The sequence below is a fragment of the Candidatus Palauibacter polyketidifaciens genome, from assembly GCF_947581785.1.
In the GTDB taxonomy this organism is placed as follows: domain Bacteria; phylum Gemmatimonadota; class Gemmatimonadetes; order Palauibacterales; family Palauibacteraceae; genus Palauibacter; species Palauibacter polyketidifaciens.
In genome coordinates this window covers 1-115,249 of sequence record NZ_CANPVO010000023.1, presented here as the reverse complement: position 1 = coordinate 115,249, position 115,249 = coordinate 1, and the positions used below count along the sequence as shown (strand labels likewise).

The following is a 115,249-nucleotide window of genomic DNA, read 5'->3' as shown; positions in this document are numbered from 1 at the left end:
TTCTCGGCCAGCCGGTACAGGAGCCCGTACGCCTCGCAGCTCAGGTCCAGGACCGGGGCCCGCAGGGCGCGGGTGCCGAAGATCTTGGTGACGCCCCAGCCCTCGGACCACTGCGAGCGGATAATCCCCGCCGGTTCCGCTACGTGCAGCACTTCCGGCAGCGAGCGCACATCGAACCCCGTGTTCCCCACGCGTTCGTCCCACTCCGCGATGGCGCGCTCGCGCTCCGCCGTCATGCGGGCCGTCGTCTCGGGGCGGGCGAACTGCTCCAGGTTCTCCTGCGGGCGGCAACTCGGCTCCGGGCGCGAGATGAGCACGAACTTGCCGCGCACCTCCGACAGCGACGCCTGGAAGGCTCCGGGGCTGCCCGCGTCCGCGAGAATCACCACCTCCGCCTCGACAGGCCCGTCCGTGGCCGGACTCCACGCGGCCGCCATTCCCTCAAGCGACCGCACCCGCGGCTCGACGAGATCGATGTGGTTGATCCCCCGCTCCCATCCCCGCCACGTGCCGTACTGCTCCTTATAGGCGTCGATGCCCCACTCCGCGTACTTCGCCAGCGCCCAGTCGTTGGCGCCGGACATGGCGGGCGAGCCGGTGAGGCGCGGTCCGATGGAGTCCATCATCACCTGGCCGAGTTCGTAGACCTGAGAGCGCTCGACCCCCTCCTCCCAGATGGCCCGGATGACGGGATCGTCGGACGGGAAGGACTGCGCCGCCAGGTGCCGGGTCGCCCCCGGTGTCACCGCAGCGGTGAGGCTGAGAAGGAATGCCAGCGAGCAGGCGAGTCCGAGACGAACCGTGGGCTTCATGGATCGCTCCCCGAGAAGAATGGAACCTCCTCGAAGGTAGGGGAGCCCAGGCGCGTTGCGAATCCCTGGCCGCGCCCGGACTATGTGAGTTCGGCACCTCACTGGCTTCGAACCCCGATCTCCCCATGCGTCTTGACGGCAAGCGTGCTCTGGTTACCGGCGGCTCGCGGAGCATCGGTCGGGCGATCGCCCTCGGGCTGGCCCGCGAGGGGGCGGACGTGGCGGTCAACTACCGGCGGAGCCGGGAGGATGCCGAGAGCGCTGTCCGTGAGATCGAGGCGCTGGGGCGGCGCGCGGTCGCGGTACGGGGATCGACCGATTCCCGTTCCGACGTCGAGCGCTTCGTCGGGGATGCGCACGACTTTCTGGGCGGCATCGACATCCTCGTGAACAATGCCGGGATCCTGCTGCGGACACCCTTCCTCGAGATCGACGAGGAGGAGTGGGATGCCATCCAGGGCGTCAACCTGAAGGGGTACTTCCTGGTGGGGCAGGCGGTCGCGCGCGGCATGGCCGAAGACGGGACGGCGGGGGCGATCGTCAACGTGTCGTCCGCGGGGCAGGCGGTGGCCGCGCCGAACCTCACGCACTACTGCGTGTCGAAGGCGGGGGTCGAGATGCTCACGAAGCAGATGGCGCTCGAACTCGCGCCCCACGGGATCCGGGTGAACGCCATCGCGCCGGGCCTGATCGAAACCGACCTGAACCGCGCCGACATCGCGCAAGCCGACTTCCGCCAGCGGCGCCTCGCCCGTATCCCGCTCGGGAAGATCGGTGCGCCCGACGACGTGGTGGGGGCCGTCGTGTACCTCGCCTCGAACGAGGAGGCGCGACTCGTCACGGGCGCCAGCCTGTTCATCGACGCCGGCCAGACGATCTGGGGCGCATAGGACGTGGCCATGGCGACCGATACTGAAGACCGCATCCATGTCGAGAGGACCGGCGTCGTCGCGATGGCGCTACCGTTTGCGGAGGCGTTCCCGCTGTTCACCGCCGAGGGCGAGCGACGGTGGGTGGCCGGGTGGGATCCTCGCTACCTGCATCCCGGCGACCCCCATGCCGGAGAAGGCCTGGTGTTTCAGACCATGAAGGAAGGCGCGGGGACCGCGACGTGGGTCCAGACGCGACACGAGCCCGCGGCCGGCGGCGCGTCGTACGTGTATGTGATTCCGGACCACCACACGGCGATGGTGGACGTTCAGGTGACCCCCGACGGTGAGAGCCGAAGCCGGGCGTCCGTGAAGTACCGCATGACGTCACTGTCAGCCGACGCGGACGGTTTCGTACGAGCGTTCGGCGAGGACTTCGAGGATTTCATGGCGCATTGGGCCGAGGCGATCCAGCGACACGTTGTGGAAGGTGTCCCACTCATTCGCGACTGAACGCGGAGGCGGCACCGCGCCGTGCCGCGGCCGGGACCGGCGCGAGCGGGTAGCGTGGGTTCCGCCCGGCCTGCTGCCGGCCGTAGCGGCGGCGCTCCTGACGGGGGCGTGCGGCAATCCCGGCAGCGGTGAATCCGGCCCGTCGGCCGACGCGCGCATGTGGGAGGTTCGCTTCTCCCACGTGCTGTCGACGGGATCCGAGTTTCACCTCATGGCGGAGCGGTTCCGGGATCTCACGTTCGAGCGCACGGACGGACGGTTCAGGGTCGTCATCTATCCGTCGGGACAGCTCGGGGGCGAGCGCGTGGCGTTCGAGCAGATCCAGGTCGGCGCGGTGCACATGGCCATCACGGGCACCCCGGTGCTCTCGGGCTGGGTGCCCGAGACGCAGGTTTTCGATCTTCCCTTTCTGTTCGAAACCCGGGACCAGGGGCTCGCGGCGATGAACGGCCCGGCGGGAGACTGGTGGCGCGACCTGCTTCTGGAGCGCACCGGCGTACGCTCGCTCGGATTCCTCGATTACGGGTTCCGTCACGTCTACAACCGGCGGCGGCCCGTCGAGACGCCCGGGGATCTCGCCGGCCTCAAGCTCCGCGTCCTCCAGAACGCGACCTACCTGGCGGCCTATTCCGCGCTCGGCGTCCAGGCGACGCCGATGAACTACGGCGAGGTCTACTCCGCGCTCCAGCAGGGCGTGATCGACGGCGGTGAGGCGAACGCGATCGGCTTCGTCAGCAGCCGGCTCCACGAGGTGGCGAAGTTCTACAGCTTCACATCCATCACCTACAATCCGATCACGCTTCTCGTGAACGAGCCGTTCTACCGGGGGCTTCCCGCCGAAATACGGGAGACCGTCGACCGTTCCGCGGCCGAGGCGCTCGCCTACCAGAGCGAAGTCGCCCGCCGAATGGAGGCGGAAGCCATCGAGGAGATGCGCGAGGCCGGCGTGGAGATCTCGCGCCCGGATCCGGCGCCGTTCGCCGCGGCCGTCAGTCGGAACGTCCGGGATGCACTGGCGAACGGGCTGCCGGACGGCGAAGCGCTGATCGCAAGGCTGGTGGCGGAGGCCGAGCGCGCGGCTTCCGAAGGCAGGTAGGTTTCCCCGCCGCGATCAGCGGCGTGTCAGATCAGAAGGTTCTGCCAGAGTCGCCGGGTGAACTCTTCGGCGGGCAGGATTTCGATACCATCGGATGTCCGCCGGGCGCGAGCTTCCAGACAAACGATGACTCGGTGCCCGATCGAGGGATGATCCTGGACGACGCTGCGGAGTCCCCGGAGATGGCGCGGGCCGATATTCGGGCTCGCCTTGGCCTCGACCGCCAGCTGCATGTCGCCAACCACGAAGTCCACTTCGGTCCCGCCCGCGAGCCGCCAGTATGAGAGCTCACCGTCGAATTCCCGGTAGCTGAGCCAGGCGGACAGTTCGTGGCACACCCAGTTCTCGAAGGCCTTTCCGTACAACTCGGAGCCGGGCGCCAGGGAACCACGCCGCGCAAGTCGGTTCACGAGCCCCACATCCGCGAAATAGAACTTCGGCGCCTGGATGACCCGACGCTTGGGGCGCGCGCGATAGGACGGGACCCAGCGAGCCAGAAGCATGTCCACCAGAACCTGAAAGTAATTCTTCACCGTCCGCAGCGCGACGCCGCACTCGGCGGCGACGTTCGACAGGTTGACGATCTCTCCGTCGCTCAACGAAGCCGCGTCCAGAAAGCGTGAGAAGGCCGGGAGTTGCCGGACCACTCCCTCCGCGGCGACCTCCTGGACGAGGTAGTCGTTGATGTAGGCGTCCAGGAGGCGAACGGGGCGGGGGGCCCCGTAGATACGGGGGAGGTAGCCCGTGTTGAGCAAGCGGGTCAGGTCGAAGTCTTCACCGAGCTCGGCCGCGGTGATCCCGAGCAACTCGTAGCGGATGGCCCGCCCCCCGAGGAGATTGGCGGCGCCCCGCTTCACCTTGGTCGCGCTCGATCCGCACAGCGCGAAGCTGACGCCCCGGTTCTCCATGAGCCAGTGGACCTCGTCCAGGAGCGCGGGCACCTTCTGGATTTCATCGATGACGATCTGACGGTTCCGGTGAGCCCCCTCCGCTTCGATTTCCTGGCGCAGGAACTCCGGGTTCGTCAGGTAGCGGCGGAACTCGTCGCTCTTCAGCAGGTCGACCCAGCGGCCGTCCGGATAGCGCTGCCGCAGGAGGGTACTCTTGCCGGCCTGTCGCGGGCCCCACAGGAAGAATGTCTCCGTGCCGGCGCTCGGCAGAATTAGTGATCGTTCGAACATACGCTTCAATCTATCATGATAATTTGCAGTAGCAATGCATATTGTCAGAGCGCTGCCCGGTCGCCGGGGGGTTACGCATCCGCCCGGATCGCAGGTAGTATCGCAGGTAGTGTAGCCGGCACGTCTTCCGTGACCCGTCGAGCGGGCGGCTCGACGTCCGGCAACGGAGGCGCCGTTGGCCCGGAAGGGGGCGGCAAGAGAATGAAGCGGAAGCTGCGGGCGCTCAACCGGGTGCTGGTCACGCTCGAGACGTACGCCGTTGGCGTCCTGCTGATTGCGGTCTGCGACGTGGTGCTCCTGCAGGTCCTGATGCGCTACCTCTTCGCCTGGCCGAATCCGTGGAGCGAGGAGGTGTCGCGCTTCTGCTTCATCTGGCTCTCGCTGCTCGGGGCCTCGCTGGCGGTGGCGCGGCGAACCCACTTCCGTTTCGACCAGGTCACCGAACGGCTGCCGCCGCGCGCGAGGAAGGCGGTGGAGACGTCCGCGGCGGCGGTCGTGCTGCTGTTCGCATTCGTCCTCATCGGTACGGGCATCGCCCTCATGGACCTCACCATGGGAGAGCGCTCCGCCGCCCTGAACCTGCCCGTCGCGCTCGTGTATGCGGCGGCGCCGGTTTCCGGCGTGCTGATGGCGATCCACCTGCTTGCCGGAGGAGCAGGCGAGGGTGGGGGGACGTCCGCCCCACCCTCGCCGCAGCAACCGGCGTCGACCGGGGAGGTCGGCTGATGGGCGGACTCCTCCTCGGCGTCTTCGGCCTCCTGGTGCTGGCCGCCGTTCCCATCGGCTTCGCGCTCGCGCTTGCGGCCGTCATCGCCATCCTCGTGGCGGATCTCCCGCTCGTCGTCATCCCGCAGCAGATCGTCGCGGGGATGGATTCGTTCCCCATGCTCGCCGTGCCGCTGTTCATCCTCGCCGGCTACCTGATGGATGTCGGTGGGATCAGCCGTCGCCTGGTGGCGCTGGCCCGCGCGCTCGTGGGCCACCTTCCCGGAGGGCTCGGGCAGGTGGTCGTCATGGCGGAGGTGTTCTTCTCCGGCGTGTCCGGCTCGACCTCCGCGGACGCCGCCGCCGTCGGCGGCATCATGGTGCCCCAACTGACGGCGAACGGGTACGGCCGGGCGCGCGCGACGGCGATCGTCTCGGCCGCGTGCGGCATGGGCATCCTCATCCCGCCCGCCATCGTGATGGTCGTCTACGGCGTCATCGGAAACGTTTCCATCGGCGCCCTTTTCGTCGCCTCGATTGTGCCCGCGCTCCTCATCGCCACAGGCCTGATGGCGCAGATCGGGTGGCAGGCGCGAAGAGAAGGGTGGCCGCGCGGGGAGCGCGCTTCGTTCGCGGAACTCCGCCGCGCGACGCTCGACGCCGTGCTTCCGCTCTTCATGATCGTCGTCATCCTGGGAGGCATCCGCTTCGGACTCTTCACCCCCACGGAGGCTGCCGCCGTCGCCGTCGCCTACGCGTTGCTCCTGGCGGCTTTCGTGTACCGGTCCCTCACGCTCGCGGAGCTTTGGGGCAAGGTCGTCCAGACCGCCGTGGTGTCCGGGATGGTGCTGTTCGTCGTCGGCGCTGCGCACCTCCTGGGCTGGGTCCTCGCCGTCCTGCAGCTCCCCCAGACGGTGGCGTCAACAGTCGTCGGACTCGGCGGCGGCCAGATCGGTTTCATGCTCCTCACGATCCTCGTCTTCCTTCCCTTCGGCGCCATCCTCGAGGGCGTGCCCGCGGTCGTCCTGCTGACGCCGATCCTGCTACCGCTCGCTACGCAACTCGGGATCGACCCCGTGCACTACGGCGCCGTCATCGTGGCGACCCAGGGGATCTCCGTGTTCCTGCCGCCAGTGGGGGTGAGCCTGCTCGTGGCCTGCTCGGTGGGAGGCGTGGACCCGGCGGAGGTCGCGCGTCCGCTCTGGCCCTACCTTGCGCTCATGCTCGCGCTCACGGTCGCCCTCGCGTGCCTGCCCGGCGTCGTCCTCTTCCTGCCGGAACTGCTCGGATACTGAGAGCACCGAGATCCTTGAATGAAGCAACGACGTCGACATCTCGAAACTTTCGAGCAAGACGAAACGAATCAACATCACACTGCCCGAGCGGGGACGGCGAACAGGCTGAACGATGGAGACACGGGAGTTCGAGATGAGGACGGAGCGGTTGCTGCTCCGGCCGCACCGTCCGGAGGACGTGGACGACATATTCGAGTTCGCCCGCGACCCGGAGTGGGGCCGATACCTGACGGCGCCGATGCCCTACCTGAGGGAGCACGCGGTGGAGTTCGTGGAGGACCGAATCCGCACGTCGCGGGACCTGTGGCCGGTGTGGGCGATGGTCCTGGACGGGAAGGTCGTCGGCGGAGTCGGAATCGAGATCGATGACGAATATGCGACGGGAGCCCTGGGCTACTCGCTCGCGAAGGAGCACTGGGGCAGCGGCCTGGTGGCCGAGGCGGCCCGCGCCGTCGTCGCCTGGGCGTTCCGCGAGCGCGGGCTCGCGAAGGTGTACGCGTACGCCGATGCGCGAAACGCTCAGTCTCTGAGGGTGATGGAGAAGCTGGGCATGACCCGCGAGGGGGTGTTGCGCAGCCACCGGACGCTGCGGGAGGAACGGGTCGACGACGTGTACTACGGACTCCTCAGGGAAGAGTGGGAGGGGCGCTGAGTCGATCCGTCAGTACTTGATGTCGGTTCGGCCGACCGTCATCCCGATGTTGCCGACCCGGCGGCCCATCGTGTAGTGCTCGCCGCTCCCGGCGGTCATCCCGAAGAAGTCCACGGCGGGCACGATCAGGCGGCCGGCGTCGTCGATCGCGCCCTCGATGGCGGTCGTCGCCACGACCTCCGCGAGGAAGATCTTCCGCTCGGGCGGCACCTCGAGCGAGTCGAAAATCCGGCACTCGCAGTGGATCGGGGACTCCTCCACCGTGGGCGCATCGACGACCGTCGCCGCGCCGCGCGTCAGCCCCGAGAGCTCGAACTTGTCGGCCACGCGCCCGGAGTTCATATCGACGGTGTCGAACGCCTCGACCATCGACGCAAGCGGGACGTTGAGCACGAACTCGTCGTGCATCTCCAGGAGTTCCCTCGCCTGGTGCTCGAAGGCCGCGCTCACGCCGATCTGGGGCGGGTCGCCGCTCAGGACAAACGTCCACAGCACCGAGATCTCGTCCGGGTCGCCGGGCCGGCCGTTCACGGTGAGCAGGATCGCGGGGACGGGCGGGAGCATGGGCCCCGGCTCCGCAAGCGGGCGGCGAGGCCCGGTGAGCGGGGCCGGCCTACCCCCGCCCACCGGCATCCCCTCGTCCGGCGCACATCCCCAAACGGCGGCGACCGCGGCGGCCGCCGAGCCGCTCCCCAGAAACCGCCTCCTCGACCAGCCGTCCGTTGATGGCATCTTCTTCACCTTCTTCCCCGCCTCCTCGCGCATGACTCGCCGTGCGCCCGGGTATCAATAGATGCCGGGGATAATTCGGTATCTCACCCGCGCCTGGTACTCGGCCCACTTCTCGGGGCCGTATTTTTCGGCGCAGAACTGGTCGTCGAAGCGCTGTCGGAAAATGAACAGGCCGACGATGAACACGAAGTAGGTCCAGGCCCAGGGGTTGGCGAAGTAGCCGAACACGAGGGCGATGGAGAGGGAGAAGAAACCCTCGCCGAGATAGTTGAAGTGGCGGGCGACGCCCCAGAGGCCGCTGCACAGGATCTTGCGGTCGCCAGCTTCGATGTACTCGGGTTCGATGAGGCCGAGGAACTTGCGCTCGGGCCAGCGCTTGAAGGTGTACTTCTGCATGTTGGCGCCGCGCGTGATGCCCCATGCAACGAGGAACAGCGCCGGGGCGCCGATCAGCCACACCTGTCGCCAGGGCGCGGCGAAGCCGGGGTCCGGGTACACGGCCATGCCCCACAGCGGCAGGATGTAGAGCCACCCGTACACCAGGATCCCGCCCCAGATCATCTTGAAGCCGAGCTTCTCGTGGATCACGTCGAACGTGTAGAGCTGGACGCGCTCGAAGATGAAGTAATCGAAGACGTAGAAGGTGAGGAACGCCGCGTACAGGAAGACGCCGGGATTCGAGTCCGCGCCGAAGAGCCCGTAGTGGTAGGCGGCTCCGGAGAGGGCGTTCAGCGACAGCATCGTCCCGCCGACGACGTACAGGAACATCTTCACGTCGAAGCGCTCGTTGAAGAACGAGAGCTCGAGGACGCGCCCTTCCCACAGGGCGGCGAGCGGACGCTCCACCTTGGCGCGCGACCCGCCGAACACGGCGAAGAGGGCGAAGATCAGGCACAGGATCGTGCCGCCGGCCACCTGGTAGGCGGTGGATCGGTAGAACCAGTCCCGCGGCATCCCGGTGAGTTCGAGCGCCCACACGAGTTCCGCGAGCACGAACACCAGCAGGCCGTTCAGACGGTAACCGCGGGGCTCGCCGGTCTCCGCATCGATGACGTAACCCGGGATCCGCCTACCAGGCAGGATGAGCTGTACCACGAAGAACGCGGCGCAGATCGCCAGCGGGGCGAGGAAGCCCGCGACCGCTTCCGTCCCCGAAAGCTCGAACAGGTGACCGATCCCCAGCCATTCAATCATCAGAAAAGGTCCTCTCCGGGGAGCGCCGATGCCTGCCGAAGCCAGCCCGCCAGACGGTCTTCGTCCACCTCGTCCTCCTCATGGATGTGGAAGTACCGGACGTGCTCGTGCTTCGATTTCACCGGCGGCGCGGGACGCAGCGAAGCGCCGTTGAGGAAAGTCACCTTGATGTACCGCGTGAAACAATGGAACGAGAGGAACCAGCCCTGGTTCTCGATGCCGTAGAAGGGCGAGTTCCAGCGGACCGCCTTGCGGACGTCGGGCACGCTCCGCTCGATGAGCGCGTCGAGGTGGCGGCCGACCTCCCGCTTCCAGCCCGGCATGGCCGCGATGTATGCCTGCACGGGCGCATCTCCATCCCCTTTCGGAATCTGGGGATTGCCGCCGGAGAGGAGTTTCGCGACCAGGCTCGCTACCCCTCCGTCCGCGCGAACCGCAGGTTCCTGACCCGCCCGGCGTCGACGGTCATCGCCTCGTACCGGCCGCCGGCGAGTTCGGAGAATCGGAAGGTCGGGCCGTCCTCGGTCGTGAGTTGTCCGTCGGCTTCGGCCGCGAGCGCAACCGGGTCCCGCCGTCCGACGCGAAGGGTGAGCCCCGCGGAGCCCTCCTCCTCGATCCGATAGGTGGCGTCCAGTTCGGGGCTGTAGAAGGATCCGGCGTAACGCGACCGATTCGGGATATCTCGGTCGGGCTGAGCGTCGGAGGCGTCGTCCTCCGCTGGGGCCTCCTCCGCCGTCTCCGCCTCCGCAGCCTCCGCCACGTCGGCGACCTCCTCGGGCGGGTCCATCACGTCTTCCAGGTAGATCTCGGCCGTGCTCCGGATGAGGGCCATGGGATCGATCCTCGACCGGTTGCACAGAGCCACGAACGAGTAGCCGGCGTCCGGATAGCGGGACATGCCCGTGCGGTAGCCCACCCACGAGCCGCTGTGCCCCACCGTGGCCACCCCCCGGTGTTCGCCGTGGGAGAGGCCGAAGGCGTAGGGAATCGTGTCGCCGGAGGTGAGCACGCCCCGCTCGTGCATGAGCGCGACCCATTCGGGTCCGCCGACCGTGCCCTCGGTGAGGTTGCGGTCCCACGCGGGCCACTCCTCGACCGAAGTGTAGATGCCGCCGTCTCCGACGACGTCGAGCGTCGTCATGTCGATCCGGAAGCCGTCATCGGTGGGCGAATAGCCGGTGGCCCGGTCGGAGACGACCTCGTTGTGGTCGTCGTGGAAGTGCGTGCGAGGCATGCCGAGGGGATCGAAGAACTCGGCCTGGGCGAACTCGCGCAGGCTCTGACCCGATACCCTGGCCACGATCTCGGCGAGCAGGACGTAGCCGGAGTTGCTGTACAGGTACTCGGCGCCCGGCGGGAAGTTGAGTTCGCGCTGCCGGTGGATCGCGTCGAGGATGTCTGGATTCGTGATGAAGTCCTCGCTCCGGCTCCCCGCCAGGGAGAAGACCCCGAGGTAGTCGCGCACGCCGGAGGTATGGTGGATGAGGTGTCGGACCGTGGGAGGGTCGGGGTAGTCGGGGAACTCGGGAACGTAGCGCTGGACGGGAGCGTCCAGGTCCACCTCTCCCCGGAGGGCGAGGAGGGCGACGGCACCGGCCGTGAACTGCTTGGAGACGGACGCGATGCGATAGATGGTCGCGGGGCGGTTCGGGATGCCGTAGTCGAGGTTGGCGGCGCCGTAGCCGGTGGCGTGGATCAGGCGGCCGTCCCGGATCACGCCCAAGGAGCAGCCGGGCCCATCGGCGCTGGAGTAGTCGGTGAAGACGGCGTCGAGCTGGGCTTGCAGTTCGTCGTCGCCACCCGGGGCGCAGCCTGCCAGCGCCCCGGCCAGGACCGCGGCAACCGCGGCCGCGCGGATCGAATGAAGGTCGAGGCGCCGCGGCGGCGCGGTCATGATCGCCCCCTCGGCCAGAGGCTGAACGGGTCGCGCGCGAAGATCCGGCGGACCATCGGCTCGAAGAACTCCAGCGGCAGCGAATCGTAGTCGGGATCGAACGAGGACTGGTCCCAGCGGTGGCAGAAGTCCACGGCGTCCTGGTACCAGGGGTGGTCGCGGTACCTGTCGCGCGCGTTGGGGTCGCGGCCCATGTGGTGGGCGTAGTAGACGAGCTGGAACAGGCCGTGGTGCCGGACGATCCAGTGCGTCCGCTCGGTCACGAAGGGGCGCAGGAGGAGCGCGGCCAGCTCGCCGTGGCTGTGCGGGGCCAGCAGATCGTCGATGTCGTGCAGGAGCGCGGCGACCACCATCTCCTCCTCCGCGCCGTCGCGGTGGGCGCGGGTCGCGCTCTGCAGGGAGTGCTCCAGCCGGTCCACCTGGTAGCCGCCGACCGAGCCGGAGAGCTGGCGGAGGTGCGCCAGGACGCGGTCCGCGGTGTCGGCAGCGAAATCGTCCTCGAGGCGCGAGAGCAGTTCGTAGTCCTCGCGGGTGCCGTCCTCCATGCGGGTGAAGCTGACCACGGGGCCGCTCGGCTCCGCGCTCGCTTCGGCGCTCGTCCCAGCCGTACGGGGCATGCGGGTCACTCTCCGCTTGAGGGGTTCGATCGGGGGCTCCTCGCCGCAGCGTCGGCCCAAGCGAAGGGCATTGTCAAGATCGCTCGGGCGTCCGTAGCGTTCACTGGAGGCCGGTGACCACGGACCGGGAGGATCGACCATGGGTGCCTCGATCAGCAGTCTCGTGCAGAACGGCGACGCCCTGACCGCGGTCTGGAGCGATGGCGAACGCACCGATCTCCCCTACCTCTGGCTGCGGGACAACTGCGGCTGCGGCGAGTGCTGCGTGGAGCAGACCACGGAGAAGCGGTTCCACGTCTTCCGCGTCCCCAGCGACCTGAGACCGATGACGGTCGATATCGACGGCGCCGGATCCGACGACGAGGCGATCTCCATCGCTTGGCCGGACGGACACCGCACGCGCCACCGGTCGAGCGACCTTCACGACCTCCTGAGCCGGCCTCGTCTCGAGTTGCAGTACTGGGACGGCGAGTTCCAGCCGCGGAGGTTCGACTACCAGCGGTTCTTGGCGGACGACCGCGCGGCGGCGGAGTTGATCGAGGAGTTTCTGCGCACCGGGGTCTGCGTGCTGGTCGACGCCCCCACCGTACCGGATTCGCTGGAGGAACTCGCGCCCCGGCTGGGTCCGGTCCGGGAGGTCCTGTTCGAGCGCATCCACAACGTCAAGCTCGATCCGAAGGGATACAACATCGCGCACACGGCTCTGGCCGTCGGAGTGCACAACGATTTCACCAGCTACACGTGGCCCCCGAGCGTGCAGGCGCTACACATGCTCGTGAACGAGTGCGAGGGTGGCGCGTCGACCGTCGTGGACGGTTTCGGCCTGCTCGATGCGCTACGTCGCGAGCACCCCGACAAGTTCGACGCGCTGTGCTCGGTGCGGGTTCCGTTCCGCATCTTCAGCGACGAATACGAGTGCTACGCGGCCAACCCCATGGTCGACCTGGACACCGACGGGGAGATCAGGATGATCCGCTTCAACACGGCGCAGATGCAGGCCATCCCCCTCTCGGAGCCCCGGCTGGGCGAGTTCTACGCCGCCTACCACGAACTGTCGCGCCGCGTCAACGACCCCGGCGCCCAAGTGACCTTCCGGTTGGAGGGCGGGATGATCCTGCTGTGCGCCGGACACCGTGTCCTCCACGGCCGCACCGAGATGGTGTCGTCCGGGGCGCGCCACCTGCAGGACGCCTACTTCGAACACGACAACGTCCGCACCCACCTCAGACTCCTCCGCCGCACCGGCCGCGCCTGAGGCTCCTGACCCGTCGTAACCATGCAAATCTAACGTGCGATGTAAGGTTTGCATGGTTATTTGACGCCAGCGTGTCCAAACCTGCCGCTGTATCGTTGCCATTTCTGCCGGTGATCTGTGTCCGTTTCTGCCGTTAAAACTAGGCCAAATCTGCCGCTGTACCTTTCCTCAGCCCTTCCGAACGATTACGATTCTGCCTAGTAACGATCCGATCCAACCGGTGCAGGTGCTCCATTGGCCTATCGTTCCAGAATCGTCGACCGCGAACTCACCGAGCGCTTGCAGGCCACCGGCGCGGTGGTCATCGAGGGTCCCCGGGCTTGTGGAAAGACCACCACGGCGCGGCAAATCGCCGCCAGCGAGGCGCGGCTGGACATCGACGATGTGGCCCGGCACCTGGCCAGGCTCGAGCCCGCCCGCGTCCTGAGCGGCGACGTGCCGCGGCTGATCGACGAATGGCAGTTGGAGCCGGCGATCTGGAACCACGTCCGGAGGGCCGTCGACGATCGTGGCCTCCCGGGTCAGTTCATCCTCACCGGATCCGCCGTTCCAGCCGACGACGCGACGCGCCACACCGGGGCGGGACGCCTTACAAGACTCCGCATGCGTCCGTTCTCACTCTTCGAACTGGGTCGCGCTTCCGGTGAAATCTCGCTGGCGGGCCTCCTGGAAGGGGCGCGTGCCGGGGCGGACAGGTCGGTGATTCCGCTTGGCGATCTGGCGGAACTGATCTGCATCGGTGGCTGGCCTCTGAACCTCGAGTCCAGCACCGAAGTCGCGCTCAGAGCGAACAGGGACCACCTGGACGAGATTCGTCGTGTCGACATCTCCAACGGCGACGGCAGGAGGAGGGATCCAGTGAGAGTGGGCATGCTCCTCCGGTCCCTGGCCCGGAACGTCGCGACGCCGGCAGCGACGGCGACCCTCGCCTCCGACACCGGCGAAGGCGTGTCCGCCATCAAGGAGCACACGGCCGCCGAGTATCTGAGGGCGCTGGAACGCATAATGATCCTGGAGAACCAACCCGCCTGGCCCACTCACCTGCGATCCCGGTCGGTGCTGAGACACAAGCCGATCCGGCACCTTGCGGATCCCTCTCTCGCCGTGGCGGCCGTGCGCGCGACTCCCACGCGGCTGCTCCGCGACCTCGACTTCCTGGGACTCCTCTTCGAGTCGATGGTCGTGCGGGATCTGAGGGTGTACGCCCAGGCGGCGGACGCCGACGTGTTTCACTACCGCGAAAAGGCCGGCCTCGAGGTAGGCGCGATCATACAGTGCAACGATGGTCGCTGGGCGGCTTTCGAGGTAAAGCTCGGCGAGGGAAGAGCGGACGAAGCCGCGGACAACCTGCTCCGCCTGGCGCAAAAGGTGGACTCGGATCGGATGGGGCCGCCGGCCGCGCTGGGCGTGATCGTAAGCAGCGGGTATGGTTACACCCGGGAGGATGGGGTGAGCGTGATCCCCGTGGGGGCGCTGGGTCCCTGACCCGCGACGCCTCCAGGCAATCTGTGGAGGAAGGTCTTCGATGGCGAAGCTGAGTGACACGACGCGCCGCGACTTTCTGTCTTGTCTGGCGGGCGCCGGCGTCGCGCTGGCTACCCCGCGCACGCTGTTCGGAAACACGCCGTCGGTCCAGGAGACGCTTCCCACCCGACCGATCCCGGGAACGGAGGAGACGCTGCCCATCGTCGGCTTCGGCTCCTCGAAGCCCGTGCTCGAGATCCCGACCGAAGGGACGGAGCCCGTGGCGGGCGTGATCCGCGTGCTTCTCGATCACGGCGGCCGGGTCGTGGACACCTCGCCGCGCACGCCGGAGATCGACGCGGAGTTCGGCACGGTCCTGACGGCGCCGGAGTTCAGCGGCCGCCTCTTCGTCGCGACGAAGATCAACACGGACGGGGAAGCCGCGGGCATCGAGCAGATGCGGCAGAACCAGCGGCTCGTCGGAAGCCGCACCCTGGACCTGCTCGAGGTCGAGAGCATGCGCGACCTGGACGTGCACTGGCCGAACGTGCTCCGCTGGAAGGACTCCGGCGAGGCGCGCTACATCGGCGTCACCACCTCCAGCATCCCCCAGCACGAAGCGTTCGAGTCGTTCATGCGGACGCAGCCCCTCGACTTCGTCCAGGTGAACTACTCGGTGATGGAGCCGAACGCGGAGGACCGTCTTCTGCCGCTCGCGCAAGATCTCGGGCTCGCCGTCCTCATCAACCGCCCGTTCATGAACGGCAGCTACTTCGGCCGCGTGAGCGGACACGAGTTACCCGAGTGGGCGGCGGAGTTCGACTGCGCGAGCTGGGCGCAGTTCTCCCTCAAGTACATCCTGGCGCACCCCGCCGTGACGTGCGCCCTCACGGAGACGACGAACCCGGACCACATGACGGAGAACATCGAAGGCGCCTTCGGCCGTCTGCCGGATGACGCGACGAAGCGCCGCATGAGGGAACTCGTCCAGGACTTCTGAACCCCTGATCCGCGTCCCGGACTTTCCCGCGGGAACGTCCTACTCCGAAGCAACGTCGAGGATCTCTCCGTCACGGAGTACGGCTTCGTCGTCGATCCATACGGTTGGGGCCCGCGCGATGGCATCGAAGTGGGTCTTGGCGGAGACGGTGCCGCCGAGGTTGGCGGAGGTGCCGATGCCGATGTGGACGGTGCCGTTGACGCCCTCGTCGTTGAGCATCTCGCCGGTGAACTCGGTGCAGGCCGGGTTCAGGCCGAAGGCGAACTGGGCCAGGTTGTAGACCCAGCGGTCGTCCTGCCGGGCCAGGAGGTCCGCGAGGAATTCGGCCTGGTCGCCGCCCTCGACGTCGGTGACGAAGCCCTTCGAGATGCGGAAGGTCACGGGGTCGCGGATCGGGCCCACGCCGTAGTAGGGGATGCTCCCGTCGCAGACGAACACGCCTTCGGCGGCGCCCTGAGCGGGGGCGCAGTTCGCTTCGATGTTGGGAACCGCGGAGAAGCCGGGGCCCTCCAGGAGGCAGCCGTGGCTGTTCCCGGTCACGCCTGCGAGGCTCATGGTGAGATCGGTGCCGGCGGGGTTCGTCACCCGCAGGCGCTCGCCGGCGGTGAGACTCGCCGCGATGGCGTCGCATAGCGGCTTGCGCGCCCGAAAGTCCGTGAACAGCCCGCCCTCGCGCATCATCCGTTCAGTGAACGCCGTCATCGAGAGAACCCGGGCTCCGGCGCCTATTGCCTCGCGCACGGCGCGGGTGTGGGCCAGCGCCAGCGTCACGGGCAGGAAGGCGACGTCGGCGGCCGCGAGCGCCGCGGCCACCGCGGGTCCCGGCTCCTCGTTGTCGATCGACCGCTCGGGCGGGACCACGATACTCGGGATGGCGCCGGCCTCAAGCGCCGCGTCGGCGACGGCCCGGGCGATCGTCATCCGCTCCGGATCCGTGACGATGACGACATCCTCGGCCTCCCGGACGCCGGCGCACGTCCGCACCAGGATCTCCGCACCTTCTCTCATGCCGGCTCCTGTCTCATGTCACCACCCGCTTCATGCCAGCACCTGCTTGTCCCGCTGCACGACGCGGCCGTCGACGGCGATGGTGGGCTCCCACATGAGGAGATCGTAGTGCGTCGGCGCCACGATCTCCCCTCCGAGGGTGTGGCTCGTGCCGATGCCGATGTGGATCGTGCCCATGACGCCCTCGTCCTCGAGCATCTCTCCGGTGAGCCGGGCGTTCGGGTTCAGGCCGACGCCCAGTTCGGCGACGTTGAAGCAGTGCGGGTCCGCGAAGGACTCCAGGTGCTCGCGCAGGAAGTCGGCCTGCGCCCCGCCGGTCATTTCGGCGATGGCGCCCTCGCGCACGGAGCAGACGATGGGCTCCTCCAGGATGCCGATGCCGAGGTAGGGGACCGAAGCGTCCATGATGAGCGTGCCCTCGGCCGAACCCGTCACCGGCACGACGTTGACCTCGATATCGGGGACCGGGGCCAGTTCTCCGGGTTCCGGGATGTTCGTGAGCACGTTGGCGACGCGACCCTCGATCCCGAAGCGGAGATCCGTCCCGCGCCGGGAAGTAAGCCGCACCGACTCGCCCTCCGTGAACGCCGCACCGAGGCGGCGGCAGACATCGGCCTGCGCCGCGAAGTCGGTCTCGAGCAGCGCGGGGCTGGTCATGATCGCGTCGGTGTACGCCGTCATCATGCAGACGCGCGCCCCCGCGTCCAGAGCGGCCCGCATCGCTCGCGTGTGCGTGATCGAGATGCGCACGGGGGAAAAAATCACGGCGGCCTCGGCCATGGCCCGGGCGACCGGCGGAGGCGGCTCCTGCCCGTCCTGATTCCGCATGGAAATCATGCACACGGTGACGTCGGCGCCGGCGTCGCGGGCGGTCCCCGCCACGGCATCCGCGTACCGCCGCATCGTGGGATCGGTCACGATCACGACGACCTCACCCGGCTGCACACGCCCGTTCACATGCACGAGCCGCTGCGCTCCCGGGGTCAGGTCCACGCCCGCCTCGGTCGCCGTCCCGTCAGCCACGATCCCTCGCGAAGAACTCGTCGAAGCGGCCGTCGAAGATGATCGCGGTGTAGCCGTCTCCGGTCGTGTTGGTCGCGGTGCGCAGCATGTCGGGGATGCCCCCGGAGAGCGCGATCCAACTCGCGATGAACTCGCCCTGCGCCTGACCTTCGAGCCCCAGCATGCTCGCGAACAGCGTCGCGCTCCACAGCGCCGTCCCCATCCCGGCGGGGAGCCCGGGAGCGGCGATCGTGAACAGGACGACGGCGGGCCAGGCGGCGAGCATCATCATCCAGCTCAATTCCAGGCCGAACACATGGCTCACGACGAAGGGTCCGTATGCGACGTAGGCCAGCGCGCTGGCGTCCAGGTTCGCGACGGCGCCGAACGGGAGCACGAAGTCGGCCACCTCGTCGCGGACGCCGATCTTCTTCGCGTTGGCGAGGTTGACCGGGAGCGTCGCCAGCGACGAACACGTGCCCGCGGCGAAGACCGCAGTCGGCACGTAGTACTCGCTCAGAACGGGCCCCACGGGCCGGCGTCCGACCCTCCGCACGAGCACGAACGTGTAGAACGCCCACCAGACCAGGACGAGCGCGCCCGTATAGGCGGCCATCGTCAGATAGTGCGACAGCCCCAGGCTCGCGCCGAAGCGCACGCCCAGGGTGATGCCGAAGGCGAGGATGAGCGGGAGCATGACGTAGGCCAGCTTCCCGCCCGCCTTCTCGATCGAGTCGGCGATGCTCCGAAGCACGCGGTAGATCGGATCGTGCCGGGCGCCGAAGGCTCCGAGCAGAACTCCGGCGAGGATCGCGAGCAGCGGCCACGAGGCTCCGCCCTCCCCGAGGCTCCGCAGCATGGCCGCGGCTTCGGTCCACACACCCCGGTCCCCGGCGGTCAGCGGGATGCGAAAGATCGTGGCGGAGGTCACGACAGCGATGAGCCCGGCGACGGTCGACGTGAAGACGTACCAGAGGACGACGGCGCCCGCGAAGCGCCCGGCGAGCCCGCGCCGAATCAGCGTGGCGATGGCCGGGCTGAGGGCGGCAAGGATCAGCAGCGGCACGACGGCGACCACCCAGGCGATGAGCGTGGCCGTGGCGTCGGCCACCGGCGCGAGCGGCACGGGGAGGAACCCGCCCGCGGCCAGACCCGCCACCAGCGCCAGGATCGTCCAGACGTACGCGGGGACGTTACGCCTCCGCCGCCCTCGGGCCGTCACTCCGTCGAGTGTCGGCGAATCCGGGCGCGCAACATCTCGAAGTAAAGCCTGTCGGCGGTGACGATGGGAGCGGACTGACCACCCTCGAGCAGGAGATCTCGAAGGAGCTGACGGTCTGCAGCGCGCAAGATGTTGATCGTGTTCATGGGCGAAGCGTAGTGTCTTCAGGAAAAAGTTGGCAACGCTGAGATCGTCTGCCTCACGCCGCTGAACCCCGGAGGGCCCCATGGATCGCCCGTCACCGCCTCTTCCGCGCCGCCGCTTTCTCCACCTGACCGGGGTCGCCCTGGGCCTCGCCGCGACCTCCGGCTGCGCGACCGCCGCGAGGACGCGCAGTCCAGGCGCTGGCCTGTTATCCGCCGCCGGCACCGCCGACCGCACCTGGACTCCCGAGCGCTTCGACCCGTGGATCGAACTCGACCGCGCCGCCTGGACCCACAACGTCCGCGAGGCCGCGCGGCTGGCGAGCGGCCGCCCCATCCTCGCGGTCGTGAAGAACAACGCGTACGGCCTGGGCGACCGTGCGGTCGGGCCGCTCCTCGCCGGGATGCCCGAGGTGGGCGGCATCGCCTCCGTGCGCGTAGAGGAAGCGCTCGCCATGCGCGAGGAAGGCGTGACCAAGCCCATCGTGGTCATGGCCGAGGGATCCGAGGATGAGATCGAGGAGCTGGCGAGGCACGACGTGCTCCAGTCCGTGTGGCTGGACGATGCGCCCGCGCGGCTGCGGAGCGTGTCCCGGCGACTCGGCCGTCCCGTGCCCGTCCAGCTCTTCATCGATACGGGGATGAACCGGGAGGGGATGCCGTACACCCGCGCGCGCGGCTGGATCGAGGAACTCGTGCAGAGCGAATACGTCGACGTGAACGGCACCTACACCATGTTCATGCACGATCTCGACTTCAACCGGGAGCAGCTCGCGCGCTTCGAGGAACTCCTCGCATGGGCCCGCGGGAAGAGCCTCCCCCTCGGCACCCTCCACGCCTCACCCTCCTTCGAGCTGTTCAACCTGCCCGAGGCGCACTACGACATGGTGCGGCCCGGGAACGCGCTGTTCGGAAACCACCTTTCCGGCGGCGAAGGCGCCCGGGACATGGCCGACCTCAGGCCCGTGTTTCGCATGAATGCGCGCGTGGTGCGGGTCGAACGCCTCGAGCCGGGCGACAGCGCGGGCTTCCGCCACACCTTCACCGCCGACCGGGCCACCTGGGTGGCGCTGCTGCCGGTCGGCCGTACCGACGGCTATCCGTCCGAGGCGAACGGGACCTGCGAGGTACTGATCAACGGCCGCCTGTACCCCGTCGCCGGAGGCGTCAACTCCGCGCACACGATTCTCGACATCGGTCCGGAGAAGACGGTCGAGGTCGGCGACGTCGCCACCCTCGTCGGCCCCGACCATCCGTCCGTGCTCCCCCACACCGTCGCCGAGCGGACCGGCCGCGGCTTCCTCGGCATCATCCAGGCCATGAACGCGCGGCTCCCGAGACGAGTGGTGTAGGGCCGGGAGTCCCTCCCCGACGCAGCCTGCGAAGAGCGACGTGTCGGCAGGTGTTTGCCAGTCCGAAGGATATTAGCTAAGCTAAGTCTAGCTAGATTTCATGCGGACAAGGAAGGACGGCCTCCGTGAAGGTCAACATGCATGAGGCGAAGTCACAGTTGTCCCGCCTGGCCAGGCTGGCGCGGGAAGGGGAAGATGTGGTGATCTGCAATTCGGGACGACCGTGGGTGCGCCTGACGCCCTACCGGGAATCCGTCGAACCTCGACAGCCGGGAGGTCTCGAGGGTCAGATCGTGATCGGTCCGGACTTCGATGACGACGACGACGAGATCATTGCGGCGTTCGAAGACTCCCCGATCTTCCCGAGCGCTGACTGAGGGTGCGGCTGCTGCTCGACACGCACGCCTTCCTCTGGTGGGTGTCCGACTGGGACCGGATCGCCGAGCCGGCCCGGGACGCCATCTCGGATCCCGGCAACGAAGTGTTCGTGAGCGCCGTCTCGGGCTGGGAAATCGGGACCAAAAAGGCCAAGGGCCGGCTTACGGCACCGGACAACCTGGCGGACGTGGTAGAAGAAAAGCGGTTGGCGCACCTTCCACTGACGTTCGAGCACGCGGAGCGGGCCGCGACGCTGCCTCCGCACCATCGTGACCCGTTCGACAGAATGCTCATCGCCCAGGCGCAGGCGGAAGGGTTGGTTCTGATCACGCGAGACGCGCGGATCCCCCTCTACGACGTGTCTACGATCAGGGCCTGAAGCTGTAGCGGGTGGGCCGCTCACCCGCTCCCGGTCAGCTGCAGCGCTCCGCGATGGCCGCGATCGCGGCGTCGATCTCGTCGCGGGTGTTGAAGAAGTGGACGGATAGCCGGAAGTCGCGCTCCTCTCGCACCGGGGAGGCGAGGATTCCCTCGTCTTCGCGCAGGTCGTTGTAGAGCTGCGTGGCGTCGCATCCCTCGGGCAGTTGAACGACGAATACGCCTGAGCGGTCGGGGCGCGCCCGGGGGGACGACACGCCCAGCCCGTCCGTGCGGTCGACAATCTCGATCGCGTGGTCGACGAGCGACTGGATCCGGCCCTCGATCCTCTCCAGGCCGATGTTCTCCATCCAGTCGACGGCGCGGGCGAAGCCGGCGAAGTCGGCCAGCGCGCGGGTGCCGAACTCGTAGCGGGCGGCGCTGGGGAGCAGGGTGTACGCACCCTCGTAGTCCATCGTCGCGTGGCTGTGGGAGCCGGCCCAGCTGAGCTGCACGTCGTCGAGCATCTCCCGGCGCACGAAGAGCGCGCCCGTGCCCTTGGGACCGAGCAGCCACTTGTGGCCGCAGGTCGAATAGCCGTCGCAGCCGAGGGCGCGGAAGTCGGTCGGGACGCAGCCGGGGCCCTGCGCGCCGTCGAGGTGGTAGCGCACGCCGCGCGAGCGCAGCAGATCGCCCAGTTCCGCGGACTCGTCGCTCCGCAGCGTCCGTCCGTTGTTCCGCGACACGTGGCTGATGCTCACCATCCGCGTGCGGTCGGAGAGCCGGTCGCGAACCTCGTCGATGAGTACGGTTCCGGGGCTCAGGTCGATCTCGCGGATCGCGATCCCGAACCGGTCCCGGAGGACGTACCACGGGACGACGTTGGCGGGGTGTTCCGTGTTGGAGATCACGACCTCGTCCCCCGGCTCCCAGTTCAGGCTCCAGGCGACGATGGAGATCCCCTCGGAGGTGCTGTGCGTGAGCGCGACCTCCTCGGTCTCGGCCCCGAACACGCGCGCCAGTTGGGCCCGCAGGTCGGGCTCGATCCGCGCCATCTCGTCCGCAATACGGGGTTCCGCCGGGCTCCGGTTCTGGAAGACGAGTCGTTCCTGGACGTGGTCGATGACCGCGTTCGGGGCGGGGCCGATCCCGCCCGTCTGGAAGTACAGACTCTCGGTCGAGGCGGGGATCTCGGCCCGCGCGCGGGCCACCCAGGCTTCCTGCGGGCGACCCGGACCGTCGGACCGCGAACCCGCGTCGGCCGACGAGTGGGTCCCAGGGTCGGGGATCGCGCCATCCCGTCCGGCGTGCAGGGCGAGCCGCCCCACGGGCACGATCGGGGCCAGCGCCAGCGCGCCCGCGGACCGGCGGAGGAAGCTGCGTCGACTCGTGTTCATTCCGGATCCTCGTCGCTGAGGATGAGCCAGCGGAGTCTCCTGTCGCTCACCTGGCGGCGGAGGGGCGCGGCGGCGCGGTAGAAGACGAGCCCCAGCGCCGCCCAGACGACGAGGACGATCCACTCGGCGGGAATCCGGCCGCCCGCCCCGTGGAAGGGTTCCCAGATCGAAGCGCCGAGCAGCCCCAGCGCGACGACGGCGCTGAGATACAGGAAGCCCCGGCCGCCGGGCACCGTGTAGGGTCGCGGGTGGTCGGGGCGCGTCTTCCGCAGCCGCAGGACCCCGAGCACGACGACCAGGAAAACGATCATTGCCGAGATCGCGGCGCCTCCGACGATGACGAGGATGGCGTTGCGGCCGAACAGCGCCCCCACGCTCCCCATGACGGCCACGAAGAGGACGGCGGCGGAGGGTGAGCCGTAGCGGTCGTGCACCTTGGCGAGGCGGTGGGGGATCATGTGCGCCCGAGCCATGGCGAAGACGATCCGCGTGGAGGCGAAGAAGATCGCGTTCCACGTCGTGATCAGCCCGCAGAGCCCGGCGAACAGCACGATCCGGCCCAGAAACGGCGAGCCGAGGGCGGCCTCGATCGCCGCCGCGGCCGGAAGTTCGGATGCGAGCAACTCCGCACGGGGCATGCTCATGGCCGTCGCCAGAATCACCAGGCAATAGAAAACGAGCGCGAACAGGATCGACGCGCCCATGACCCGCGGCAGGAGCCGCAGCTTCGCGCCCTCCTCCACCTCCTCCATCGCCTGTGGAATCGTGTCGAAGCCGGCGAACCAGAACGCGGCGGTCCCGAGCACGATGCCCACGCCGATCAGGGCTGCCCCCGGCGTCGTCCCCGTGAACGTGGGATCGAGGTTCGCGACGCTGCCGCCCACCACGCCGGCGATCACGAAGATCATGGTGAGAATGATGAGCCCGGCGGTCATCAGATCCTGGAACCACGCGGCCGTTTTTCCGCCGCGGTAGTTGATCAGCGTGATCGCGGCCATCACGGCGAGTCCGAGAGCCAGGCTCCACAGCCGCACCTCCTGCCCCAGCAGCGTGTAGATGACCGGACCGCCGAACCCCGGGACGAGAGCCGACACGACCCATTCCACGGAGATCGCCTCGAAGGAGGTCGTGAAGATGTAGGAGAAGGCGAGGAACCACGCGGCGGCGAAGCTCCAGCGCGCCCCCCACGCCTCGAACACGTACGCGACCTCGCCGCCGGTGACCGGGTACGCGGCCGCCATCTCCGAGTAGCAGAGCCCGATCGCGAGCATGCCGAGGCCGCCGACCACGAAGGCGATGATGGCCCCGATCGCGCCGGCGCCGCTCAGCCACGCCCCCATGACCGTGATCCAGCCGACCCCGATGATGGTGCCGAAGGCGAGCGAGAAGAGCGACCGAAGCCGGATCCCTCTCCCGAGGACCTCCCGCTCGCCGCCCGCGTCCGGGGACGCCGGCTCGGTGATGGGCTCGGTCATGGGCTCAGCCGTACTGTGAGGGGGTTGAAGAGAGGCCCAGCATCTCGCGCGCCTGCGCGGGCGTGGCGACCTCGCGGTTCAGCTCGTGCGCGATCCGGACGGCGCGCTCCACGAGCTGGCGGTTGCTCTCCACCTTGTGGCCGCGGCGGTAGTAGATGTTGTCCTCGAGGCCGACGCGGACATGTCCTCCCATGAGGGTCGCGAGCGTGGTCATCGGGAGCTGGTGCGGTCCGATGCCGGAGCAGAGCCAGACGGAACCCTCCGGGAACTCGCGGACCATGTTCACGACGTTGTCGACGGTCGGCCAGCTCGACGTCTGGTAGCCCATCACGGTCTGTACCCAGTAGGGCGGTTCGATGAGGCCCTGCGCCATCAGGTCCCGGATCACCCACCCGCAGCCGGGGTGGTACGTCTCGAGTTCGGGCTTGATGCCGCGCGCCTTCATCTCCGCCGCGAAGTGTGCGATCTGCTTGTAGGAAAAGGGCGTGCAGTCGTCGAAGTCGATCGCGGGGCGGGGGTGCGTGTACTCCTCCCCGCGCGGCTTGAGTTTGAACTTGCCCATGTCCGGGGCGAGGTTCAGCGACGCGACCTCGGGGTTGGCGTCGAGGCAGGACAGGCGCTGTTCATCGTCCATCCACAGGTCGCCGCCAGTCGTGTTGTTGATGATGATCTCGGGGCAGCGTTCGCGCAGGCGGCGGTTCGCTTCCAGCCACACTTCCGTCGTCGTCGCCCCCTTCCACAGCGTCCCGGGGTCGCGGGCGTGGATGTGCACCATCGAGGCGCCCGCGTCGTACGCCTCGCCGACGGAGTCGGCCAGTTCCTCGGACGTCTCCGGGAGGGCGTCGTTATACTCCTTGCCCTGGATGCCGCCGTTCGCGGCCAGGCAGATGATGACGGGGGGCATGCCGCCGGCGACCCTGTCCATGTAGGCGTAGGGGTCGCCGTAGTTCCAGGTTGTGGTCATCCGCTCCTCGGAAGGCTGTGACGGCTGTGTTCGTCTCGGGAGGTCGTTCCCGGTCCTCCGGGAGCCTTGACCATCTCACACCGATTCACAAGAGGATGCCATGTCCGGCACGGAGCGCGTCGCGGGGATCGTAGCCATTATCGGCGCGGGAACGATGGGACGGCGGATCGCGTACGGCTGCGCGGTGCGGGGGGTGCGCGCGCGGCTGCAAGATGTCTCGGAAGAGGCGCTCGCCGGAGCGATCGAAGATGTGCGCGCACTGCTCGAGGCCGCGGACGGGGCGGACGGGCACGGGGCCGGCGCGACGCATGGGCACGTGGAGGCGTGCCGGGATCTCGAGGACTGTGTGCGGGAGGCGGACTGGGTCATCGAGACGGTCCCCGAAGACCTCGAACTGAAGCGTGTCGTTCTCGGGCAAATCGGCGCGGCGGCGCCGGCGGACGCGTTCATCGCCTCCAACACCTCCTCGCTGCCGGGATCGTGGCTGGCGGAGTCGACGGGCCGTCCGGGGCGGTTCACGAACATGAACTTCGGCACGCCGGAGGATCTCAAGGTCGAGGTCATGGGACACCCCGGCACCGACCCCGCGACGACCGACGCGGCAAAGCGGTTCCTGCGCCGGCTCGGCCTCGTGCCGATCGTCGCCCGCCGCGAGATCCAGGGCTATCCGACGAACCGGATCTGGCGCGCCGTGAAGAAGGAGTCGCTGCACCTGATCGCCGGCGGATACCTGAGCGCGGAAGAGATCGACCGGGCGTGGATGCTCGACTGGGGCACGCCGCTGGGGCCGTGCGGACTCATGGACGTCGTCGGACTCGACGTCGTGCGCGACATCGAGAACGTGTACTACGAGGCCTCCGGAGACCCGTCGGACCGGCCGCCCGGCTTCCTCGACCGAATGATCGAGCGCGGGGAACTGGGCGTGAAGTCCGGGAAGGGGTTCTACACCTACCCGTCGCCCGCCTTCGAGCGGGAAGGCTGGCTCACGGCCTCTGATGACTGACGCGGCGGACGCCTGGCCTGCCAGGGCTGCGGGCTGAGGGCTACCAGGTCACAACGCCGTCACGGCCGACCCGCAGTTCGTCGCCGGTCTCGACCTGATCGAGCAGTTCGGGCCCCAGCCGGTCCACGCACACGATCGGCGTGTCGAGCCAGACATCGGCCAGGATGAGCCCCCCGGCCGTGAGCGGATCCACGTCCCCGGGAAGGAGGAGTCCGGCGGGGGCGAGGCCGAGTTCGGCGATGCGCTCCCAGCAGGGTCCGGCCGACGTCGAGCCCACACAGAAGGGCGCGAGGACGATCCGTCCGGTGAGCGGCTCGCCGAAGAGTTCGGTGTTCTGCGGATCCCCGCACACGGCCGTGTCGATCCCGCCGTCGAACTGGTCGCTGAAGCTCGCGAAGGGGTTGAACCCGACGCGGGACACCGCGGCGGGCGCCGCGATCTCGCCGGCGATCAGCGCCCGGCCCTGAAGGCAGGGCATCAGGCGCGATCCCGGATGGAGGTCCGTGAGGAGGCCCCCGGGGAGGGCGCTGCGGCACCCTGGGTGCTGCCCGTCACCATCACCCGCAGGAGCGCCTCGTCGTCGAGCATGTACACGTTCCGGCTGTAGTAGCGGAGCTTGTTCGAGTTCGTGACGACGCAGGCGGGCGCGAGGATCGGGTCCTGCATGAACGCCTCGAGACAGAAGGAGCCCACGTGTCCTCCCGCGAGGGCGAGGGTCGCGAAGCCCGGATGTTCGGCGCGGAAGCGGGACACCACGTCGGGGGCCGCGACGAAGACCGTCTCCACCGCGAGGCGGTCGCGCCCGGCGTTGGCGAGTTCGCCCTCCACGGCATCCGTCCACGCGCAGAGCTGGTCGTAGGTGAGGTGCGGGCAGCCGAGCAGGACCTTGTTCGGCCGCAGCTCCTCGACCGGGCGGTGGGCGCGCAGCGACGCCCCGACAGACTCGATCCGCCCTTCGTCGATCGTCAGCCGGCGGGCGTCGTCGCGGATGAGCCGCCGGCCGTACCGCTTCGCCTCCACGGTGACGCCTTCCACGTGAAAGAGGCCGACCCCGCCCCCCACGGAGGCGTTCGTCCCGAAGTCGCGCAGGAACTTCCCGCTGGCGGGGTGCTTGCCGCCCTCGAGCATGTCCGCTAGGCCCGTCACCCAGGGGATCCCGTCGCCGACCTCGCGCCCGATGAGGTAGCCGAGCACCTGGCCGTTGATCGGCCCCTCCGCCTCGACCTCGACGAGCCAGTTCGCCCGCCGCCCCTCGTCGGTCAGCAGGCCCGCGAGCGGCGTCTTGCCGACGACGTTGGAGATGAGATCGATGATTCCGGGATTCCGGTGCGTGCGCGCGCCGATGACGGAGTTCGCGTACACCACCGCGGAGGACTCCGCCCACGCGACGATCTGGCCGTACGAGGGCCGGTTCGCCACCTCCTCGAACCACGGCGTGCAGGTCAGCCCGCCCGCGTCGCGCAGCCCCAGCTTCGTGAGCGCCTCCCGGTAGCGCACCTCCATCGGGTACGCGCGGGCGAGCCGCTCCCGCTGCTCGTCCGTCAGATCCGACAGCGTCTCGTTGAGGATCGTGGCCGGGTCGGCCGTGAAGGGGAGCGCGGCCCGAACCCCGGCGTCGACGAGCGCCTCGAGGAACTCCGTTCGCGCCCCCACGCCGGGCTTGGACTCCGGGATCACGAGGTGCCCGGGACCCTCCACCGGCACGAGCCGCTCCGCATCCATCGCCGCGCCGAAGCGGACCATGGTGAGGAGGAGCTTGCGGGGGATCTCCCCCCGGCTTCCGTCGAGGACCTCTCGCTCGTCCCGTCTCAGATCCATCGCACCGTCGGTTGTCACCTGCTCGGATATGGCCCCGTCAAAGGCGTTCTCGTCGGAGGTCGGGGTTGTTCCGGGAGCCTTGGTCGACCGGTCGGGATTCACAAGGGCCGGCGCATGTACGAAGATCTTCGTTGACGAGGCGGACTGAACCACGTATCCTTTCGTACGAAGATGTTCGTATATGTTTGGGCGGGGACGTTGTCTGAAGGAGGTGAAGCCTTGAGGGATCCGACATTCAGCGACCGGGAGCTGGACATCATGAGCGTCCTGTGGCGCCGCGGGTCCGGCTCCGTGAGCGAGGTCATGGAGGCACTCGAGGATGAGGTCGGCTACACGACCGTTCTCAAGATCCTCCAGATCCTGGAGAAGAAGGGCGCCGTCCGGCACGAGGCGGAGGGGCGCGCCTATCGATACTTCCCGCTCGTCGCCTCCGAGACGGCGGGAGAGACGGCCCTGGCCCGGATCCGGGACAAGATCTTCGGCGGGTCGGCGGAACTCGTCCTCGCCCAACTCATCTCGGGCCGGGAAGTGTCGCCGGAGGAACTGGAGCGCATGCGGCGGATCCTCGACGACCTCGAGGAGAGCGAGCCATGACTCTGGCCACGATGATGTACGGGCTGATTGTCGCGGGCCTCGTCGGCGGGGCCGCGTGGTGCCTCGATCGGGGTCTGCGGGCCCACGGCCGACCGACCCGGTGGGTCTGGCTCGGCGCCCTCGGGGTCGGCGGACTGGCTCCGTTCTTTCCCCGATTTCTTCCCGCCGCCGCGGCCACGAACGGTCCCGGACCGTTCGCGCTCCCCGTTCGCGCCCTGTACGAACTCGGAACTCCGGCGCCGTCGCTCCCTGAGCAAAGCCGGAGCTTTCTCGGCGGGGTCGGGCTGGAGGATTCTCTCGGAGCCCTCTGGATCGCGGGTTCCATCCTTGTCCTCATCCTCTTTTCTCTGCTCTGCCTCCGCCTGCGGCGGTTGCGCGCGACGTGGGAACCGCGGGACGTCTGCGGCGAGGAAGTTCTGCGGTCGGAGAGATTCGGGCCGGCCGTCGTGGGGCTGATTCGGTCCCGTATCGTCCTTCCGTCGTGGACCTTCGAACTCGGCGAGAGGGACATCGAGATGGTCGTGCTCCACGAACGGGAGCACGTGCGGGCCCGGGATCCCGCTCTGCTGGCGACGGGGCTCCTGCTCGCGTCGCTCTCACCCTGGAACCCCGCGGTCTGGTGGTCCCTCGTCAGGCTCCGGCTCGCGGTGGAAGGAGACTGCGACCGCCGTGTCCTAGCCTGCGGCACCCCCGTCCGAAGCTACGCCCGGCTGCTCCTGGCGGTCGCGGGCGGGAGTCGGCGGACCCCGGAGCCGGTACCGGCCCTGATCCGCGGCGGACGCCCTGTCATGGAAAGGAGACTCATGATGATCAAGACCTCGACGAAGAAGCCGCGAGTCCGGGCTTCCATCCTCACCGCCGCCGCCGGATTGGGCCTGTTCGCTCTGGCCTGCGACACGCCGATCCCGCAGAGCCCGGCCGAGCCCGAGCGCGCCTCGCGCCTGGAAGGCGTCGTCAGCGCGGAGGGAGTCGCTGGCTGGAACAGTCAGGAAGTGGAGGTCAGGGAGGTGGACGGGGATGGAACGCCCCTGGTCCACTCGGGGAAATGGGCGGTCGATCCGGAAGGTGGCGTCGGGTACGTGAACGAAGACGGAATCTTCCAGGCGATCGAGCTTGATCCGGAAGCCAAGGTGCGCCTCCGCAGGACGATCGAGCAGCTCGAGCGCGTCAAGCGCGAGGTCGAGATTACGCACGATAGGCTCACTGAGCACCTGCGAGCGGGCGACATCACGAAGGAGGAATTTCCCGGGGATTCCTGGCTGCTTCTTGAAGGCGTGCTGGAGCGCTTCGGGGAGTGGGCTCCCAAGCTGGAGGAGTTCACCACCGAGTTGGCCATGGAGGTTCGCCGGCTCCACGCGGCCGTCGAGGCAGGCGAGATCACGCACGACGAGGCGGAGCGAATGCTGCGGACCCACGCGGAGGCCAGCAACGCCCGTCTGCGCTTGCGCGACAAACCGCGCTGATCCGCGACCGCAGCAGTCCGTGGCAAGAGCCTCGCTGCGTTCGAGCGGCGCTGCATCTCGCCTGAACCGCTGCGCTACTGCGTCGGTCCTTGGTCACATAGCGCTGCAAGTCGGACGTGCCAAGGCCGATGGTATCTGGCACTCCAAGGCTCCCACGGCGCGGTTCGTCCACATGCGGATCAGTGCGGTCTTGGAATGGGCTATCGCCATGGAGTAGCGGACCGACAACCCGTGCGACCGGATCCTTCACCTGCTGGGTCCGCAGCACGATGTCGTCACCCACCACAAGGCTCTGCCTCATGGGGAGGTCGCCGCGGCCATCGAGCGCGTGCGGGCGTCGGATCCGTCGAGGGTGGACACGTTGGCGTTCGAGTTCATGGTGCTGACGGCGGCGCGGGGCGCCGAGGTCCGTGGCGCGGTGTGGAGCGAGATGGACCTGGACTCGGGCGTGTGGACGATTCCGGCAACCCGGATGAAGACCGGGCGGGAGCAGCGGGTGCCGCTGTGCGGCCGGGCGCCGGAGATCCTCGAGCCGGCCCGGAAGCTGGAGGGCGGCAGGAGCCAGTCGTGTTCGTGAACGAGCGCAGCGTTGCGCTGGATGGGAAGCGGCTGAACCGTCCGCTAAAGAAGCACGGGATCGAGGCGGTGCCGCACGGGTTCCGGTCGTCGTTCCGGGACTGGGCGGCGGAGAAAACCGATCATCCCCGGGAGGTGGTCGAGGCGGCGCTGGCGCACGTGGTCAAGTACAAGGTCGAAGCCGCCTACCGGCGCACGGACCTGTTCGAGCGTCGTCGTCGGCTGATGGACGACTGGTCGGTCTATTTGACACGGGGAGCGCAGAGACGCGGAAGCCTAGCCGGCCAGCTGATCCGCGGGCGTGCGAGCGTCCAAGAAGACTGGGGCGCTATACTGTCCTTCCCGGTGCGACCGTGCTAAGCCTGACTCCACCGACGGAACGGGTCTTGCGGTCGCGGTCGCTTGTAGGAGGTGCCGATGTTCCGTCTCACGTCGCGCAAAACGCTGCTTCTTGCCGTCGTGATCGTTCCGCTTGTCGGAATCGGCTTCTTCACGGGGCTCATTCCCCGCACTACCTCTAGCAACCCCACCTGCGAGATACGACGGAACATTCTTGCCATGATCGACGAGAACCGGGATCAAGAACATGTCGGTGTCCTCGTGATTGCTTTCGTGGGTGCTGACGACGCCGCCAGAAAAGCCGGTTGTCCCGATTGCCGGGCGCTCAAGGGCTTTCGAAGCGCTCGGGACTCCTTTGAATCATCCACCGGCATGAAGCCCAACGAACTTCTCCGGGGGAGAATCCCAGACCGCGCCGCCCTTGGGGTACCGGCGCTCCAAGTGATGGCGCGAGAACTCGCCGATGCCACGAAGGTCTGCTGGAGGTAGAGGATGAAGAAGGAAGGTCTCGGACAAACCGCCGCGATCATCGGATTTGCGATTCTATTCTTCTACACCGTGAGCGCTTGGGACGGTGTGGGTCACAGACTCGACAGGATGGAATCGCGGATGGATGAACTGGACGAAGCCGCGCTCCAAACTGGCCTGGTCCTCGATCAATTGTGTCAGATCACGAACCCCGAGGCCGTGCCTCAGCTGAATCTCGATGACCCCTGTGAAATGCGGGCGTATGTCCGTGCTTTGGTCGATTCGGTGCTTGTCAGCGATGGAGCGGAAGCTGCGAGGTAGTTCCCGGGAATCAAACCGTTCGCTTTCATCCTCGACAGCTCGTGTTGACGGATCTCCCGGCATGAGGCCCCCGCAGATATGGTCGGCCCGAGCGCTCGCTGAATTTGGGCGTCGGGTTCCCGTCGATACGGGATACGCTGATCAGGGTCCACGCCGGCGCGACATCAAGGGTTATCGTTCGAACCCGCCCCCGCCGAACTCGGGGCCTCGGGGCTGGGGCGGCGGCCGTACAATGCGGGTGATGCTCGGGCTGCGCGCCCGCCCCACGTCCCCTCGCGTTCCCTAATCTCCTGCGCCTACTGCTCCGCGTCCTGCAACACCCTTCGGTAGTTCTCTCTCACCTTCCGTTCGATCTCCCGGGCGCTTTCGCCGTGTGCCTTGCCCAAGGCGGCCCGCTCGCGCTTGTGGTATCGGTCGAGATCCTCGCGCCAGCCCTCAACCAGGTCCTCCCGGCCCCGAGCCGCCCCGACGAGTTCCCGCAACGAGCGCTCGATCCGCCAGATCCGGAGCCGGCCGCGCACGGTGCGGCTCTCCCGTTCGAGCCTCTGCCGCATCTCCTCCTGCCGCTTGTGCAGTTCGGCCCATTCCCTCCGCGCCCGACTCTTGAGCCGCCAGAACCCCAGCCACCGCCCGTCCTCGACCTTCTCCCAAGCCCGCGCCTCGGCGCGCCGCCAGGCCTCAATGTCGACCCGTACCTCCTCGCGCGGCGCCCTCGCCCGCCGCGCCCGCCCGGACAGCATCCCCTCGCGGCGGTAGCGCGCCCAGTTAAGCGGCCGCTCCCACGGGTTGCGAACCACCTCCCGCCCCGCCCGGCGCCGCTCGTTGTTCTTGACCCGCTCCTCGCACCGGACCCGGCCCTGCTCTCGCTCGTAGCCCTCGGCCCAGCGCGACAGCCGGAGCTTGCTGTTGCCGAGCTTCGCTGCCTTCCCGGTCTCCGGATCGACCCAGTTCGCGATCACATGGACATGCGGGTGTCGCGTGCCGTGGTGCGCGACGATCAGCGCCTCGCGGCCCTCCAGCCCCAGCGCCTCCAGACTCCCGTCCCGCCGCCCGGCTCATCTCCTGCCGTGGACGTCTCGTCCCTCGCCCAGCTGAGCGAGTGTGCAGGACCGGCTTCGCCAGCTTCCGCCCGCCGGGCGCGCCGCCCGCCAACGGCTTGAGGCCGGGGGCCGTCTTCGCGGTGACGGCCATCAGCCGCGCGGCCCGCTCCGGCCGGACCGTCGCAAGGTTCCGGGTGTAGGTCCACCCGACCCGCTTCGAGGTCTTTGGACGGCGGTTGTCCGGCGCCGGGGCATCGTGCAAGGCAGTACGCCGCGACTCCGGCGAACGAGCGCCCCAGCCCGTTGATCTTCGGGATCATCGATCCAGCGCCTCGCCGGTCAGCAGACCGGCCGCAAGTTCGGCCCCTCGCTCGACCGCCTCCAGCGTTCCGGCCGGTGCCGAGGCCCCGGAGTTCAGGGCGCGGGCGATCTGGTTGAGGTTCACGCCGATCCGGTGGAGTTCGACCCACTCCCTGGCGCCGAGACGGTGAACAGTCGCCGTATGGACCGGCTGCCCCAGCGCCCTCCGGCGGATGTAGCCGCCCTCCGTCATGCAGGCCGCCGCGGCCCGCTCGGCGATCTCTGCGGCCTCAGCAGTCGTGACGCGAACGCAGATCGTGCGGCTCCGGCGTTCGACCTCGGGCTTGCGGGGACGGACCATGTCGGGGCGGCCTCCTTTGGTGGCGCGCGGACGCGGATGTCGTTCCGGGGTCCGGGGGATGCCCCCGGCCAGAGGTTTTCGTAACGCGAAAACACATCTGGCTCCCCGGAGAACCGCAAGCCGCGGGCCACTGAGCGGCGACCCGTCGCTCTCCCCCCAGGCGGAGATGTCGGCTGCCCCGGAGGCATGATCCACGCCCTCGGCGCGGGAGCCAACGCGCGGAATATCAGGTCGTCGAAATCGCCGTAACGTACAGTCAGGGGACCGTTTCGGGCGGTGTCAACAACCCCCGAAATGAGCCGTCCCGGAGGCGAACCGGCCTCCGCCAGCGGTGCCTCCCGCCGCCACCGTCCAACTGGTGTCGAGAGAAGCGAAGAGCTCCTTGACCGCGTTAGAGGAGCGGTTGACGATGGCGTTGCGGAGGTTATCCGCGCAGGTGTCGGGATGAGCGCGGGTGCGGCAACGGCGGCAATCCGAGATCAAGGCCTTGCGGTGGCGTGTCGAACGGCTGAGGTAGGAGAACCAAGCGTTGCTGCGGCGAATCTAGCGGCTGGACGGGCCAGTGACACGCTCGTCCGAGCACGACGGGACATCCGGTGCCCGCGAGACCCAGCGGCCCGCTAGACCTGACGCGCCCCGGCGGTCGAGACCGCAACGCCGGTCCAAGCCGTTGACGGGGTTCCCCGAATCCCGTGCACAGGGCGGGCATCCCACGGGGCGCGGACCCTCTTCTGCGCGCCCCCCCAAAGTCGCCCCCCGGCAGCTCACCTCTCCACGGTGTGGGAGCCGGTTCGCTTCTGCCAGAGACACGAGAGTCGCACGGCCCTCGGCTGGGTACAGCCCCCCCGCCACACGATTCACGGTGGCAACCGCCGCGAACAGATTAACGACCGGAGGATGCGGCCGGACGTGTGCCAAGGCTGCCGCGATCTGTTCTTACGAGCGGTCCGATCGGCTCCGAGTAAGCCATAACGCATCACCGTGCGGCGCTGCTTTCGCCATCTTCATGGAGGGAGCACGAACTTGCTTACCCGAATAGACGGTGAGAAGGCCTTTCAGTTGCTCCTTAAGTTCCCTCGCTGCCTCTGCGCGCATGATATCACCAGCGGTAGCGTAGTTGGCCTCGCGCCGCTGGGCATGCTCAAGCAGTATCATTAGATACCTGTCAACCCATGGGCTCGCGATCGGTGTGCGCTCCAAAATCGCCACCAGCACAGACCAAGCCCCGAGCATCGCGAGGGGTAACCACCACGCGTGGAGAAAGCTAATCCCTATCGCGACGAGCGGCATTGTACCACCGAGCATCCCTATGGTACTTGGCCAACCATCGGTGAGTGCGTCCTGTAGACCCCGGGGGCAGGCGTCAACTGCTTCTTCTGGAGCCAGGGCCTTTCCCGCCCACAAGCCAGTGCTCTGAAGACGTCCCGAAAACGGAGAGAACAACGCAGCTGCGATCAAGAGACTTGCTGAAATCCAAAGCCACATAGGTCCTCTTGGTTCCCATGCCTTTGCTATCGCCACGGACACTTCGCCTCGAAGATACCAGAACTCGACCGATAACGTACGAGTCTAGTTCCGCGCGGGAAGGCCTCGCGTGTTAGAATCAGCCGGACTGACGATCCCAGCGCGGGAGCACGTCCCCGACCCTCAAGCCGCCATTGACCAGGCCTCACCCCCCAAGGCTCTCCCTCGACAAGGGGCATGATTCGATGAGCGATTTCGATGAGGGCGTCATTCTGCGGGCTCACCGGTTCCGCGCCGAATGGGTCGGGTATCGGCTCGAGCGCGGCCATTGCATGGAAGGCGAAGACGACCGCGCGGATCGTTGGTACGCGGTGGCCGCGTCCCGGACGGTCTCGACGGCTGCCGACCGGTCGGGACCGGGGTTCCGCACGATCGAGGCGGCGGCGGACGAAGCCGAGCGGCTGGCCAGCCAAGAGGGTGGCTCCGCGTAGACGCCGCAGGAAGCCGCTGGGACGGCAAGCTGCTGAACCGGCTGCTTAGGAAGCACGGACGGAGCGGGAGCGCGGGCCGCGCGCCAAAGACTAGAGAAACCGTGTGGTCGTTGGGAGAATGGATCGAGGGCAAGGATGCCGGCAACCTTGCGGCTAGCCCGAGCGGCTATGTCCGCAAGTCCATGATCCACGGGAATCCACGTTCGCCAACGTCCAGCGGGATCGCACGGAATCCCGTTCAGGAATAGGGGCGTAAAGAGGGGATGAGGACTGCAGTTGTTGTTATAACATATTGTAACATATGTTAGTTACCCTAAATCATGCAGAATAGCGCTGCTATGCTCCCTCGTCGCTCCTTGTCAGGCGAGCGCTTCACCGCTCGCGGCGCTGACGCTGCGTTTTGCCACGGACTGCCAGGCCTGGGGACCGTTGCGGCCCGGCGTCCCCGGCGGCACCGTAATCCCGTTCGGTCGCGCCTCCGAGCCCTGACCCGCCGGTCACGCCCGGAGGCGCGAGTTGCGGGACTCCGACCCGGAAAGACACATGACTCCGACGCGCCGCCTCGCGGTATCGTCCGCCGCCGTCCTGACCCTGACCGCCTTCGCCCCCGCCCCCACGGTCGACCTCGTCCCCGCCCTCGCGTGCGATCAACTGACCGCCATGTCGTGGAGCGGCTTCGTCCTCGATGAAGTGTCGGAGGTCGAGGCCAACGCGAACGACCCGGCGCACTGCCGCGTGCGGGGGACGATCGACGAGGAAATCCACTTCGAACTCCTCCTCCCGCTGGCCGAGGACTGGAACGGCCGCTTCCTCATGGGCGGCGGCGGCGGGTTCGTGGGGAGCGTCCAGAACCAGGCGCTCCAGTTCGCGGGGCCGGTCTCCGTCCTGACTCGCGGGTTCGCCACGGTGGGGACGGACACGGGACACCAGGGCCCGGGCATCGACGCGAGCTGGGCGCTGGACCGGCCCGACCGCGAGGTGAACTTCGGCCACCGAGCGGTGCACGTGACGGCGGAAACGGCGAAGACGATCGTCCGCCTCTTCTACGGCCGCGACATCGAGTACTCCTACTTCATCGGCTGCTCGCGCGGCGGCGGCCAGGCGATGATGTCGTCGCAGCGCTATCCGGACGACTTCGACGGCATCGTGTCCGGGGCGCCCGCCTACGACTGGCCCGGCCTCGGCGCCTTCTTCCTCCAGACGCAGCAGGCGCTGTATCCCGATCCGAACGACCTCGCGACGCCGGTCATCACGGACGAGGCTGCGGCCATCCTCGAAGCCGCGATTCTCGAGGCGTGCGACGGGAACGACGGCGTGGAGGATGGGTTCATGACGAACCCCATGGCATGCGACATCGACATCGCCGCGATCGAGGGACTGACCGACGAACAGCGGGCGGCCGCGGAGATCATCTACGGCGGCGCCCGCGCCGGAGACCGGCACGTCTACCCCGGCTTCCCGTTCGGAGGCGAGACGGATCAGGGCGGGTGGAAGCTGTGGGTCACGGGACGGGAGATGCAGTTGGGCCCAGGCGGACCCAACCTCCACTACGCCTTCGGCACGCAGATGTACAAGTACATCATCTTCGACGACCCGGAGTTCGACTACTCCACGTACGACTTCAGCGACTACTTCTCGTGGGAGGAGGACACGCGCCGCGCCCGCGCGATCCTCAACGCGACGGACACGGATCTGACCGCGTTCAAGACGGCGGGCGGCAAGCTGATCCTGTGGACCGGCTGGTCGGACCCTGCGATCCCCGCCAGCGGAACCATCGCCTACCACGAGGGCGTGGCTGCGGGCGACGAGGAGGCGGACGACTACACGCGGCTGTTCATGCTGCCCGGCGTGCTGCACTGCGCCGGCGGCCCGGGACCGGACTTCGTGGACTGGATCGCCGCGATCCAGTCGTGGGTCGAGGAGGACGCGGCCCCCGAGCGGCTCGTCGCGACGAAGTTCGGCGAGGGCGAGAACGGCGTCGAGATGCAGCGGCCCGTGTGCCCGTGGCCGGCGTACGCCGCCTACAACGGCACCGGAGACCCGAAGCGCGAAGACAGCTTCCAGTGCGTCGCTCCGTAGGCTGCGATCGCGGCGGTCGGCACAGGAGTTCCTGGCAGAGGTCGGAGAAGTCGAACAAGGGAGTGATTCGATGAGCGAAGTCACGCTGAGGGTCAACGGAGAGACCCACTCGCTGGACGTGGAACCCTCGACCCCGCTGCTCTACGTCCTCCGGAACGATCTCGGACTCCGCGGGCCCAGGTTCGGCTGCGGCCTCGGCCAGTGCGGGACGTGTACGGTGCTCATGGACGGCCGTGCGATCCGCTCGTGCATGCGGCCGGTGTCCCGCGCCGAGGGCGAGATCACCACGCTCGAAGGGCTGTCGACGGCCGGCGCACTGGATCCCGTCCAGCAGGCATGGATCGACGAGCAGGTGCCGCAGTGCGGTTACTGCCAGAACGGCCAGATCCTCACCGCCAAGGCGCTCCTCGACCGCAACCCGGACCCCAGCGACGAGGAGATCCGGCAGGGGATGAACGGCGCCCTCTGCCGCTGCATGACGTACTACCGCATCCAGTCCGCCGTGAAGCGCGCCGCGGAGGCGATGGCGAACGGAGCCGGCGGCGCCAACGGGGTCAACGGCGCCAACGGCGCTGACGCGGCCGGTGGGGAGGTGGACCGGTGAAGCGCCCGGCGGAGTTGTCCGCGAGGCTCGACGACGCGCTCGCGCGGTGGGACGGGGGCACCTCCCGCCGCGACTTCCTGAAGACCTCGGGGCTCTTCGTCCTCGGCTTCAGCAGCGTGGGTTTCAGCGGCGGGCGCGGCACCGGTGTGGCGGGGCTCGGCCGGAACGGCTCCGGCGACCCCGGCGAGGCGAACCCGTATCCGGACCCGGACTTCCTCCAGCTCGACTCGTGGCTCGTCGTGCACGAGGACGGCACGGCGACCTTCTACGTCGGCAAGACGGACGGCGGGCAGGGGACCGGGACCGCCATGCGCCAGATGATGTGCGACGAACTCGACCTCGCCTACGACCGGGCCACGCTCGTCATGGGCCGCACCGACATGACGGTCGACCAGGGCGGATCGGGCGGTTCCGATGCCATCGAACGTGACGCGCTGCCGGCGCGGCGGGTCGCTGCCGAAGCGCGGCGGGTCCTGCTGGAGCTGGCCTCGGAGCGTTTTGAGGTCCCCGCCAACGAACTCACCGTCAGCGAAGGCGTCATCTCCGTGGCCTCGGATCCGGCGCGAACGGCCACGTACGGAGAACTGATCGGCGGACGGCGCTTCGACGTCGCCCTCACCGGACGGAACGTCAACGAGACCACCGGCCTCGCGTCCGTGAAGCCGGTCGAGGAGCTGAGGATCGTCGGGCAGTCCCTACCGCGTTACGACATCCCCGCGAAGGTCGAGGGATCGCTCGAGTGGGCCGTTGACGTCAAGCTCCCCGGCATGGTCCACGCGCGGAACGTGCGGCCGCCCTTCGCCGGCGCGCGGCTCGTCTCCATCGACGAATCCTCCGTCCGCGACGTCCCCGGCTTCATCCGCGTCTTCCGCGAGGGCAACTACGTCGCGGTCGTCTGCGAGCGGGAGGAACAGGCGATCCAGGCGGCGGAGGGCCTCGCGCTCGAGTGGGAGAAGCCGGAAACGGCCCCCTTCCCGTCCTCCGAAGACCTCTTCGACTACATGCGCGGCGCGACTCCCGTGGGCGCGGGCACCGGTGGATCTCCCCGTCCCCGCGCGGAAGGCGCCCCCGACGCGGCGCTGGCGGGCGCGGCCACGATCGTCGAGGCCGGTTACGACATCCCGTTCCAGGGGCACACGGCGATCGGCCCCGCCCACGCGCTGGCCGATCCCTCCGATGGGCAGATGACGGTCTACACGAACGACATGAAGCCCTACAGCCACCGCACCGGCATCGCCGAGTTTCTCGGCATGCCGCCGGAGCGGGTGCGTGTGATCTGGATGGAGGGTCCGCAGCTCTACGGGCGCACGGCGGCGGACGACGCCGGTTTCGAGGCGGCGTACCTGGCACGCGAGGTGGGCCGCCCCGTTCGCATGCAGTGGATGCGGCACGAGGAGACGGCGTGGGATACGAAGGGTCCCGCCTTCGCCATCGACCTGCGCGGAGGCCTCGACGAGGCCGGAAACGTGGTCGCGCTGGACTATCATGCGCGCATCGCCAACTACGCCCACGTCGGCTACAACCAGGCCGACACCGTGCTCATCGCCCAGCTCATGGGAATCCGACCCGACCGGCCGTCCCCCGGCGGCGGCCGAGGCCCGGACGAGATGTACCACATCCCGAACCGTCGCGAGGAGACGCGGGCGGTCCGCTTCCCGCTCGCCTTCGAGACGCCGCTCCGCACGGGAAACCTTCGCGACCCCAACGGCCCGCAGACGACCTTCGCCGGGGAGTCGTTCATCGACGAGATGGCCGCGGCCGCGAACGCGGACCCGGTCGAGTTCCGCCTCCGCCTCCTGAGCGGGACGACGGAGGACGACGCGACCTTCCGCCGGGCCCGCTCCATCGCCGTCGTCGAGGCGGCGGCCGAAGCGTACGGCTGGGAGCCGAGGCCCTCACCCCGTGCGCCGGGTGGCGGACGCATTCTCACCGGGCGCGGGATCTCCTACGCGTACCGCGTCCAGACGACGGTCGCCACGATCGCGGAGGTGGAGGTCGACAGGGAGAGCGGCCGCGTCTGGGTGAAGCGCATGGTCTGCGCGCACGACTGCGGCCTCGTGATCAACCCGGACGGCCTCGAGAACACGATCCAGGGGAACCTCCTGCACGGGATCAGCCGGACCCTGTACGAGGAAGTGCAGTTCGACGGCGAGAGGGTCACGAGCGTCGACTGGCGCACGCACCCGACGATCACGCACCGGGACGCGCCCGAGCGGATTGACGTCGTGATCGTGAACGGCGATCCGAACCCCGACCGACCGGACCTGCCGCACTACGGGGCCGGCGAGCCCTCGCACCGCACGGTTCCGGCGGCCGTCGCAAACGCAATCTTCGACGCGACCGGCGTGCGCCTGCGCCGCATCCCCCTGCGCCCCGAGCGCGTCCTCGAGGAACTCGCGGCGGCAGGGATATAGGCGCTCCCCGGGCAGGTCAGATCGGCCACGTCAGATCCTGATATAGATGCGGCGGCGGTGGAGGAGCCACATGACGCCCAGCCAGAAGGTGACCTGGGCCAGTGCCATCGCGAGCGAGCCGCCGTAGTCGCCGGCCCATGACCGGAACGCGTTCTCGTAAAGCCACGCGCTCAGCGGACCCCCCCCGTCGTCCCCGACTTGGATCCGGGCGAGCGTCTTGGCGAACATGCCGGAGGCGACGAAGACCGCGATCGAGTTCATGCCGTAGATGACGAACGGCGTCACCCATCCACCACGCAGCCGCTTCACGTCGATCAGCCAGTACATGGCGCCGAACAGGAGCAGCGCCGTTCCCGCCGTGAAGAGGACGTAGGAACTCGACCACAGGTTCTTGTTGATCGGGAATACCGTGTCCCACGCGAGCCCCAGCACGACGAGCCAGGCGCCGGCGATCCACATTCCCCGCGACAGCTTGATTCCGGAGCGGTCCGACCGCAGCCATTCGCCGCAGAAGATCCCCAGCAGCGAGGTCCCGATGGCCGGCAGCGTCGAGAGGAGACCCTCCGGATCCCACGTCCCCTGCCACAGCCGGTCGCCCATGAGGAACCGGTCGATCCGGGCCCCGAGGTTCCCGTCCGGAGACAGGTCCCCCGCGACGAGCGCCCAGTACCCGAGGAGGAGCACTCCCACCGCGATCCACCGCACGCGCGCGGACCCCCACAGGTAGAGCGCCGCCGCCGCGCAGTAGACGAGTCCGATCCGCTGCAGCACGCCGTACAGGCGCATGTCGAACAGGTCGAAGTCGGGAATCGCCCGCATCGCGAGTCCGAGCCCGATGAGGATGAGCGAGCGCCGCACCACGTGCCGGTACAGCCGTCCCCGTCCGGCGCCCTCGGCGAGACGACGCGAGAAGGAGAAGGGGATCGCGACGCCGACGATGAAGAGGAAGTAGGGGAAGATGAGGTCGGTCGGCGTCCAGCCGTGCCATTCCGCGTGGGCCAGGGGCGCGTAGACGTAGCTCCAGCTGCCGGGATTGTTGACGAGGATCATCGAGGCGATCGTCAGGCCCCGGAACGCGTCCAGCGATACGACCCGGCCCCCCGTCGGTTCGGTCATGGCGCGCCCCGTCCTGCGCCGGCAGCCGCCGGCTGAGCTACCTCCGGAACCGGCCTCCGTCGCGTCCGCCCCGGCCGCCGCCGGACAACGAGCGGTTCCCGAGATACCAGGTGAAGTTCAGCATCACGTACTGCGTGAGCGACTCGACCCGGCTCTCCTCGATGAAGCCGGGCGAATTCGTGTACGTCACGCCCTGATTCTGGCCCAGAATGTCGAACGCCACCAGTCGGATCTCGGCCTGGTCGTTCAGGATGAGGCGCCGGAGGGAAGCTTCCCACAGCGCGACGTTCCGACCCGGGCCGAACAGGTCCTGGTCGTAGAGCCGCCACTGGAACTCCGTGCCCAGCGTCCACGGCCCCATGTGAAGGTCGGCGATCGCGTACAGCGTGGAGGTGAGGTAGTCCTCGTTCAACTCCTCGTTCAGGGAGTAGCTGACGTCGCTCAGCGTCAGCTTGGCGCCCCCGCGCACGTCGTAGTCCTCCTTGGCGCGGTTCTCGAGCTCGATCCCGAACGTGTGCGCCAGCGACCGGCTCCGGTTCTCGAGGTCGTTGACGAGCTCGTTCGAACTGGAGTAGCGGAGGTCGTAGTTCAGGTCCACCTGGCCGCCCATCCAGCGCAGCGGCCTCCCGAAGCTCGCCCCGCCGTTCGCCGACCACGAACTCCCGAGGTTCACGGGCGAGAGGGTCTGGAGCCCCCGCTGCGTCACCGTTCGGGACTGGGCGATGTCGTTCGTCGTGAAGCTGACGTTCGCGTGCGTGAACAGATTGACGAAACTGAACGTGTCGAAGAACCGGTATTCCGTCCGCAGCCGGTGCGTGTATTCGGGCTGCAGATCGGGATTCCCCACCCGGATGCGCAGCGGGTCGCGATTGTCGACGAAGGGCTGAAGATCCGTCATGCGCGGTTCGCGCGTGGACGTCGAGTAGCGGAACTGAAGCGTGCGCTGGTCGTCGACCTGCATCCGGAACTCGGCGTTGGGCAGCACGTGCATGTATCCGTTGGCGATCTCCTCGCTCCGACCGAGGATCGTCCCCTCCAGGTCCGAACCCTGCAGGCGCAGTCCGAGCACGAGCCGTCCGGCCTCGCTCGTGCGGTTGAAGCGAAAGCCCCCGCGCAGGTAGCTGTACGTCCGCTCGAACCCGGAGGTGAGGAGCGGGTTCACCATCCGTCCATCAGGCCCGATGTCGAACACCGACTGGTTCTCGTCCTCGGCGGTCGCGCTCCGCTCGCCGTAGACCTCGAGCATCGACTCCCAGGGCATCGGCTGCGTCATCGACAGGCGGACCGAGTGCGTCAGCGTCTGCCCGAGGTTCGTCTGCTCCTGGAGCACGTCGCCGGCCTGGGCGCGCGGGTTCTCCACGTTGCCCTCGATCGACGACGCGAGGTTCGTGAGGCGGTCGGAATCGCTGAGGTTCACCCGGGCCTCCGCGAAGAGACTCCGCCCGCTGTCGTCGAGTCGCTTGCGCCACGTGAGCCGGGCATCGCCGCCCAGATCCTCGCCGTCCACGTCGTAGTTCGTCGCCGCGGCCGTGAGGAACTGCCCGGTGCCCGAGCGCGTGTCCTGGAAGTCCGCGCGGTCGAGGAGGGAGCTGCGCGCGTTCAGATTCCCGCGGAGCCGCAGTTCGTGGCCCTCGGAGAGGGTGAGCTGGGAGTTCAGGTTGACCCTGTGGCTCGAGTTTTCGGTGTCCGTGCGGGTGGCGCGATCGACGAGGGACGAGGCGCTCATACCGAGGAGTTGCTCCTGCCTCCGCGTCTCGTTCTGGAAGTTGTCGAGCGTGCTGAGGCGATAGCTCGTCCGGATCCAGTTGTCGTCGTTGCCTCCGAAGTCGTGGTTGACGTTGAACGCCAGCATGCGGGTCTCGGTGAGCCCGTCGTCGCCCCCGCCGCCGCGTCCGAAATCCCGTCCGCCGAACGACATCGCGTCGCCCCACCCGAACCCCGCCTGGTTCACGTTGTTCGCGCTTCCGACGAGGGCGAGTTGCGTGGTGGGGGAGAAACGGTTGATCGACAACGCTCCCGCGTATGGAATCCCGCCGGCCACCCTCCCGGACTCGCGCCCACGCTGTAGCCGCGCGGCCACGTCCTCGCCGAATCCGGGAGTCACGGATGCGTTCTCCATGTCTGCGCCGAGTCCGCCGGACGTCCGGCCGAAATAGCCCGACCGCGCCTCTTCCTTGAGTTCCAGGTTGATCGTCCGCTCTTCCTCGCCGTCGGCGATCCCCGTGAACTCGGCCATGTCCGATTCCTTGTCGTAGACCTCCACACGGTCCACGGCTTCGGCGGGCAGGTTCTGGGTCGCCATCGTGGGGTCGCCCCCGAAGAACTCCCTGCCGTCGACGAGGACGTTCTCGACCTCCTCGCCCTGCGCCGTGATCGATCCGTCGGTCTCGACCTCGATCCCCGGAAGCTGGCGCAGAAGGTCCTCCACCGTCGCGTTGGGCCGGGTCCGGAAGGCGAGCGCGTTGTAGCCGAGGGTGTCCCGCCGGTTCAGGAAGGGGACGTGGTCGAGCGTGACGACGAGCGGGTCCACCTCCACCGCCATTACCTCGAGGTTGATCGTGCCGACGTTCACGTCTTCGCCGGTGAGGGAGAAGTCCTGCCGTACCGTGCCGTATCCGAGCAGGGTGATCTGCAGGATGTACTCGCCCGGCCCGAGATCGCCGAGGGCGAAGACGCCGTCGCCGCTGGAGGTCGTGAAGCGGGTCAGCACGGAGTCGGGCTTCGCCAGCGCCACGACCATGGCGCCGTTGAGACCCGCGCCTTCCGCGTCGGCGATCACGCCGCTCACCGTGTACTCGGCCTGGGCCTCGATGGGAGAGGGGGAAAGGGCAACGAACACGAGCCCCACCGCCAGCAGCGTCAGAATCCGCGCCGGCCGCGACCGGAACGCTTGGGTCGAACCCATCTGTGCGGGCCGCCTCATCGGAGCCCCCCGTCGAACGGGCGGCGCCGGTTGCCGGCCCCCCGCGTGGCCCGGATTTCCTCGAGCTTTTCCGCCACGAGGGCTTCGTACTCCTCGCGCGTGACCATTTCCCCGTCGGTCGGCGGGGTGATCGCGACGTCGCCAGGGCCGTCGAGGTTCACCTCGGTCGCCGAGTAGAGGAGGTCTCCACCGTCGACCGTGAGCACGAGGATGAGGCCGGGAAGCCCGCCGTACTGGCCGGGGCCCGCCTGCACCGGGATCTGGGGCGTGAACCAGGCTTCGATCTCCGATCCGTCATGGACCGCCGTCGCCTGCTGGACCATGTAACCGAGGAACTCGCGCTGTTCGGTCCCGAGCTTCCACGCAAACGCGGGCCGGTCTCCGGAGATCAGGAACGTGCGCCCCATGAACTCGCGGGTCTCCGTGATCGCGCCGCTCCCGAAGTCGACATAGGCCTGAACCACGTCCTCCTGGTCGCTGCGGGAGGCCGATCCCATTCTGAGCCGCAGCGCCATCCCGAGGGCGCGGCGATCCATCCGATCCGAGTCGCGGGCGCCGCCGCGGGGGGCCGCCGCTTCCGCATCGGGGTCCGGCATCATGATGGACCGGGCGCCGTCGAAGCGGAGGACCATGGAGGCCGTGTTCTGCGCCGCGAGGCGGTCGCGAAACGCCGCCATGCGCTCCGGCACCTCGAAGTCGAACTGCACCGAACGCACGTAGTCAACACTCCCCGCCGGTGCCGCCTGCCCGCCGAGCGCCGCCGGCGCGAAGCCCGCAAGGGCCAGCGGGAAGGCCGCCCAACGAGAGGACTGGAACCGTTGCTGCAGCCGTCGTCTTGTACTTCGTCGTGTACTCATGAAACCCGCCGCTTGTCGTCCGTCATCCATTAGATCGGACACACGGCGCCAAGGTCACGTTGTAGGGGGGTCGTCCGTGACCGATCGAAAGTCTCCCGTTGACCGATTGAAAGTCAGGCCGCGTCCATCTGAAAGGTTAGGGGGTGTCGATGGCCACTCGGCGCACGTCTCGGCGGAGGGCCTGGCGCAGGCGGGCGAAGAGGAGGACGGCCACCGCGGCGAGTCCGGCGGCCAGGCCCCACCACAGGCCGCGCGGGCCCCAGTCGGCGCGGAAGGCCAGGAAGTAGCTCACCGGCACGCCGAGCAGCCAGAAGCCGAGGGCGTTGACGAGGAAGGGCGTGAAGGTGTCTCCGGCGCCGCGCAGCACGCCGGCCGCGACGGTCTGGAGGCCATCGGCGACCTGGAAGACGCCGGCGATCGGGATCAGGGACGCGGCGATCGCGATGACGGCGAGGTCGTGCGAGTAGAGGCTGGCCCAGAAGCGCGGGAAGGCGAGAAACGCGCCCGCGGTCGCGAGCATGAAGACGCTGCTGAGCTGGATCCCCGCGGCGGCGGCCCGGCGCGCCCCATCCATGTCCTCCTGTCCAACGGCGTGGCCGACGCGCACGGCGGAGGCGGCCGCGATCCCGAACGGCACCATGAAGGTGAGCGCGGCGAGGTTGAGCGCGATCTGGTGCCCCGCCATCGCCTCGGTGCCCAGCCAGCCCATCATGACCCCGATCACGGCGAACGCTCCGAACTCGAGCTGCTGCTGAAAGCCGATCGGGGTGCCGAGCCGCACCATGCGCGCGAGCGCTCGCCGGTCGAGCGCCTCGCGCCGGAAGCGGCCCAGGTAGGGACGCATGGCGGGCCAGGACAGCCAGAGGAGCGCGACCGCCATGCACCAGCGCGCCAGGCTCGATCCCCACGCCGAGCCCACGGCCCCCAACTGCGGAACCCCGAGATTGCCGTAGATCAGCACCCAGTTGAGGACGGCGTTCAGGAGGTTCGCGCCCGCGATCGTCCAGACGATCGGCGCCACCCGATGCATCGCCTGCAGGCTCTGCCGGAGTACGACGAACGCGTAGAAGGGGAGCATCCCGAGGATCGATCCCAGTGCGTAGCCCCCGGCCACCGGCACGACCTCGGCGGGCTGCCGCAGGAGGGCGAAGATGCGTGCGGCGGGCAAGAAGAGCAGGGACGTGATCGCCGTCAGGAGAAGGGTGAGGACGAGCGCCCGCTGTATCCCCCGGGCGGCGGCTTCATGGTCTCCCGCCCCGACGCCCTGCGCGACGATGGGATCGAGGGACATGAGCACGCCCATCCCGAACACGGCGATCTGGAAAAAGTAGATGTTGCCCAGGCCGACGGCGGCCAGATCGGTCGCCGACAGGCGGCCGACCATGAGCGTGTCCACGACGCCCATCATCATGATGCCGACCTGGACGGTCACGATCGGGAGGGCCAGCCGCATCATGCGCGCCAGGTCCGCGCGGCGGGGTGCGAGGTTCATCGCGCAATCCTGCGTCTGGCGCGTTCCGAAAGGCAAATCCGTTGCCGCCCCGCAGCGCCGCGGATAGACTCCGCCTCACCCGCACGGAGGGCCGAAAAGCGGCCATGGCGGGTATAAATGGAGGGGGCAAGATCGAGATTCTGACGTTCACAGGTGGACCGTTCGCGCAGAACACGCTGCTCGTGGTCTGCGAGGACGGCCGCACCGGGCTTCTGGTCGATCCCGGTGCCGCGACGCCCGAGGCGCTGGCCGAGGCGCGCGCCCGCGATCTGGACATCGCGGCCCTCCTCGTCACGCATGCGCACGTGGACCATATCGACGGTCTCAAGGAGGCGAAGGCCGAGACGCAGGCGCCCATCTACCTGCATCCCCTTGATCGGCCCCTCTACGACAACGTGGCCAACCAGGCGCTCGTCTTCGGCGTGTCCTGCGTGGAGCCGCCTCCGCCCGACATCGACCTGGTCCCCGGCACGAACATCGCCTTCGGCGGTTCGGAATTCGAAGTCCTGTTCGCACCCGGCCACGCGCCGGGGCACGTCATGTTCGTCTCCACGTCACACCCGGTGGCGATCGTGGGGGACGTGATCTTCCGCGGGTCGATCGGACGGACGGATCTCCCGAACGGGAACTACGGCGTGCTCATGGAGTCCATCCGGTCGCAGGTGCTGACGCTGCCGCCCGAGACGCGCCTCTACCCCGGCCACGGCCCCGAGACCACCGTGGGGCTGGAGCGCGACACCAACCCCTTCGTCCTCCAACTCCACGGCGGCCGCTGGGTCTGACCCCCGCCGGGCTCCTCGGCGGAGCTGACCCCCGCGCCTCCCGGCGTCAGGGGTTCGCGGCGACGGGTTCGAACGCCTTGAGGACCTCGCGCGTCATGTCCCAGCGGTCGAAGCCCTGCCGGCCGTAATCGAGCCCGCGTCGGACGATGACGACGTCGTGTGACGGCACGATGACAACGAACTGGCCGCGGTTGCCGGCGGTGGAGTAGGCACCCTTCGGCACATCCGTGCGGTCGTCGGGCACGAGCCAGAACTGGCCGCCGTAGAAGTTGCCGGTCTCGGAGGTGGCGGGGGCCGGCGTCCGCACGAAGTCGATCCACTCCTCGGAGATCAGGCGCTCGTCCTTCCACATCCCGTTCTGTGCGTAGAGGAGCCCGAAGCGGGCCAGGTCCCGGGCCGTCGTGTAGACCTGGCTGCTCATGATGAAGTCCCCGAAGCGGTCGGTGCTGAGGAGCGTGTTCCGCATCCCGATCTTGTCGAGAAGCCGTTCCCGCGGGAACTCGAGGTAGGCCTGGGGGTCGCCGATCGCCTTCTTCATCGCGTACACGCCGAGCAGCGTGTCGTAGTTCTCGTAGTCCCAGAACGTCCCGGGTTCCTGCATTAGCGAGCGGTTGCGAGCGCCGTGCACTGAACTCTCTCCGGCCCAGTAGGAGAAGCCGGAACCGGTTGCGTATTCCATCCCCCAGCTGTCCACGGGATAGAGTCCGCTCGACATGTTGAGTGCGTGGCGGAGGGTGATCTCGCGGCGGGGATCGGTCTCCGCGGACCCGGCGTTCTCCGGCAGCCAGTCGAAGGGCAGCGGCTCATCGAGCGCCAGCTTGCCCTCGTCGACGAGCATTCCGATCAGCGTCGAGGCAATGCTCTTCGCGGTGGACCACGTGCGGGTCTTCGTGAACATGTTGATGCCCGGAGCGTAGCGCTCGTGGATGATCTCCCCGTCGTAGAGGACGATGAGGCTGAGCGTCACCTGCTCCGGCGACTCGCGGTCGAAGGTCCAGTCGGAGGCGGCTCGGAGCGCCACCGGATCGACGCCCCGCGGGAGTGGGCTACTCATGACGAGATCTCCGTCGGGCCACGCCGCCCCTTCGGGATCGCCGTCCGGCGGGGGGGTCGTCAGGATCGGCAGGTCGTCGATGTCGTCAAAGGTCTGCTCCGGCGACATGATCACGCACCCGATCCCCTCGCGGAACGCCGCCCGCATGGTCGGAATCGCGCCGGGTTCGCCGATGGCGACCGCCTTCCTCTCCCAGTCGACGACGTAGTCGCCGCCCTCGGCCGTCCCGACGGGGTCTCGCAGGTAGGCGAGCTCCTGCTCGAAGACCTGCTCCAGCGTCCGTTCTCCCGTGAACAGGCCGTTGCACTGGAGGATGGCCTGGACGCCCCGCTGGATCATCTCCCGCTGCGGAGCGAAGTAGTCGTAGGACCGCTGCTGCTGGGCGGCGGTAGCGGCGGGCGCGAGAAGAGCGAGCGCGATGGCCGCGAGTGTGAGGCGTTTCATGGCTTCCCCCGGAGTCCGGACGACAGGTTTCTGGAACCCTGCCAACATGCGGGACGCACGCGGTTCCGGCCACGGGTGCGAAGGTCGCGCCGGCGCGCGGGCGCGAATATCGTGTCCCCGTGATCGACCAGATTCTCTACGGCAGCATTGCGCTCATCGCGCTCACGAATCCACTCGCGGAGCTTCCGTTCTTCTTCGCGGCGACGGACGGATTTTCTCGTGTGGAGCTCCGTCGCGCGGCGGTGAAGGTGGCGGTGGGGGTGCTCATCGTGCTTACCGTCGCCGCGATCGCCGGCGCGCGCATCCTGAGTCTCTTCGACGTGAGCTTCGCCGCGTTCCGCACGGCCGGCGGCCTCGTCGTCATCCTCGCCGCGCTCGAGATGCTGCGCGGGGCGGGATTCGGGATCACGGGCGTACGCCGGGATCCGGGCGAGACGGAGGACCACCTATGGGTCCCGCTCGTCATGCCGCTGATCGCGGGGCCTGCGTCGATCACCGCCGTGATCACGCTGGCGCTCGACGAGGCCGGCGCGTTGATTGGAATTCCCGTCGCCACACTCATTGCGGTGTCGGTCGCATCGCTGGGCGTGCTCGTCGTGCTCCTGGCCGCCGGCTTCCTCTCGCACGCGCTGAGCGGCCGGGCGGTCCGGATCTTCGAGCGTTTCTCGGGCCTGATCCTCCTCGCCATCGGCTGCCAGATGTGCCTCAGCGGCATCCGGGAGTTTTTCGCCGGCTGACGCGGTCGGCTAGCGCACCACGTCGACGGTGACGGTCTCGTCGAAACGGGCGCCGAGGTCGGAGAGGAACAGCGACGCCGTGGCGTGGTGTCCCATGAAGTAGCGGCTCACGAAGCGGAAGACCGGGCTGTAGACCTCGCCCTCCTCGGTGATCGTGACGGTCGCCCCCGCGACGGTAGGTTCGATCTCGACGATCCAGCGGCCGCCGAAAGGCATGCCTTCCGAGAGGATCGTCGTCACGAGCCGGGCCGGAGGCTCGCTCTCCGTCAGCTCCATGGGGAGCGGCCCGGTGGCACCGAGTTCCACCCAGGCCGGCTTTCCGTCCCGCGCCGGAAGTTCCTCGATTCCCTCGACGGTCGGTCGCCACTCGGGGTACGCGCGATAGTCTGCGACGGTCGCGAAGATCTCCTCGGGCGTTGCGGAGAACCCGGCGCGCACCGCCGCCACGTGACCCTCGGGCAGGGAAATCCCGACGCCGTAGACGACCCCGGCCAGACCCGCGATGACGACGATCATACCGATAATGATGCGCTTCAGCGTGCGATTCATGGACCGTTTTCCGTTGAAGAGGGCGGATGGTCGCGGAGGATGGGGAGCGTAAGGCAGGTCGGGCCACCCTCGCACGGGATACAGAGCGCGTCGCCGTCGAAACGCGTGACCTCGCAGCCCGCATCTCTCATCAGCCGGACCGTCTCGGGAAATCCATCGAGCGCGATGCAGCGGCGCGGTGCGGTCGCGAGGACGTTGAGATTCAGCCCCGCGGAGACCGTGAACTCCTCATCCCCGGCCTCGAGGCATTGGACGCCGCGCTCGAGCAGCAGCTCGTGGAGTGCGACGGGAAAGAGCCGGGGATAGATCAGCGCCAGATCCCGGTCCAGCGGGCTCACGAGCGAGAGCAGGTGGAGACAGGCGGCGCTTCCGTGCCACATCGGAAGATCGAAGGCGCGGACTTCGATTCCGAGAGGGGCCAGAATGGCCTGAAGCTGGTCGATGCCGGCCTGGTTGGTGCGGAAGCCGCGTCCTGCCGCGAGGGTGCCTGCGTCGACCCACATCAGGTCTCCGCCTTCCGCGGTTCCGGGGGCTTCGATGGCGCCGATCACAGGCACGCCGAGCCGGCGGTAGAGCGTTTCGTGGCTCGCCACCTCGGGCTGGCGCAACGCCTTCCCGGGCCGTAGGAGAATCGCGCCGCCGGGCGTCATGAAGGAGGGGTCGAAGGGGAACATCGCGTCGGCGAGGCCGTCGTCCGCCGAATCGCCGATCCACTCGATATCGGCCCCGGAGGCCGCGACGCGCTCGGTGAACGCGTCGTACTGCGGCAGCAGCCGGCCGGACTCCAGCGGACCCGCGTAATGCCAGCGCGCCGGATCCGCCTCCAGCGTCGCCCGGCCCGGCCGGCGCATCGCCACTCTCCGCAGCGGCGCCACCATGCTGGAGACGCCGAACCTCGCTTCGGTTTGCAGCCGCCCGTTCATCTGGCTGAAGCTACGGCCGCACCCGTACCTTCGCTGGCCCCGGCGCCATCGGCATCGCCGGCCGCATCATCCCGTCACGGACCGCAGCCCGAGGGTTCCCGAGCTTGATTCGAGAGCGATTTCACGGCGCATCAACGTTTTCCGAGTACCTGGAGACGGTCGGGAAGAACCGCGAACTCTGGCACGCGCTGGCCCGACGGGCGTCCGTGGACGAGGAGACCCGGCAACGTGCCCGCGCCATCCCCGGCCGGTGGAAGGTCATCGCGCTCACCGAGGACTGGTGCGGAGACGCGATCAACACCCTCCCCGTGTTCGATCGCCTGGCGGAGGTCGCCGGGAACATCGAACTGCGCGTCCTCCTTCGCGACGAGAATCCGGACCTGATGGACGCGCACCTCACGAACGGGACGAGCCGGTCGATCCCCGTGCTCATCATCTACGACGAGGCGTTCCGCGAGCGTGGGTGGTGGGGCCCCCGGCCGGCGCCGATCCAGGAGTGGGTGATGACGGAGGGGTTGAAGCTGGATCCGGCGGACCGGTATCGCGAGGTTCGCCGCTACTACGCACGGGACAAGGGGCGCACCGCGCTGGACGAGTTCCTCCAGGTTCTCGAGCGCGCGGTCGCCGGCGACTGAGGGGGGAAGTCAGCCCCCGCCCACCTGCCCGTCCGCCGCGTCTCTTCCGCCGCCCGCGGCCCGCATCACGACGAACACGGGGACCCCCGCCACGAGGAGGAGGAAGCCCCAGAACACGATTTCGGGGCCCGCCCCCGCGATGGCCCAGAAGGAAAACCCGAAGGCGAGGATGGCCACGACCAGCCGCCCCACGGGAGCCGCGGCGCCGGAGCTTCGCCCTGCGCGCGAGGCGTCCCTCGCGCCGAGGCGCTCGCGCACGGCGAAGAGCAATCCGGTCGTGCTCGCGAACACGTAGGCGAGCAGCGTCGCGAGCGTGGAGAGCAGGATGAGGAAGGTGAAGGCCTGGACGAGGCCGCGCGTGTAGTTCATCGCGATGAGGATCGTCGCGACGCCCGCCGCGAAGATGAGGCCGAAGGACGGCGTGCCGCGCGGACTGAGTCGCGCGAAGGCGGCGGGAAGGAGGCCATCCTGCGCGGCGGCCCGAGGGAGCTGGCCGGAGAGCAGGATCCAGCCGTTGAGCGCGCCGAAGCAGGCGATCGTGGCGCCCGCGCCGATCACGAGCCGGCCGGCATTCCCCCAGATCGATCCGGCCGCGTCCGCGAAGGGCGCGGTGGAGACCGCGAGATCCGCCGGCGCGATGATCCCCATCACGGCGGAGGTGCTGATGATGAAGATCGACGCCGCGATCACGGTGCCGAGGATCGTGGCCCGCGGGATCGTGCGCGCGGGGTCCCGCACGTCGGCGGCGGGGACGGTCGCGGCCTCAAGTCCCATGAACGCCCACAGCGTGAGCGTCACCGTCGCCGTGACGGCGGCGATGGGATTGCCCCCCGTCGGGTTGAACGGACGGAAGTGCTCGGGCTGGAAGTAGAGGAAGCCGATCGTGCCGACCGCCGCCAGCGGCAGGAGCTTGAGCACGGTGGTGACGAGTTGCACATGCCCCGCCGCGCGCACGCCCCACGCGTTCACGAATGTCAGGCCCCAGAGGGCGGCGAGGGATGCCATGCCCCCGGCGATGGGAGAAGCGCCCAGCACGGGCCAGAAGACGGTCGCGTAGCTCACGGTCGCCACGGCGAGGGCCGCATTGGCTGTGAGCAGCGAGATCCAGTAGGACCATGCGACCCAGAACCCGATGAAGTCGCCGAAGCCCTCGCGCGCGAAAGCGTAGGGGCCGCCGACCTTCGGAATCAGCGAGCCCAGCCGCGCCATGACGAGCGCCAGGCACATCGCCCCGCCCGCGCTCACCAGCCAGCCGAGGATGCTGATCCCCCCGTACGGAGAGAGCGATGCGGGCAGCAGAAAGACGCCCGAGCCCACCATGCTCCCGACCACGAGGGCCGTGCACATCCACAGCCCCAGGGCGGGCCTGGGCGTCATCTGCCGCTCCGGGCGGGAGTTGCCGACGGCCCGGCCGCGCTTAGCGGTTGCCCCGATAGCTGCGGACGGGCGGCAGCCGGGCGCCGGTTCCGCCCGCCGGCTCCGTCTCCGCCACCACCTCCAGCGTCAGCGTGCCGATGCCGTCGATCGAGGCGCTGACGACCTCGCCGGGCTGCAGGAATCGCGTCTCCCCGCGAACCGCCGTGCCCATGCCGACGCCGCCCGACGTGCCGTTGTTGATCACGTCGCCGGGGAAGAGCGTCGCGACGGAGGACCCATACTCGATCAGCTCCCACAGCGTGTGAATCATGTCTCCCGCGGTCGCCTCCTGCATGCGCTCCTCGCCCACGTCCAGCGTCTGGCGCAGCTTCTCCATCGGATCGCCGTAGAACTCCTTGGGGACGATCCACGGACCCATGGGCGCGAACGTGTCGTGGCCTTTTCCGACGAACCAGTCGGACGTCATGGGGTTGCCGCCGGGCGGCCGCCCGCCCCGGTCGGAGACGTCGATCGTCACCGTGTACCCGAACACATGGTCCTGGGCGTCCCGGGCGTCGACATACTTGGCGCTGCGCCCGATCACGGCGCCGAGTTCCACCTCCCAGTCGGTGCGGTCCCGGCCGAAGGGGATCACGATCCGGTCGTCGGCCCCGATCACCGCGCCGCGCGTCGGCTTGAGGAAGAGATAGGGCACGCCGCGGTTCTCGCGACGCTGTCGGCGGGCTTCGCGTCGCTCCTCCTCGCTGCCCGCCTCGTTGACGTGGCTGTAGAAGTTCACCGCCGCGTTCAGGATCTTTCCGGGGTACATGATCGGCGGAAGGACGCGCACGTCCTCGAGGTCGTGGACGAAGTCGGCGCGACCGCTCCCGGAAAGTCCGCTCCGGGCCACGAGGTCGTTGACGATTTCGTACAGCCGGAGCCGCACCCCGTACTCGTAGCGGCCGATGAGGTCGATCATGTCGGCCGGCGGCGGGACGGGCGGATAAACGGGGTTTCGCTCGAGGTCCCGGTTCGCCTCCCCGATGTCGACGATGAGGGCGTCGCGCAGCACGAGGGCGACGCGCGGAACGCCATCGACCTCGAACGTCCCCACCTTGAAGGGCTCCGCGATCTCGATCTCCGGCCCTCCCTGGGCGGACAGGGGAGCGGCGAACGCCAGGGCCGCGGCCGCCACGAGGGTCCTCATGAGCCGGGATCCCGCCTGTAGGTGCTCACGGGCGGCAGCCGGACGCCGGTTTCTCCGAGAGGCTCCGGCCCCTCGACCACGGGAAGTTCGATCGTGCCGATCCCGTCGATCGTTGCCGTGACGACGTCGCCGGGCTGAAGGAATCGCGCCTCGCCCATGCCGACGCCGCCGGACGTGCCGAGGTTGATCACGTCGCCCGGGAACAGCGTCAGGATCGAGGAAGCGTACTCGATCAACTCCCACAGCGAGTGGATCATGTCTACCGCCGTCGCTTCCTGCATGCGCTCTCCGCCGACGTCCAGCGTCTGACGCAGCTGCTCCATCGGGTCGCCGTAGAACTCCTTCGGGACGATCCACGGTCCCATCGGCGCGAACGTGTCGTGCCCCTTCTCGACCAGCCAGTCCGAAGCCGTCGGGTTGCCGCCCGGGGGACGCCCGCCGCGGTCGGACACGTCGATCGTCACCGTGTACCCGAATACGGTCGCCTGCGCATCCTCGGAGGCGACGTACTTTGCCGCCCGCCCCATGATCACCCCCAGTTCCACCTCCCAGTCGGTCTGGCTCCGGCCGTGGGGAATCACGATCCGGTCGCTGGTCCCGACCACCGCGCCGCGCGACGGCTTGAGGTAGAGATAGGGCACGCCGCGGTTCTCACGGCGCTCGCGGACCGCGTCCTCCCTCTCTCCTTCGGCCGCGTCCGCGGCGACGCGGCTGTAGAAGTTGCTCGCCGCGTTCAGGATCTTGCCCGGGTACATGATGGGCGGGAGGATCCGGACCTCGTCGACGTCGTAGACGTAGTCCGCGCGAGTGGGACCGGAGAGCCGCTGATAGGCCACGGTCTCGTTGACGATCTCGTACAGGCGCCGCTGGAGTCCGTACTCGTAGCGGCCGATGAGGTCGAGCATGTCCGTCGGCGCCGGCACTCTCGGATATGCGCGGTTCCGCTCGAGCACTTCGTTCGCCAGTTCGATGTCGACGATGAAGGCGTCACGCAGCACGAGCCCGACGCGCGGAACGTCTCTGATCGCGAACGTCCCCACCTTGAACGGTTCCACGAGTACGATGCCCGCCACGTCCTGGGCGGCGAGGGAGGCCGCGGAGAAGAGGACCGCGATCATTCCAAGCGGAAGGGCCCGTGCGGTCGGGGTCCGTCTGAGCAGCGCTGTTCTCATGGGTCTTTCCTCTCGGTTGGGGACAGCCGGCCTCAAGGCACCAGCCCGTCCAGTTCCTCGATCGTGGCCATGGAAGGACCGCGTTCGGCCTGGAGCCGGCGCGCGGTCGCTTCGGTGGCCCTCATGACGCGAAGCAGGTTGTCGGCCGCGAGGGCCCGAAGTTCGGATTCGGTCCACCCGCGGCGGGAGAGTTCGGCGAACAGGGCGGGGTAGGTCGACACGTCCTCCAGTCCGACCGGCCCCCGGTCGATTCCGTCGTAGTCGCCCCCGATCGCGACGTGGTCGATCCCCGCCACGTCGCGGATGTGCTCGATATGCGCCACGACGTCGGCCATCGTGGCGCGCGGGCGTCCCTCCGATGGGCCGACGTAGGTCGCGACGTCCTGGTTCACGAAGGACTCGACGAACGTGACCATGACCACGCCGCCGTTCTCCGGCAGCCGCCGCAACACATCGTCCGGGACGTTGCGGGGGTGGTCCGTCACCGCCCTGGCGGAGGAATGCGAGAAGATGACCGGCGCCTCGGCCACGTCGAGCGCATCGTGCATGCTCCCCGGCGACACGTGGGAGATGTCGACCAGCATGCCCAGCCAGTTCATCTCGCGTACGACTTCCCGGCCGAACGGCGAGAGCCCTCCGAGTTCGGGCAGCGCGCAGCAGGAGTCGGCCCACGGGAGGTTGGCGCTGTGCGTGAGCGTCATGTACCGGACGCCGAGCGCATAGAAAGCACGCAGGGCGCCGAGCGAGTTCTCGATCGCGTGGCCTCCCTCCATGCCGAGCATCGAGGCGACCTTGCCGCGGTGGAACTGGTCCATCACCTCGGCGGCGGTATACGCGAGCCCCAGATCCTCGCGGTGATCGGAGATGATCTGGAGCGCGATGTCGATCTGCTCCAGCTGCATGCGCGCGCCGCCGCCCTCCCCCATGACCGAGGCCGGGACGTAGACGGACCAGAACTGGGCCCCGACGCCGCCGGCCCGAAGGCGGGCGAGATCGGTGTGCCCCGGCGTGGGGCGCGAGATGTCGTAGGCGCGGACATCGCGGGGCGCGTCCGCGTTCCGGATCGCCCAGGGGAGATCGTTGTGCCCGTCGAACAGCGGGACGCTCGACAGCACGCGTTTCGCGATCTCGAGATGTTCGTCCTGCGCGCGCGCATCCGAGGCCGCGAGTCCAAGAACGAGCGCGGACAGAACCGCCAGCGCCATGGTCCGGGTGAGTCGTCGCTTCATATTGCACGGGCTCCCGTTGACAAACGCGGTAGCCAATATGGCGCGGTAGCCAATATGGCCCTCAATGGATTCTCGCTTGGCGGACGGCGCGCCGCCAGCCGTGCCGCGTCCCGGGCGGCCGTGGCGAGAGTCGTGGCGGGAGACAGGTGCGGGCGCCCTTCCGGCATGGGTATCTTCCCGTATGCTGATCAACTGCGACATGGGAGAGAGCTACGGGCCCTGGGAGAAGGGGGCCGACGAAGCGGTGATGCCGCTGATCGACCAGGCCAACATCGCCTGCGGCGGCCATGCCGGGGATCCCGATACGATGGCTCGGACGCTCGAGCTGGCGGCCGCGCACGGCGTGCAGGCGGGGGCGCACCCGGGCTATCCCGACCGACGGAACTTCGGGCGCCTGCGGTTGGACTGGCCGCTCGACTCGATGGTGCTTGAGATACAGGCGCAGATCGGGGCGCTGCAGGGCGTCGCGTCGGCGATGGGCGTCCGGCTTCGGCACGTGAAGCCCCACGGAGCGCTGTACCTCGCCATGATGAAGGATGACCGGCTTCTCACGCGGCTGGCGGAAGGCGTGGCCGCCCTGGACCCGTCGCTCGCTTTCGTCCTGCAGGCGACGCCGGAGCGCCGGCGGCACCAGGCGATGTTGGAGCACACGGAGCTGAGGCTGGCATTCGAGGCCTTCGCCGATCGGGCCTACGCGCCGGACGGGCGTCTCCAGGCGCGCGGGATCGACGGGGCCGTCCTCTCCGACGCGGATGCCGTCGCCGGCCACGTGGCGAATCTCCTCGACGGATTCGTGGAGACGCCCGAGGGTCCTCTTCCAGTCGAGGCGGAGACGCTCTGCGTTCACGGCGACAACCCCTCCGCGACGGCGGTGCTCCGCCGCATCCGCGAACTCGTGCCGCGGAAGAAGTAGATCGCCGGTGATCACCTTCCCGGGGCCGGTGAGCGCCCTGGTCACGCTTCCGGTGGCGCCCGACCGGGATGCGATCGCCCGGGTCCTCGATCTCGAACGCTTCGCGCGCGAGGCGCTGCCGGATCTTCGCACGACGATTCCGGCCTTCAACCGGCTCCTCGTCGAGGGCTCGCCCCACAGCTGGAACGCGACGGATGTCGAGTCCAGGCTGGCCGCGGGTGCTGAAGCATGTCTCGCGGAGGCGCCCGGGATCGACGCGGGCGACCCCGTGTCGCTGCCTGTGTGCTATGACCCGGAACTCGCGCCCGACCTCGAGGCCGTGGCGGCGAACGCGGGCGTGGGCGTAGCGGAGGTGGCGCGGCTCCACAGCGGCACGACGTACGCCGTGCTCGCGACCGGGTTCGCACCGGGGTTCGCATACATGGGTGACGTGGACGCGCGGATCGCGATGCCGCGCCTCACGACGCCCCGTCCGCGGGTCGAAACGGGATCCGTCGGGATCGCGGACCGGCGCACCGGCATCTATCCGGCGGCGGGGCCGGGGGGCTGGCGTCTGATCGGCCGCGTTCCCGAGGCGTTCTTTGCGGATGCCGCCGAGCGGATCGCGCGCTTTCGACCCGGAGGCTCGGTCGAGTTCCGCCCGATCGACCGGGACGAGTACGAGGCCGCGGGCGGATGAGCCCGCACGGCGTCGTGGACCGTCCCGGCCCGTTCTGCACGATCCAGGATCTGGGCCGCCGGACCGGCCGCCGGGCCGGACTCGCTCCCGGGGGCGCCATGGACCAGCGCGCGTACCTCTGGGCCAACCGGCTCCTCGGCAACGAGCCGGCGGCCGCCGCGCTCGAGATCACCCTGGGCGGCTTCGCCCTGCGCTTCGCCGTCGAGACGGCCGTGGCGCTGACGGGGGCGGACTGCGCCGCCACGCTCGATGGCGTCGAAACGGGCGCCTGGCGCACCGTCCGGGCGCGACCGGGCCAGGTGCTCCGGCTCGGCTACAGCGCGACCGGCATGCGCGCCTTCGTCGCGTTCCCCGGCGGACTCGATGTCCCCACGGCGTTCGGCTCCGCGTCGGCCGTCGTGCGCGACGGATGGCCGGGGCTGCTCGGCCGGCCCCTGCGCGCGGGCGAACCCCTTCGGTGGGCCGAACCTCAACGCGCGTGTCCGGTGCGGCGGGTGCCCCGCGAACTCGTTCCGCCCAACACGGCCTCGCTGACGCTGCCGCTGATCATCGGCTACGAGTGGGCCGAGTTCTCGAACGCGGATCGTGAGCGGGTGTTCGACGCCGAATGGACCGTCGATCCGGCGAGCGACAGAACCGCCGGCCGACTGGTCGGCCCCGCCCTGGGTTCGGGCCCGCGCGTCCTCGACTCGACGCCTCTCGTGGACGGGACCGTGCAGGTCACGGGCGACGGTCTGCCGCTCGTTTTCATGCGGGATCGCCCGACGATCGGCGGCTACGCGAAGCTCGGCTCGGTGGACCCGATCGCGCTCGACGCCTTCGCGCAGGCGCGGCCGGGCACGCCCATCCGTTTCGCCCGTGCCGACACCGATGCGCTCCGCCGCGCCCTCGCCCGGCGGGAACGGTTCTTCGGGATCCACCACGCTCCATGATCGGAAAAAAGTTGAACGGCGACGCCCCGTTTGCTTATGTTTCAGGTTCGGGTGCAGTTCAGGTGGGGTGGATCAGCGGGGCGGAGGCATCGTGAAAACCTGGGCAACCTTGCCGTTTCTTCTGGCCGTGGCCGTGCCGGGCGAGATCTCGGGACAGAGTCTGCGCGGGTCCACGAGTTCGCTGGATCGCCAGAACCGTGTCGCCCGTCAGCACGACTTCACCTACATCGCGACGCCCGAACAGGTGCAGCGCTTCGTCGACGCCGGCTATCTCGTCCCCGTGACCGCAACGGCGGACTTTGAGCTTCACGAAATCTCGTTTCCCTACGCGCGGCCCGAAGTGAGGCTGTTCATATCCCGGCTTGCGTCGCAGTACCGGCGTGCGTGCGGCGAGCGACTCGTGGTCACGAGCCTGACGCGCCCGATGAACCGGCAGCCGCTAAACGCCTCCCCGCGCTCCGTACACCCCACCGGCATGGCGCTCGACCTGCGCGTCCCCGGCCCGAAGTGCCGCGGGTGGCTCGAGCGCGTACTGCTCCAGCTCGAGGGCTCGGGGGTGCTCGAGGTTTCCCTGGAGCGCCGCCCGCCCCACTACCACGTGGCGCTCTTCCCGCAGCAGTACGCTGCCTACGTCGAGCGAATCACGCGTGCCAGCGGGCAGCAATACGTCGCCGGCGGGGGGCGGTACCGGGTGAGGGCGGGCGATTCGCTCTGGGAGATCGCCCGTCGACACGAGACGACCGTGACGCGCCTCCGATCCGCGAACAACCTGAACGGGAGCCGGATCTATCCGGGCCAGGTCCTGACGCTTCCCGACTGAACCCCGCCGAGGACCTCGGCTTCAGGCGGAGGACCTCATCCGCTTCGAGATAAGAGCAGCGCTGACGATTCTGTCCCTCACGGGGGCCGTGGCGGCGGTCGGCGCCGGCGGAACGCACGCACAGGAACCCGAAGCGGTACGCCTCTCGGGCTATGTGCGGGTCGCGGAGAACGACGAGGTCATCCGGGCCGCCCGGCTCGACATCGTGGAGCGTGACCTCGTCATCGGGACCAACCGGTTCGGCTTCTACTCGATCGAGTTGCCCCCCGCGCGGTACTCGATCCGCGTCTCCAGCCTCGGCTACGAGACCGTGAGCGAGGTCGTGGATCTCAACGAGACGACGTCGCTGGACTTCGCGCTCCCCCTCAGGCCCGTCGTCGTGTCGGAACTCAGGGTGACGGCCGACCGGGAACCTCCGGACCTCGACCCGGCGAGCGTGGACATGAGCGTCGTCCGGCTCGACATCCCCTCCCTTTCCGAACTCCCGCTCGTACTTGGCGAGGCGGATCCGGTCCGCACGCTGACCCTCTATCCCGGAGTCAGCACGGCGAACGACGCGACGACAGCGATCAACGTGCGCGGGGGCGCGGGCGACGAGAACCAGATTCGCCTCGACGATTCCGAGGTCTTCAATCCGGCCCACGCCATCGGCCTCTTCTCGACCTTCAACTCGGACGCGGTGGGGGACGTCACGCTCTACAAGGGCGGGATCCCGGCCCGTTACGGCGGCCGGCTCTCTTCCGTGCTGGAGATTCACCAGCGCGAGGGCAACTCGCGCGAGTTCGAGGGAGCGGCGACGATCGGCCTCCTGTCCAGCCGCCTGAGCCTCCAGGGGCCGCTCCTCGACGGGCGGGGATCCTGGCTCGTCGCGGGCCGCCGCACCTACGCGGACCTCTTCCTGGGCCTGTCGAGCGACCCCTCGATCCAGGAGAGCACCGCCTACTTCTACGACCTCAACGCGAAGGCGAACGCCCGCTACGGCGCCACCGGCCAGGTCATGCTCTCCGGCTACTTCGGCCGCGACCGGCTGCGGATCGGGGCCCAGGCCTCCGCCGCGTGGGGGAACGCGACGGGCACGGTGCGCTGGAACCACGTGTTCGGCCCGGTCTTCTCCCACGTGACCGTGACCTACAGCGACTACGAGTATCACATACAGAACAGCTTCAACGCCAAATCCGCCTCGCTCGACGCGGGGATCCGCAACTTCAGCGTGACCGTCGACGAGTCATGGGACCTGAGCCCGTCGGACCGGCTGGAGTTCGGACTGGGGCTCCGCAGCTACGAGATCCAGCCCGCGAACATCGCTCCCGGCGAGGGCTCCGCGGTCATCGCGACCGAGTTCGAGTCCCGGAAGGGCCTCGCTCCCGAGGCGTACATCGAACACGAAACGGAGATCGGACGCCTGGGGCTCCGCTACGGGCTGCGGGCGAGCGGGTTCATCCGGCGCGGTGGCGCGACGATCTACGACTACGAGAACGACGCGCCCGTCGTCTATCGCCCGGCACTGGGCCGGTACGAGCCCGGCGCCATCGTGGACAGCACGCGGTACGGAAACGGCGAGACGATCGTCTCCTACGGGGGGATCGAACCGCGGCTCGGAGTGCGCTTCGGGCTCAGCGACGCCTCGTCGCTCAAGGCGAGCTACTCCCGCACGCGGCAGTACCTGCGGTTGGTGACGAACACGAACTCTCCCACTCCGCTCGATCTGTGGGATCCCGTGGGGCCGTACGTGAAACCGCACGTCGCCGACCAGTTTGCGCTCGGCTACGTCACCACGCTCGCCGGGGGGCGCTACGCGCTTTCGGGAGAGGTTTACTACAAGCGGGCGCGCCATCTGATCGACTACGTGGATGGCGCGGACATCTACTTCAGCCGGCGCCTCGAAACGCTTCTCCTGCCGGGCGAGGGGCGCGGGTACGGGGCGGAATTTCTCCTGAGGAAGACCCGCGGACGCCTCACCGGATGGGCGAGCTATACCCTCGCCCGCTCGGATCAGCGGACGCCCGGACTCACGGCGGCGGATCCCGGGGTCAACGGCGGAGACTGGTATCCATCCCCCTACGACCGAACGCACGACTTTGCGCTCACGGGACTGTACAGATTCGGCGAGGACTGGAGTCTGGGAGCGAACTTCGTCTTCGCCACGGGACTGCCGACGACGTACCCCGTCGCGCGGTATCAGTTCGCGGGCCTGATCCTGGGAGAGTACGGGCCGCGGAACGCCAGGCGCCTTCCGGACTATCATCGTCTGGACGTGTCGGCCACCAGGAGGTGGGGGCGGGGAGAACTCCAGTTCGGGCTCTTCAACGTGTACAACCGCTTCAACGCGCAGGCCATCGCCTTCCGCCAGAACCGGGATTCGCGCACGGTCACCGAGGCGGTGGAGACCGCCGTGTTCGGCTTGGTGCCGAGCATCAGCTACCGGTGGAACTTCTGATGCGCGGCGGCGGCGGGCATCGGGTGACGACGGCGGGCCGCCTGCTCGCGTTGGCGGGGTGCGTTGCGGCGGCGGGCTGCGAACGGGTCGTGGACGTCGACATTCCCGACCCGGTGCCGAGACTCGTCGTGGAGGGACGGATCGAGCGCCTCAAGGAGGCGCCGACCGGGAGGCAGCGAATCCGGCTGTCGACGACGGCGGGCTTCTTCGACAGCCGGCCGACCCCGCCCGCGACGGGGGCCATCGTCACGGTCGTCGATGGGGCCGGCCGCGCCTACCCGTTCCCGGAGATCGAGCCGGGCCTGTACGGGACGGAACATCTCGTCGCGCGCGTCGGCGAGACGTACACGCTCTTCCTCGAGTACGCGGGAGATGTGTACGAGGCGTCGGCTCTGCTGCGCGAGGTGGCCCCGATCGACTCGCTGTACTTCGTGTTCGAGGAGGAGTCGCTCTTCATCGACGATGAAGGCTATCGGGCGGCGATCGACTTCGCGGACCCGGCCGGAGTCCCGAACTACTACCTGTGGGAACAACTCGTGGAGGGCGTGAACGAGATCCCGCCGGACCCCGGAAACGCGATCAACCTCGTGAGCAGGGACGAACTGTACGACGGGCAGGACGTCATCGGCTTTCAGCCGAACGATGAGGTCGCCATCGGGACCGGCGAGCACGCGGAGGTCCGCCAGATCTCGCTCTCGAGGCTGGGCTACGACTACTACTACGCGCTCTTCGAGCAGAACGCGCTGGGGTCGGCGAACCCCTTCTCGATCCCGCCCGCGAACGTGCGCGGGAACGTCACGAATCTGGACCGCCCGTCCCGGTTCGCGTTCGGCTTCTTCGGCGCGGCCGAGGTGAGCGTCGCGGAGGGGGTCGCGCCGGCGCGATAGAGGGTCGCCGGCCGGTGCCGGAATCCGGCCCGCCGGGCTATGTTCGCTCCCGTGTTCGATGATCCCACCACTCTGAAAGCGACGGGAGCCGCCATCGCGCTCGCCATCCTGTGGCTGGTCGAGGGCGTCCTCCCAATGTTCGAGGGTCGGAGCGCGAGGGCGGGGCACGGAGCGCGGAACCTCGCCCTCGGCGTGGGGAACGCGGCGGTGGCGGCCGTCATCTTCGCCGCGGCCACGCTGTTCGTGACCGAAGCGGCAAGGGAACGCGATTTCGGCCTCCTTCACCTGCTCGAACTCCCGGTGTGGGCGAGGATCGGGCTCGCGGTCGTGATCTTCGATGCGTGGCAGTACCTGTGGCACCGGCTGAACCACCGGGTCCGGTTCCTGTGGCGCTTCCACCAGGTCCACCACTCAGATGCGGAACTGGACGCCACGTCGGGTCTCCGCTTCCACACGGGGGAGATCGTGCTCTCCTCGATCGCGCGGCTCGCCGTACTTCCCCTCCTCGGGGTGACGGTGGCCGAACTCCTGGTCTACGAGGCGATCCTCCTCCCGATCATCCTCTTCCACCACAGCAACGTGCGATTGCCCGACCGGGTGGACCGATGCCTGCGCTGGCTCATTGTCACCCCGTGGATTCACTGGGTCCATCATTCCGACTACCAGCCCGAGACCGACTCGAACTACTCGAGCATCTTCTCGTTCTGGGACCGGGCCTTCGGGAGCTTCCGGCTCCGATGCGAGCCGCGCGAGATCCGCCTCGGGCTCGAGAACGTGGACCGCTCGGAATGGGGGACGCTGCGCGGGATGCTCTCAATGCCGTTCCGGCGGAGGCGCCACGAGTAGGCAGGCCTCGCGAGGGCGAGGTGGGAGGGTGCGGGCCGCCTGCCCGGGCGAAGCCTTCCAGGCGGCGACGCTCGGAGCGCTGGCGGCGCTGGCAGCGTGCGGCGACCCGGTTGCGCCGGCGGTTCCGGAGGATCCCGGGGCCGGACCCGATCCGGTGCCCGCGCCGATCGATCTTTCGCGAGCGTGGGCGATGTCGACGCCCGAAGCGGAGGGATTCGATCCGGAGCTGCTGGGGAGTGCATTCGAGGACGCGGCGGGCGCCGTGCCGAACATCCGGGCCCTCGTCGCGGTCCGGAACGGGCGGCTCGTCGAGGAGGCGTACTTCGGCGGCATGCACCGGGATTCGGCCTTCGACATGCGGTCCGTCACGAAGACGGTCACGGCGCTGCTCGTCGGCCTCGCCTCGGACCGCGGACTTCTGGATCCGGAGGATCTGATGACGGACCGGCTGGGGCATCCGTCGCTGCGGTCCGAGCATGGCGGCATCCGCGTGCGCGATCTCCTCACGATGACGAGCGGCATGCAGTGGTCCGACGAGGAGGACTTCGGCCCGTGGGTCCGTTCCGGCCGGCCCGTCGGATACGTCCTCGACCTGCCCATCGTTGCCCCGCCGGGCGGGCGGTTCATCTACAACACCGGCGGGTCGCACCTGCTCACGGTGATCGTGGAGAACGTCGTCGAGGGCAGTGCGCTCGAGTTCGCCGAGCGGGAGTTGTTGGACCCGCTCGGGATCGGGAACAAGCGCTGGCCGGTGATGCAGGACAGCGTGATCGTGGGCGGCGCCGCGCTGGCGCTCCGTCCCCGGGACGCCGCGAAGGTCGGCCAGCTCCTGCTGCAGGGCGGACGTTCCGGCTCTGGGCAGATCGTGTCCCGGATGTGGGTGGAGGCACAGATCGGGCGGCTCGTCGAGGTGGGCGAGATCGGCTACGTCCTGCGCGACGCGGGGTACGGCTATCAGACGTGGAGCGACCGCCAGGGCGGCGGCGACGTGTCCGCGTTCGTGCTGTGGGGCTACGGCGGCCAGTTCGTGTGGGTCGTGCCGGATCGGCAACTCGTCGTCGTGGCCCAGACCCACTGGCGCGGCACCGGCGACCACGATGGGATACAGGCCGACGCGGTGGCCGATCTCATCGTGCACCGCGTGATCGGGGCGGCGCGCCCCATCCGCCGCTAGCCGCTCGCCCCAACCGCCGCCGCCGGCGCGCCGTGCCGCAACGGAACGTGAGGGCCTATGTTCCACGGGTTCTCTCGACCCCGTTCCGGAGAAACGCCCGATGCGCATTGTTGCCGCTGCTTTCACCGGCGTACTGGCCGGCATTGCTCTGACTGTCGGAGCCGGGCCGGCCGTCGCCCAGGAGCCGGCGCGGGGGCTGCTCGATCCGCCCCTCATGGATGACAGTCCCGGCATGCGCGTGTACGCCGCCTCGTGCGCGGAGTGTCATTCCGGGCAGCGCACGGTGCGCGCCCCGGGCCTCACCACGCTCGGCGCGATGACGCCCCGGGCGGTCCTCAGTTCGCTGGAGGGCGGCCGCATGCGCCGACACGGCGAGGATCTCACACCCGACGAGCGCCGCGCCGTGGCGGAGTGGCTCACCGGCCGGACGCTGGTCGAGACCCGCCTCCCATCCTCCGCCTTCTGCGCGAGCTCGCCGCGGGCGGAGGGCGTCGTGCACTGGTCGGGCTGGGGCGGCGGCGGCGGCGAGACGGGCTTCGCGGATGCGGCCCGCGCGGGATTCGCGGCTGCGGACCTGCCGAACCTCGAACTCGCCTGGGCCTTCGGCTTCCCGGACGTGAGCGAGGTGCGCTCGAAACCGGCGGTGATCGACGACCGGATCATCGTCGGCTCGGCGTACGGCGAGGTGTATTCCATCGACCTGGAGAGCGGTTGCGTGCACTGGGTGTTCTCGGGCGACGCGGCGGTGCGCGGCGCGATCGCGATCGGCGACGGCCCCGACGGCGGGCAGTCCGCCTTCTTCGCCGACTTCGCCACGAACGTGTACGCGATCGACGCGACGACCGGCGCCCTCCACTGGCGGGCCGCGGCCGGGACCCACCCGGATCACGTCGTCACGGGGAGCGCGACCGTCCACGAGGGCCGCGTCTTCGTCCCCCTCTCCTCGATGGAGATCATCAGCGCCGGCGACCCGACCTACGAGTGCTGCACATCCAGCGGAGGCGTCGCCGCCTTCTCGGCGGAGACGGGCGAACCGCTCTGGGAGTTCCGGACCGTGGCCGAGGAACCGCGACACACGGGAGAGAACGAGGCCGGGACCCGGCTCTTCGCGCCCTCCGGGGCGCCCGTGTGGTCGAGCCCGACGGTCGACGCCGCGCGAGGCCTCCTTTACATCGGGACCGGCGAGAACTACACGCGGCCGACGACGGGCGGGAGCGACGCGATCACCGCGCTCGACATGGAGACGGGCGAGGGCCGCTGGACCTTCCAGGGGCGCGCCGACGACGCCTGGAACATGTCCTGCCTTTCGCCCCGCTTCCAGAACTGTCCCGCGCCGACGGGGCCGGACCACGACTTCGGGATGGCTCCGATCATCGTCACCGCCGAGGACGGCTCCCAGCTCCTCATCGCCGGGCAGAAATCCGGCATGGTGTGGGCCCTGGATCCCGACTCGGAAGGCGAACTCGTGTGGGCGCGCCGGGTCGGGAGGGGGAGCTCGCTCGGTGGCATCCACTGGGGTCTCACGTCCGACGGACGTCGGGCCTACGTGCCGAACGTCGACAACCCGTTCGCGATCATCTCGGACCCGCGTTCCGGTGCCCCCACGCAGATGAACGCGGAGGAGCCGCCCACCCCCGGCGTCTACGCCCTGGAACTCGCCGGCGGAGAAGTCCTCTGGCACGCTCCCCCCGATCCGTCCGTGTGCGCGGGCCGCGCGGGTTGCATGCCCTTCTTCTCCGCGGCACCCACCGCGATCGAAGGGGCGGTGCTTGCCGGGAGCCTGGACGGCCACCTGCGCGCCTTCTCGACGGAGGACGGCTCCGTTCTCTGGGATATCGACACTGCGCGCGAGTTCGAGACCGTAAACGGCGTGCCGGGCCGGGGCGGCGCCCTCGACGGCCCCGGACCCGTCGTCGCGCGCGGCTACGTCCTCGTCAACTCGGGATACGATCTTTTCGGCCAAATGCCCGGAAACCTTCTTCTCGCCTACCGGCTGCCTCGCTAGGCAGCCGGATCCGCTCCAGGAGGCTCGCGATGCGCGTTCGCTTCTCGTCCCTGTTCTCGTCGGTCGCGGCCTTCAGCGTCCACAGCGCCGTCGTACCGGCCCCGCTCGCCTCGCAGGAGGGACGGCCGCTCGAACTCGCGGACTACTACCGGTTGAAGGACGCGGGGAGCCCGGCCCTCTCGCCCGATGGTTCGCGCGTGGCCTACGTCGTGACGACGGTCCTCGAGGAGGAGAACCGCCGCCACAGCGAGATCCGGCTGGCGAACGCCGACGGCTCCGGGGAGGCCACGCGGGTGACGAGCCCGAGCTTCAGCGCCTCCTCGCCCCGCTGGACGCCGGATGGGCGCCACCTCGTCTTCACGTCGAACCGGCCGGACCCGGGCGGGTCGGGCGCCGGGAGCACGTGGTTCCTCCGCATGGACCGGCCGGCGGGGGAGGCGTTTCAACTCGAGGGACTCGGCGGTTCTCCCGTCTTCAGCCCGGACGGCCGCTGGATCGCCTTCACCCGGCCCACGCCGCCCGGGCCGCCACCGGAGCCGTCCTACGCCTCCGACTTCGAGCGCCGCACGGTCGAGCGCTTCGACGGACGCGAGTACGACTGGATGAACTACCGCTTCGACCGGCGCGGCTATCTCCCGGATCCGCGCGACCCGAACGCGACGCCTCCCCGCGAGGTCTACCTGCTGTCGGCGGAGGGGGGAGAAGCGCGGCGGCTCACGGAACTCGGCTTCGACGCCTCCGGGCTCGCCTGGAGTCCCGACGGCCGACGGCTCGCGTTCACCGCGGACGCGCACCAGCGCGATGAACACTCGTACGAGCGGTCGGATCTCTGGGTCGTCGACCTCGATGGCGACGTGAACCGGCTCACGGACGACGGATACAACTACTCCTCCCCCGCGTGGTCCGCCGACGGCGCGCGGCTCGTGGTCCGGGGCAACGAAGGCCTCGACATCATCATCGCGGAGGCGCGCGACCGCGGGGCGCCGAACGACCTGTTCGTATTCGACGCGGAGAGCGGGACGCGGCTCCGCAACCTCACTGCGGAGTGGGACCTCATCCCCGGCGGACCCACCGTGAGCGCGGACGGCGGGCACGTCTACTTCTCCGCCGGGATTCGCGGCAACACGCACCTCTTCCGCGTCGCCGAGGGAGGGGGGGCGGTCGAGCAGGTGACGGCGGGGGACCGCCGGCTCGGGAGCTTCTCCTTCTCGGGGGATTTCTCGCGCGTCGCGTTCCGAGCCACGGCGCCGACGGAACCGGGGGATGTCTGGGTCGCGGACGTGGGGGCGGACGCGGATGACGAGGTGCGGCTGAGCGAGGTGAATCGCGACCTGCTCGCCGAGATCGCACTGTCGAGCCCGGAACGGCTCTCGTTCCGGAGTCCGGATGGGACGGAGGTCGAAGGGTGGATGCTGCCGGGGCGCGGGTACGCCGCCGGGCAGGGCGGATTCCCGCTGGTCCTGCAGATGCACGGCGGACCGCACGGCGCCTACGGCAACACGTTCTCGTTCGACCAGCAGCTCCTCGCGGCGCAGGGCTACATGGTCCTGTTCACCAACCCGCGGGCCTCGACCGGATACGGCGAGGACTTCCGCTGGGGGACCTGGGGCGGCTGGGGCTTCAACGACTACGACGACGTGATGGCGGGTGTCGACCACGCGATCGAGACGTACGACATCGACACCGCGCGCATGGGCGTGACCGGGTATTCCTACGGGGGATACCTCACGAACTGGGTCATCACGCAGACGGATCGCTTCGCCGCCGCCATCGCCGGGGCTTCGATCTCCAACTGGGTCAGCGACTACGCCGTCGCGGACATCCCCCGCACGAAGGAGAGCGAGTTCTATGGGCCGCCGTGGGAGGAGCGAGGTCTGGAGAACCTGCTGCGTTCCTCCCCCATCATCCACGCGAAGGGCGTGACGACGCCGACCCTCTTCGTCCACGGGGAATCGGACCACCGGGTGCCGATCGAGGAGGCCGAGCAGATGTACGTGGCGCTGCGGAAGCAGCAGGTGCCCGCGAAGTTCGTGCGCTATCCCGACTCCTACCACGGGGGATGGACCCCGTGGCGCATGGTGCACCGGATGTGGGTCCAACTCGAATGGTGGGAACAGTGGCTTCGTCCGTCCGCGACGTCCGACCAATGAGCCCGGCCGCGAGTCGTTCCGCGCGCCGCTCGGCGGGCCGATCCGTACGTGGCCGCCCGTTCGCGCGCCTCGCCGTCGTCCTGGTGCTGGCGGCGTGCCAGGCGGAGCCGGATCTCTCGCCGGAGCGCTGGGCCGCCGACTACGAGCGGTTCATGGAGGCGCAACTCGTGGACCGGACGGAGGCCGGCGTCGCCACCGGCGAGAACGGAGCGGTCACCGTCGCCTACAACGGGCTCGCGGCGCGCGCCGGACTGGAGGCGCTGAAGCAAGGAGGGAACGCGATCGACGCCGCGATGACGACCTCGCTCATGCAGGTCGCGCTCACCGCGGGCGCGCCGATCAGCTACTTCGGCATCCTGTCGCTCGTCTACTACGACGCGGGCACGGACCGGGTCTTCACGATGAACGCCGAGTGGAACACGGTGCTCGGCGAGTACGATCCCGCGAACATCCCCGGCGGCATCGATCTGTCGTCTCCCGACGGGATGTACGGGACCGAGGTCAGCGGGCGCACGGCGCTCGTGGGTGGGTTCATGAAGGGGGTCGGGGCGGCGCATGAGCGTTTCGGACGGCTCCCGTGGGCGGAGATCTTCAAGCCCTCGATCCACGTCGCCGAGCAGGGCTTCCCCATCTCGAAGAAGGTGGAGGGCTACTGGGAGGGGCGGGCCGCGGATCTCGCGCGACTTCCGGAGACGAAGGCGACGTTCCTGAGGGGGGATGGCTCTCCGTACGTCGAGGGGGACGTCCTGCGCCAGCCCGCGCTGGCGGCGACGCTGCGCGCGGTGGCCGAGCAGGGGACCGGCTACATGTACGGCGGGCCGTGGGCCGAGAAGGCGGCGGCCGCGATCCAGGCCGACGGGGGTCGGATGACCGTCGAGGACCTCGCGGCCTACAAGGTCATCTGGGACGAGCCGCTCGTGGCGGACCTTGGGGAGGGCTGGGAGCTGTACACGAACCCTCCCCCGAACGGTGGCGGCGTGACGATGATCGAGGCGCAGCGGCTCGCGGCGGCTTCCGGGCTGCTCGACGCGGGCCACTGGACGGAATCGCCGGAGGCCCTGCGGACCGCGCTCGACGTGACCCGCGCCTCGCTGCTCGGTTTCGTACCGCCAGAGGTGGCCGCGTCGATCGTCGGCGGCGAGTTCACGCCGGAGGCGCGCGTCACGCCGGATCACGCTGACCGGCTCTGGAACGTCATGCAGGCCGGGCTGCCGTTCGGCACCTGGGTGCCGCGCGGCCCCGGCCACTCCGATGACGTGGTTGCCATCGACGGCGAAGGCAACATCGCCGCGATCACGCACAGCATCAACGCGGTCCTGTGGGGCAAGACGGCGATCGTCGTGGACGGGATCACGATCGGCGACCCCGCCTCCTTCCAGCAGGCGCAGATCGCCCGGCTCGAACCGGGGTCGCGGCTGCCGGCGCCCACTCAGACGGGAATCCTGTTCCGCGACGGGCGGCCCGTGCTCGGCTTCGCCTCGATGGGATCCGGCCTCCACCACCGGACCTTCCAGGGGTTGCTGAATTTTATGCGCTTCAGGATGACGGTGGACGAGGCGATCGATACGCCCGATTTCTTCATGCCGAACTCGGACCCGTCGACCGGAGCCCTCACGTTCCGTGTGCCGGGCGGGAGGTTCCCGCCGGAGGTTCTCGACGGGACCGGGTACGCGTACGAGGAGATCTACCCCCTGGAGGCCCGCTTCGGCGGCGAAGGGTTGTGGGTCGCGATCCAGCGCGATCCCGACACGGGGGCGCTGCGCGCCGCATCCCACAACCGCAACAACAGCGCCGCGGTAGCCTGGTGACACCGCGCCGGCGGATCCCCGCGGCGGGTGTATTGGCGATGGCGCTCTTCGCCGCCTGCGCGACGGGCCGCGGTCCGGAAGCGATGCCGTCGGCGGCGATCGCATCGCCGTCCGCTGCGCCCGCCACCCCCTCTCCCGTCGCGCCCGCGACGCCTTTCGTCGAAACGGGCGCCCCGATGGCGGCGACGACCGCGGAAACGGCGTCCGGGACGGTGCTCTTCAACGATTCCCACTTTCATCTCCTGAACTACGTCCAGCGCGGCCCGGCGGCGCGGGAGTTCTTGGAGATGACGGACGGGCGGGTGGGACGCGTGGCCATGTTCGGCATCCCGCTGCAGCAGAAGTGGGACTACTTCCTGTCGGGAGACCGGGCACCGGACTACTACCTGCGGTCGAACGCGGACCTGTACTACTACTCGTTCGTGGACGCGGTCATCGCCCGCGAGTACCTGTCGCTGCCCGAGGCGGAGCGCGGCCGGGTCGATCCGATGATCACGGGCTTCAATCCGACGGACATGTACTCCGCGGACCACATCGAGCGCGTCCTGCTCACCTTCCCCGGCGTGTTCGCGGGCATCGGCGAGTTCAGCATCCACAAGGAGTTCGTGTCGTCGAAGGTGTCCGGCCACGCGGCGAGCCTCCGCAACCCCGCCCTGGACCGCATCCTCGACACCGCCGCGGAGATCGGGCTCGTCGTCATCCTCCACTGCGACATCGACAACGTTCGCCCGGGCGATCCGCCGGACTTCGCCGCCGAGTTGCTGGAGCTGTTCGCCGACCACCCGGACGCGACGATCATCTGGGCGCACACCGGCCTCGGCCGCTTCATCGCCCCCGCTGAGGGGCATGTCGCCGGGCTCGACCGCATGCTCGCCGACCCCCTCTACGACCACATCGCTCTCGACATCTCGTGGGACGAGGTGGCGAAGTACGTCGTGCGCGACGAGGCGAGCCTCAAGGCCTGGACCGCGCTCATCGAACGCCACCCGACGCGGTTCCTCTTCGGCACCGACGCCGTCGCGCCCACCGACTGGGACGCCTATGTGCGTAACCATGCGGTGTATGCGCCGCTGTGGCAGCGCCTCGACCCCGCGGTCCGGGCTCAGGTCGAACGGCTCAACTACGAGCGCATCTTCGACGCCGCGATCCCCCGCGTCCGCGCCTGGGAAGAGCGCCGACTCACTGGCCGTAACGGAAGCTGAGCTCGATCCCAAACCGTTTTTCGGCCGTGCCTTGACGCGCAGTGCTGCACCGTGCGATTTCGGAGTCGCTTCTTCCGTCTTGCGACTCAAATCGGAACCCGGATCAAAGGACCCGTCATGGTTGTGACAACGCCGACACCGCGCTGGCGCCGCTGGCTGCGGGAGGCGCGCGAGGTGTACGAGGGGCTGTACATCGCCCCCTACCGCGCGACGATCCACCGCGAGTACCTGCGGCAGCACGACGCGTTCATGCTGATGGGGTTCTCGGATCTCCTCGGCGTGCCGAACCCGGTCCAGTTCTACATGCTCGAACTGTATCCGTCGCTCATCGAGGAATTTCACGAGTGGCACGTCCGGGTCGGAATGGAGCGCGGGCCCGAAGGCGGCTTCCGCTGTTGCTGAGCAACGAGGGTTCGCGGCGGGCCGCGACGCCGTCCGGGGCGGCACCGCGCGGGCGTACGCGGGCCCCGCTGCCGTTCCCCGACCGGCCCGTCCTTTTCTTCGGCGGCAAGGGTGGGGTGGGGAAGACCACGATGGCGGCGGCCGCCGCGCTCGACATGGCGGCGCGGGGGCACCGGACGCTCCTCGTGTCCACGGACCCGGCGCACTCCACCGCGGACGTGCTTCAGGCTGAGCTGGGAGACCGGCCGCGGCGGGTCGCCGACGGCTGCTGGGCCATGGAGGTGGACCCGGAGCGCGAGGCCGACCGCTACATCGACGCGGTCAAGGAGCGCGTCGCGTCCGCGGCCCCGCCCCGCCTCCTGGGCGAGGTCTACCGGCAGATCGACATCGCCCGCGTCTCCCCCGGCGCCGCGGAGTCTGCCCTCTTCGACCGTTTCACCCGCATCCTCGAGGACGAGGGCGGCGACTACGACCGGGTCGTCTTCGACACCGCCCCGACGGGACAGACGCTCCGGCTTCTCTCTCTCCCCGAGTTGATGGCGACGTGGATCAGCGGACTCATCCAGCGGCGCAAGAAGATCGGTGCTTTGGCGCAGATGTGGAAGAACGTCGCGGGCTCCGAGGAGGTCCCGACGCCGGAGAACGACCCTCTGCTCGGGGCGCTGGAGGCGCGGCGCGACCGCTTCCGCGCGGCGCGGCGAATCCTGACCGACCGCCGGCGGACCGCGTTCGTCTTCGTCGTGATTCCCGAGCGCCTGCCGATCTGGGAAACGGAGAAGGCGGTCGAGGCCCTCGCGAAACACGACGTCCCGGTAGGGGCCATCGTCGTGAACCAGGTGCTCCCGGCGCCGGCCGCCGGCGCGGGCGACGATCCGTTCCTCGCCGCGCGGCGGGAACGTCAGGCCGCCTATCTTGCGAGGATCTCGCAGTCTCTCGGAGATTGGCCCGTCCTCCGCGTCGCCCTCCTCGACTCCGATCCGGTGGGGGTGGACGCTCTGAGGCGGATTCCCGTAGAACGCTAGTCGATGCCTGAAACGGACTGCTGGGAGGTAACACGATGAGCGCGATCGTCCTGCTGGTGATTGGTCTCTCGGCGTTCCTGACCGGAGTTCTCATCTACTCGCGCTTCATCGCCGGCAAGATCTTCAAGCTCGACCCCGACTTCGTCACGCCCGCGCACGAGTTCAAGGACGGCGTAGACTACGTGCCGACGAACAAGCATGTGCTCTTCGGGCACCACTTCACGTCGGTGGCGGGGGCGGCGCCCATCGTGGGACCCGCGATCGCCGTCATCTGGGGCTGGCTGCCCGCGTTCCTGTGGGTCGTGCTCGGGACGGTCTTCGCCGGGGCGGTGCACGACTTCAGCGCGCTGTGGATCTCGACCCGCCACAAGGGACGGTCGATCGGGACGCTCACGGAGTCGATCCTCGGCCAGCGCGCCCGCGTCCTCTTCCTCCTCATCATCTTTTTTCTGCTCCTGATGGTGAACGCGGTCTTCGCCGTGATCATCGCGAACCTGTTCATGGCGAACCCCGGCGCCGTGGTTCCGGTGTGGGGCTCGCTCGTCATCGCGCTCATCGTCGGCTTCCTCATCTACCGCACGGGGACGGGGATCCTCATTCCGTCGCTGGGGGCGCTGGCAACGCTGTACGTGCTCATCTGGTTCGGGCAGGACATGCCCTTCACGCTGCCCGACTTCATCGGCTTCAGCCCGACCGAGGCGCAACTCGCCGCGGCGGAAGGCGATGTGGCCGCGGCGGGAGAGGCGGCAGCGGCCGATGGGCGCCGCGTGGGATGGATCGCTATCCTCTTCTCCTACACCTTCGTCGCCTCGGTCCTCCCCGTGTGGCTGCTCCTGCAGCCGCGCGACTACGTGAACGGGCACCAGCTCTTCGTCGCGCTCGGGATCATCAGCCTCGCCGTGCTCGTGGTGAACCCGGAGGTCGTGGCGCCCACGGTGAACACGGAACTGCCCGCCGACACGCCGGGCTGGCTGCCGCTCCTCTTCATCACGATCGCTTGCGGGGCGATCAGCGGCTTCCACGGCCTCGTCGCCTCGGGCACCTCATCCAAGCAGTTGGGGAAGGAGACGGACGCGCGCTACGTGGGCTACGGCGGGGCGATCGGGGAGGGAACGCTCGCCCTCACCTCGATCATCGCGTGTACGGCCGGCTTCGCGATCTACCTCAGCCGGGACGTGGGGGCGGCGCAGGGTCTTGTCCTCTGGCAGGAGCACTACAGCAGCTTCGAGGCGGCAACGGCCGGCGCCACGACCGCGTTCGTCAACGGCGTGGGCGTGCTTGCGGCCGGTATCGGGATCCCCGAGAGCGTGGCGGTGATCTTCGCCTCCGTCGTCGTGATCAGCTTCGCGGCGACGACGCTGGATACCGCCATCCGGCTGCAGCGCTACATCATCAGCGAACTCGGCGTCGAGTACAACGTGAAGGCGATCCAGAACCGCTGGGTGGCGACCGCGATCGCCGTTATCAGTTGCGCGGTCCTGGCGCTCTCCGCGGACCGCGGCGCCGGCGGCATGATGATCTGGCCGCTGTTCGGCACGACGAACCAGCTCCTGGCCGGCCTCACGCTCCTCATCGTGTCGCTCTTCCTGATGCGGCAGGGGCGCCCCTTCTGGGTGACGATGATCCCGATGGGCTTCCTGCTGCTGATGACGACGTGGGCGATGGTCATCAACCTCGACCGCTTCTTCGGCACGAACCAGTGGCTGCTGCTCGTGATCGGAGCCGCGATCTTCATCCTCGAGATCTGGCTCCTGCTGGAGGGTGCCGCCGCTATCCGCAGAGTCCGCGCGGGAAGAGCCCAGGCGTGACCGACGGGCTCTTCCGTCAGGCGGCGAGGATATCGCGGATGATCGCTTCGTGATGGCGGTGGTGGAGGTGGAGGAAGCGTAGCCACTCGGCGGGCGTGAAATGGCCGAGCACGTGATGCGGGAGCGTGAGCCGGCACGCGTCCAGTTCCGCCAGTCGCGGTTCGAGATCCGTCGCGAGCCCGCTTAGCGCCTCGAAACCCGCCCGAAGATCGGCGCCTTCCAGACCAGCAGGCAGCGTGAAGTCGGGGGCCGGGCCCCGGCCGCGCGGGATCGAGCCGTGCGCCAGGAGCGTCACGCCGATCTCACGCGCGGACTGTTCCCTCGTCGCCGGGTTCGGTCGGGCCAGCGCCTCTACGACCCAATCCAGCACGATCCGGTCGGAGAGCAGCAGGTGCTCCAAGTGATCCTGGACGCTCCACGCCGAGATGTCGGGGGCGGAAACGCCCAGCCGGTCAGCGTCGGCGGCTCGTTCGAGGCAGCGGCGGATTCCGGAGCGGATCCCGGCGAGGGAGTCCAGGGCGGTGTAGGAATCCGTAGGTGGCTTCACGACTCGGGCGACCAGCGGGGTCGGCCGCCCGGGGATGGGCGGCCGGCCCCTGACCACGTCTCCTACCAGTTCATGGCGAGGTTGAGGGTCACGCTGTTCGCCGGACCCGAACCCGCGCCGTAGTCGTTGCGGCCTCCCTCGACGTTGAGCCAGAGGCCCGAGCCGACGTTGAGACGCCCGCCCATGTGGTAGCCATACAGGCTCCGCCCCGATGCGTGGAGCGGCATCAGCGCGAACGGACCCGGGGACCGACCCGCGCCGAAGTGCCCCGCGCCCGGCTGCTCCGACAGGACCAGTCTAGCGTACGGCGTGAAGGTGCCCCGGCCCGCCAGCGCGTCAACGCCGTATCCGATCTCCGCATCCAGCCGGCGGCTGCCGAGACCGTAGCCGTACCCGTTCGGCGTCAGGCCGGTCGCGCCCTGCGCCCAGAGCTGGGCCAGGCCGCTCGCCGTCGACCCCCAGGAAGGACTCGCGCGGAGCGACAGCCCCCGTCCCGCTCCCTGCGGGTTCAGGGTGATGGATCCGCCGAGGCCCCACTCCTCGTATTGGCTCTGTTCGTGCGCCACGAGCTTGCGCCCGTGCACGGAGATCGTGAGACCCCGCTCCAGGTCGAGGAAGGCGAGACCGCCCCCCAGCTCCATCCCGAAGCCGGTGTCCACATCGCCCCCGTCGCGTCTCATGCCGACCCGCAGGTTCGGCTGGATCATCTCTCCCGACGAGAGCGTGTAGCCCCTCGAGGCGTCGAGCATCACGCGCGCGCGACTCACGTCGGTCGTGAGTTCGCTCCGACCCTCGACCTCCTCGGAGTTCACCTGCGCGACAAAGCCATCCGCCCGCAGCGAGAGCTTGAAGTCGGCCGGATCACCGGCCCCCATCAGGTCACCCTGCGCCCCCAGTCCCACCATGCGCATTGAGATGTCGCTGGAGGGCTCCTGTTCTCCGCTTCCGGAGATGTCGAGGCGGCCGAACCCGTATCCGAGTGCGCCCCAGAGGGAGAGGCGGTCGCTGAGTGCGAGCCGTGCGTAGGGGAAGGCGCTGGTCAGGTTTGTCGACACATCGCCCGCGTCATCATCCCCGGCCCGTCCCAGATCGAATCCGCCCGACCCCAGACTGTGGGACACGGCGAGCCCGGCGAGTACCGATCCGAGCCTGTAGTCGGCGCCAAGCGCGGCGGTGACGATTTCGCCGCGACCGGACCCACCGCCCTCGCGGGCCGAGAAGCGCGTCAACTCTCCCGCGCCCCAGAGCGAATAGTCGCCGCCGCCCCCCGCATCCTGCCCGGGTGAGATCCGGAAGGAGGTCTCGCCGAGGAGTCCGCCCACGGATGTCGGGAGGAACGACGTCGGCGCCATACCGCCCGTGCGGGAAGCTGCGGGCGCGAGGGCGTTGAGACCGCCGAACACACCGCCCCGCCCTCGCAGCGCGGCGAGGTCGACCGTGCGCCCGCCGACCGTCACCTGATCGGGTCCATCGGACGCCTGCAACACGCGGTTGCCGATCATCTCCATGGCCTGGCTCGCCACCGAACGGCCGAACCGGTTGAGCCAGTCGGCCGCGGCCATCTCCGCCTCGGCGGTGGAGAAGTTCCGATAGAAACCCGCACCCACGATGAACTCGACGCCCTGGTAGATGGGGAGGTCGCTCTTGAAGGAGACAGCGTAACTCACCTTGGGGGTTCCCGTATCCTCATCCCCCTGTATCGTCGGATCGTCCCAGAAATACTCGACGAACCCCCCGCCCCCCTGGGCGGCGGCGATGACTTCCCTGACGAACGGCTTCCCCCGGGAGTCCGTGTTGTCGATAGCCGTCCGGCCTTCACGCCAGGGGTCGGCGCCGTGAAAGATCGCATAACCCTCGGGAGTGAGAACGAACAGATAGATCGGGCCGGACTTGAACGGGCCGCCCTCCTCCCGCATCAAGGCCTTCCATTCGGTCGCGCGCTCGAACCCGACTTGCCCGACGAGCTCGATCAGCCAGTCGAGAGAGCCATGCACGAACTGCCTGAGGCTCTCCCGATCCACCACGTCGGCGGCGGTGACCTCCGGAAGCGGGACGGAAGGGAGCGGCTGCCCGGCGCCCGACAGGTCCTGGTAGTACCCTCCGACCACGACCAGATCCGTTCCCGCCACCTGGGAATGGTACTGAAGGGCGTAGCTGTCCTTGCAGCGGGCGTCGTCCGGATCCTGCGGGTCGTCCCAGCACCACTCCACGAAACCGCCCCCGGCCGCGCCGGCGGCGAGCAGCTGCTGGACGACCCTGGTCCCGTTCTCGTCCGCCACATCGAAGACGTTCGTGCCATCCATGTGGGGGTCTTCGCCGTGGATGAACACCTGTCCATCGGGGGTCATGAAGATCAGGTACATGTTCCCCACGTTGTAGTCGCTGCCCTCCGTTCTCACCGCCTGGATGAGTCGGGACCCTTCGTTGATGTCGGTGATGGCGGCGGAGACGGCTGTCGCCCAGGTCACGAACCCCTTCAGGGTCTCGCGGTCGACCACCTCGCCGGCGGTGACCTTCGGCACCTGTGCGCTCGCGGGACGCGCCCGGAGCCCGACCACGGCCAGGCCCAGCAGAGCCAGGAGCATCACGGAAGACGTCCGGTTTCGCATGGCGACCATTCCTTCCCCGGGTGGAGAGGGCGAATCAGGGGTCGAGGTCGACCTCGATCTCCACCGCATCCACATTATCGGCGGTCAGTTCGTCTTCGCCGGTCGGCATGCCGTTGATCTTGAACATGTAGGCAACGACATCGACGTACTGCTCGGCTGGCAGCCCGCCCGGATTGTCCTCCGGCATCGTGGCCACGATCTCGTCCACGAGGTCCTTTACGGACGCCCCGACCCACGACTGGATGAACGGCCCTCCGAAGTCCTCCTCGAAGTGACATTCCGCGCAGATGTTCCAGAAGACGTCTTCGCCGCGCGTGGCCTGTTCCTCGCTGAACACGCCCTGGGTCGTGTTGGCCGCGGCCGCCGCCTCTTCGGCCTCTCCGTCCTCGCCGCCCTCCTCCTGGCCCGCGAGGCTGGAGGCGCCGAGGATGACCGCGACCGCCGCCATCCGGACCGACCCGCGGATCGCTCTCCACGGGGCGCTGGTCGGAAGATGGTTCGAGATGTGGTTCGATATGCGCATCGGGATTCCCCTGCGTTGAACGGTGCGAGAACGCCCCAACCTGAATTCCGAAGCCGGGCCGGAGCAAGTATAGGTTATGTGCCGCCGCTGTCCGTCGTGGTGGCCTCCTCCTCCGACGCCTCGTCGTCCTCCGGAGGCCGGGGTCGGTTAATGCGCAGCGACACGCCGCCGAAGAAGGAGGAGCCGGAGCGCTTCACTTCGTGCTCTCCCTCGTACAGGTAATCGAGCAGCGCCTCGTTCCACGAGAGTCCGGCTTTGGCCACCAGCTCCATCCACGGGCCGTACGCCGTCTCGTCCGGGGCTTCCGTCGTGCCGGACCAGATCGTGATGCGGGGGTCGTATCCGAACCGCGACTCGCCGCTCGATCCCCGCAACGGCATCTCGATGAGCACGCTGTCGGACATCGGGAGCCGGAACACATCCGGATCGTAGGCGGCTCCGTAGCGGCGGTAGCGCGCATAGTTGCGCTGGTTCATCTCGAACACGTCGCGGTTCGAGTTGATCCCGCGCGTGATGTAGTCGCGGATCTCGAACGCCGCGTCGCGGTGCCGGGGGTATTCGGGACTGTCGACGTAGCCGAACCCCGGCATGAACCAGCCCTTGTTCAGACCCCAGTTGCGCTCCGTCACGCGCCCCCGCCGCACGAGACCCGAGTATTCGCTGAACAGCTGCACGACCTGGTGAGAGGGGTACCCGTGCGGGTTCAGGAAGATGTCGGGCAGCCAGCGGCCCCACAGCCGGTTTCTGACGGGCGCCTCCGGGTAGATGGGGTGATCGTCGCGCGACCCCGTCATCACGTCGATTCCCAGCGACGCCAGGTAGCCGGCGTGCAGGATGAAGTCCGGCGTGATCCGGTACAGGTCGTAGGCGAGCTGGGCGCCGTCGGGGTTCGTGAACGGGTGGATGATGACGTTCACGTCGTTCAGTTTCGCGCGCTGCGCGGGATCCGTGAGGAGGAGTTCCGCGTGCCGCAGGACGTGGCTGGTCGAGGAGACCTCGTTCGCGTGCTGCCGCGCGGAGTGCATGAGCGTGGGCTTGAAGGTCGTCGCCTTCACGCGCGACCAGTGCGAGGCCGCGATCGGGGGCATGAGATCCGCCGCCCAGATGTCCCGGCCGAGGTAGGACTCGCCGACCTTGTACATCGTCACTTCCTCGAAGGCCTCGGCCATCATGGCCAGGATCCCGTGACCCTCGGGGGGTGGCATCGGCGTCTCCCACTGGACGAGCCGTTCGCCGCCGTAGCTCCAGCCTTCGGGCAGGAGGCTGCGCCAGTCGGGTAGCGCCGGCGGTGTCCCGTTCGCCGCGAGTCGGGCGGCGCGGCGGGACTCCGGATCCTGCTCGTGCGTCCATTCGGCCCAGACCTCGAGCGAACCGAGCCCGGCCCAGGCCAGCGCGGAGGCGTAGAGGCCGCCCGCGCGCAGCGCCTCGATCTCGCGCACGGTGGCTTCGACCTGCTCGGCGGAGACCATGCTCCGGTCGACCTGCCGCGGCGATGCGTAGTTCAGGAGGCTGTCGCGCATGTCGGCGTCCGTGTCGACGCGGACGCGGAGCCCGAGGTGCGCGATCCCCGGCTCGCCGGCGCGGACGATGGCCAGCCTCGCGGACGGGCGCTCGAGGCCGGTCTTCGGGATGTCGAGCCGCATCGTGTCCGCCGCGCCCGCCGCATCCTCGAAGGCGACGACCACCGCGGGCCGGGAGGTGGCGAAACCCGTGAAGCTCACCCGGAGTTCCGCCGGCCGGCCGTCGCCGCGCGGTCGCATCACCGGGAGGATGCGGCCGGGGAAGGTCAGCCCCTGCCCGCGCGAGTTTCGGCCGATGAGATCGAAGAACTCGATCGTGCCGAAGTAGATCTCCTCGTGGAGGGCGTCCATCGGCGCGTGGATCTCGTTGTCGACTTCGAGCCGGTAGTTGGGCTCGCTCATCTCGAGTTCGACGGTCAGTTCGCCGAAGTAGGGCGCGTCCGCGTTGCCGCCCTCGGGGATCCCGTCGTGCCGGTCCATCACGTAGTCGTAGATGGCCGGGAGCACGACGCTCTGGTAGTGGTCCCAGAAGGCCTCGGGGTCGGTAACGATGCGTTCGTCGACGAGCGTGCGGTCCCCCGCCGCGGCGTGGATCCACCCCGTCGTGACGCGGACGTGCTCGTAGTCCCGGAAGCGGTCGAAGTAGGGACGCATCACCCGGTGCGGCTCGAAGTCGTCCGACAGGATCTCGGCGCCGCCCGCGTCCGTGACCGTCACCTCGTAGGTCGGTCCATCGGTCGTCTGCTCGAAGCGGATCCGCTCCAGCGCGAGGCCGAGTTCGCGGGCGAAGACCTCATCGATGGGGAAGATCTCATGCAGCCAGCGGACGGGCGTGTGGATCGCCTGCTGCGGCCACTCCTCCGGCGGGTCGTTGCGGCGGAAGCGGATGACGATCTCGCCGATGTCGCGTCCCTCCAGTTGCGGAAGCACGACCTCCTCGAGCCACGAGTACCCCTGCTTGAAGGCGGAGAGGACGCGGACCTCAACCGCGTCGGCCGGAGCCCCCGCCTCGATGAGGGCGTCCCGGGCCTCCTCCTCCAGTTGCCGGCGGATTTCCGGCGGCTCGCTCAGGCGGGCTTCCACCCGAATGGGCCCGCCCGAGCCGGCGGATCCGGCCGCCGGGAGGACCTGGGTGCGGAACAATTCCCGGAAGCGGTCGACTTCCGACGGCAGCGCGAGCGTGTCGGCGAAGATCGTGGCCGCCCGCTGGACGTCGCGATCGTCGACCGTGACGTCGACGGCGGCGGCATCGGGGAGGCCCAGCGCTTCCGCCGCCCGGGCCCGCACGTACGCCCCAAGGCCGGGGTCCGCCTTCTCGACGGAGAGCAGCACGTCCGCGCGGGCGATCTGCCGGTCCGCGAGCTTGCCGGCGATGCGGCCGAGCTTGTAGAGGCCGGTCGCCGCCTGGCCCACGGGCGAGTGGCCGGACAGCGCATCCCACAGGCCGCGCTCGACGTCGTTGACGGTGGGGCGGTCGTCCCCGCGCTCCGCGAGGTGCGGGAACGTCCGGGCCAGCTGATCGAGCGCGCGCTCGGCCCCGGCCGCGTCCGCGCCGGAGACGACGAGGGCCGGTTTGGACCCGAAGGCCGCCGGCACCACCTCGATGAGCCCCTCGCCGGGGGCGAGCGACCCCGCGTCGATCTTTGCGCTGTCGGCAAGCTGCCGGGTCAGGGCGTTGTCCACACCGGTGAGGACGAGCGTGGGCCGGGCGGCGGCCCCCTCGATCGACGAGGCCGGAACGACGAGCGGCACCGTGATCCCGGTCGATTCGAGTCCGAGCCTCCCCGCCAGGTCGGGCAGGCCATCGATGCCTCCCTCGCCGGGCGCGAGCATCGCGTCCACGCGGTTCGGAAGCACCCCTCCGCCAAGCAGCCCGTCGGACGTGTAGAGGTTGGAGAGGTCCATGTCGTTCTTGCCGCCGCTGCCCGGCCGGCCCGCGATCGGCCCCGGCGCATCCGGAGCCGCGCGCCCGGCGATCCGGATCGTGGGGCCGCCCGCCAGCCGCACCTCCACCGACTCGAGTCCCGCGTAAGCCAGGCGCGTCGGGGGCGCCTCCGCGTCGGTCGACTCGTCGCCGGGCTCGGCCTCCGTCCCTTCCGGCTCGCCGGGGTCGGCGTCCGCGTCGCCCGTGGCGAGTCCGCGGAGGAGTTCTGCGGCGGCGCTCAGATTCGCTTCATCCACCTCGATCTCGGCGATCACGCGTCCCACGCCCGCCTGTCCCGCCCTGACCCTCGCCTGGGTCAGACGCACGGTAGCGTCCGCCACGCCCCCGGCCTCCAGCGTCTCGGCGAGATCGTCCCGGACGCGGCTCAACTCCGCCGTCGACAGCGTTCGCGTATGCGGCAGGACTCCGGCGAACAGGCGCGCCGCGGCCTGCAGCCCTTCGTCGTCCCCGCCGACCACGAGGATCCACGTGCGCCCGTCCTCCTCGCGCACCGCCACGGCTCCTTCCCCCGAATCGAGGGAGGCGGGGTCGATGCCCGGCGAACGCAGGCCGGCGGCTTCGAGTCCGCTCCGTCCCACGACGATCCCGACCTGCCCGCCCTCCGGGTTCCGGGACAGCGGCAGGTCCATCGCCATCGTCTCGAACCCCAGCCGCGCGGCGATCTCGGCCGCCGCCGCGAGGACGTCCGGTGAGGGATCTTCCCCGAGCACGAGCGCCGCGTTCACGAGATCGGGCACGCTGTCGCCGTTCGCGTCGAGCACGAGCGTCCCCAACTCGAACAGCGTGGCGAGATCCGGCGTCTGCTGGGCGGCGAGCCCGCGGGAGCCCGGAGCCGCGGCGAACACGACCGCCAACGCAAGAGCGACGGACACGGCTCTCGCCGCCGCCGCAGGGTCTTGCCGCAGGCCGCCGAACGACCGCGTGCGGGGCTTCATCATGTCCCGTCCTTCCGTGATTCGACCTTCACGTCGTTCGCCAGCACGCCGACGCCCTCCACCTCCACCTCCACCCGGTCGCCGGGAGAAAGCGCCGAAGTCTTCCCGGGGGTTCCCGTATAGATCACGTCGCCGGGAAGCAGCGTGAAGTAGCGGCTCGCGTAGGCGATGATCTCGGGGATGGAGAAGATGAGATCAGAGGTGCGCGCGTCCTGCACGACCTCGCCGTTGAGGCGCGTGCGCAGGCGCAGATCATCCCACGCCGTGCCGGTCACGATCCGTGGCCCGAGCGGCCCGAACGAGTCGCTGCCCTTTGCCCTGAGCCATTGCAGGTCGTCGCGCTGCCAGGTGCGCTCGCTCACGTCGTTGCCCGCGGTCACGCCGAAGACGTGGTCGTCGGCTTCTTCGGGACCGATGTGACGCGTCACCTGGCCGATCACGACGACGACTTCTCCTTCCGCGTGGACGACTTCCGCGTCCGGGGGAATCTCGATCGCGGCGCCCGGCCCGACGATCGAACTCGGCAGCTTGGCGAACAGGGGGGGTTCCGTGGGCTGCGGGCGAGTCCCGATCGGACTGTTGTCGAGGTGGCTCCGGTAGTTCAAGCCCACCGCGATGACCTTCGACGGCGTCGCCGGCGCAAGGAGATGAAGCTCATCGAGCGGCATCCGCTTCCCGTTGCGGACCTCCCCGCCGAAAGGAGGCGCCGCCAGTTCTTCCACCATGCTGCCCTCGATGATGCCGTCCGCGAGGACCTCATCCTCCACGACCCCCCAGCGGGCGCCGCCGTCCCCGGCGGTTGCGGCGTCCATGTGGCCCGTGGCGTCCGGCGCGAGATAGCGGATGTACGCGGTCACGATCCCGGCCCGATCGCCCCGGTCCGGATCACGATCAGCCTTCTCCGGTGGGAATGTGCTCCGCGAGTTCGACCTCGAACACGAGCGGCGAGTACGCCGGAATCGCGGGTGGCCGTCCCTCGGTTCCATAGGCGAGATCGTACGGCAGCACGAGCTTGCGGCGCTCGCCCAGGCGCATGCCGGTGACCCCCTCCACCCAGCCGTCGATGAGGGCGGTCGAACCGAGAATCATTTCGAGCGGCTCGGGCGGGTCGTGGTCGTGGCTCGAATCCACCTTGCTCCCGTTCGGCAGCCAGACCGTGTAGTGCACATGCATCTCGTCGCCGTAGCCGGCCGGCGGCCCGCTCCCCCCCTGCAACACCTGAATGAAGAGGCCGCTCTCCGTCTCCTCCATCGCATCGAGGTCGACGGCGAGTTCGTCGACGAAGGCGATTCCCCGGAGATCCGTGATCACGCCCTCGGGCGAGCCGGCCATCTCGGGCGAGTCGGTCGTCTCGGCCGTCGCCGCGGCCTCCTCTGCGCCCTCGCCGCCGTCCGCCGCTTCCTCCCCCGCGTCACCCGCGCATGCGATGGCGAGCAGCGCGAGCAGCAAGGTCGCCGTGGCCCGAAACCTGTTCGATATCCTGTCACGCCGCATGGAAAGCCTCCGAGTGTGGAAAGTGGCGAATCGCCCGAATGTAGCGGCGTTTCAACGCGGGTTGCTAGTATCAGGCATGAAGACTCCAAGGATGTTCCGACCGGCGTTGCGGCCGGCTCGCCGACCCGCTTCCCGCGCGGGGTCCTGGCTCTGGCTCGTCCTGCTCGCCGCCGCCTGCGGCCCTCGTCCCCCGGCCGACGAGGACGCCTCCGGTTCGGTCGCGGAGGCCGATCTCACCCCCGCACAGGAACTCGTGGCGAGATCGGTGACCTTCCACGATCCGGACGGGATCTGGGGAAGCCGCTCACTCTCCATGTCGTGGGTCGGGACGGACGGAGAGGGCGGAGAACGCGTCGCCGTCGAGCTGGAGTTCGGCGCGGACGAGCGCGACTTTGCCCTGTCGGGCCGCTATCGCGGGTCCTCGATCGCGTACGAGACGACGGCCGATGGCTGGGCCGCGACCGTGGACGGGGTCGCACAGGCGGACCTCCCGGACGCGGACCGTGAGCGCATGCGCCTCCATCGCGAGGACGGGATGTTCTGGCGCAGCTATTACGGGTTCCTGGCGGGTCTTCCGATGAAGATCTCCGACCCCGGCTCCCACCTCGATCCCGACATCGTCGAGACCACCTTCATGGACCGGGAGGTCCACGCGGTCCGGGTCACCTACGACCCCGATACCGGCGGCGACACGTGGTACTTCTACTTCGATCCCGCGACCGCGCAACTCCTGGGCTGCCGCTTCTACCACGACGAGAGCGCGAACGATGGCGAGTACCTCACGTTCGAGGGCCTGACCGGGGACGGCGGACTGCGTCTGCCGCGACTGCGGGGATGGTACGTGAACGCTGATGGCCGCCACCTGGGGACCGATGAGGTGGGGACGATCCGGGTCGGCCCGTGATCCGATCCGGCCCATGGCCGTGGTCCGGCCCGTAGTCCCGGGCGGGATCGCGGGGCTGCGCCGGGAGGGTCGCCGGTTCGGCATCGCCGCCGCTGTCGTCATCGCTGCCCTCGCGGTAGTGCGGTGCTCGGATTCGACGCCGCCCCCGCCCCCGCCGCCCCCCATGCCGAGCGGGGATTGCGTCCTGTCCTTCGTGATCGACGGAGATTCCGTCCGCTGCGCGGATGGCCGTGAAATCCGGATTCTCTCCATCGACGCCCCGGAGATGGCGCAGGAACCGTGGGGCGCCCGCGCCCGCGAGGAACTGCTCCGGGTCGCCCCCGTGAACACGGCGCTTGGAGTCGAGTACGACGCCGTCCGGGTCGACACCTTCGACCGGGACCTCGCCTATCTCTTCCTCCCGGGCGGGGAGATGCTGAACGAACACATGGTCGCGAGCGGGTACGCGCTCGCGTTCATCATCCCGCCCAACCGCCGTCACGAAGACCGGATCCTGGCGGCGGAGGCCGCCGCGTCCGCGGCCGGAAGCGGGCTGTGGGGTGAGTGGGGCTTCACGTGCCGCCCCGCGGACTTCAGACGGGAGCGCTGCTGAAGCCGGAGGCCGACCGGAAGGTTGCCATCATGTACGTCGTACGCGGCGGAAGATGAGGGCGGCGAGGAGGCCGATGACGCCGAAGCCGGCGACGGCCGCGAAGACGTGCTGATGCCCGGGGAGGCCCGGTGAGTTGTCGAGGAGGACGCCCATCAGCGGGCCCATGAAGACGTCGGGGGTGAAGCCGAGGACGGAGACGACGCCCGCCGCGCTCCCGGTGTAGGCGAGCGGGACGGCGCCCTCGGCCAGGAGGGCGAAATAGACGCCGCGAAGCGCGTAGATGCCTACGCTGGCGGTGACGATGGTGGCGATGAGCATCCAGGCGGGTCCGGGCACGACGACCCCGGAGGCGATGAGCAGACAGCCGCCGATGAGAATCGCGAACCCCCACACGATGACGCGGGAGGCGTCGATCCGATCTCCGAGGTAGCCTGCCGCGATGGCTGCCGCGGCACGGATCCAGAAGGCGAGCGTGCCGATCCCGGAGGCCTGGACGTCGTCGAACCCGAGCGCGTCCCGCGACAGGAGCGAGAAGTCGTCCGTCGCCTTGTACCCCGTGTAGGCGCAAACGACGATGATGGCCTGAAGCCACACGGCCGGCATGCGGCAGGCGGCTTTCACTCCGCTCAGCGACAGTTTCTGCGAGCTTTCCGGGTCGCCCGCCTCCCCGCCGGGCGTGCTGTCGGGCACGAGGATCCACACGAGGACGGCGATGCCCAGCGTGATTCCGGTGAAGACCCAGATGACGCCGCGGAAGGCCGCGGCCCGCTCCTCCGGCGTGGCGGAGGAGGCTTCGCCCGGGAGGAGCGCGGCGAAGACGGCCACGGAGACCGACGCGACGAGCGCGGCGAGGAGTCCCCGACCGCCATCGAGGAGGCCGTAGGCGCGTCCCTGTTTCGTCTGCCCGCCCCACTCGCGGGTGGCCCGGATCATCGCCGCCCAGAAGAGGAGGACCGTCGTCATCCCCCAGAAGGCCCACAGGATGTTCATCGTCCGCGGTGGCGGGAAGCCGGCGAGCACGATGCCGCCGAGACCGGTGGCGAGGAGCGCCAGCGCCATCAACCGGCGGGCCGAGAACCGGTCCGCGAGCGGGCCGCCGGCGAAGTACGCGACCATCGCCACCACGCCGTACAGGGAGAAGGCGGTTCCCAGCTCCAGGTTCGTGATCCCGAACACGTCGAGCAGCGTCGGGCGGAAGACGCGTGCGAGGACGAAGGGGAGGAAGAAGACGGCCTCCCCGGCCGCGATGAGTGCGAGGAGGATCAGCCCCCTGCGCATGGGATTCCCTCCGGAGCCGACTCCGGCGGGACGGGTCAGCGGTTCGGCCAGGGGCGGCGCTCGACGCGTCCGAGAGGCGCCAGGGTGCGGGCCGGACGGTACGCCTGACGCTCCGCCATGTCGTACTGGTCGCCCGGCGCGAGGAAGTAGAACAGGCCGCCGCTGTCGAGCATGCTCTGGTTGTCGTAGATGACGACGTAGGACTCTCCGATGACCTCGAAGCGGTCGCCCTGCACGACGATGGCGGTGTTCTCGTCGATCCCGATGCCGAGGAGTTCGGGCCGGGCCTCGATGATCTCCAGCATGTCGAACTGGCGGTTTCGATACAGGAGGTGCTGGTCGATCGCCGTGTTTCGGACGAAACCGAACCCCTCCTCGTGACTCCCCATCATGATCGTGTTCGTCGCGGTGTCCCCGCGCGCCAGGTACGACCCCTGGATCGTCGCGCCGGCCGACGAGCCGCCGATCACCCCGCCGCGCTCGAGGAGCGCCCACAACTCCTCCTCGGTCCGCGTCCCCGCGTAGGAATCGACGAGGCGCCACTGGCGTCCTCCGGTGAACCAGACGCCGGTCGCCTCGCGGATGGCGGCCACGAAGGCGTCGCTGTTCGCCTCGTCGCGGTCGTTGGTGTGGCGAACCGTGAGGTGCTCGACTCCCGCCGCCTGGAAGGGTCTCACACCGCCGAACGACGGCCCGTAGGAATCGGCCCCGCCCGCCGTGGGGATGACGACGATCCGCGCGTCCGTCCCGCCGGCCAGCTGCACGAACCGGTTCGCGATCTCCTGGCTTCGCATGGCGCCGCCCACGATCACGAGCGACCCGTTCGGTGGGCCGACCTCCTGGGCTTCGACCGCGGCCGGAGCCACGAGCACGGCCCCGTACGCCGTCACCGCCACGGTCAGAAATGCACCGGCCACGCTCAACGCTCCCCGTTCTGTTCGCATCGCTCGACCTCTCGATTCGGTTGCGCCCATCGACTTCGGGCGGACGATCTCACGGTACGCGGATCGCGAAGACCCGGCGACCCCGGCGGTCCGTGGCCGCGGGCCGCCGCTTGTCGCTCGCCGCGGGCCGCGTCACGTTGCGGGGCGAACGATCCCCGGCGACCCGGAGACGCAGCTCATGTCCACACCGCCCCTTATTCTCCTTGCCTCCTCGCTCTGCCTGGCCGCGCTGGCCGGGAGTCCCTCCGGCTCCCCGCCATCCGACGCCGAGCCGCCGCCACCTCGAGCCGATGCCCTCGCGGGCGCCTGGGCCGCGAACGAATACGTCCTTTCGAGCGGCGACCGGCATCCCGTGCGCGGGCGCATCATCTTCACCAACGGCGAGTGGCAGGTCCTCTTCTTCGTCATGGATGGCGACGAGCCGAGGCGCGGGTCCGGTGAGGGCGGACGCTACACCTTCGACGGAGAGACGCTCACCTTCGAGCACCTCCACCACCTTTCCTACGGGCGCACGATGGCGGGACTTCCGGCGAGCCCGCTTGCGATGACCGCGCGGGACGGGGACGGACCGCTCGAACCGACCGGGGTCGAGATCGACGGCGACGCATTGACGCTGCGCTTTCCCAGCGGAAACTCGATGTCCTTCACGCGCAGTTCCGCGTGCTGTCCATGACTGGTGCGCGGACCGGAGACGATCGCTACGGCCTGATGGACCGGAGGGAGTGGCTCCGCCTCGGGGCGACCGGCGCCGCCGCCCTCGGCCTTCCCGCCTGCACCGCCCGGGAGGGGGACGCGTCAGCGGCGGAACTCCCGCCGCTCCGGCCCCCGGCCGGGACGGGCGACGCGGACTGGGACGACGTGCGCGCGAACTTCCTCGTCGAGCCCGGCACGGCCTACCTGAACAACGCGAGCATCGGCATGCCGCCGGGACAGGTCGTCGATGCGGTCGCCGCGGGATATCGGGCCATGGCCGAACTGCCCGCCCGGGGCCGCTCGGAGCTGAGCGCCCGGATCGCGGAACACGTCGTGCCCGGACTCGCGGAGTTGTTCTCGGTGCAGCCGGACGAACTCACGCTCACGCGAAACGCGTCGGAGGCGCTCCATCTCCAGAGCATCGGGGTCGCGCTGAGCGCCGGCGATGAGGTCCTGATCACGAGCCAGGAACATCCGGCGGGCCGTCGGCCGTGGGAGTTCCGGCGGGTGCGGGAAGACGTTCGGGTGAACGAGGTCTTCATCCCCAGTCCCCTGCCCCCGGAGGAGGAGGTCCTCTCCCGGTTCGAGGACGCGATCACGCCGCGGACGCGGGCGGTGGCCTTCTGTCACGTGACTCGCGGCGGGCACCTCTATCCGGTGGAAGCGATCTGCCGTCTCGCGCGCGAGCGGGGACTCGTGAGCCTGGTGGACGGCGCGCAGGCGGTGGGCCAGTTCCCCGTCGACCTGACCTCCCTGGGCTGCGACGCGTACAGCGTGAGCCTGCACAAGTGGATGCTGGCTCCGGCGGGGACCGGTTTCCTCTTCGTGCGGCGCGATGCGCGCGACCGCATCCGGACGGCTTTCGCGCCCGACGCCACCGCGGAGCAGCCACAGTTCGATCCCCCGGGCACCGCGGCGTTTCCGGTGCGCGCCGCGATCGGGACGGCGGTCGATTTCGTCGCGACACTCGGACTCGAGGCCGTGGAGGCCCGGTGTCGCTTTCTCTCGGATCATCTCAAGTCTCGTCTCGGCGAGATGAGCGGCGTCACGCTCCTCAGCGGCGCGCGCGATCGGAGCGCGCCCGGGTCGACGATCTTCGAGAAGGAAGATCTCGACGCGGTGGCCGCAGTGGGAGCGATCGAGGCGAGCATCTCGTCCCACATCGACGAACACCAGCGGGACGGCCACAACGCGATCCGCATCTCCACGCACATCTACAACACGACGGAGCAGGTCGACCGCTTCGTCGAAGCCCTGGCCCGCACGACGGGCTGACGGGAGGAGCCATGAAGCTTCGCACTCGAATCATCGGACTCGCGACGGCCGCGCTCGCGCTCACGGCCCTCTCGGCCTGCTTCGGCGAGGGCACGCGGATCGAACCGGCCACGGGCGGCGCGGAGGAGGCGGCAGCGGAGTCCGGGGGGGTCTACGAGGTCCGGACCTATCACTTCGACCCGGCCCGTTTCGAGGAGTACGCGGAGGTCGCGAAAGGCGAGTATATCCGCTATCTGCGCGAGCACCTGGACATCGCCGGGTTCTGGATCGACTCGGGGATCCCCGCCGAGGTGCGGGGCGCCGAGCAGGACGAACTCGGGCCGGGGAACGTCACGTGGGTCATCCGCTGGGCGTCGAAGGCGGAGCGCGACGAGAAGCTCCCCCAGGTGCTCGGCACCCCGGAATGGGGCGAGATCTTCGCCGACGTCCCGGGCGGGGGCGCGAGCTACCTGCGGATCGAGGTACGCTTCATGGAGTCGCTCGACTGACGCACGAGCGCGGGATGCCTTGACAACGATCTGACCAGTCATCAATACTGGTCAGATGGAAACGATCAACGCATCCGATTTCAAGGCCCGCTGCCTCGCCATCCTCGACCGTGTCAGCGAGACGGGGGAACGCGTCGTCATCCTCAAGCGCGGCAGGCCGGTGGCTGAACTGTGGCCACCGACCCGAGCCCGGGCCGAGCACCCGCAAATGGAACTGAAGGGAACCGTGACCGTCGTCGGCGACATCATCGGGCCGGCCGTTCCGGAAGACTACTGGGAGAGCCTCGGCCATGACGGCGCTGCTTGATACGCACGTCCTGATCTGGTGGCTGAACGACAGTTCGAGACTCTCCCCGCGGCAGCGGCGGATCGTCAGCTCCGCGCACGCGGAGTCGCCGTTGCTCGTATCGGACATCTCGCTGTGGGAAGTGGCGATGCTCCACGATCTTGGCCGGGTCAAGCTCGCCATCCCGTTGCGCGAGTGGCTGGAGAAGGCGGTGGCTCCGCCTCTCGTCAGGCGACAGGGGATCTCTCCCGCCGTTGCGGCGGAACTCTCGGCCCTTCCCGCTTCGTTCCACAGGGACCCCGCGGACCGGATCCTCGTCGCGACAGCACGAGTGTTGGGCGCCACGCTGCTAACCCACGACCGCAGGATCGTCGACGCGGACCTGGTGGAGACCGTCTCATGACTGCCGACCCGAACCTGGGGGCTGCTAGGGCACGAGGGCGGTCTCCCGCTTCCTGAGCACGAACAGCCCCTCGCGCATGCTCGACACGATGATGTTCCCGGAGGGGAAGAACGGGTAGTTGCTCCACGATCCGGCGAATCCGGGCGCGTCCGGGCTCCCCGGCACCGTGTCGAAGAAGCCGGCCGGCACCGGGTTCTCCGGGTCGGAGATGTCGAAGATCCGGAGTCCGCTCACGTAGTTCGACTGGTACATGAGGTTGTCGCGGATGTAGAGGTTGTGGTCCGACGCCGCGTTGTCCTGCACGAACTCCCTCACGAGCACCGGATCGTCCAGATCCGCCACGTCCCATACGAGCGTCCGGGTCCCCGTCACCCCGCCCGACAGCTCGTCGAGTTCGTCGTTCAGGTAGAAGTAGCGCTGGTCCTCCGACAGCCACCCCTGGTGGGAATAGGCCACGTTCGGATAGGCGGCGTTCGAGATCGGCGTCGGGTTGTCCTTGTCGGTCACATCTCCGATGCCGAGCTTCGTCGCGCTCGCGTTGAAGCACACTTCGCGGCCCGCGTAGTCGGCGTCGGGACCCTCGTACATCACGCACTGCGCGTCGTGCGTATAGCCGCCCGATCCGGCGTTCCCCGTCTCGGGGTCCGCGAAACAGCCGGCGAACGTCGGGTTCCGCGGATCGCGGATGTCCACCATGTGCAGCGCGCCGCCGCACGTTTCGCCGCCGCCGCTGCCGCCCACCACGTAGGCGAAACCCGACGCCTCGTTGATGACGACGTTGTGCGCGGAGGCGAACTCGGCGTAGTGCGCGTCCTCGTCGAAATCCACCGGGGGATTGGTCACGTCCCGCAGCCGCCTGAGGTCGAACACCTGCATCCCGTGTTCGCCCGCGTTGTCCGCCACGATGAAGGTGTGGTCCGCATACACCTTCATGTCGCGCCACAGGTTCGGCATCGCGCCCTCGGTGAGGGGAAGGTTCCCGAGATAGACGGGATTCCCGGCGTCGGTCACGTCGATGAAGGAGGTCCCGTCGAACCGCCCGAGGATCGCGTACTCGCGGCCCGTCTGCGGATCCACCCAGCCCCAGATGTCGCTGACCATGATCCCGCGTCCGCCCCCGACTTCCCGCGCCGGGAGGAAGGAGACGAGGTCCACCTCGGAGCAGTCGAAGCCGGCGACCGTCCCGTCGTCCGAGCATCGCATCTCTTCGCCCCTGACGGCGGCCAGGCCCAGTTCGGTCTCGTGGATGGGAGCGGCCTCGCTCCACGCGCCGCCCGCGTCGCGCTCGAACACGAAGCCGATGCCCTCGAAGAACTCGGAGCCGGGCGCCCCGACCACAGCGAAGCCGTCGCCTCCTGCCACGGAGTTGCCCATGAAGCCCATGAGCCCCCGGGTTTCGCCCCGCAGCAGGGTCTCTTCACTCCACTCGCCGTCGTCCCCCGCTCCGAGGACGTGCGCCGCGCCCGCGAAGGCGTTCGTGCCCGGCGCCCCGACCACGAGTCGCCCGCCCGCCCCGGCGAGGGCGTAGCCGAAGAAGGCCGCCGGAGACGGCGACGCAGCCGCGATCGACCCCGTTTGCGACCACGTCCCATCGTCGCCCGCCGCGAACCGGAAGACGGAGCCCTGCGCCTGGTTGGCGAGCGGAGAGCCGAGGTATGCGTCTCCCTCCATGAGCACCGCGGACAGGCCGGCCACCATGCCGCCGGCCGGGGTCAACCGGGCGACCTCATCCCATTCGGTGCCGCTGCGGCGGAACAGGTAGCCGGTCCCGGCCTGCGGTGGCGCGGGCGGTGTGAACTGGCTGAGCGCGAACGGCCCGGGCGCGCCCACGAGGGCCAGGTCGCCCTCGACGCTGACGGCCGCCCCGAAACGGGCGTCCGCCGGGGCGTCGGACCCGGTCAGTTCAACGGACGTCAGCCCCATGTCGGACTGCACGTAGGCGAACACCGAACCGCTGGCGCCGCGCCCCGGAGCGCCGATCACCCCGAACTGACCCCCGGCCCCCACGGCGATCGAGGAACCGAAGACGTCTCCCGGCATTGCGTCCGGCGCCTCCAGCCGCTCCCGGGAACTCCACATGGTGCCTTCACGGACAAAGACGTACGCGGCGCCCCGGCTCTCGTTCTCCCTCGGGGCGCCGACCACGAGGATGTCGCCCTCGACCGCCAGCGCCTCCCCGAAACCGTCTCCGTACACTCCGCTCGGGGCCGGTATCGTGGCGACCTCCACCCAGCCCTCCTCGCCGCGCCGGAATATGTGCACGCTGCCGGGTTCGGAACCCGGCATGGGGAACGCCGCGAACTCGCCCGGCCGCGAGACGAAGATCTCGTCGCCGGAAACGGCCGCGGCCGCTCCGAAGCCGATGACCGGTGCCCCGGCGGCATGGTTCAGGCCGCCGGCATGAGTCTGCGCGGCCGCCGGCGCCGCCGCAGCGAAGGGAACGAGGGAAACGAGAAGAGCGAGATGACGTGGTCGCATGGTACTGACTCCAGGGGTTGCGGAGGGTCGAGCGGCGGAACCTATCCCCGCCGACCGTGCTAGCGGAAGCGGATGCCGATGCCGAACTGGGCCTGCCACTGCGAAGCGCCGATCTGCGGCAGGTAGGGCACCGAGGCGCGCACGCCGCCCGTGTCGCTCGTCTGGAGCGGTCCGGCGTAGCGGGCGCGGAGCGGGTCGTCCGGTTCGGGCAGCATGTTCTGAAGGTCGAAGTCGTCTTCGATCCGGTCTTCGACGGTCAGCAACTGCACGACGGGGTTCACGGTCTGGACTTGTCCCCAATCGCGATTCACCAGGTTGAGGACGTTGAGCACGTCGAGCGTCACGGTGACCTCCGCGCCGCCCAGCTGGATGGGCTGGCTGAAGCGGAAATCCAGTTGGTGCGACCACGGCGTCCGGCAGGCGTTCCGGTGCAGAATCCGCAGCCGGTTCGCCTGCAGACAGGGTTCCTGCGCGACGAGTTGCTCGAAGAGGATGCCGCTGACCGGGGTCCGTCCCCCTCCGGGGAAGTCGAACGCCGCGCCGGTCACGAAGATGAGGTCGTTCGCGAGGTCGAGCGCCCGGCCGTACCCGGGATAGGCGTCCCCGTTGATGTCGTCCGCATACACGTACGAGTAGGGCCGCCCCGACTGTCCCACGTAGAGCACGGACAGGCGGCCGCCCCCCATGAGTTCCGGCAGGGCGGCCGTCGCGCTCGCCACGAGGCGGTGCGGCCGGTCGAAGAGAGAGGCCTGCCGCTGGGGATCGTTCGGATCGCCCTCGACCGCGGTGTAGCCGAAGTTCGCGATCGCATCGAGCGAAGAAAGACTGCGCACGTCGGCGGAACGGTTGAAGGCGTAGCCCACGTCGACGGAAAGCCGATTGCCGAACTGTTTCCGGAGCCGCGCGCTCAGGGCGTACGAGAAGTTCAGGGGCCGGTCGCCGATCTTGATGACCTGTCCGAAGCCCGGATCGACGCGTCGGGGGAGAAAGATCGGCTCCCGCTCGCCCGGCGGCTCGCCCGGCGGTGGATCGACGAACTGGCTCCCGGCGCCGGGGTCGGCGAAGGTCTCTCGGGTCCCGAAGCCGAAGCCGTAGGTGAACCCGTTCGCCTCCGTGCGGTCAGCCGCGGGGAGGGCGGGGCCGATGTTCAGATCCTGGAACGCGATCTGGTTCACGGAGCGGGTGTAGATCCCCTCGAGCGAGAGGACGAATCCCCCCGGCAGGCGCTGGTCGACGGCGAGCGAGGCCTTGAAGTCGCGCGGAAAGCGGAAATCCGGGTCGAACAGCGTGACGATGGGGACCGCGGACTCGCCGCCCGTGCCGTCCACGCAGAGGGTCGGGGGAGGCGCGAGAGGATCGAACGCGGGGACGATCTCGGGATCGGGAACGCCGAGATTCCGCCGCCGGCAGGTCACGAAAACCGACGAGAGCCCTGTGTTCTGATAGGCGTTCGCGAGCCACGCGAAGGGTGGCCGGCCGGTGAACAGCCCCATCCCGCCGCGGATCTGCGTCGTGCGGTCCCCGCCGAGACCGAGGTTGAAGCCCGCCCGCGGGGAGAAGAGGACCGTGCCGCCCGGCAGGTCGCTCGTGCTGAAGCCGAACGACCGCTCCACGTCCGGGTTGTGCGCCGGCGCGTCGGGCATCAGCGGCACGTCCATCCGCAGGCCGACCCGAACGTTCAGCCGCTCCCCGATCCGGGCCTCCTCCTGCACGAAGGCCGACAACTGGTGCACGTCGAAGTCCGAGGTGCCGGCGTCCTCCGAGAGCGGCACGTGGACGACGTATTCCTCCGGGGCGTTCGCCTCGAGGTCCGCCAGCGACCGGAAGTAGTAGCTGCCGAGGCTGCCCGGCAGATACTCGCGTCGGATCGAAAAGCGCTCGAACCCGGCCCCCAGCGTGAGATGGTGGTCACCGAGCGAGAAGGTGAGCGCGTTCGTGACCTGCAGGATGTTCTGGTCGAGTTCCCCGTCCGGCCCGGAGTAGTTGGACCCGAGGCGCAACTCGCGCCGGAACCCCGCCCCCGGCACGCCCGCCTGGAGGCCGACCTCGACGCGGGGATAGAGGGAGTTCGCGGTTTCCCGGTCGCGCAGGAACTGCACGTTCACCATGAGGTCGTTCGAGAGCCGTGGACTCAGCGTCGCGAGCCACTGCGCTCCGAACGACTGGTTCCGGGACTCGATCTCCCGTCCCGTGGACGACATCTCGTAGGCGTCGCCGGGAAGTCGGTTCGTCGCCGGGTCGTCGGCGGCGTAGGCGAGGTTGTAGCGGAACATGAGGGAGTGGTCCGCGTTGGGGCGGGCGTCCACGCGCGCGAACAGGTTGGCGAGGTTGTTCTCGAGCGTGTAGAGGCCGGCCTCGCCCGCTTCCGCGCCGTAGCCCCGGAGGATCCCGGATACGCGGTTGACCGAGTCGGGGTCCAGCTTCGTGCGCACGAGGTCATCGATGCCGACCGTGAAGCCATCGGGCGGTCGCGTCCTGCTCTCAAGTTCGCCCGCGACGAAGAAGTGCAGGCGGTCGCGCAGGATCGGCCCGCCGAGATCGAAGCCCGCAAAGGCGTTCTCCAGATCGCCGGGCGCGCGCGGGATCCCGCCGATAACCGCGTCGCCGACGAGCGCGTCGTTGCGGAAGAAGCCGAACGCCGAGCCGCGGAAGTCGTTGCTTCCCGTGCGCGTGACCGCGTTGAGAACGCCCCCGGTGAACCCGGACTGGCGCACGTCGTAGGGCGCGGTGAGGACCTGCAGTTCCTCGATCGCCGCGAGCGGAATGACGCGCCCCCTGGCCTGTCCGCCGGCCACCCCCGTCGGCGAGAGGCCGAAGACGTCCTGGTTGAGGGCGCCGTCCACCTGGATGTTGTTGAAGCGGATGTTCGATCCGGCCACGGAGGTCCCCATCTCGTCCACCGCCACGAGCGGAGAGAGTCGGGCGAATCCCGTGAAGTCCCTGGAGATCGTGGGGAGCGTCTCGAGCGTCTCCCGGTCGACGACCGTCGTCGAGCCCATGCGGGTGGGGTCGAACTCGGGATCCGTCTCGACGCGAACGGAGAGTTCGGGCAGGGGGACCGCCGTCTCGGAGAGTTGAACCTCGAGCCGCAGCCGCTGTCCGGCGATGAGCGTCAGACCCTCCCGCGTCGCCGGGTTGAGCCCGATGCGCGCGACCTCCAGCGTGTAGGGCCCGCCGGGCCGCAGATTGGCGAGGCTGAAACGGCCCAGGTTGTCGCTCAGGACCGTGTGGGTGGCGCCGGTCTCGGTGTGGCGGAACTCGACCCGGGCTCCGGCCACGGGGGCTCCGTCGGCGTCGATCACGCGCCCGGCCACGCCCGCGGTCGTCACCCCCTGGGCGGAGACGATGGACGGGTGGCCCGCGAGCCCCGCGAGAAGGCCGATCAACGCAACGCCGACAAGGCGACTCAAGGCGATTCTCCTCATGCTGAGGGCATGTCCGGCGCAACGGCCCGCCGGCACGATTCCCGCGAGGTCCATCGTGAGCATCTCCGAAGATCCTAAGAGATAACGCGCGGAGGGCGGATGGTGTATCGGTGGGCTACCCGCGCCGGCCGACCGCCGTGTATTGTCGGAGCCGTGAGTACCAAGAGCCGCACGCTGAGGTTTCGCGCCATCCTGGGCCCCGGAGGGCTCGAGCGGGACCGGTCGATCGACGTCGCTCCCGACGGCACGATCCTGGCGGTTCGGTCCGTCCGGCCCGGCGGCGCCCCCTGGGACGGAGGCCTCGCGGTCCCCGGCATGCCGAACGCGCACTCGCACATCTTCCAGTGCGCCCTGGCCGGCTTCGGCGAAGAGGCTCGGGGGGACGATTCCTTCTGGAGTTGGCGCCGGGCCATGTACCGGCTGGCCGGCTCCATCACCCCGGAGCAACTGTTCGCCGTCGCCCGGCACGGGTACGCCCGCATGCTGCGCGCGGGCTTCCCCCACGTGGTGGAGTTCCACTACCTGCATCACGGCCCGGACGGCGCGCGTGGACCCGAGACGACGCAAGCCGTGCTCGCGGCGGCCGCGGACGTGGGCCTTCCCATCAGTCTGCTGCCCGTCTACTACCGGACCGCCGGCTTCGACGGAGCCGCGCCTCACGCGGGACAGCGGCGCTTCGCGCACGGCTCGGTGGACGAATTCATGGCCACAGTCGAGGAGTTGGGCCCGGCGGTCGTCGGTGTGGCGCCGCACTCCCTCCGGGCGGTGCCCACGGCCGACCTGACGGAACTCGTGACGGCGGTGGACGCGACGCTGGGCCGCGAGGCGCCGCTGCACATCCACATCAGCGAGCAGGAACTCGAGGTCGAGGAATGCCTCGCGGCGCACGGCCGCGCGCCGGTCGATCTCCTCGCGGACACGGTCGAGCTGGGTCCGCGCTGGAGTCTCGTCCACGCGACGCACGCCACGGAGGCGGAGCGCGCCCGGCTACGGAGCGCGGGGGCGAGGGTCGTCCTGTGTCCGATCACGGAAGCCCACCTGGGGGACGGGATCTTCCCCGCCCGCGAGCACTTTCTCGCCGGTGGCGCGGCTGCGGCGGGCTCCGACGCGAACGTCCGCATCTCCGCGATCGAGGAGGCGCGGCAACTCGAATACGGGCAGCGCCTGCGGGATCGGCGACGGGCCCGCCTGGCCACCGAAGCGGGCACGGGCTCCGTCATCTGGTCGTGGCTCGCGGAGGGCGGAGGCGAGGCCGCGGCGCCCCCCGCCGACCCGGCGGCCGGCAATGGCGCATCGCGCCGCCTTGGGCGAATCGCACCCGGCTACCGAGCCGACCTCGTCGTCCTGGATCGCGAAGGCCCCCACACGCTGGGACACGACTGGGAGACCCTCATGGACGCGTGGCTCGTGGGCGGCGACGAGCGCGACATCGAGGCCGTGTACGTCGGAGGGGAACGGCGCGTCGAGCGCGGATCGGTCGCTGGCGAGGCCGAGATCCGGTCCGCCTTCGGGAAGGTGATGCGGGAGATCCGGCCGGTCATCTGACCCCGGCGTCGCGCCGGAGCCGCCCGCGCGGCGTCAGGCGGCCGCCCGCTCCAGTTCCATCGACCACTTTCCGCGCGTCGCGAGACCGTTCATGCGCGCGCGGTGCGCGAACGCCGCCTGTGCCGCCGGCCCGTTGTCCGCGGCGCCGCCCCAGGCCTGCAGCGGGGCCGCCTGCAGCGCCCGCCCGTAGGAGAAGCTCAGGTTCCACGGCGTATCGAACCCCGCGTTCATCGCGTTCAGGTGGGCTGTGGCCTCGATGTCCGTCTGCCCTCCCGACAGAAAGACGATGCTCGGGACCGACGAGGGCACCGCACGCTTCAGGCAGCGCACCGTCTTCTCGGCCACCTCGTCGACGCCCGCCTGATCGGCGCAGAGCTTGCCCGAAAGCACCATGTTGGGCTTGAGCACCGAGCCTTCCAGCAGCACCCGCTGGTGGAAGAGGGCCATGTAGACCTGCTTGAGCGTGGCCTCCGTAACCTCGAAGCAGCGGTCGATGTTGTGGTCGCCGTCCATCAACACTTCCGGCTCGACGATGGGCACCAGCCCCTGCTCCTGGCTGAGCGCCGCCATCCGGGCGAGGGCATGGGCGTTCGCCCCGATGCCGTAGGCGCTCGGGATGGCGCGGTCTCCGCCCCGTCCGATGTCGATGACGGCGCGCCACTTCGTGAAGCGGGCCCCGAGTTCGTAGTACTCCGCCAGCCGTTCGCGCAGCCCGTCGAGGCCCTCGGTCACCTTCTCGCCCGGCGCTCCCGCGAGGTCATGCGCCCCCTTGTCGATCTTGATCCCCGGGATCGACCCCGCATCGGAGAGGAGCTGGACGAGCGGCGTGCCGTCGGCCGCCGACTGCCGCAGCGTCTCGTCGAAGAGGATGACGCCCGAGATGCACTCGCTCAGCGCATCGCTCGTCCGGAAGAGAAGTTCCCGGTAGTCGCGCCGGTTCTCCTCCGTCGATTCGACGCTGATCCCGTCGAACCGCTTCTTGATGGTTCCCGAGCTTTCGTCGGCGGCCAGAATTCCCTTGCCCTTGGCCCCGATGTCTTCCGCCACCTGGACGAGCTGCTGCCTCATAACGGTTCCTCCGCCCTCATCCCGGGCCGGATTCGGTGTTGGTTGCGATCCGTACGGGATCAGGTCGGATTCGCGGGATCGTCCTCGAGCGTCCAGATCACCGGCGTGACCGGCGTGGCTGCCTGGTTGAAGATCATCTTCGCCATCAGGGGACCCGGCTCCGTCGTCTCCAGATATTCAGCTCGCAGGTCATAACAGCCCGCTTCGACGGTAAAGTCCCTCGAGTCGCCCGGCTGGATCGTCCCCTCGACGGGGTGGTCCGTGCCGAAGAGATCCTGGCCCCAGTCGGATGTCCCGCACGGACGTGCGAAAAAACGGATCACGGGGCCGAACAGCCGGTTGACCACGCGCACCGTAGACGGGCTGTCGAACATGGGCTCCGGAACCACGGGGTCGTCTTCACCGCAGGCCGCGAGTGAAAGCCCGATCGCCATGACGGCGACGATTGCGTACCGCTTCTGTTTCACACACCACATCTTGCATTCCTCCATGGGCCGCTGTGCCGGGCCGCGCGGCGACCGTCGGGTCCGCACGCGATCCGCACCTGCCTTCGGCCGGGTAATAAACCTATGGGAAAGATACATCGGAGCGGGGTGCAGTCCACCCGACACGTAGCGTCTCCTTCGTGCTGCACCGATCTTACATGAGAGAACGCGCGAACCCCTCCGTGAGCGACACGACTCGGCGACATGAGCGACGTGAACGACAGCCCTTCCGTCTGGTTCCACACCTTCGGGTGCAAGGCGAACCAGTACGATACCGAGCGGATCCGTCAGGAGCTTGAACTCCGCGGGGCGGAGACGGCGCTCCACGCGGACGCCGCGGACATCGCCGTCATCAACACGTGCACCGTGACGAACCAGGCCGACGCGAACGCGAGGCGACTCGTGCGCCGGCTGCGCCGCCAACACCCGGATCTCCGCATCGTCGTCGCCGGCTGTTCAACCTCCTTTCGTGAAGCCGAGTATCACGCGCTGGAAGAAGTGGATGGCGTCGTGCCCGGGCACGACCCGACCGCGGTCGCGCGACTTGTACCGCAACTGGGAGACTTCGCCGCGGCCGGTCCGGTCACGTCAGCCGTTTCGGACGCGTCGGCCGCCCCACTGCAGCGGAATGCGCGCGGCACCCGGGCCTGGCTCAAGATCCAGGACGGGTGCGACCGGAAATGCTCGTTCTGCGCGACGCGGATCGCGCGCGGCGCCTCGGTCTCGCGCCCGGTAGACGATGTCGTGGCGGAGGCTGCGACGCTGGCCCGCGTGCACCCGGAACTCGTGCTCACCGGGATTCACATCGGCCACTACGGAAAGGATCTCGCCGCCGGCTCCCCGCGCGACGGCGCGCGCACGTCCCACGGTCTCGCGACGCTGTGCGAACGGCTGCTCGAGGAAGTCCCCGTCCGCCTCCGCCTCTCCTCCATCGAGGCGACGGAAATCGACGGCCGGCTCGTGGATCTGCTCGCGGCATCGGATGGACGTCTGGCCCCCCACCTGCACGTGCCGCTGCAGAGCGGGTCCGACCGCGTGCTTCGCCTCATGCGCCGCTGGCATACGCGGGAGGCGTATCGGGCCCGGGTGCTCGCGATCGCCGAGCGTCTGGGCGGCGTCGGCTCCGGCGCGTTCGGTCTCGGCGCGGACATCATCGTCGGCTTCCCCGGCGAGGGGGAGGAGGAGTTCGAGGAGACGCGGGCGCTCGTGGAGGAGTTGCCCTACACCTACCTGCACGTGTTCCCCTATTCGGTGCGGGACGGAACCGTGGCCGCGAGTCTCCCGGACCGGGTGCCCGGCGACGTGGCGGCCGGCCGCTCCCGAACGTTGCGGGAAATCGGCCTCCGCAAGGGCCAGGCCTATTCGGAAACGCGCGCTGGCACCATCGCCGAAATCGTCGTGGAGGGCCGGGACGACCGCGTCGCCGGCGTCACGGGCGACTACCTGCGGGTCGAACTCCGCGGCGACGCGACCCCCGGCGATCGCTTCTCCGCGCGCCTGCGGGCGCGCGACGGGCGTCTGACGGCTGACGTGCCCGCCAGCGCACCGGCGGCGGCAGCAGTCTGAGGCCGGCGCGTCAGCTCTCGGAGCGTCCGGGGGGGACGGTGCGCGGGCTCACGAGCGACTCCCCGCCGTCGACGACGATCACCGCGCCCGTGATCCAGTCTCCGCCCGGTGAGCAGAGGAAGGTGATCATCTGCCCGATGTCGTGAGGGCGCCCCAGCCGCCCGGCCGGAATGAAACGATCCGCGAACCCGGTGCCGGAGCGCATGCCGAACATGTCGACTTCCTCGCTGGGAGGAGCCTCGAACGCCTTCTTCACGCCCTCCGTCGGGATCGGACCCGGCGCCACGGCGTTCACGTTGATCCCGTCCCGCGCCCACTCGATCGCGAGCGTACGCGTGAGCGCGTCCACCCCCGCCTTGGCAGCCGTCGCGTGGGCCATGAGGGGCCAGCCCCGGTAATGCAGCGTCATCGAGATCGACACGATGCGTCCGTACCCCTGCTCGGCCATGACGGGATAGACTGCGCGACAGGCGTGAAAGGTGCCGAACAGATCGATCTCCACCACGGCGCGCCAACCGTTCGGCGACAGTTCCGCCGTCGGTGCATAGAAATTGCCCGCCGCGTTGTTCACGAGGATGTCGATGGACCCGAGCGCGTCCCGCGTCTCCCGCACCGCGCGTTCGAGAGCCGCCGGTTCGCGCACGTCCCCGACGGTCGGGAGCGTCCGCACCCCGTGAGCCGAAGCCAGGCGCTCGGCCGCCTGCCCGACCCGTTCCCCGTTGCGGCTGAACACGCCCACGGAGGCGCCCGCCGCCGCGAGGCACTCCGCGATGCCGTACCCGATGCCGCTGCCGCCACCCGTGATCAACGCCGTCCGGCCTGCGAGGATCCCCGGCGCGAAGAGCGCGTCGCCGCCCGTTTTCTCGTCCATGCCGGCTACGCTAGCGGAACATGCTGCGGGCGACGAACCATATGTTCGCCGGCCGCTCGGCCAGGCGACGCATGTACCAGGGGAACCACGCCCCCCCGTAGCTGATCAGCACCCGCAGCGGGGTTCCGTTGCGCACGAGCCTCCTCTGCTCACGCCGTCCGATCCCGTACAGCATCTCGATCTCGAACCGGCTGCCATCGAGGCCCGCCGCCGCGGCATCCGCGGAGAGCGGCCCGATCATCGCCGGATCGTGGGTCCCGAGCCCGAGGAAGCCGTCCCCTCCGTTCCCGAGGTGGTCCACAAGACGCCGCGCGAGGGCGAGGTAGCTTTCGTCCACGTCCCGCTTGTCGGGAAAGGCGATCTCGGCCGGTTCCGCGTAGGCGCCCTTCACGAGCCGGATGCGGGGGCCGAATTCCATGAGCGATTCGAGGTCGTCGGCCGTCCGTCTGAGGTAGGACTGGATGCAGAGTCCGACGTTCACATGCCGGCGCCGGACCGCGCGGTAGAGAGACAGCGTCGCCTCCGTGTAGTACGACCCCTCCATGTCGATCCAGAGCGTACCGTGACCCTCGGCGCGCGCCGCGAGTGCCCCGACGTTCTCGACCGCGAGTTCCGGGTCCTGGTCGAGTCCGAGGTGGGTGGGCTTGATCGAGACCTCCAGATCGAGCCCCATCTCCTCCGCCAGGTCCATCGCCCGCACGTACTCGGCGACGGATTCGCGGGTTTCCTCAGCGGTCTCGACGTTCTCGCCCAGCGTGGTGACGAGGGTGGGAATGCCTTCCTCCCGTAAACCGGCCGCCTCGCCGAGCGCGTCCTCCAGCTTCTCGCCCGGCATGAACTTGCGAACCGCGCGCCGCACGAAAGGACGCTCCGGAAGGCGCTGCGAGAGCCACCGGTTCGTGGAAGCCCACAGCAGCGCCTTCCTCATAGCCTCCATACCCCGACCGACCCTCGCCCCGCTAGCTCCGCAACCCGGACTCGCCCGACCCGGAGACGTCGAACCCGATCCACATCCCCGTGACCGCGTGAGCCGGAACGGGGCACACCAGCGCGTACTCGCCGGCCGTGGACGCCGTGAAGCTGATGCTCTCGGTGCCGCCGCCGGGGGCCGTGGCCTCCGTCATCGACGTCGCGTTCGTCGTAATCGCGCCATCGAAGACCGGCGTGGCGTCATCGAAGATCGGGGGGTAGCTCGCCGCCCGCTCGAGGACGCCGACGCTGTGATAGTTGACCGGGTCCCGGTTTTCGAAGTTGAGGGTGACGGTGTATCCGGCAGGCACGACGACCGTGGCCTCGCCGTTCGCGTAGCCGTTGAAGTTCCAGCGGTTGTTCGCGTCCGTCGAGCCCGCGACGAGATCGATCGTGACGGTGCGTGCGCCGTCGTCCACCGAGATCCAGTCCACGGCCATGGGCCCCGAAGGCGTCGCGGCGGCCTCCGCGGCGGGAGCCGGGGCAGGGGCAGGTGCCGGCGACGGCTGGTCACTCTCGCCGCCGCCGCATCCGAAGAGGACGAAGGCGCCCAGGGTGAGTTGTGTCGATCGCTTCATCATTCTATTCCACTCCAGAGTTCTTCCGATGAGATTCGTAAGACACGCGCAGGAGGCGCGTCCCCCCGGCCCGTCGCGTTCCTGCCGCGTTCGTGCCGAGCGGAGCGCCCGGAATATACAGGATCTCGATCCTCCGGCTACGGCCGCGCGCGTCGGTGAAAGCGCCCGGAAACTGGCGCGAGCCCCGGGTGCGCCCCATACTAGCCCATTCAGGCGATTCCGGGGGTTCCCCGTTCGATGGTCGCCACGTCCTTTGCGCCGGCCAGATTGTTCCGCAGGCGCGAGATCCGTTCTCCGACCGACATGCCTTTGACGAACAACACATCACAGCCGCGTGGCGGCTCCCCGCGCGGGAGCGGAGGCCAACCCGGCGGCAAGGGACAGCCCAAGGGCCGCGGGAAGGGGTCGGGTGGCCGCGGAGGCAAGGGCCGGAACCGGCGACGCCGTTCACGCGGACGCCGCAACCGCGGAGGAAAGGGGCCCCGCCAGCCGCGGCCCGATCAGCAGGATGCGGCCGCCGAAGTTCCGGAGGGTCCGAAGGACGGCTACCTGGGACTCATCGAACGGCTCGGCAACGGCACAGGGTTCATCCGCCGCCAGCACGCCGGGTACACCCCGAGCGACGACGACATCTACGTGAGTCCAAAGATCGTTTCCCGCTACGATCTGCGGACGGGAGACGAGATCTGCGGCCAGGCCGGCCGTCCGCCCCGCCCCGGCAAGAGCCCCCCGCTCCGATATCTTCACACCGTCAACGGCACCCCCCCGGACCAGCTCGGACGACGCCGACAGTTCGACCGCCTGAGCGCGATGCATCCCGACCGGCGCTTGCGGCTGGAGTGCGGGCTCGAGCGCCGCGGACAGCCCGACTACACCAATCGGATCATCGATCTCATCTGTCCCATGGGAATGGGTCAGCGATCTCTCATCGTCGCGCCCGCCAAGGCCGGGAAGACGATGGTCCTGCAGGCGATCGCCGAGGGCATCTCGAAGAACCACCCCGAATCCACGATCCTCATCCTCCTCGTCGACGAGCGTCCGGAGGAAGTGACGGAGATGGAGGCGACGGGACTCGGCGAGGTCACCGCCTCGAGCTTCGACCACCGGGCCGAGCGCCACGTGCAGGTCGCCGAGATCACGCTCGAGCGCGCGCGGCGCCTGGCGGAGCTGGGACAGGACGTCGTCCTCATCCTCGATTCAATCACGCGGCTGGCGCGGGCGTACAACACGACGGAGGAGGGAAGCGGGCGCACGCTCACGGGCGGCATCGACGCGAACTCCCTCGAGAAGCCGAAGCGCTTCTTCGGCAGCGCGCGCTGCGTCCCGGAGAGCAAGGGCGGCGGATCGCTCACGATCATCGCGACGGCGCTCGTCGACACCGGCTCCCGCATGGACCAGGTGATCTTCGAGGAGTTCAAGGGGACGGGGAACAGCGAACTCGTTCTTGACCGGGACATTTCGGACCGCCGGATCTTTCCCGCGATCGATCTCAACTCGAGCGCGACGCGGCGGGAGGAACGCCTGATGAACGACGATGAACTCCTCGTCGCCCAGGCGATGCGGCGCGAACTCAGCACCTATCCGCCGGTCGAGGCCATGCAGGAGGTCCTCGGCCTCATGCGGCAGACCGACTCGAACGAAGAACTCGTCTCGAAGCTGCGCCAGCGGATCTAGCAGCTAGCCTTCCGCTTCCGCCTCCGCGCGCTCACGGGCGCGCTTCTTCTCTCGCCGGGCGAAGTTCAGCACCTCGTACGCCACCGCGAGGATGAGGCCGAGTTCGCGCCGGTCGAGGTCCGCGCGCTGAAAGATGTTCCGAAAGCTCCGCATCTTCGGCGCCGACTCGATGCCGTGGAAGAGACCGACCTCCCCCATCGCCCGCTCCCAGATGTCGAAGAACTCCTCAAGCTCGCCGTGCAGCGCCGGCGGGGTCCGGCGGCGTCTCTTGCCCTCCAGGTCGCGCCCCTCCCAGTCGGCCGGGCCCAGCGCCGCTTTCCGCAGTTCGTACAGAATGATGACGGCCGCGTGGGCGAGGTTCATCGACGTGTGGTCGGGGTTCGTGGGGATGCACACGAGGCCGTGGCAGAGATCGAGCGCCTCGTTGGAGAGACCCCGGTCCTCGCGGCCGAAGACGACGGCGAGTCTCCCCTCGCGCCCGCCGGCGGGGCTCGCAAATTCCGTCGCGGCGCCCTCGGGACTCCACCACTCGTGGCGGGTGGAACGGCGGCGGGCGGTCGCACCGAGCACGTAGCTCGCATCGGCGAGGGCGGAGGGGAGATCATCGAAGATGCGGATGCGCTCCACGACATCCTCCGTGTCGTGCGCGATGCCGGTGATGCGCCAGGCATCGAACTCCGCGGGGTTCACGAGTCGGAGACGCGAGAGACCCATGTTCTTCATCGCGCGCGTCACGAGCGCGACGTTGACGACATCCTGCGGCTCGTGGAGGACGATGCACGTCCGGTCGAGCCGTCCGCTGCCCTCGCTCACGTCCGGGTCAAGCCCTCCGGGCGCGAGCCCTTCCACTTGCGGCCGCGGCGCGGACGGAGCGCCGGATAGCCCGTCTCGCCGCAGGCGGGGCAGGTCTCCGTGTAGGCGCCGATCGCGTCCCCGCAGACCGCGCAGTGCACGCCTGTTTCGTCCGGTGCGAACGAGAGCGGCGCGCCGCACTTCTGGCAGGTCTGGTCAGCCCGCCCCACGGGATCGCCGCACTCCGGGCAGTCCATCCGGGTGTCGTTGCGCTGATCGCCGATCGAATCCTCCTCCTCGCGCGTCGTCGCCGGGCACTGCGGGTCGGGTGGCGGTAACTTGGTCGGAAACCCGGCCGTGCCGCGGGACACAAAGCTACGGCGGAGAGCGGTTTGCGACAGGATCAGATCGACACACCCATCGGTCCGGCGGTCTGGATCTGCGGCGGACTGATGATCGCGATCGGCATCACGACGTCGATCCTCCTCCTGCGCGACTTCCAATCCGACAGTTACCTGTATCTCGCCTTCTACTCCATCCCGGCCAACACGGCGATCTCCGTCTTCCCCCACGAGCCCGTCCTCATCTACTTCGGGAAGGTCGCGGACCTGTGGCTCGCCGCGGCGTGGGCTACGCTGGGCACGGCGATTGCGGGGGTCATGGACCACCTCGTCTTCGTCCCCCTCCTCAACCTGCAGAACATCCGGGCCTACAAGCGCAAGAGGTTCTACCGCAAGGCGATCTCCTGGTTCATGAAGTGGCCCTTCGCCACCATCGTGGCGACCGGCTTCGCGCCCATCCCCTTCTTCCCCTTCAAGTTCCTCGCGTTCTCGATCCAGTACCCCATGTGGAAGTGGGTCGCGGCGCTGGTGGTCGCCCGTTTTCCCCGCTATTACCTTCTCGCTCTCCTCGGGGCGACGATTCCGATCCCGAACTGGGTGCTGATCGCATGCGTCGCCGTGGTCTTCGCGCTGTACCTCGTGAAGGCCATCCCCGCGGGATACAAGCGTTGGAAGGCGAGCCGCCTCTAGCAGGGTTGATCGGATGCCGAACATCTCCGGAGCCATGGCCGCACGCATGCTCGCGCGGGGCATCCGCAACCGGATGCAGAACAAGCCGCTCTCCGTCTCGTTCGAGATCACGCACGCCTGCACGGCGAACTGCTGGCATTGCAACTGGGGCGGACCCATCAAGGAGGAGCGCCTCGGGGCGGCGGAGTACGCGGCGATCTGCCGGGAGCTTCGGCCCGTCGTGTCGCACGCTTCCGGAGGGGAACCGCTCGCGCGCGGAGACGTGTACGACATCGTCGACGCGATGACGAACAAGGGCGGGCTGCCCTGGATGATCGTGGTCACGAACGCGTCGAACCTCACGCCGGAACGCTTCTTCCGTCTCAAGGACAGCGGGATGCACCAGTTGTCGACCTCGCTCGACTTCCCCGACGAAAGACACGACGAGTTTCGCCGCATTCCCGGCCTGTTCGACCGCATGGCCCGCGTGGTTCCCGAGATCCGCCGCCAGAGCACGGACACGGACGACATTCTGCTCAACGTGTGCATCACCGCGTGGAACTACCGGGACATCGGAGACATGGTGCGCGTGGCGAAGGACTGGGGCGTGCCGATCAACTTCTCCGTCTATACGCACCTGCGGGTGCAGGACCGGGACGGGCTCATCGAGGGGGACGGGCTGGACGGGCTGGCCGACAGCCTGCAGGAGGTCATCGATCTGCGCGCCGCCGGATATCCGGTCTACACGACGCCTCGCGTGCTGTGGAAATTCCACCGGTTTCTGACGGAGGAAGGGATCCCCGGGTGCCAGGCGGGCCGCCGCTTCCTCGTCATCAACCCGGACGGAAGGCTCACGCCGTGCGCGATGGTGATGGCGTACTTCGACCGGCAGGAGGACATGCTGGAGAAGTTCACGAAACAGAACGCGTGCCAGCAGTGCTACATCTCCACCCGGGCGAACACGGAGAAGAGCGTGCGCGAGTTCGTGCAGGACAACACGGACGCCTTCTTCAAGCTGCTCACGCCCTGGCGGAGCTGACCCGCCGGGAGATCCGCCGAGCGCCCCGCGCCGATCCCCCCGCAGCACCGCCCTCAGCTTTGACAGGAGACGGGACCTCCGTGTAACATCGCTGGCCCCGTGAGGGGACTGACAGGGGCGGTAGCTCAGCTGGCCAGAGCGCTGCGTTCACATCGCAGAAGTCGGGGGTTCAAGTCCCTCCCGCCCCATTGAAGCACGCAGCAGCCGCAACGACGTACGGCAGCCGCAACATGCGGCCGCGCGGGCGTAGCTCAGTTGGTAGAGCGTCAGCTTCCCAAGCTGAAGGTCGCCGGTTCGAGACCGGTCGCCCGCTTCTTCGCCCGTCGCCGGGCTCCGCCTATCGGCGGCCCCCCTCTCCCTCGGCCCGTGCACCGGAGAAGGTCCCCGTGACCGTTGCCGGCATTCCGTCGGGACCCGCCGATCTGAGGCCATCCTTCAATTCGAAGCCCGAAGGTGCCGGTCGCCGCAGTGTCGGGTCGTCCGCTACCGGATCACCCTCACCCCCGACACCTGAAGCGCCCGACCTTAATGGAATCGCGGCTCCGGGCGCATTACCTTGCCGTCGGCGCGGTGCCTCGATGCGCGGGCGACCGCGTCGTCCGGAGGGGTGGCAGAGCGGCTGAATGCACCGGTCTTGAAAACCGGCGGGCGTAAGCCCACGTGGGTTCGAATCCCACCCCCTCCGTTAGAAGTAGGGCGTAAGCCCACGTGGGTTCGAACCGAGCGAACGAAGTGAGCGAGCTCGGCGAGCCCCGCGGAGCGGGGGGAAGCCAATCCCACCCCCTCCGTTAGAAGTAGGGCGTAAGCCCACGTCCTGGGCTGAGCTAGCGGTTCCTACCGGGCCGGAGCTTCCCGGTGCGAAGACTCAACCCGCGGTCGGTTGCCGTGTTCGAGTCCGCCGGGTCCCTGGCCACGCGCCGGACTTCGGTCGGGAGAGCCGGTCGCGCGCCATCCGCCATGTCGGCGCTGGCCACGGTGCCGGTCACTTCCACCCAGTCGAACAACGCCGTCCGGCCCACGTCGCCCTCCATCGTCAGGATCACGAAGAAAATGTGCCCCATGATCGCGGCCAGCGTTTCGTCCGGTTCACCGCGGAGCAGATCCGTGTCCCCGGCACGCACGAACACTTCTTCGCCATCCCAGCCGAGGGTGATCTCCGTCAGTTCATCGGGGCCCACGTTGATGGCGTCGGAGTGGCCGCTGAGATCCGTCAACCGAAGCCAGGTTTCCTGGTCATCGTCCCATAACCACGTGGAGAAGTTCGTTTCGCCGAGCGGTCCAACGTTGAACGACATCCGTGGGTAGCGCCGGATACCCGTGCCCCACCACACTCCGGCGAGACCGTCCCGCTGGGCACGACCCATGCTCACGCTTAGCGTCCAGGAAGTCAGAGGATCGTCCAGGTCTCGCCCGACCAGCCCGACGAAACCGTCCCGATTGTTGGTAATGCGCAGCAAGCCGCCGGCCACTTCAACGTCGGCGTTCAGCTGGACACTCCAGTCGTCCAGGCTGGCGCTGGAGTCGAAGTCGTCCCGGAAGCTCGCTCCTCCTCCTTCCCCGACGGTCACCGTGTTCGAACTCCTGTAGCGTCCGCGGACTCCGTTGAGGGACATCTCCCCGGCGAGCCGGTACTCGCCCGGCGCCGCCGCAGCAAGGTCTTAGCCGCAGACGCGACCGTCCCTGCGCGTCCCGGAGACCTGGTTCCAGTCCGAGCCACTCAAGATCTGCCACTCGCTCCAGTGAACGGTGTAGGTCACGCCGTTGAGGGTTATGGCGGAGACTTGAAAGCAGCCCGTCCCAACGCTGATGCCGCCGAATCTGATGCCTCCGCTGCGGGTGATCGTCAGCACACTGAGCGGTACGAAGTCGGACTCGGAACTGACGGCCACGCTGGCTGACTGCTCGGCGGTGAGGCCACCCGGATCGCGGGCCGTCACCGTCACCGTCGCGTTCCCTTCGGCGACCCCCGCCATCGTCAGGGTGCTGCCCGAGATCGAGACCGAGAGGATGGCGGCGGCCGAGGAAGCGGCCGTGTAGGTGAGCGCATCTCCATCGGGGTCGCGGAAGTAGGGAGAGACGTCCAGGGTTTCCGTCTGTCCCGCTTCCACGGTCTGGCCCGGGATCGTCCCCACGGGCTCCGGGGCCCGGTTCGGCGTCTCCACCGTCACCTGGAGACTCTGCTCGGCCGTGAGCCCGTCCGGGTCCCTGGCCGTTACCGTCACCGTCGAAGTTCCCTCCGCCACCCCCACCATCGTCACGGTACTACCCGAGATCGAGACCGAGAGGATGGCGGCGGCCGAGGAAGCGGCCGTGTAGGTCAGCGCATCTCCATCGGGATCACTGAAGTAGGGGGAGATATCGAGGGTCTCCGTCTGTCCCGCTTCCACGTTCCGGCTTGGGACCGTCCCCACGGGCTCGGGGGCCCGGTTCGGCGTCTCCACCGTCACCTCGAAACTCTGCGCGGCCGTGAGCCCGCCCGGGTCCCTGGCCGTTACCGTCACCGTCGAGGTTCCCTCAGCGACCCCGACGATCGTCAGAGTGCTGCCGGACAGCGAGACCGAGACTACCGCTGCCGCCGATGAAGCGGCCGTGTACGTGAGCGCACCGCCATCGGGATCGCGGAAGTAGGAGGATACGTCGAGGGTCGCGGTCTGCCCGGTCCCGACCGCTTGATTGGGGATCGTGCCTACCTGGACCGGCGCTACCGGCGCCGGCGGTGGGGGCGGAGGCGGGGGCGGAGGGGCTGTCGATTCGCCTCCGCACGCCGCAACCCAAAGGCCGATCAGCGCGGCCAGGACGAAACCGGAGCCCGGATCGGCATGCGTCAATCCGGACTTCAACGTTCTCGCGACCCTCACGGAGTCCTTGCTCGAAGGTGCAGGCATACTGAACCTCGCGGCGGAATCTGGCTGAAGGGGACGAGAACGCCAAGCAACACCGAAATCCTGTGGGCGCCAACCAGGTCGGGTCAACCGATATTCAGGCGGTGTCAGGCGGCACACCCCGTCACGGCCGGTGCCGCCACAAACCCATCTACCCCATTTGGACAATGGTGCGCCAACAGCCATTCGCTTAGGCATTGGAACCATGGTCGATACGGTCGGTTCGTGCGGCGCCTGGCCGGATGCGATGCGCCGTCGGACGACAATGTTCCGGAGGCGCCATGATTCGATTGGACCGGGCGTGGATGGCGACGGTGGCGCTGTTCTCGCTCATGGCGGGACCGGCACACGCGCAGCCTCTCCTCGAGCTGGAGGGGATCGAGCTGCGCGGCAGCGCGCGCGTCCTGCAGTACGGGGCTGCGACGTGCAATGTCCTGGAGCAAGTGGAGACCCCGACCGAGTATGAGCGCAAGAAGGCGAACCACGGCCAACCCGTCGATGTGTGGCAACTCGATCTCTCCGTCCACAACGGATCCGGCAGGCCGTTGGATAATCTGATCGCAAGATACAACATCGCGGCCGAGCACCCTCCGTGCACGAACTGGACCGGGCTGGCGGCCGGGCAAGTCCCCGGCTTCATCCATTGGGGGGCTGGCTTGGCACCATACAGCGGAGCGGCAGCGGCAACCCGACCGCGCCGGGTGAAACGCTGGCGCGAACCGTGTACCTGCTGATGTTCCGCGGGCACGAACCCCAGTAGAATCTGGTATTACGGAGGCTCCGCTGCTACCCCCTCCGAGAGATCCTTCCCGTGCGTTGTAAGCCGCTTGCTGGTCCGTGACTTTGTAACAAGAAAGCGGTCGCACGCGCCGGGCTGAATCCCAGCGTGGGCCTCCGTTCGCACTCACTGCGCTGTTGCTGTCAGGAGGACAGCATCTCGAAAGCGATTCTGACCCCGTGGTGAGACGTAGCGCCCGCAGCGTGAGGAAGCCCATCCCACTCCCTCCAAACGCCGCCATCTCCGGGGGCCATGTCAGGCCTTCCGCGTCACTGTATTATCTCCCCCCATCGCGGTGAGGTGCGGAACGGGAAGGCGGCTGGAGACGATCAGCTTGATCCACACGGATGCGAAAAGGCGCGTCGCGATCACGGGCGTCGGGATGGTCACATCCGTCGGCCTCGATGCGGATGACACCTGGGCTGCGCTTCTGCGGGGCGAGAGCGGCGCGGGGCCGATCACGCAGTTCGATCCGTCCGGCCAGCCCGTCCGCTTCGCCTGCGAGGTGAAGGGCTTCGATCCCCTCCAGTATCTGGACCGGAAGGGGGCGCGGCGCGCCGACCGCTTCCTGCAGTTGGCCATTGCCGCGGCGACGCAGGCCATGGAACAGGCCGGGTTCGGCGACGGGCTCGCCCACCTGCCTCCGGACCGGACGGGGGTCGTCGTCGGCGTCGCGGTCGGCGGGCTCCCGCTCCTGGAGGCACAGCACAAAAAACTCCTGTCGAAGGGACCGCGATTCGTCTCGCCTCTGCTCATACCGATGTTCATCCCGGACATGACCGTCGGACTGCTGTCGATCCTGTACGGCGCGCGCGGCCCCAACTACGCGGCGGTGTCGGCCTGTGCTTCCGGTGGCCACTCGCTCGGGCTCGCCTTCCGCTCGATCCGGAGGGGAGAGACCGATGTGATGATCGCCGGCGGCACCGAGTCCGCCATCACGCCGCTCGCGGTGGCCGGCTTCGCGTCGATGGGGTCGATGTCGACGCGGAACGACGATCCGGAGAGAGCCTGCCGCCCCTTCGACGCCCGCCGCGACGGATTCGTGCTCGGGGAGGGCTCGGGCATGCTGATCCTCGAGGAACTGGAGCACGCGAGGGCGCGCGGCGCGGAGATCCTGGGGGAGATCGCGGGCTTCGGGCAGAGCGCGGACGCCTATCACATGACGGCCCCTGCCCCGGACGGCGTCGGCGCGCGGCTGGCCATGCAGCAGGCGCTCGAAGACGCCGGCCTCGCACCCGGCGACATCGGTTACATCAATGCGAACGGGACCGCGACGCCGGTCGGGGACGCGGCCGAGACGCAGGCCATAAAGGAAGTGCTGGGCGATCACGCGCGGTCGATCGTGGTGGGCGCGACGAAGTCGATGACGGGCCACCCGCTCGGGGCCGCCGGGGGGATCGAAGCCGTGATCTCCATGCTCGTCTGCAGGCACGGCGTGATCCCTCCCACGATCAACTTCGAGGAGGCGGATCCCGAGTGCGATCTCGACTACGCGCACGCCGGCCCCATCGAGCGCCCCGTTTCGGCGGCCCTGTCGAACTCCTTCGCCTTCGGAGGGCATAACGCCTGCCTGGCCATCCGCCGCTGGGACGACAACTGACGGAGAGTCTGATGAAGACCACGCTTGAACTGAACGATCAGATCCTGAGGAGAGCCAGGACCCGGGCGGTCCGCGAGGGCATTTCGCTTGCGCGGTTCGTAGAGGATGCGTTGCGCACGAAGCTCAGGGACGACGGCCGGAAGCGCCCGGCCTTCAAGCTCGACCTGAAGACCGTCACGGGACACGTGCCGCCCAACGCCGACATCTCCGACCGGAAGGCGCTTTACGATGTCCTGGATGGTGCGTAGCCGGGGCCTGCACCGGAACGGCGCGAGCGGCTACCCGGAGCCGAAGATGCGGGCGTGGAGTTGGACGTTGTGTTCTGCGATGAGCTTCGGGACCTCGATCGCGTTCACGACGAGCCAGGCGAAGGTGCCGACGCCCCAGACGATGCCGATGGCGTAGAAGGTCCACGCGCGCCGCACGAAGGCGTCGAAGCCGCCCGACATATCCGCCATTTCGGCTGACGCGAAGCCCACGAAGAGCCAGAGCATGGCGCCGGCCATGACGACGGAGAACAGGAGTTGGGCCAGCATTTGCCATCCCGCGCGGATCTGTTGTGATCCATTGAACTTACGGG

102 protein-coding genes, 3 tRNA genes and 2 pseudogenes are annotated in these 115,249 nt (G+C 68.9%); 59 read left to right on the top strand and 48 right to left on the bottom strand.

From position 1 onward, the window contains the following. Nucleotides 1-812 (bottom strand): annotated as a pseudogene (locus RN729_RS07730) (peptidase M28); the annotation flags it as partial. A gap of 125 nt (nt 813-937) precedes the next feature. Between RN729_RS07730 and RN729_RS07725 the strand changes: the two are divergent. Genes RN729_RS07725 through RN729_RS07715 form a run of 3 tightly spaced genes read left to right on the top strand, consistent with a single transcriptional unit; the run spans nt 938 to nt 3,290 of the window. Further along, on the top strand, nt 938-1,702 hold the full coding sequence (locus RN729_RS07725) for a 3-oxoacyl-ACP reductase family protein (protein ID WP_310783355.1): 765 nt from the start codon (nt 938-940) through the stop codon (nt 1,700-1,702). A gap of 9 nt (nt 1,703-1,711) precedes the next feature. After that, entirely contained in the window at nt 1,712-2,194 is a 483-nt protein-coding gene (locus RN729_RS07720; protein WP_310783353.1) for a hypothetical protein, read from the top strand. Then, nucleotides 2,172-3,290 carry a TRAP transporter substrate-binding protein gene (locus RN729_RS07715; RefSeq protein ID WP_310783351.1) on the top strand — a complete coding sequence of 373 codons (1,119 nt, stop codon included), beginning with the start codon at nt 2,172-2,174 and terminating at the stop codon, nt 3,288-3,290. Before RN729_RS07720 ends, RN729_RS07715 begins: the two co-directional genes overlap by 23 nt. A 26-nt stretch (nt 3,291-3,316) precedes the next feature. Here the strand turns inward: RN729_RS07715 and RN729_RS07710 are convergent, their stop codons facing one another. After that, on the bottom strand, nt 3,317-4,471 hold the full coding sequence (locus RN729_RS07710; RefSeq protein WP_310783349.1) for a DUF4143 domain-containing protein: 1,155 nt from the start codon (nt 4,469-4,471) through the stop codon (nt 3,317-3,319). A 201-nt stretch (nt 4,472-4,672) separates the two neighbouring features. Between RN729_RS07710 and RN729_RS07705 the strand changes: the two genes are divergently transcribed. The 3 genes from RN729_RS07705 to RN729_RS07695 all read left to right on the top strand — a co-directional run bounded on the left by RN729_RS07705 (nt 4,673) and on the right by RN729_RS07695 (nt 7,123). Next, nucleotides 4,673-5,197: a TRAP transporter small permease gene (locus RN729_RS07705; protein ID WP_310783347.1), complete on the top strand. Its 525-nt coding sequence runs from the start codon at nt 4,673-4,675 to the stop codon at nt 5,195-5,197. Beyond that, entirely contained in the window at nt 5,197-6,471 is a 1,275-nt protein-coding gene (locus tag RN729_RS07700) for a TRAP transporter large permease (protein ID WP_310783345.1), read from the top strand. The genes RN729_RS07705 and RN729_RS07700 overlap by 1 nt, the downstream gene beginning before the upstream one ends. Before the next feature lie 133 nt (nt 6,472-6,604). Then, a complete protein-coding gene (locus tag RN729_RS07695; RefSeq protein ID WP_310783343.1) occupies nt 6,605-7,123 on the top strand; it encodes a GNAT family protein in 519 nt (172 codons plus the stop codon). A 9-nt stretch (nt 7,124-7,132) separates the two neighbouring features. Here the strand turns inward: RN729_RS07695 and RN729_RS07690 are convergent, their stop codons facing one another. The 5 genes from RN729_RS07690 to RN729_RS07670 form a co-directional block, all read right to left on the bottom strand. Further along, nucleotides 7,133-7,687 (bottom strand): flavin reductase, encoded by a 555-nt coding sequence (locus RN729_RS07690; RefSeq protein ID WP_310783341.1) that lies wholly within the window; start codon nt 7,685-7,687, stop codon nt 7,133-7,135. A 222-nt stretch (nt 7,688-7,909) separates the two neighbouring features. Then, nucleotides 7,910-9,049, bottom strand: a complete 1,140-nt coding sequence (locus RN729_RS07685; protein WP_310783339.1) for a DUF1295 domain-containing protein — start codon at nt 9,047-9,049, stop codon at nt 7,910-7,912. After that, nucleotides 9,049-9,456, bottom strand: coding sequence for a DUF1801 domain-containing protein (locus RN729_RS07680; protein WP_343218907.1), 408 nt, complete (start codon nt 9,454-9,456; stop codon nt 9,049-9,051). Before RN729_RS07680 ends, RN729_RS07685 begins: the two co-directional genes overlap by 1 nt. A gap of 5 nt (nt 9,457-9,461) precedes the next feature. Next, nucleotides 9,462-10,943: a serine hydrolase domain-containing protein gene (locus tag RN729_RS07675; RefSeq protein WP_310783336.1), complete on the bottom strand. Its 1,482-nt coding sequence runs from the start codon at nt 10,941-10,943 to the stop codon at nt 9,462-9,464. Continuing rightward, on the bottom strand, nt 10,940-11,560 hold the full coding sequence (locus RN729_RS07670; protein WP_310783334.1) for a hypothetical protein: 621 nt from the start codon (nt 11,558-11,560) through the stop codon (nt 10,940-10,942). Before RN729_RS07670 ends, RN729_RS07675 begins: the two co-directional genes overlap by 4 nt. Before the next feature lie 139 nt (nt 11,561-11,699). Between RN729_RS07670 and RN729_RS07665 the strand changes: the two genes are divergently transcribed. The 3 genes from RN729_RS07665 (at nt 11,700) to RN729_RS07655 (ending at nt 15,279) form a co-directional block, all read left to right on the top strand. Continuing rightward, complete coding sequence (locus tag RN729_RS07665; RefSeq protein WP_310783332.1) at nt 11,700-12,815, top strand: TauD/TfdA family dioxygenase; 1,116 nt, start codon at nt 11,700-11,702, stop codon at nt 12,813-12,815. A 234-nt stretch (nt 12,816-13,049) separates the two neighbouring features. Next, a complete protein-coding gene (locus tag RN729_RS07660; protein ID WP_310783330.1) occupies nt 13,050-14,300 on the top strand; it encodes a DUF4143 domain-containing protein in 1,251 nt (416 codons plus the stop codon). A gap of 40 nt (nt 14,301-14,340) precedes the next feature. Further along, nucleotides 14,341-15,279 (top strand): aldo/keto reductase, encoded by a 939-nt coding sequence (locus RN729_RS07655; RefSeq protein ID WP_310783328.1) that lies wholly within the window; start codon nt 14,341-14,343, stop codon nt 15,277-15,279. Between the two features lie 39 nt (nt 15,280-15,318). Here RN729_RS07655 and RN729_RS07650 read toward each other — a convergent pair whose 3' ends face one another. The 3 genes from RN729_RS07650 to RN729_RS07640 are packed head-to-tail and all read right to left on the bottom strand — an operon-like array spanning nt 15,319 to nt 18,511. After that, on the bottom strand, nt 15,319-16,287 hold the full coding sequence (locus RN729_RS07650; RefSeq protein ID WP_310783326.1) for an aminopeptidase: 969 nt from the start codon (nt 16,285-16,287) through the stop codon (nt 15,319-15,321). Between the two features lie 30 nt (nt 16,288-16,317). Beyond that, on the bottom strand, nt 16,318-17,310 hold the full coding sequence (locus RN729_RS07645) for a hypothetical protein (protein ID WP_310783324.1): 993 nt from the start codon (nt 17,308-17,310) through the stop codon (nt 16,318-16,320). Next, a complete protein-coding gene (locus tag RN729_RS07640) occupies nt 17,303-18,511 on the bottom strand; it encodes a cation:dicarboxylase symporter family transporter (RefSeq protein ID WP_310783323.1) in 1,209 nt (402 codons plus the stop codon). Before RN729_RS07640 ends, RN729_RS07645 begins: the two co-directional genes overlap by 8 nt. A 226-nt stretch (nt 18,512-18,737) precedes the next feature. Here RN729_RS07640 and alr point away from each other — a divergent pair, with 226 nt between their 5' ends. The 3 genes from alr (at nt 18,738) to RN729_RS07625 (ending at nt 20,763) form a co-directional block, all read left to right on the top strand. After that, nucleotides 18,738-20,006, top strand: a complete 1,269-nt coding sequence (alr, locus tag RN729_RS07635) for an alanine racemase (protein WP_310783321.1) — start codon at nt 18,738-18,740, stop codon at nt 20,004-20,006. Nucleotides 20,007-20,131: 125 nt separating this feature from the next. Next, nucleotides 20,132-20,383 (top strand): type II toxin-antitoxin system prevent-host-death family antitoxin, encoded by a 252-nt coding sequence (locus RN729_RS07630; protein ID WP_310783319.1) that lies wholly within the window; start codon nt 20,132-20,134, stop codon nt 20,381-20,383. A gap of 2 nt (nt 20,384-20,385) precedes the next feature. Next, on the top strand, nt 20,386-20,763 hold the full coding sequence (locus tag RN729_RS07625; RefSeq protein ID WP_310783317.1) for a type II toxin-antitoxin system VapC family toxin: 378 nt from the start codon (nt 20,386-20,388) through the stop codon (nt 20,761-20,763). Between the two features lie 34 nt (nt 20,764-20,797). Here RN729_RS07625 and RN729_RS07620 read toward each other — a convergent pair whose 3' ends face one another. Genes RN729_RS07620 through RN729_RS07610 form a run of 3 tightly spaced genes read right to left on the bottom strand, consistent with a single transcriptional unit; the run spans nt 20,798 to nt 24,577 of the window. Next, complete coding sequence (locus tag RN729_RS07620; RefSeq protein WP_310783315.1) at nt 20,798-22,138, bottom strand: aminotransferase class V-fold PLP-dependent enzyme; 1,341 nt, start codon at nt 22,136-22,138, stop codon at nt 20,798-20,800. After that, a complete protein-coding gene (locus RN729_RS07615) occupies nt 22,135-23,613 on the bottom strand; it encodes an APC family permease (protein WP_310783313.1) in 1,479 nt (492 codons plus the stop codon). Before RN729_RS07615 ends, RN729_RS07620 begins: the two co-directional genes overlap by 4 nt. A gap of 4 nt (nt 23,614-23,617) precedes the next feature. Then, on the bottom strand, nt 23,618-24,577 hold the full coding sequence (locus RN729_RS07610) for a 3-keto-5-aminohexanoate cleavage protein (RefSeq protein ID WP_310783312.1): 960 nt from the start codon (nt 24,575-24,577) through the stop codon (nt 23,618-23,620). Between the two features lie 100 nt (nt 24,578-24,677). Here RN729_RS07610 and RN729_RS07605 point away from each other — a divergent pair, with 100 nt between their 5' ends. Further along, nucleotides 24,678-25,580 (top strand): 3-hydroxyacyl-CoA dehydrogenase NAD-binding domain-containing protein, encoded by a 903-nt coding sequence (locus RN729_RS07605; RefSeq protein WP_310783310.1) that lies wholly within the window; start codon nt 24,678-24,680, stop codon nt 25,578-25,580. 40 nt (nt 25,581-25,620) lie between these two features. Here RN729_RS07605 and RN729_RS07600 read toward each other — a convergent pair whose 3' ends face one another. Both RN729_RS07600 and RN729_RS07595 read right to left on the bottom strand, forming a co-directional pair. Beyond that, nucleotides 25,621-26,058 carry a DUF126 domain-containing protein gene (locus RN729_RS07600; RefSeq protein ID WP_310783308.1) on the bottom strand — a complete coding sequence of 146 codons (438 nt, stop codon included), beginning with the start codon at nt 26,056-26,058 and terminating at the stop codon, nt 25,621-25,623. Continuing rightward, nucleotides 26,058-27,398 (bottom strand): aconitase X, encoded by a 1,341-nt coding sequence (locus RN729_RS07595; RefSeq protein ID WP_310783306.1) that lies wholly within the window; start codon nt 27,396-27,398, stop codon nt 26,058-26,060. The genes RN729_RS07600 and RN729_RS07595 overlap by 1 nt, the downstream gene beginning before the upstream one ends. Nucleotides 27,399-27,617: 219 nt before the next feature. Between RN729_RS07595 and RN729_RS07590 the strand changes: the two genes are divergently transcribed. The 6 genes from RN729_RS07590 to RN729_RS07565 all read left to right on the top strand — a co-directional run bounded on the left by RN729_RS07590 (nt 27,618) and on the right by RN729_RS07565 (nt 31,159). Then, nucleotides 27,618-27,992 (top strand): BlaI/MecI/CopY family transcriptional regulator, encoded by a 375-nt coding sequence (locus RN729_RS07590; RefSeq protein ID WP_310783304.1) that lies wholly within the window; start codon nt 27,618-27,620, stop codon nt 27,990-27,992. After that, complete coding sequence (locus RN729_RS07585) at nt 27,989-29,455, top strand: M56 family metallopeptidase (RefSeq protein ID WP_310783302.1); 1,467 nt, start codon at nt 27,989-27,991, stop codon at nt 29,453-29,455. The genes RN729_RS07590 and RN729_RS07585 overlap by 4 nt, the downstream gene beginning before the upstream one ends. Before the next feature lie 241 nt (nt 29,456-29,696). Further along, entirely contained in the window at nt 29,697-30,032 is a 336-nt protein-coding gene (locus RN729_RS07580) for a tyrosine-type recombinase/integrase (protein WP_310783363.1), read from the top strand. Next, complete coding sequence (locus tag RN729_RS07575; RefSeq protein ID WP_310783300.1) at nt 30,023-30,391, top strand: hypothetical protein; 369 nt, start codon at nt 30,023-30,025, stop codon at nt 30,389-30,391. The genes RN729_RS07580 and RN729_RS07575 overlap by 10 nt, the downstream gene beginning before the upstream one ends. A gap of 57 nt (nt 30,392-30,448) precedes the next feature. After that, on the top strand, nt 30,449-30,859 hold the full coding sequence (locus RN729_RS07570) for a hypothetical protein (protein WP_310783298.1): 411 nt from the start codon (nt 30,449-30,451) through the stop codon (nt 30,857-30,859). Nucleotides 30,860-30,862: 3 nt separating this feature from the next. Then, nucleotides 30,863-31,159, top strand: a complete 297-nt coding sequence (locus RN729_RS07565) for a hypothetical protein (RefSeq protein WP_310783296.1) — start codon at nt 30,863-30,865, stop codon at nt 31,157-31,159. A 296-nt stretch (nt 31,160-31,455) separates the two neighbouring features. Here the strand turns inward: RN729_RS07565 and RN729_RS07560 are convergent, their stop codons facing one another. Then, nucleotides 31,456-32,178 carry a relaxase/mobilization nuclease domain-containing protein gene (locus RN729_RS07560; RefSeq protein ID WP_310783361.1) on the bottom strand — a complete coding sequence of 241 codons (723 nt, stop codon included), beginning with the start codon at nt 32,176-32,178 and terminating at the stop codon, nt 31,456-31,458. Between the two features lie 337 nt (nt 32,179-32,515). Further along, nucleotides 32,516-32,860 carry a plasmid mobilization relaxosome protein MobC gene (mobC, locus tag RN729_RS07555; RefSeq protein WP_310783294.1) on the bottom strand — a complete coding sequence of 115 codons (345 nt, stop codon included), beginning with the start codon at nt 32,858-32,860 and terminating at the stop codon, nt 32,516-32,518. A 1,709-nt stretch (nt 32,861-34,569) separates the two neighbouring features. Between mobC and RN729_RS07550 the strand changes: the two genes are divergently transcribed. The 4 genes from RN729_RS07550 to RN729_RS07535 all read left to right on the top strand — a co-directional run bounded on the left by RN729_RS07550 (nt 34,570) and on the right by RN729_RS07535 (nt 39,912). Further along, nucleotides 34,570-34,815: a hypothetical protein gene (locus tag RN729_RS07550; RefSeq protein ID WP_310783293.1), complete on the top strand. Its 246-nt coding sequence runs from the start codon at nt 34,570-34,572 to the stop codon at nt 34,813-34,815. A 543-nt stretch (nt 34,816-35,358) separates the two neighbouring features. Next, the gene (locus RN729_RS07545) at nt 35,359-36,894 is read left to right on the top strand and encodes a tannase/feruloyl esterase family alpha/beta hydrolase (protein ID WP_310783291.1); all 1,536 of its coding nucleotides are present in this window, start codon (nt 35,359-35,361) and stop codon (nt 36,892-36,894) included. 70 nt (nt 36,895-36,964) lie between these two features. Continuing rightward, nucleotides 36,965-37,498, top strand: coding sequence for a 2Fe-2S iron-sulfur cluster-binding protein (locus RN729_RS07540; RefSeq protein WP_310783289.1), 534 nt, complete (start codon nt 36,965-36,967; stop codon nt 37,496-37,498). Next, the gene (locus RN729_RS07535; protein ID WP_310783287.1) at nt 37,495-39,912 is read left to right on the top strand and encodes a molybdopterin cofactor-binding domain-containing protein; all 2,418 of its coding nucleotides are present in this window, start codon (nt 37,495-37,497) and stop codon (nt 39,910-39,912) included. The genes RN729_RS07540 and RN729_RS07535 overlap by 4 nt, the downstream gene beginning before the upstream one ends. Nucleotides 39,913-39,942: 30 nt before the next feature. Here the strand turns inward: RN729_RS07535 and RN729_RS07530 are convergent, their stop codons facing one another. From RN729_RS07530 to RN729_RS07515, 4 genes are all read right to left on the bottom strand, one after another. Beyond that, complete coding sequence (locus tag RN729_RS07530; RefSeq protein WP_310783285.1) at nt 39,943-41,028, bottom strand: heparan-alpha-glucosaminide N-acetyltransferase domain-containing protein; 1,086 nt, start codon at nt 41,026-41,028, stop codon at nt 39,943-39,945. Between the two features lie 37 nt (nt 41,029-41,065). After that, nucleotides 41,066-43,933 carry a TonB-dependent receptor gene (locus RN729_RS07525; protein WP_310783283.1) on the bottom strand — a complete coding sequence of 956 codons (2,868 nt, stop codon included), beginning with the start codon at nt 43,931-43,933 and terminating at the stop codon, nt 41,066-41,068. A gap of 14 nt (nt 43,934-43,947) precedes the next feature. Beyond that, nucleotides 43,948-44,808 carry a GLPGLI family protein gene (locus tag RN729_RS07520; protein WP_310783282.1) on the bottom strand — a complete coding sequence of 287 codons (861 nt, stop codon included), beginning with the start codon at nt 44,806-44,808 and terminating at the stop codon, nt 43,948-43,950. Nucleotides 44,809-44,944: 136 nt separating this feature from the next. After that, nucleotides 44,945-46,300 (bottom strand): MATE family efflux transporter, encoded by a 1,356-nt coding sequence (locus RN729_RS07515; RefSeq protein ID WP_310783280.1) that lies wholly within the window; start codon nt 46,298-46,300, stop codon nt 44,945-44,947. Nucleotides 46,301-46,404: 104 nt separating this feature from the next. Between RN729_RS07515 and RN729_RS07510 the strand changes: the two genes are divergently transcribed. Next, nucleotides 46,405-47,082 carry an MBL fold metallo-hydrolase gene (locus tag RN729_RS07510; RefSeq protein WP_310783278.1) on the top strand — a complete coding sequence of 226 codons (678 nt, stop codon included), beginning with the start codon at nt 46,405-46,407 and terminating at the stop codon, nt 47,080-47,082. 46 nt (nt 47,083-47,128) lie between these two features. On the opposite strand, the gene RN729_RS07505 is transcribed toward RN729_RS07510, so the two are convergent. Next, a complete protein-coding gene (locus RN729_RS07505) occupies nt 47,129-48,580 on the bottom strand; it encodes a serine hydrolase (protein WP_310783276.1) in 1,452 nt (483 codons plus the stop codon). A 119-nt stretch (nt 48,581-48,699) separates the two neighbouring features. Between RN729_RS07505 and RN729_RS07500 the strand changes: the two genes are divergently transcribed. Beyond that, complete coding sequence (locus RN729_RS07500; protein ID WP_310783274.1) at nt 48,700-49,317, top strand: MarC family protein; 618 nt, start codon at nt 48,700-48,702, stop codon at nt 49,315-49,317. Nucleotides 49,318-49,326: 9 nt separating this feature from the next. Here RN729_RS07500 and RN729_RS07495 read toward each other — a convergent pair whose 3' ends face one another. Continuing rightward, nucleotides 49,327-49,866 carry an SRPBCC family protein gene (locus tag RN729_RS07495; protein WP_310783272.1) on the bottom strand — a complete coding sequence of 180 codons (540 nt, stop codon included), beginning with the start codon at nt 49,864-49,866 and terminating at the stop codon, nt 49,327-49,329. Beyond that, the gene (locus RN729_RS07490; RefSeq protein ID WP_310783271.1) at nt 49,863-50,717 is read right to left on the bottom strand and encodes an arginine deiminase family protein; all 855 of its coding nucleotides are present in this window, start codon (nt 50,715-50,717) and stop codon (nt 49,863-49,865) included. Before RN729_RS07490 ends, RN729_RS07495 begins: the two co-directional genes overlap by 4 nt. A gap of 176 nt (nt 50,718-50,893) precedes the next feature. Between RN729_RS07490 and RN729_RS07485 the strand changes: the two genes are divergently transcribed. After that, the gene (locus RN729_RS07485; RefSeq protein WP_310783269.1) at nt 50,894-51,424 is read left to right on the top strand and encodes a thioredoxin family protein; all 531 of its coding nucleotides are present in this window, start codon (nt 50,894-50,896) and stop codon (nt 51,422-51,424) included. A gap of 9 nt (nt 51,425-51,433) precedes the next feature. On the opposite strand, the gene RN729_RS07480 is transcribed toward RN729_RS07485, so the two are convergent. From RN729_RS07480 to RN729_RS07465, 4 genes are read right to left on the bottom strand one after another with little or no spacing between them, the layout of a single operon-like run. Then, nucleotides 51,434-52,801: an amino acid permease gene (locus tag RN729_RS07480; protein ID WP_310783268.1), complete on the bottom strand. Its 1,368-nt coding sequence runs from the start codon at nt 52,799-52,801 to the stop codon at nt 51,434-51,436. Nucleotides 52,802-52,841: 40 nt separating this feature from the next. Further along, a complete protein-coding gene (locus RN729_RS07475) occupies nt 52,842-53,987 on the bottom strand; it encodes a fumarylacetoacetate hydrolase family protein (protein ID WP_310783266.1) in 1,146 nt (381 codons plus the stop codon). Further along, entirely contained in the window at nt 53,984-55,159 is a 1,176-nt protein-coding gene (locus tag RN729_RS07470; protein ID WP_310783265.1) for a fumarylacetoacetate hydrolase family protein, read from the bottom strand. Before RN729_RS07470 ends, RN729_RS07475 begins: the two co-directional genes overlap by 4 nt. Nucleotides 55,160-55,191: 32 nt before the next feature. Further along, nucleotides 55,192-56,388, bottom strand: coding sequence for a dipeptidase (locus RN729_RS07465; protein WP_310783263.1), 1,197 nt, complete (start codon nt 56,386-56,388; stop codon nt 55,192-55,194). A gap of 181 nt (nt 56,389-56,569) precedes the next feature. On the opposite strand from RN729_RS07465, the gene RN729_RS07460 reads away from it, so the two are divergent. From RN729_RS07460 to RN729_RS07390, 15 genes are all read left to right on the top strand, one after another. After that, nucleotides 56,570-57,301 carry a 5-oxoprolinase subunit PxpA gene (locus RN729_RS07460; RefSeq protein ID WP_310783262.1) on the top strand — a complete coding sequence of 244 codons (732 nt, stop codon included), beginning with the start codon at nt 56,570-56,572 and terminating at the stop codon, nt 57,299-57,301. Between the two features lie 7 nt (nt 57,302-57,308). After that, nucleotides 57,309-57,980, top strand: coding sequence for an allophanate hydrolase subunit 1 (locus RN729_RS07455; RefSeq protein WP_310783261.1), 672 nt, complete (start codon nt 57,309-57,311; stop codon nt 57,978-57,980). Then, nucleotides 57,977-58,912, top strand: a complete 936-nt coding sequence (locus RN729_RS07450) for a biotin-dependent carboxyltransferase family protein (protein WP_310783260.1) — start codon at nt 57,977-57,979, stop codon at nt 58,910-58,912. Before RN729_RS07455 ends, RN729_RS07450 begins: the two co-directional genes overlap by 4 nt. Nucleotides 58,913-59,003: 91 nt before the next feature. Beyond that, nucleotides 59,004-59,732 (top strand): DUF5715 family protein, encoded by a 729-nt coding sequence (locus tag RN729_RS07445; RefSeq protein ID WP_310783258.1) that lies wholly within the window; start codon nt 59,004-59,006, stop codon nt 59,730-59,732. Between the two features lie 88 nt (nt 59,733-59,820). Next, entirely contained in the window at nt 59,821-62,169 is a 2,349-nt protein-coding gene (locus RN729_RS07440; protein ID WP_310783256.1) for a TonB-dependent receptor, read from the top strand. Beyond that, entirely contained in the window at nt 62,157-63,056 is a 900-nt protein-coding gene (locus tag RN729_RS07435) for a DUF4249 domain-containing protein (protein ID WP_310783253.1), read from the top strand. Before RN729_RS07440 ends, RN729_RS07435 begins: the two co-directional genes overlap by 13 nt. A 51-nt stretch (nt 63,057-63,107) precedes the next feature. Then, on the top strand, nt 63,108-63,902 hold the full coding sequence (locus RN729_RS07430; protein WP_310783251.1) for a sterol desaturase family protein: 795 nt from the start codon (nt 63,108-63,110) through the stop codon (nt 63,900-63,902). 28 nt (nt 63,903-63,930) lie between these two features. Then, a complete protein-coding gene (locus RN729_RS07425) occupies nt 63,931-65,076 on the top strand; it encodes a serine hydrolase (RefSeq protein WP_310783249.1) in 1,146 nt (381 codons plus the stop codon). Between the two features lie 100 nt (nt 65,077-65,176). After that, nucleotides 65,177-67,081: a PQQ-binding-like beta-propeller repeat protein gene (locus RN729_RS07420; RefSeq protein ID WP_310783247.1), complete on the top strand. Its 1,905-nt coding sequence runs from the start codon at nt 65,177-65,179 to the stop codon at nt 67,079-67,081. 29 nt (nt 67,082-67,110) lie between these two features. After that, a complete protein-coding gene (locus tag RN729_RS07415) occupies nt 67,111-69,231 on the top strand; it encodes a S9 family peptidase (protein WP_310783245.1) in 2,121 nt (706 codons plus the stop codon). Then, a complete protein-coding gene (locus RN729_RS07410) occupies nt 69,228-71,039 on the top strand; it encodes a gamma-glutamyltransferase (protein ID WP_310783243.1) in 1,812 nt (603 codons plus the stop codon). Before RN729_RS07415 ends, RN729_RS07410 begins: the two co-directional genes overlap by 4 nt. Next, nucleotides 71,036-72,241, top strand: a complete 1,206-nt coding sequence (locus tag RN729_RS07405; RefSeq protein WP_310783241.1) for an amidohydrolase family protein — start codon at nt 71,036-71,038, stop codon at nt 72,239-72,241. Before RN729_RS07410 ends, RN729_RS07405 begins: the two co-directional genes overlap by 4 nt. A 123-nt stretch (nt 72,242-72,364) precedes the next feature. After that, entirely contained in the window at nt 72,365-72,643 is a 279-nt protein-coding gene (locus tag RN729_RS07400; protein ID WP_310783239.1) for a cory-CC-star protein, read from the top strand. Further along, entirely contained in the window at nt 72,637-73,665 is a 1,029-nt protein-coding gene (locus RN729_RS07395) for a TRC40/GET3/ArsA family transport-energizing ATPase (RefSeq protein WP_310783237.1), read from the top strand. The genes RN729_RS07400 and RN729_RS07395 overlap by 7 nt, the downstream gene beginning before the upstream one ends. 35 nt (nt 73,666-73,700) lie before the next feature. Beyond that, entirely contained in the window at nt 73,701-75,473 is a 1,773-nt protein-coding gene (locus RN729_RS07390) for a carbon starvation protein A (protein ID WP_310783235.1), read from the top strand. Nucleotides 75,474-75,489: 16 nt separating this feature from the next. On the opposite strand, the gene RN729_RS07385 is transcribed toward RN729_RS07390, so the two are convergent. From RN729_RS07385 to RN729_RS07360, 6 genes are all read right to left on the bottom strand, one after another. Further along, a complete protein-coding gene (locus RN729_RS07385; RefSeq protein WP_310783233.1) occupies nt 75,490-76,020 on the bottom strand; it encodes a DinB family protein in 531 nt (176 codons plus the stop codon). Nucleotides 76,021-76,082: 62 nt separating this feature from the next. Next, on the bottom strand, nt 76,083-78,629 hold the full coding sequence (locus tag RN729_RS07380) for a cache domain-containing protein (protein WP_310783230.1): 2,547 nt from the start codon (nt 78,627-78,629) through the stop codon (nt 76,083-76,085). 34 nt (nt 78,630-78,663) lie between these two features. Then, nucleotides 78,664-79,152 carry a cytochrome c gene (locus tag RN729_RS07375; RefSeq protein ID WP_310783228.1) on the bottom strand — a complete coding sequence of 163 codons (489 nt, stop codon included), beginning with the start codon at nt 79,150-79,152 and terminating at the stop codon, nt 78,664-78,666. A gap of 74 nt (nt 79,153-79,226) precedes the next feature. Beyond that, nucleotides 79,227-83,555, bottom strand: coding sequence for a M14 family zinc carboxypeptidase (locus RN729_RS07370; protein ID WP_310783226.1), 4,329 nt, complete (start codon nt 83,553-83,555; stop codon nt 79,227-79,229). Beyond that, nucleotides 83,552-84,409, bottom strand: a complete 858-nt coding sequence (locus RN729_RS07365; RefSeq protein WP_310783222.1) for a fumarylacetoacetate hydrolase family protein — start codon at nt 84,407-84,409, stop codon at nt 83,552-83,554. The genes RN729_RS07370 and RN729_RS07365 overlap by 4 nt, the downstream gene beginning before the upstream one ends. A 34-nt stretch (nt 84,410-84,443) precedes the next feature. Then, a complete protein-coding gene (locus RN729_RS07360) occupies nt 84,444-85,046 on the bottom strand; it encodes an FKBP-type peptidyl-prolyl cis-trans isomerase (protein ID WP_310783220.1) in 603 nt (200 codons plus the stop codon). Nucleotides 85,047-85,137: 91 nt separating this feature from the next. Here RN729_RS07360 and RN729_RS07355 point away from each other — a divergent pair, with 91 nt between their 5' ends. Further along, nucleotides 85,138-85,950, top strand: a complete 813-nt coding sequence (locus RN729_RS07355) for a DUF6503 family protein (RefSeq protein ID WP_310783218.1) — start codon at nt 85,138-85,140, stop codon at nt 85,948-85,950. A 13-nt stretch (nt 85,951-85,963) separates the two neighbouring features. After that, nucleotides 85,964-86,542, top strand: a complete 579-nt coding sequence (locus tag RN729_RS07350; RefSeq protein ID WP_310783216.1) for a thermonuclease family protein — start codon at nt 85,964-85,966, stop codon at nt 86,540-86,542. Between the two features lie 27 nt (nt 86,543-86,569). Here the strand turns inward: RN729_RS07350 and RN729_RS07345 are convergent, their stop codons facing one another. Together RN729_RS07345 and RN729_RS07340 are read right to left on the bottom strand one after the other, a co-directional pair. Continuing rightward, a complete protein-coding gene (locus tag RN729_RS07345; protein WP_310783214.1) occupies nt 86,570-87,820 on the bottom strand; it encodes an MFS transporter in 1,251 nt (416 codons plus the stop codon). A gap of 35 nt (nt 87,821-87,855) precedes the next feature. Next, nucleotides 87,856-88,764, bottom strand: coding sequence for a cyanophycinase (locus RN729_RS07340; RefSeq protein ID WP_310783212.1), 909 nt, complete (start codon nt 88,762-88,764; stop codon nt 87,856-87,858). 178 nt (nt 88,765-88,942) lie between these two features. Between RN729_RS07340 and RN729_RS07335 the strand changes: the two genes are divergently transcribed. Genes RN729_RS07335 through RN729_RS07315 form a run of 5 tightly spaced genes read left to right on the top strand, consistent with a single transcriptional unit; the run spans nt 88,943 to nt 91,909 of the window. Next, nucleotides 88,943-89,437, top strand: coding sequence for a hypothetical protein (locus RN729_RS07335; RefSeq protein ID WP_310783210.1), 495 nt, complete (start codon nt 88,943-88,945; stop codon nt 89,435-89,437). Continuing rightward, on the top strand, nt 89,434-90,732 hold the full coding sequence (locus RN729_RS07330) for an aminotransferase class V-fold PLP-dependent enzyme (RefSeq protein ID WP_310783359.1): 1,299 nt from the start codon (nt 89,434-89,436) through the stop codon (nt 90,730-90,732). The genes RN729_RS07335 and RN729_RS07330 overlap by 4 nt, the downstream gene beginning before the upstream one ends. Before the next feature lie 11 nt (nt 90,733-90,743). After that, nucleotides 90,744-91,220 carry a hypothetical protein gene (locus RN729_RS07325; RefSeq protein WP_310783208.1) on the top strand — a complete coding sequence of 159 codons (477 nt, stop codon included), beginning with the start codon at nt 90,744-90,746 and terminating at the stop codon, nt 91,218-91,220. A gap of 55 nt (nt 91,221-91,275) precedes the next feature. Continuing rightward, the gene (locus RN729_RS07320; protein WP_310783206.1) at nt 91,276-91,527 is read left to right on the top strand and encodes a type II toxin-antitoxin system prevent-host-death family antitoxin; all 252 of its coding nucleotides are present in this window, start codon (nt 91,276-91,278) and stop codon (nt 91,525-91,527) included. Further along, on the top strand, nt 91,511-91,909 hold the full coding sequence (locus tag RN729_RS07315; protein ID WP_310783204.1) for a type II toxin-antitoxin system VapC family toxin: 399 nt from the start codon (nt 91,511-91,513) through the stop codon (nt 91,907-91,909). The genes RN729_RS07320 and RN729_RS07315 overlap by 17 nt, the downstream gene beginning before the upstream one ends. Nucleotides 91,910-91,933: 24 nt before the next feature. Here RN729_RS07315 and RN729_RS07310 read toward each other — a convergent pair whose 3' ends face one another. Next, nucleotides 91,934-94,387, bottom strand: a complete 2,454-nt coding sequence (locus tag RN729_RS07310) for a choice-of-anchor B family protein (protein ID WP_310783202.1) — start codon at nt 94,385-94,387, stop codon at nt 91,934-91,936. Nucleotides 94,388-94,446: 59 nt separating this feature from the next. Further along, nucleotides 94,447-97,797, bottom strand: coding sequence for a carboxypeptidase regulatory-like domain-containing protein (locus RN729_RS07305; protein ID WP_310783200.1), 3,351 nt, complete (start codon nt 97,795-97,797; stop codon nt 94,447-94,449). A gap of 168 nt (nt 97,798-97,965) precedes the next feature. On the opposite strand from RN729_RS07305, the gene hutF reads away from it, so the two are divergent. Then, nucleotides 97,966-99,357, top strand: a complete 1,392-nt coding sequence (gene hutF, locus RN729_RS07300) for a formimidoylglutamate deiminase (RefSeq protein ID WP_310783198.1) — start codon at nt 97,966-97,968, stop codon at nt 99,355-99,357. 33 nt (nt 99,358-99,390) lie between these two features. Here the strand turns inward: hutF and RN729_RS07295 are convergent, their stop codons facing one another. Beyond that, nucleotides 99,391-100,425, bottom strand: coding sequence for a class I fructose-bisphosphate aldolase (locus RN729_RS07295; protein ID WP_310783196.1), 1,035 nt, complete (start codon nt 100,423-100,425; stop codon nt 99,391-99,393). A 59-nt stretch (nt 100,426-100,484) separates the two neighbouring features. Then, a complete protein-coding gene (locus tag RN729_RS07290; protein WP_310783194.1) occupies nt 100,485-100,892 on the bottom strand; it encodes a hypothetical protein in 408 nt (135 codons plus the stop codon). 222 nt (nt 100,893-101,114) lie between these two features. Between RN729_RS07290 and RN729_RS07285 the strand changes: the two genes are divergently transcribed. Continuing rightward, the gene (locus RN729_RS07285; protein ID WP_310783192.1) at nt 101,115-102,476 is read left to right on the top strand and encodes a MiaB/RimO family radical SAM methylthiotransferase; all 1,362 of its coding nucleotides are present in this window, start codon (nt 101,115-101,117) and stop codon (nt 102,474-102,476) included. Between the two features lie 10 nt (nt 102,477-102,486). Here the strand turns inward: RN729_RS07285 and RN729_RS07280 are convergent, their stop codons facing one another. From RN729_RS07280 to RN729_RS07270, 3 genes are read right to left on the bottom strand one after another with little or no spacing between them, the layout of a single operon-like run. Then, the gene (locus tag RN729_RS07280) at nt 102,487-103,347 is read right to left on the bottom strand and encodes an SDR family oxidoreductase (protein WP_310783190.1); all 861 of its coding nucleotides are present in this window, start codon (nt 103,345-103,347) and stop codon (nt 102,487-102,489) included. A gap of 10 nt (nt 103,348-103,357) precedes the next feature. Next, nucleotides 103,358-104,275, bottom strand: a complete 918-nt coding sequence (locus RN729_RS07275; protein ID WP_310783188.1) for a proline dehydrogenase family protein — start codon at nt 104,273-104,275, stop codon at nt 103,358-103,360. A 31-nt stretch (nt 104,276-104,306) separates the two neighbouring features. Next, nucleotides 104,307-104,894, bottom strand: a complete 588-nt coding sequence (locus tag RN729_RS07270; protein ID WP_310783186.1) for a sulfocyanin-like copper-binding protein — start codon at nt 104,892-104,894, stop codon at nt 104,307-104,309. Nucleotides 104,895-105,203: 309 nt separating this feature from the next. Between RN729_RS07270 and rho the strand changes: the two genes are divergently transcribed. Further along, nucleotides 105,204-106,568, top strand: coding sequence for a transcription termination factor Rho (gene rho / locus RN729_RS07265; protein WP_310783184.1), 1,365 nt, complete (start codon nt 105,204-105,206; stop codon nt 106,566-106,568). Nucleotides 106,569-106,571: 3 nt separating this feature from the next. On the opposite strand, the gene RN729_RS07260 is transcribed toward rho, so the two are convergent. Both RN729_RS07260 and RN729_RS07255 read right to left on the bottom strand, forming a co-directional pair. Beyond that, complete coding sequence (locus RN729_RS07260) at nt 106,572-107,381, bottom strand: TrmJ/YjtD family RNA methyltransferase (RefSeq protein ID WP_310783182.1); 810 nt, start codon at nt 107,379-107,381, stop codon at nt 106,572-106,574. Beyond that, the gene (locus RN729_RS07255; RefSeq protein WP_310783180.1) at nt 107,378-107,731 is read right to left on the bottom strand and encodes a zinc ribbon domain-containing protein; all 354 of its coding nucleotides are present in this window, start codon (nt 107,729-107,731) and stop codon (nt 107,378-107,380) included. The genes RN729_RS07260 and RN729_RS07255 overlap by 4 nt, the downstream gene beginning before the upstream one ends. A 21-nt stretch (nt 107,732-107,752) precedes the next feature. Here RN729_RS07255 and RN729_RS07250 point away from each other — a divergent pair, with 21 nt between their 5' ends. From RN729_RS07250 to RN729_RS07230, 5 genes are all read left to right on the top strand, one after another. Beyond that, nucleotides 107,753-108,391 (top strand): hypothetical protein, encoded by a 639-nt coding sequence (locus tag RN729_RS07250; protein WP_310783178.1) that lies wholly within the window; start codon nt 107,753-107,755, stop codon nt 108,389-108,391. Nucleotides 108,392-108,404: 13 nt separating this feature from the next. Then, nucleotides 108,405-109,409 carry a radical SAM protein gene (locus tag RN729_RS07245; protein ID WP_310783176.1) on the top strand — a complete coding sequence of 335 codons (1,005 nt, stop codon included), beginning with the start codon at nt 108,405-108,407 and terminating at the stop codon, nt 109,407-109,409. Between the two features lie 114 nt (nt 109,410-109,523). Then, a tRNA-Val gene (locus RN729_RS07240) sits at nt 109,524-109,597 on the top strand. A gap of 52 nt (nt 109,598-109,649) precedes the next feature. Further along, nucleotides 109,650-109,722 (top strand) — tRNA-Gly (locus RN729_RS07235). 288 nt (nt 109,723-110,010) lie between these two features. Further along, a tRNA-Ser gene (locus RN729_RS07230) sits at nt 110,011-110,094 on the top strand. A gap of 139 nt (nt 110,095-110,233) precedes the next feature. Here RN729_RS07230 and RN729_RS07225 read toward each other — a convergent pair. Both RN729_RS07225 and RN729_RS07220 read right to left on the bottom strand, forming a co-directional pair. Continuing rightward, complete coding sequence (locus RN729_RS07225; RefSeq protein WP_310783174.1) at nt 110,234-111,022, bottom strand: hypothetical protein; 789 nt, start codon at nt 111,020-111,022, stop codon at nt 110,234-110,236. Between the two features lie 45 nt (nt 111,023-111,067). Beyond that, the gene (locus RN729_RS07220) at nt 111,068-112,249 is read right to left on the bottom strand and encodes a putative Ig domain-containing protein (RefSeq protein WP_310783171.1); all 1,182 of its coding nucleotides are present in this window, start codon (nt 112,247-112,249) and stop codon (nt 111,068-111,070) included. A 323-nt stretch (nt 112,250-112,572) separates the two neighbouring features. Between RN729_RS07220 and RN729_RS07215 the strand changes: the two genes are divergently transcribed. From RN729_RS07215 to RN729_RS07205, 3 genes are all read left to right on the top strand, one after another. Continuing rightward, complete coding sequence (locus RN729_RS07215) at nt 112,573-113,025, top strand: hypothetical protein (RefSeq protein WP_310783170.1); 453 nt, start codon at nt 112,573-112,575, stop codon at nt 113,023-113,025. A gap of 378 nt (nt 113,026-113,403) precedes the next feature. Next, nucleotides 113,404-114,669 carry a beta-ketoacyl-ACP synthase II gene (gene fabF / locus RN729_RS07210; RefSeq protein WP_310783168.1) on the top strand — a complete coding sequence of 422 codons (1,266 nt, stop codon included), beginning with the start codon at nt 113,404-113,406 and terminating at the stop codon, nt 114,667-114,669. Between the two features lie 11 nt (nt 114,670-114,680). Further along, entirely contained in the window at nt 114,681-114,917 is a 237-nt protein-coding gene (locus RN729_RS07205; protein ID WP_310783165.1) for a hypothetical protein, read from the top strand. 30 nt (nt 114,918-114,947) lie between these two features. Here RN729_RS07205 and RN729_RS07200 read toward each other — a convergent pair. Next, nucleotides 114,948-115,249 (bottom strand): annotated as a pseudogene (locus tag RN729_RS07200) (hypothetical protein); the annotation flags it as partial.

Bases quoted from the DNA above. Each gene is read 5' to 3' on its own strand.
- RN729_RS07225 (WP_310783174.1), bottom strand. From the start codon at position 111,022: ATGTCCCTCAACGGAGTCCGCGGACGCTACAGGAGTTCGAACACGGTG.
- RN729_RS07510 (WP_310783278.1), top strand. From the start codon at position 46,405: ATGGCGGGTATAAATGGAGGGGGCAAGATCGAGATTCTGACGTTCACA.
- RN729_RS07705 (WP_310783347.1), top strand. From the start codon at position 4,673: ATGAAGCGGAAGCTGCGGGCGCTCAACCGGGTGCTGGTCACGCTCGAG.
- RN729_RS07350 (WP_310783216.1), top strand. From the start codon at position 85,964: ATGGCCGTGGTCCGGCCCGTAGTCCCGGGCGGGATCGCGGGGCTGCGC.
- RN729_RS07550 (WP_310783293.1), top strand. From the start codon at position 34,570: ATGAGCGATTTCGATGAGGGCGTCATTCTGCGGGCTCACCGGTTCCGC.
- RN729_RS07465 (WP_310783263.1), bottom strand. From the start codon at position 56,388: ATGAAGCGACGACTCACCCGGACCATGGCGCTGGCGGTTCTGTCCGCG.
- RN729_RS07720 (WP_310783353.1), top strand. From the start codon at position 1,712: ATGGCGACCGATACTGAAGACCGCATCCATGTCGAGAGGACCGGCGTC.
- RN729_RS07670 (WP_310783334.1), bottom strand. From the start codon at position 11,560: ATGCCCCGTACGGCTGGGACGAGCGCCGAAGCGAGCGCGGAGCCGAGC.
- RN729_RS07330 (WP_310783359.1), top strand. From the start codon at position 89,434: ATGACTGGTGCGCGGACCGGAGACGATCGCTACGGCCTGATGGACCGG.
- RN729_RS07565 (WP_310783296.1), top strand. From the start codon at position 30,863: ATGAAGAAGGAAGGTCTCGGACAAACCGCCGCGATCATCGGATTTGCG.
- RN729_RS07335 (WP_310783210.1), top strand. From the start codon at position 88,943: ATGTCCACACCGCCCCTTATTCTCCTTGCCTCCTCGCTCTGCCTGGCC.
- RN729_RS07295 (WP_310783196.1), bottom strand. From the start codon at position 100,425: ATGAGGCAGCAGCTCGTCCAGGTGGCGGAAGACATCGGGGCCAAGGGC.
- RN729_RS07310 (WP_310783202.1), bottom strand. From the start codon at position 94,387: ATGCGACCACGTCATCTCGCTCTTCTCGTTTCCCTCGTTCCCTTCGCT.
- RN729_RS07585 (WP_310783302.1), top strand. From the start codon at position 27,989: ATGACTCTGGCCACGATGATGTACGGGCTGATTGTCGCGGGCCTCGTC.
- RN729_RS07285 (WP_310783192.1), top strand. From the start codon at position 101,115: ATGAGCGACGTGAACGACAGCCCTTCCGTCTGGTTCCACACCTTCGGG.
- RN729_RS07595 (WP_310783306.1), bottom strand. From the start codon at position 27,398: ATGGATCTGAGACGGGACGAGCGAGAGGTCCTCGACGGAAGCCGGGGG.
- RN729_RS07390 (WP_310783235.1), top strand. From the start codon at position 73,701: ATGAGCGCGATCGTCCTGCTGGTGATTGGTCTCTCGGCGTTCCTGACC.
- RN729_RS07280 (WP_310783190.1), bottom strand. From the start codon at position 103,347: ATGGACGAGAAAACGGGCGGCGACGCGCTCTTCGCGCCGGGGATCCTC.
- RN729_RS07245 (WP_310783176.1), top strand. From the start codon at position 108,405: ATGCCGAACATCTCCGGAGCCATGGCCGCACGCATGCTCGCGCGGGGC.
- RN729_RS07665 (WP_310783332.1), top strand. From the start codon at position 11,700: ATGGGTGCCTCGATCAGCAGTCTCGTGCAGAACGGCGACGCCCTGACC.
- RN729_RS07675 (WP_310783336.1), bottom strand. From the start codon at position 10,943: ATGACCGCGCCGCCGCGGCGCCTCGACCTTCATTCGATCCGCGCGGCC.
- RN729_RS07380 (WP_310783230.1), bottom strand. From the start codon at position 78,629: ATGCGAAACCGGACGTCTTCCGTGATGCTCCTGGCTCTGCTGGGCCTG.
- RN729_RS07410 (WP_310783243.1), top strand. From the start codon at position 69,228: ATGAGCCCGGCCGCGAGTCGTTCCGCGCGCCGCTCGGCGGGCCGATCC.
- RN729_RS07315 (WP_310783204.1), top strand. From the start codon at position 91,511: ATGACGGCGCTGCTTGATACGCACGTCCTGATCTGGTGGCTGAACGAC.
- RN729_RS07475 (WP_310783266.1), bottom strand. From the start codon at position 53,987: ATGAGGACCCTCGTGGCGGCCGCGGCCCTGGCGTTCGCCGCTCCCCTG.
- RN729_RS07725 (WP_310783355.1), top strand. From the start codon at position 938: ATGCGTCTTGACGGCAAGCGTGCTCTGGTTACCGGCGGCTCGCGGAGC.
- RN729_RS07345 (WP_310783214.1), bottom strand. From the start codon at position 87,820: ATGCGCAGGGGGCTGATCCTCCTCGCACTCATCGCGGCCGGGGAGGCC.
- RN729_RS07275 (WP_310783188.1), bottom strand. From the start codon at position 104,275: ATGAGGAAGGCGCTGCTGTGGGCTTCCACGAACCGGTGGCTCTCGCAG.
- RN729_RS07605 (WP_310783310.1), top strand. From the start codon at position 24,678: ATGTCCGGCACGGAGCGCGTCGCGGGGATCGTAGCCATTATCGGCGCG.
- RN729_RS07505 (WP_310783276.1), bottom strand. From the start codon at position 48,580: ATGAAACGCCTCACACTCGCGGCCATCGCGCTCGCTCTTCTCGCGCCC.
- RN729_RS07655 (WP_310783328.1), top strand. From the start codon at position 14,341: ATGGCGAAGCTGAGTGACACGACGCGCCGCGACTTTCTGTCTTGTCTG.
- RN729_RS07600 (WP_310783308.1), bottom strand. From the start codon at position 26,058: ATGCCCTGCCTTCAGGGCCGGGCGCTGATCGCCGGCGAGATCGCGGCG.
- RN729_RS07685 (WP_310783339.1), bottom strand. From the start codon at position 9,049: ATGATTGAATGGCTGGGGATCGGTCACCTGTTCGAGCTTTCGGGGACG.
- RN729_RS07615 (WP_310783313.1), bottom strand. From the start codon at position 23,613: ATGACCGAGCCCATCACCGAGCCGGCGTCCCCGGACGCGGGCGGCGAG.
- RN729_RS07515 (WP_310783280.1), bottom strand. From the start codon at position 46,300: ATGAACCTCGCACCCCGCCGCGCGGACCTGGCGCGCATGATGCGGCTG.
- RN729_RS07530 (WP_310783285.1), bottom strand. From the start codon at position 41,028: ATGACCGAACCGACGGGGGGCCGGGTCGTATCGCTGGACGCGTTCCGG.
- RN729_RS07520 (WP_310783282.1), bottom strand. From the start codon at position 44,808: ATGAGTACACGACGAAGTACAAGACGACGGCTGCAGCAACGGTTCCAG.
- RN729_RS07415 (WP_310783245.1), top strand. From the start codon at position 67,111: ATGCGCGTTCGCTTCTCGTCCCTGTTCTCGTCGGTCGCGGCCTTCAGC.
- RN729_RS07270 (WP_310783186.1), bottom strand. From the start codon at position 104,894: ATGAAGCGATCGACACAACTCACCCTGGGCGCCTTCGTCCTCTTCGGA.
- RN729_RS07540 (WP_310783289.1), top strand. From the start codon at position 36,965: ATGAGCGAAGTCACGCTGAGGGTCAACGGAGAGACCCACTCGCTGGAC.
- RN729_RS07480 (WP_310783268.1), bottom strand. From the start codon at position 52,801: ATGACGCCCAGGCCCGCCCTGGGGCTGTGGATGTGCACGGCCCTCGTG.
- RN729_RS07340 (WP_310783212.1), bottom strand. From the start codon at position 88,764: ATGCGAACAGAACGGGGAGCGTTGAGCGTGGCCGGTGCATTTCTGACC.
- RN729_RS07695 (WP_310783343.1), top strand. From the start codon at position 6,605: ATGAGGACGGAGCGGTTGCTGCTCCGGCCGCACCGTCCGGAGGACGTG.
- RN729_RS07355 (WP_310783218.1), top strand. From the start codon at position 85,138: ATGTTCCGACCGGCGTTGCGGCCGGCTCGCCGACCCGCTTCCCGCGCG.
- RN729_RS07460 (WP_310783262.1), top strand. From the start codon at position 56,570: ATGCTGATCAACTGCGACATGGGAGAGAGCTACGGGCCCTGGGAGAAG.
- RN729_RS07570 (WP_310783298.1), top strand. From the start codon at position 30,449: ATGTTCCGTCTCACGTCGCGCAAAACGCTGCTTCTTGCCGTCGTGATC.
- RN729_RS07360 (WP_310783220.1), bottom strand. From the start codon at position 85,046: ATGCGGCGTGACAGGATATCGAACAGGTTTCGGGCCACGGCGACCTTG.
- RN729_RS07370 (WP_310783226.1), bottom strand. From the start codon at position 83,555: ATGATGAAGCCCCGCACGCGGTCGTTCGGCGGCCTGCGGCAAGACCCT.
- RN729_RS07610 (WP_310783312.1), bottom strand. From the start codon at position 24,577: ATGACCACAACCTGGAACTACGGCGACCCCTACGCCTACATGGACAGG.
- RN729_RS07215 (WP_310783170.1), top strand. From the start codon at position 112,573: ATGATTCGATTGGACCGGGCGTGGATGGCGACGGTGGCGCTGTTCTCG.
- RN729_RS07700 (WP_310783345.1), top strand. From the start codon at position 5,197: ATGGGCGGACTCCTCCTCGGCGTCTTCGGCCTCCTGGTGCTGGCCGCC.
- RN729_RS07450 (WP_310783260.1), top strand. From the start codon at position 57,977: ATGAGCCCGCACGGCGTCGTGGACCGTCCCGGCCCGTTCTGCACGATC.
- RN729_RS07495 (WP_310783272.1), bottom strand. From the start codon at position 49,866: ATGAATCGCACGCTGAAGCGCATCATTATCGGTATGATCGTCGTCATC.
- RN729_RS07320 (WP_310783206.1), top strand. From the start codon at position 91,276: ATGGAAACGATCAACGCATCCGATTTCAAGGCCCGCTGCCTCGCCATC.
- RN729_RS07690 (WP_310783341.1), bottom strand. From the start codon at position 7,687: ATGCTCCCGCCCGTCCCCGCGATCCTGCTCACCGTGAACGGCCGGCCC.
- RN729_RS07375 (WP_310783228.1), bottom strand. From the start codon at position 79,152: ATGCGCATATCGAACCACATCTCGAACCATCTTCCGACCAGCGCCCCG.
- RN729_RS07545 (WP_310783291.1), top strand. From the start codon at position 35,359: ATGACTCCGACGCGCCGCCTCGCGGTATCGTCCGCCGCCGTCCTGACC.
- RN729_RS07525 (WP_310783283.1), bottom strand. From the start codon at position 43,933: ATGGGTTCGACCCAAGCGTTCCGGTCGCGGCCGGCGCGGATTCTGACG.
- RN729_RS07620 (WP_310783315.1), bottom strand. From the start codon at position 22,138: ATGAACACGAGTCGACGCAGCTTCCTCCGCCGGTCCGCGGGCGCGCTG.
- RN729_RS07205 (WP_310783165.1), top strand. From the start codon at position 114,681: ATGAAGACCACGCTTGAACTGAACGATCAGATCCTGAGGAGAGCCAGG.
- RN729_RS07650 (WP_310783326.1), bottom strand. From the start codon at position 16,287: ATGAGAGAAGGTGCGGAGATCCTGGTGCGGACGTGCGCCGGCGTCCGG.
- alr (WP_310783321.1), top strand. From the start codon at position 18,738: ATGGATCGCCCGTCACCGCCTCTTCCGCGCCGCCGCTTTCTCCACCTG.
- RN729_RS07420 (WP_310783247.1), top strand. From the start codon at position 65,177: ATGCGCATTGTTGCCGCTGCTTTCACCGGCGTACTGGCCGGCATTGCT.
- RN729_RS07470 (WP_310783265.1), bottom strand. From the start codon at position 55,159: ATGAGAACAGCGCTGCTCAGACGGACCCCGACCGCACGGGCCCTTCCG.
- mobC (WP_310783294.1), bottom strand. From the start codon at position 32,860: ATGGTCCGTCCCCGCAAGCCCGAGGTCGAACGCCGGAGCCGCACGATC.
- RN729_RS07710 (WP_310783349.1), bottom strand. From the start codon at position 4,471: ATGTTCGAACGATCACTAATTCTGCCGAGCGCCGGCACGGAGACATTC.
- RN729_RS07325 (WP_310783208.1), top strand. From the start codon at position 90,744: ATGAAGCTTCGCACTCGAATCATCGGACTCGCGACGGCCGCGCTCGCG.
- RN729_RS07490 (WP_310783271.1), bottom strand. From the start codon at position 50,717: ATGCGCCGGCCGGGCCGGGCGACGCTGGAGGCGGATCCGGCGCGCTGG.